At 72.6% G+C, this 115343-nt stretch carries 81 protein-coding genes and 3 pseudogenes (2 of these 84 cut by a window edge); 39 read left to right on the top strand and 45 right to left on the bottom strand.

The genetic code is table 11. From position 1 onward, the window contains the following. The 6 genes from OEIGOIKO_RS09345 to OEIGOIKO_RS09320 all read right to left on the bottom strand — a co-directional run. Positions 1-9241, bottom strand: the 5' portion of a protein-coding gene (locus OEIGOIKO_RS09345) for a non-ribosomal peptide synthetase (RefSeq protein ID WP_125053636.1). It extends 1808 nt beyond the left edge of the window; 9241 of the gene's 11049 nt are visible here — the first part of the coding sequence; its start codon is at positions 9239-9241; its stop codon lies beyond the left edge, outside the window. Further along, on the bottom strand, positions 9238-17436 hold the full coding sequence (locus OEIGOIKO_RS09340; RefSeq protein ID WP_125053634.1) for a non-ribosomal peptide synthetase: 8199 nt from the start codon (positions 17434-17436) through the stop codon (positions 9238-9240). Before OEIGOIKO_RS09340 ends, OEIGOIKO_RS09345 begins: the two co-directional genes overlap by 4 nt. A 49-nt stretch (positions 17437-17485) precedes the next feature. Further along, complete coding sequence (gene mppJ / locus OEIGOIKO_RS09335) at positions 17486-18499, bottom strand: phenylpyruvate C(3)-methyltransferase (protein WP_125053632.1); 1014 nt, start codon at positions 18497-18499, stop codon at positions 17486-17488. A 150-nt stretch (positions 18500-18649) separates the two neighbouring features. Next, entirely contained in the window at positions 18650-20185 is a 1536-nt protein-coding gene (locus tag OEIGOIKO_RS09330; protein ID WP_125053630.1) for a glycosyltransferase family 39 protein, read from the bottom strand. A 110-nt stretch (positions 20186-20295) separates the two neighbouring features. Beyond that, positions 20296-21711, bottom strand: a complete 1416-nt coding sequence (locus OEIGOIKO_RS09325; protein ID WP_246177282.1) for a glycosyltransferase family 39 protein — start codon at positions 21709-21711, stop codon at positions 20296-20298. A gap of 244 nt (positions 21712-21955) precedes the next feature. Then, the gene (locus OEIGOIKO_RS09320; protein WP_307721223.1) at positions 21956-23137 is read right to left on the bottom strand and encodes a glycosyltransferase; all 1182 of its coding nucleotides are present in this window, start codon (positions 23135-23137) and stop codon (positions 21956-21958) included. Positions 23138-23838: 701 nt separating this feature from the next. Here OEIGOIKO_RS09320 and OEIGOIKO_RS09315 point away from each other — a divergent pair. Beyond that, positions 23839-23979, top strand: a pseudogene (locus OEIGOIKO_RS09315) (IS701 family transposase); the annotation flags it as partial. Positions 23980-24348: 369 nt separating this feature from the next. On the opposite strand, the gene OEIGOIKO_RS09305 reads toward OEIGOIKO_RS09315, so the two are convergent. Next, positions 24349-24918 (bottom strand): FG-GAP repeat domain-containing protein, encoded by a 570-nt coding sequence (locus OEIGOIKO_RS09305; protein WP_170251666.1) that lies wholly within the window; start codon positions 24916-24918, stop codon positions 24349-24351. 1 nt (position 24919) lies between these two features. Here OEIGOIKO_RS09305 and OEIGOIKO_RS09300 point away from each other — a divergent pair, with 1 nt between their 5' ends. From OEIGOIKO_RS09300 to OEIGOIKO_RS09285, 4 genes are all read left to right on the top strand, one after another. Next, complete coding sequence (locus OEIGOIKO_RS09300) at positions 24920-25138, top strand: hypothetical protein (protein WP_170251665.1); 219 nt, start codon at positions 24920-24922, stop codon at positions 25136-25138. Positions 25139-25263: 125 nt separating this feature from the next. Continuing rightward, the gene (locus OEIGOIKO_RS42300) at positions 25264-27693 is read left to right on the top strand and encodes a polymorphic toxin-type HINT domain-containing protein (protein WP_125053622.1); all 2430 of its coding nucleotides are present in this window, start codon (positions 25264-25266) and stop codon (positions 27691-27693) included. A gap of 13 nt (positions 27694-27706) precedes the next feature. Then, the gene (locus tag OEIGOIKO_RS09290) at positions 27707-28327 is read left to right on the top strand and encodes a T6SS immunity protein Tdi1 domain-containing protein (RefSeq protein ID WP_125053620.1); all 621 of its coding nucleotides are present in this window, start codon (positions 27707-27709) and stop codon (positions 28325-28327) included. Positions 28328-28476: 149 nt separating this feature from the next. Next, positions 28477-28890 (top strand): hypothetical protein, encoded by a 414-nt coding sequence (locus OEIGOIKO_RS09285; protein ID WP_125053618.1) that lies wholly within the window; start codon positions 28477-28479, stop codon positions 28888-28890. A 64-nt stretch (positions 28891-28954) separates the two neighbouring features. On the opposite strand, the pseudogene OEIGOIKO_RS42595 reads toward OEIGOIKO_RS09285, so the two are convergent. Further along, positions 28955-29230: pseudogene (locus OEIGOIKO_RS42595) on the bottom strand (pyridine nucleotide-disulfide oxidoreductase); the annotation flags it as partial. 236 nt (positions 29231-29466) lie between these two features. Between OEIGOIKO_RS42595 and OEIGOIKO_RS42590 the strand changes: the two are divergent. Next, positions 29467-29670, top strand: a complete 204-nt coding sequence (locus OEIGOIKO_RS42590; RefSeq protein WP_246177281.1) for a site-specific integrase — start codon at positions 29467-29469, stop codon at positions 29668-29670. A gap of 139 nt (positions 29671-29809) precedes the next feature. On the opposite strand, the gene OEIGOIKO_RS09270 is transcribed toward OEIGOIKO_RS42590, so the two are convergent. Next, positions 29810-31339 (bottom strand): helix-turn-helix domain-containing protein, encoded by a 1530-nt coding sequence (locus OEIGOIKO_RS09270; protein WP_125053616.1) that lies wholly within the window; start codon positions 31337-31339, stop codon positions 29810-29812. A gap of 264 nt (positions 31340-31603) precedes the next feature. On the opposite strand from OEIGOIKO_RS09270, the gene OEIGOIKO_RS09265 reads away from it, so the two are divergent. The 3 genes from OEIGOIKO_RS09265 (at position 31604) to OEIGOIKO_RS09255 (ending at position 34287) form a co-directional block, all read left to right on the top strand. After that, positions 31604-32695, top strand: a complete 1092-nt coding sequence (locus OEIGOIKO_RS09265) for a DUF1648 domain-containing protein (RefSeq protein ID WP_125053614.1) — start codon at positions 31604-31606, stop codon at positions 32693-32695. A 1-nt stretch (position 32696) separates the two neighbouring features. Beyond that, positions 32697-33056 (top strand): GntR family transcriptional regulator, encoded by a 360-nt coding sequence (locus OEIGOIKO_RS09260; protein WP_125053612.1) that lies wholly within the window; start codon positions 32697-32699, stop codon positions 33054-33056. Between the two features lie 115 nt (positions 33057-33171). Next, positions 33172-34287, top strand: coding sequence for an NAD(P)/FAD-dependent oxidoreductase (locus OEIGOIKO_RS09255; RefSeq protein ID WP_246177280.1), 1116 nt, complete (start codon positions 33172-33174; stop codon positions 34285-34287). On the opposite strand, the gene OEIGOIKO_RS09250 is transcribed toward OEIGOIKO_RS09255, so the two are convergent. After that, complete coding sequence (locus tag OEIGOIKO_RS09250) at positions 34266-35213, bottom strand: LysR family transcriptional regulator (protein ID WP_125053610.1); 948 nt, start codon at positions 35211-35213, stop codon at positions 34266-34268. The genes OEIGOIKO_RS09255 and OEIGOIKO_RS09250 overlap by 22 nt on opposite strands. Before the next feature lie 159 nt (positions 35214-35372). On the opposite strand from OEIGOIKO_RS09250, the gene dnaE reads away from it, so the two are divergent. Next, positions 35373-38981 carry a DNA polymerase III subunit alpha gene (gene dnaE / locus OEIGOIKO_RS09245; RefSeq protein ID WP_125053608.1) on the top strand — a complete coding sequence of 1203 codons (3609 nt, stop codon included), beginning with the start codon at positions 35373-35375 and terminating at the stop codon, positions 38979-38981. Between the two features lie 21 nt (positions 38982-39002). Here dnaE and OEIGOIKO_RS09240 read toward each other — a convergent pair whose 3' ends face one another. From OEIGOIKO_RS09240 to OEIGOIKO_RS09215, 6 genes are all read right to left on the bottom strand, one after another. Beyond that, positions 39003-39884, bottom strand: coding sequence for an alpha/beta fold hydrolase (locus tag OEIGOIKO_RS09240; RefSeq protein WP_125053606.1), 882 nt, complete (start codon positions 39882-39884; stop codon positions 39003-39005). Then, the gene (locus tag OEIGOIKO_RS09235; protein WP_125053604.1) at positions 39881-40312 is read right to left on the bottom strand and encodes a helix-turn-helix domain-containing protein; all 432 of its coding nucleotides are present in this window, start codon (positions 40310-40312) and stop codon (positions 39881-39883) included. The genes OEIGOIKO_RS09240 and OEIGOIKO_RS09235 overlap by 4 nt, the downstream gene beginning before the upstream one ends. A 68-nt stretch (positions 40313-40380) precedes the next feature. Then, a complete protein-coding gene (locus OEIGOIKO_RS09230) occupies positions 40381-40596 on the bottom strand; it encodes a hypothetical protein (RefSeq protein WP_125053602.1) in 216 nt (71 codons plus the stop codon). Between the two features lie 109 nt (positions 40597-40705). Next, the gene (locus tag OEIGOIKO_RS09225) at positions 40706-42781 is read right to left on the bottom strand and encodes an iron ABC transporter permease (RefSeq protein WP_125053600.1); all 2076 of its coding nucleotides are present in this window, start codon (positions 42779-42781) and stop codon (positions 40706-40708) included. Between the two features lie 22 nt (positions 42782-42803). Continuing rightward, positions 42804-43781 carry an ABC transporter substrate-binding protein gene (locus OEIGOIKO_RS09220; RefSeq protein ID WP_125053598.1) on the bottom strand — a complete coding sequence of 326 codons (978 nt, stop codon included), beginning with the start codon at positions 43779-43781 and terminating at the stop codon, positions 42804-42806. Then, entirely contained in the window at positions 43778-44695 is a 918-nt protein-coding gene (locus tag OEIGOIKO_RS09215) for an ABC transporter ATP-binding protein (RefSeq protein ID WP_125053596.1), read from the bottom strand. The genes OEIGOIKO_RS09220 and OEIGOIKO_RS09215 overlap by 4 nt, the downstream gene beginning before the upstream one ends. Positions 44696-44792: 97 nt before the next feature. Here OEIGOIKO_RS09215 and OEIGOIKO_RS09210 point away from each other — a divergent pair, with 97 nt between their 5' ends. Together OEIGOIKO_RS09210 and acnA are read left to right on the top strand one after the other, a co-directional pair. Beyond that, complete coding sequence (locus OEIGOIKO_RS09210) at positions 44793-45332, top strand: GNAT family N-acetyltransferase (RefSeq protein WP_125053593.1); 540 nt, start codon at positions 44793-44795, stop codon at positions 45330-45332. Between the two features lie 368 nt (positions 45333-45700). Further along, on the top strand, positions 45701-48418 hold the full coding sequence (gene acnA / locus OEIGOIKO_RS09205) for an aconitate hydratase AcnA (RefSeq protein ID WP_125053591.1): 2718 nt from the start codon (positions 45701-45703) through the stop codon (positions 48416-48418). Between the two features lie 220 nt (positions 48419-48638). Here acnA and OEIGOIKO_RS09200 read toward each other — a convergent pair whose 3' ends face one another. Then, a complete protein-coding gene (locus OEIGOIKO_RS09200) occupies positions 48639-49583 on the bottom strand; it encodes an FG-GAP repeat domain-containing protein (RefSeq protein ID WP_125053589.1) in 945 nt (314 codons plus the stop codon). 121 nt (positions 49584-49704) lie between these two features. Further along, entirely contained in the window at positions 49705-53127 is a 3423-nt protein-coding gene (locus OEIGOIKO_RS09195) for a GH92 family glycosyl hydrolase (RefSeq protein ID WP_125053587.1), read from the bottom strand. A 433-nt stretch (positions 53128-53560) separates the two neighbouring features. Here OEIGOIKO_RS09195 and ngcE point away from each other — a divergent pair, with 433 nt between their 5' ends. The 7 genes from ngcE to OEIGOIKO_RS09160 all read left to right on the top strand — a co-directional run bounded on the left by ngcE (position 53561) and on the right by OEIGOIKO_RS09160 (position 61921). After that, positions 53561-55003 carry an N-acetylglucosamine/diacetylchitobiose ABC transporter substrate-binding protein gene (ngcE, locus tag OEIGOIKO_RS09190; RefSeq protein WP_125053585.1) on the top strand — a complete coding sequence of 481 codons (1443 nt, stop codon included), beginning with the start codon at positions 53561-53563 and terminating at the stop codon, positions 55001-55003. Between the two features lie 70 nt (positions 55004-55073). After that, a complete protein-coding gene (locus OEIGOIKO_RS09185) occupies positions 55074-55997 on the top strand; it encodes a carbohydrate ABC transporter permease (RefSeq protein ID WP_031009026.1) in 924 nt (307 codons plus the stop codon). Further along, complete coding sequence (locus OEIGOIKO_RS09180; RefSeq protein WP_125053583.1) at positions 55997-56905, top strand: carbohydrate ABC transporter permease; 909 nt, start codon at positions 55997-55999, stop codon at positions 56903-56905. Before OEIGOIKO_RS09185 ends, OEIGOIKO_RS09180 begins: the two co-directional genes overlap by 1 nt. Positions 56906-57208: 303 nt before the next feature. Beyond that, a complete protein-coding gene (locus tag OEIGOIKO_RS09175) occupies positions 57209-58486 on the top strand; it encodes an ROK family transcriptional regulator (RefSeq protein WP_125053581.1) in 1278 nt (425 codons plus the stop codon). Between the two features lie 168 nt (positions 58487-58654). After that, positions 58655-59764: a substrate-binding domain-containing protein gene (locus tag OEIGOIKO_RS09170; protein ID WP_125053579.1), complete on the top strand. Its 1110-nt coding sequence runs from the start codon at positions 58655-58657 to the stop codon at positions 59762-59764. 85 nt (positions 59765-59849) lie between these two features. Continuing rightward, positions 59850-60638 (top strand): ATP-binding cassette domain-containing protein, encoded by a 789-nt coding sequence (locus OEIGOIKO_RS09165; protein WP_125053577.1) that lies wholly within the window; start codon positions 59850-59852, stop codon positions 60636-60638. Then, a complete protein-coding gene (locus tag OEIGOIKO_RS09160; protein WP_125053575.1) occupies positions 60635-61921 on the top strand; it encodes a sugar ABC transporter permease in 1287 nt (428 codons plus the stop codon). Before OEIGOIKO_RS09165 ends, OEIGOIKO_RS09160 begins: the two co-directional genes overlap by 4 nt. A 312-nt stretch (positions 61922-62233) precedes the next feature. Here OEIGOIKO_RS09160 and OEIGOIKO_RS09155 read toward each other — a convergent pair whose 3' ends face one another. The 4 genes from OEIGOIKO_RS09155 to OEIGOIKO_RS09140 all read right to left on the bottom strand — a co-directional run bounded on the left by OEIGOIKO_RS09155 (position 62234) and on the right by OEIGOIKO_RS09140 (position 67684). Then, a complete protein-coding gene (locus OEIGOIKO_RS09155) occupies positions 62234-62893 on the bottom strand; it encodes a response regulator (RefSeq protein WP_125058600.1) in 660 nt (219 codons plus the stop codon). Then, a complete protein-coding gene (locus tag OEIGOIKO_RS09150; protein ID WP_125053573.1) occupies positions 62788-64161 on the bottom strand; it encodes a sensor histidine kinase in 1374 nt (457 codons plus the stop codon). Before OEIGOIKO_RS09150 ends, OEIGOIKO_RS09155 begins: the two co-directional genes overlap by 106 nt. Positions 64162-64312: 151 nt before the next feature. Beyond that, positions 64313-66934: an ABC transporter permease gene (locus OEIGOIKO_RS09145; RefSeq protein ID WP_125053571.1), complete on the bottom strand. Its 2622-nt coding sequence runs from the start codon at positions 66932-66934 to the stop codon at positions 64313-64315. Positions 66935-66937: 3 nt separating this feature from the next. After that, on the bottom strand, positions 66938-67684 hold the full coding sequence (locus OEIGOIKO_RS09140) for an ABC transporter ATP-binding protein (protein WP_125053569.1): 747 nt from the start codon (positions 67682-67684) through the stop codon (positions 66938-66940). 284 nt (positions 67685-67968) lie between these two features. On the opposite strand from OEIGOIKO_RS09140, the pseudogene OEIGOIKO_RS09135 reads away from it, so the two are divergent. The 3 genes and pseudogenes from OEIGOIKO_RS09135 to OEIGOIKO_RS09125 all read left to right on the top strand — a co-directional run. After that, positions 67969-68310, top strand: a pseudogene (locus tag OEIGOIKO_RS09135) (MmyB family transcriptional regulator); the annotation flags it as partial. Positions 68311-68656: 346 nt separating this feature from the next. After that, entirely contained in the window at positions 68657-70627 is a 1971-nt protein-coding gene (gene dxs / locus OEIGOIKO_RS09130) for a 1-deoxy-D-xylulose-5-phosphate synthase (protein WP_125053567.1), read from the top strand. Between the two features lie 371 nt (positions 70628-70998). Next, positions 70999-72561, top strand: coding sequence for an amino acid permease (locus OEIGOIKO_RS09125; protein ID WP_246177279.1), 1563 nt, complete (start codon positions 70999-71001; stop codon positions 72559-72561). Positions 72562-72592: 31 nt separating this feature from the next. Here the strand turns inward: OEIGOIKO_RS09125 and OEIGOIKO_RS09120 are convergent, their stop codons facing one another. Next, a complete protein-coding gene (locus OEIGOIKO_RS09120) occupies positions 72593-72991 on the bottom strand; it encodes an NYN domain-containing protein (RefSeq protein WP_125053565.1) in 399 nt (132 codons plus the stop codon). Between the two features lie 71 nt (positions 72992-73062). Here OEIGOIKO_RS09120 and OEIGOIKO_RS09115 point away from each other — a divergent pair, with 71 nt between their 5' ends. Next, positions 73063-73587, top strand: coding sequence for an NUDIX hydrolase (locus tag OEIGOIKO_RS09115; RefSeq protein ID WP_125053564.1), 525 nt, complete (start codon positions 73063-73065; stop codon positions 73585-73587). 42 nt (positions 73588-73629) lie between these two features. Here OEIGOIKO_RS09115 and OEIGOIKO_RS09110 read toward each other — a convergent pair whose 3' ends face one another. Together OEIGOIKO_RS09110 and OEIGOIKO_RS09105 are read right to left on the bottom strand one after the other, a co-directional pair. Next, complete coding sequence (locus OEIGOIKO_RS09110; protein ID WP_125053562.1) at positions 73630-75756, bottom strand: 3-hydroxyacyl-CoA dehydrogenase NAD-binding domain-containing protein; 2127 nt, start codon at positions 75754-75756, stop codon at positions 73630-73632. Continuing rightward, positions 75753-76973, bottom strand: coding sequence for a thiolase family protein (locus tag OEIGOIKO_RS09105; protein ID WP_125044407.1), 1221 nt, complete (start codon positions 76971-76973; stop codon positions 75753-75755). Before OEIGOIKO_RS09105 ends, OEIGOIKO_RS09110 begins: the two co-directional genes overlap by 4 nt. A gap of 305 nt (positions 76974-77278) precedes the next feature. Here OEIGOIKO_RS09105 and OEIGOIKO_RS09100 point away from each other — a divergent pair, with 305 nt between their 5' ends. After that, positions 77279-77953 carry a PepSY domain-containing protein gene (locus OEIGOIKO_RS09100; protein ID WP_170251661.1) on the top strand — a complete coding sequence of 225 codons (675 nt, stop codon included), beginning with the start codon at positions 77279-77281 and terminating at the stop codon, positions 77951-77953. 183 nt (positions 77954-78136) lie between these two features. On the opposite strand, the gene OEIGOIKO_RS09095 is transcribed toward OEIGOIKO_RS09100, so the two are convergent. The 3 genes from OEIGOIKO_RS09095 to OEIGOIKO_RS09085 all read right to left on the bottom strand — a co-directional run bounded on the left by OEIGOIKO_RS09095 (position 78137) and on the right by OEIGOIKO_RS09085 (position 81174). Next, positions 78137-79411 carry an HRDC domain-containing protein gene (locus OEIGOIKO_RS09095; protein WP_125053560.1) on the bottom strand — a complete coding sequence of 425 codons (1275 nt, stop codon included), beginning with the start codon at positions 79409-79411 and terminating at the stop codon, positions 78137-78139. A gap of 84 nt (positions 79412-79495) precedes the next feature. Beyond that, positions 79496-80158: a response regulator transcription factor gene (locus OEIGOIKO_RS09090; protein WP_003985651.1), complete on the bottom strand. Its 663-nt coding sequence runs from the start codon at positions 80156-80158 to the stop codon at positions 79496-79498. 359 nt (positions 80159-80517) lie between these two features. Then, positions 80518-81174: a DUF3000 domain-containing protein gene (locus tag OEIGOIKO_RS09085; protein WP_125053558.1), complete on the bottom strand. Its 657-nt coding sequence runs from the start codon at positions 81172-81174 to the stop codon at positions 80518-80520. Positions 81175-81276: 102 nt separating this feature from the next. Between OEIGOIKO_RS09085 and hemE the strand changes: the two genes are divergently transcribed. Beyond that, entirely contained in the window at positions 81277-82344 is a 1068-nt protein-coding gene (gene hemE / locus OEIGOIKO_RS09080) for a uroporphyrinogen decarboxylase (RefSeq protein ID WP_125053556.1), read from the top strand. Positions 82345-82384: 40 nt separating this feature from the next. Here hemE and OEIGOIKO_RS09075 read toward each other — a convergent pair whose 3' ends face one another. The 4 genes from OEIGOIKO_RS09075 to OEIGOIKO_RS09060 all read right to left on the bottom strand — a co-directional run bounded on the left by OEIGOIKO_RS09075 (position 82385) and on the right by OEIGOIKO_RS09060 (position 87933). Continuing rightward, positions 82385-83767 (bottom strand): FAD-dependent oxidoreductase, encoded by a 1383-nt coding sequence (locus OEIGOIKO_RS09075; RefSeq protein WP_125053554.1) that lies wholly within the window; start codon positions 83765-83767, stop codon positions 82385-82387. An 88-nt stretch (positions 83768-83855) separates the two neighbouring features. Continuing rightward, a complete protein-coding gene (locus OEIGOIKO_RS09070; RefSeq protein WP_125053552.1) occupies positions 83856-85286 on the bottom strand; it encodes an aldehyde dehydrogenase family protein in 1431 nt (476 codons plus the stop codon). A gap of 260 nt (positions 85287-85546) precedes the next feature. Continuing rightward, positions 85547-86773 carry a thiolase family protein gene (locus OEIGOIKO_RS09065; protein WP_125053550.1) on the bottom strand — a complete coding sequence of 409 codons (1227 nt, stop codon included), beginning with the start codon at positions 86771-86773 and terminating at the stop codon, positions 85547-85549. Between the two features lie 98 nt (positions 86774-86871). Continuing rightward, a complete protein-coding gene (locus tag OEIGOIKO_RS09060) occupies positions 86872-87933 on the bottom strand; it encodes a DUF4349 domain-containing protein (protein ID WP_125053547.1) in 1062 nt (353 codons plus the stop codon). Between the two features lie 129 nt (positions 87934-88062). Between OEIGOIKO_RS09060 and hemG the strand changes: the two genes are divergently transcribed. Together hemG and hemQ are read left to right on the top strand one after the other, a co-directional pair. After that, positions 88063-89529, top strand: a complete 1467-nt coding sequence (hemG, locus tag OEIGOIKO_RS09055; protein WP_125053545.1) for a protoporphyrinogen oxidase — start codon at positions 88063-88065, stop codon at positions 89527-89529. A gap of 11 nt (positions 89530-89540) precedes the next feature. Further along, entirely contained in the window at positions 89541-90287 is a 747-nt protein-coding gene (gene hemQ, locus OEIGOIKO_RS09050; RefSeq protein WP_125053543.1) for a hydrogen peroxide-dependent heme synthase, read from the top strand. Positions 90288-90416: 129 nt separating this feature from the next. On the opposite strand, the gene OEIGOIKO_RS09045 is transcribed toward hemQ, so the two are convergent. The 6 genes from OEIGOIKO_RS09045 to OEIGOIKO_RS09020 form a co-directional block, all read right to left on the bottom strand. Next, complete coding sequence (locus tag OEIGOIKO_RS09045; RefSeq protein WP_174857140.1) at positions 90417-92045, bottom strand: alpha/beta hydrolase; 1629 nt, start codon at positions 92043-92045, stop codon at positions 90417-90419. Between the two features lie 181 nt (positions 92046-92226). After that, the gene (locus tag OEIGOIKO_RS09040; protein WP_307721222.1) at positions 92227-93267 is read right to left on the bottom strand and encodes a DUF1996 domain-containing protein; all 1041 of its coding nucleotides are present in this window, start codon (positions 93265-93267) and stop codon (positions 92227-92229) included. Between the two features lie 303 nt (positions 93268-93570). Beyond that, positions 93571-94371 (bottom strand): DUF4142 domain-containing protein, encoded by an 801-nt coding sequence (locus tag OEIGOIKO_RS09035; RefSeq protein WP_125053539.1) that lies wholly within the window; start codon positions 94369-94371, stop codon positions 93571-93573. A gap of 195 nt (positions 94372-94566) precedes the next feature. After that, positions 94567-95625, bottom strand: a complete 1059-nt coding sequence (locus tag OEIGOIKO_RS09030) for a TIGR04222 domain-containing membrane protein (protein ID WP_125053537.1) — start codon at positions 95623-95625, stop codon at positions 94567-94569. A 5-nt stretch (positions 95626-95630) separates the two neighbouring features. Beyond that, a complete protein-coding gene (locus OEIGOIKO_RS09025) occupies positions 95631-96998 on the bottom strand; it encodes an MbnB/TglH/ChrH family RiPP precursor modification enzyme (RefSeq protein ID WP_125058596.1) in 1368 nt (455 codons plus the stop codon). A 129-nt stretch (positions 96999-97127) separates the two neighbouring features. Further along, complete coding sequence (locus OEIGOIKO_RS09020; protein WP_125053535.1) at positions 97128-97799, bottom strand: LysE family translocator; 672 nt, start codon at positions 97797-97799, stop codon at positions 97128-97130. A 128-nt stretch (positions 97800-97927) separates the two neighbouring features. On the opposite strand from OEIGOIKO_RS09020, the gene OEIGOIKO_RS09015 reads away from it, so the two are divergent. Further along, positions 97928-98635 (top strand): nuclease-related domain-containing protein, encoded by a 708-nt coding sequence (locus tag OEIGOIKO_RS09015; protein ID WP_170251660.1) that lies wholly within the window; start codon positions 97928-97930, stop codon positions 98633-98635. Between the two features lie 125 nt (positions 98636-98760). On the opposite strand, the gene OEIGOIKO_RS09010 is transcribed toward OEIGOIKO_RS09015, so the two are convergent. Then, positions 98761-99717 (bottom strand): LysR family transcriptional regulator, encoded by a 957-nt coding sequence (locus tag OEIGOIKO_RS09010; RefSeq protein WP_170251658.1) that lies wholly within the window; start codon positions 99715-99717, stop codon positions 98761-98763. Positions 99718-99900: 183 nt separating this feature from the next. Between OEIGOIKO_RS09010 and OEIGOIKO_RS09005 the strand changes: the two genes are divergently transcribed. Next, positions 99901-100266 (top strand): darcynin family protein, encoded by a 366-nt coding sequence (locus OEIGOIKO_RS09005; RefSeq protein ID WP_125053529.1) that lies wholly within the window; start codon positions 99901-99903, stop codon positions 100264-100266. A 38-nt stretch (positions 100267-100304) separates the two neighbouring features. Here OEIGOIKO_RS09005 and OEIGOIKO_RS09000 read toward each other — a convergent pair whose 3' ends face one another. Then, on the bottom strand, positions 100305-101051 hold the full coding sequence (locus OEIGOIKO_RS09000; RefSeq protein ID WP_125053527.1) for a peptidyl-tRNA hydrolase: 747 nt from the start codon (positions 101049-101051) through the stop codon (positions 100305-100307). A gap of 86 nt (positions 101052-101137) precedes the next feature. Between OEIGOIKO_RS09000 and OEIGOIKO_RS08995 the strand changes: the two genes are divergently transcribed. The 4 genes from OEIGOIKO_RS08995 to OEIGOIKO_RS08980 all read left to right on the top strand — a co-directional run bounded on the left by OEIGOIKO_RS08995 (position 101138) and on the right by OEIGOIKO_RS08980 (position 103840). Then, positions 101138-101815 (top strand): AIM24 family protein, encoded by a 678-nt coding sequence (locus tag OEIGOIKO_RS08995; protein ID WP_125053525.1) that lies wholly within the window; start codon positions 101138-101140, stop codon positions 101813-101815. Positions 101816-101862: 47 nt separating this feature from the next. Then, positions 101863-102888 carry an ABC transporter ATP-binding protein gene (locus OEIGOIKO_RS08990; protein WP_125053523.1) on the top strand — a complete coding sequence of 342 codons (1026 nt, stop codon included), beginning with the start codon at positions 101863-101865 and terminating at the stop codon, positions 102886-102888. Beyond that, the gene (locus OEIGOIKO_RS08985) at positions 102885-103553 is read left to right on the top strand and encodes an ABC transporter (protein WP_125053521.1); all 669 of its coding nucleotides are present in this window, start codon (positions 102885-102887) and stop codon (positions 103551-103553) included. Before OEIGOIKO_RS08990 ends, OEIGOIKO_RS08985 begins: the two co-directional genes overlap by 4 nt. A gap of 107 nt (positions 103554-103660) precedes the next feature. Then, on the top strand, positions 103661-103840 hold the full coding sequence (locus tag OEIGOIKO_RS08980) for a hypothetical protein (RefSeq protein WP_125053519.1): 180 nt from the start codon (positions 103661-103663) through the stop codon (positions 103838-103840). 15 nt (positions 103841-103855) lie between these two features. On the opposite strand, the gene OEIGOIKO_RS08975 is transcribed toward OEIGOIKO_RS08980, so the two are convergent. Beyond that, positions 103856-105223, bottom strand: coding sequence for an alkaline phosphatase PhoX (locus OEIGOIKO_RS08975; RefSeq protein ID WP_125053517.1), 1368 nt, complete (start codon positions 105221-105223; stop codon positions 103856-103858). A 138-nt stretch (positions 105224-105361) separates the two neighbouring features. Further along, the gene (zapE, locus tag OEIGOIKO_RS08970; RefSeq protein WP_371858902.1) at positions 105362-106486 is read right to left on the bottom strand and encodes a cell division protein ZapE; all 1125 of its coding nucleotides are present in this window, start codon (positions 106484-106486) and stop codon (positions 105362-105364) included. 461 nt (positions 106487-106947) lie between these two features. Here zapE and OEIGOIKO_RS08965 point away from each other — a divergent pair, with 461 nt between their 5' ends. Both OEIGOIKO_RS08965 and OEIGOIKO_RS08960 read left to right on the top strand, forming a co-directional pair. After that, positions 106948-107688, top strand: a complete 741-nt coding sequence (locus tag OEIGOIKO_RS08965) for a pyrimidine reductase family protein (protein WP_125058594.1) — start codon at positions 106948-106950, stop codon at positions 107686-107688. 113 nt (positions 107689-107801) lie between these two features. Beyond that, on the top strand, positions 107802-108335 hold the full coding sequence (locus tag OEIGOIKO_RS08960) for an indole-3-glycerol phosphate synthase (protein WP_307721221.1): 534 nt from the start codon (positions 107802-107804) through the stop codon (positions 108333-108335). Positions 108336-108351: 16 nt separating this feature from the next. Here OEIGOIKO_RS08960 and OEIGOIKO_RS08955 read toward each other — a convergent pair whose 3' ends face one another. Both OEIGOIKO_RS08955 and OEIGOIKO_RS08950 read right to left on the bottom strand, forming a co-directional pair. Continuing rightward, positions 108352-109104: an ABC transporter ATP-binding protein gene (locus OEIGOIKO_RS08955; protein WP_125053512.1), complete on the bottom strand. Its 753-nt coding sequence runs from the start codon at positions 109102-109104 to the stop codon at positions 108352-108354. Positions 109105-109436: 332 nt separating this feature from the next. After that, entirely contained in the window at positions 109437-110561 is a 1125-nt protein-coding gene (locus OEIGOIKO_RS08950; protein WP_125053510.1) for an ABC transporter permease, read from the bottom strand. Between the two features lie 241 nt (positions 110562-110802). On the opposite strand from OEIGOIKO_RS08950, the gene OEIGOIKO_RS08945 reads away from it, so the two are divergent. The 4 genes from OEIGOIKO_RS08945 (at position 110803) to msrB (ending at position 114725) form a co-directional block, all read left to right on the top strand. Further along, positions 110803-112011: a sensor histidine kinase gene (locus tag OEIGOIKO_RS08945; protein ID WP_125058593.1), complete on the top strand. Its 1209-nt coding sequence runs from the start codon at positions 110803-110805 to the stop codon at positions 112009-112011. A gap of 167 nt (positions 112012-112178) precedes the next feature. Beyond that, the gene (locus OEIGOIKO_RS08940; RefSeq protein WP_125058592.1) at positions 112179-112799 is read left to right on the top strand and encodes a response regulator; all 621 of its coding nucleotides are present in this window, start codon (positions 112179-112181) and stop codon (positions 112797-112799) included. Positions 112800-112895: 96 nt separating this feature from the next. After that, complete coding sequence (murC, locus tag OEIGOIKO_RS08935; protein ID WP_125053508.1) at positions 112896-114302, top strand: UDP-N-acetylmuramate--L-alanine ligase; 1407 nt, start codon at positions 112896-112898, stop codon at positions 114300-114302. 15 nt (positions 114303-114317) lie between these two features. Continuing rightward, a complete protein-coding gene (gene msrB, locus OEIGOIKO_RS08930) occupies positions 114318-114725 on the top strand; it encodes a peptide-methionine (R)-S-oxide reductase MsrB (protein WP_030024422.1) in 408 nt (135 codons plus the stop codon). A gap of 87 nt (positions 114726-114812) precedes the next feature. Here the strand turns inward: msrB and OEIGOIKO_RS08925 are convergent, their stop codons facing one another. After that, positions 114813-115343, bottom strand: partial view of a metallophosphoesterase family protein gene (locus tag OEIGOIKO_RS08925; protein WP_246177971.1) — the 3' portion only. The gene runs 303 nt beyond the window's last position; the window shows 531 of its 834 coding nt (coding positions 304-834); the start codon falls outside the window, past its right edge — the gene reads right to left on this strand; it ends in the stop codon at positions 114813-114815.

Here is a 115343-nt window from a genome sequence, read left to right as displayed (position 1 = left end):
TGCTGTAGCCGACGGCGGCCCGCAGGGTGTCCCCGTGCTCGACGAAGTCGAAGCTGAGGTCGTGGCTGACCTCGCCGCTGACGTACGGGACCTCGGCGACGGTGAGGCCGGGCAGCTCCGGCGGCCCGGTCCGGTCGGTCTCCAGGCCGACGAACACCTCGACCAGCGCGTTGCGGCTGGGGTCGCGGCGCGGGCGCAGCACCTCGATCAGCCGGTCGAAGGGCACCTCGTCGTGCACGAACGCCTCCAGGACGGTGTCCCGGACGCGGCCGAGGAAGGCGTCGAAGGACAGCCCCTGGTCCACGGTGGTGCGCAGCGCGACCGTGTTGACGAACAGGCCGACGAGCCCTTCCAGTTCCTGCCGGCCGCGCCCGGCCGCCGGGGTGCCGACGACGATGTCGGCCTGCCCGGTGAAGCGGGCCAGCAGAAGCTGCACGGCGGCGGTGAGCACCATGAACAGCGTGGCGTCCTGACGCCGGGCCAAGTCTTTGAGCCCGGCGGTGACCTCCGGACCGAGATCGACGATCAGCATGGCCCCCGCGGACTCGCGGACCGCGGGCCGGGGCCGGTCGGTGGGCAGTTCCAGCGGCCGGACGCCGGCCAGCGTCTCCCGCCAGTAGGCGAGGTGGGCGTCCATGGCCGGGCCGTTCAGCTCGCGGTGCTGCCAGGCCGCGTAGTCGGCGTAGGCCACCGGCAGCGGGGGCAGCTCGGCACGTTCGCCCCGCAGGGCGGCGGCGTAGTGCGTGCCCAATTCGTCGAGCAGCACGCCCATCGAGACGCCGTCGGTGGCGATGTGGTGGATCACCAGCGCGAGCAGGTGGTCGCGGGGGCCGAGCCGGACGATCTCCGCGCGCCAGACCGGCCCCCCGGTGAGGTCGAACGGGCGGGCGGCGAGGGCGGCGACGTGCGCCCGCAGCGCCTCCTCCCGCGCGTCCTCCGGGACGCCGGACAGGTCGGTCTCCCCCAGGTCGGCACCGGCCGCCGGGTGCACGATCTGCTCGCCGCCGTCGTCGGTGGCGGCGTAGGTGGTGCGCAGCGGCTCGTGCCGGGCGACGACGGCGGTGAGCGCGGCGCGCAGCGCGGCGGTGTCCGGCTCGCCCTCCAGGCGCAGGCCGGTGACGATGTGGTACTCGCTGCTGTCCGGGTCGAAGTTGTGCAGGAACCACTGCCGTTGCTGGGCGTAGGACAGCGGCAGCGGCGCGCTCCGGTCGGCGGGCTCCAGCGGGGCCGCCGCCGGGGCTCCGGCGGTCACCGGCCCGAGGGCGGCGGCGAGCCCGGCGACGGTCGGGGTGTCGAAGAGCTGCCGCGGCGAGGGCGCCACCCCCAGGGCGGCGCGCGTCCGGGAGATGACCCGGATGCTGAGGATGGAGTCGCCGCCCAGGTCGAAGAAGTTGTCGTGCACGCCGACCTTGCCGACGCCCAGGACCTCCTGCCAGATGCCGGTCAGCGCCAGTTCCGTGGCATCGCGCGGCGCGGTGTGGGCGGGGGCGGCCTCGGCGGTGCCCGAGGGCGCCGGGAGGGCGCGCCGGGAGACGGTGCCGCTCGGGGTCATGGGCAGCGCGTCCAGGAGGACGTACGCGGTGGGGACGGCGGGCGCCGGCAGCCGCTCGGCCGCGAAGGCGCGCAGCTCGGACGGGTCCGGGGTGGCGCCGGGCGCGGGCACGACGTAGCCCACCAGGCGGGCCGGGCCGCCGTCGTCCCTGCGGACGGCCGCGGCGGCGGCCCCGACGGCGGGGTGCCGGGCCAGCGCCGCTTCGACCTCGCCGAGTTCGACGCGGAAACCGCGGATCTTGACCTGGTCGTCGACCCGGCCGAGGCATTCGAGGTTGCCGTCGGCGCGCCAGCGCACCAGGTCCCCGGTCCGGTACATCCGGGCGCCGGGTCCGGGGGCGAACGGGTCGTCCAGGAACCGTTCGGCGGTCAGCCCGGGCCGGTTGAGGTAGCCGCGCGAGACGCCGTCGCCGCCGATGTAGCACTCGCCGACGACGCCGGTGGGCACCGGGCGCCGCTCGGCGTCCAGCACGTAGATGCGGGTGTTGGCCAGCGGCCGTCCGACGGGGACGTAGGCGGCGTCGCCCAGCGGGTCGCCGCCGAGCTGGAAGGTGGTGGAGTCGACCGTGGTCTCGGTCGATCCGTACGCGTTGACCAGCACCGTGCCCGGGGCGAGCCCGGCCAGGATCTCGGCGGCGGCGTCCGCGGGCCAGCCCTCGGAGCCGACCATGAGCACGCGGAGGTCATCGGGCCGCACCCCGCGCCAGGACAGTTCGGCGACCATCGCGCGGGCCAGCGTCGGCACCGTGATCATGAGCTGGGCGCGGCTCTCCAGGAGGAGGTCGGCCAGCGCCACCTGGTCGGCCACCGCGTCCTGCGGGCAGATGACCATGGTGCCGCCGAACAGCGCGGACAGCAGGAAGTCGCTGAAGAACAGGTCGACGGAGAGGCTGGAGACCGACAGCACGCGGGGCTTCAACTCGGTGAGACCGTAGCGCTTGTTCCACGCGTGCACCATGTGGTGGACGTGCCGGTGCTCGACCATCACGCCCTTGGGGCGGCCGGTGGTGCCCGAGGTGTAGACGACGTACGCGAGGTCGTCCACGGCCACGGCGGTGACCGGCGGCGTGGCGGGCAGGGCGTCCAGCAGCGGCCGGTCCCGGTCCAGGCAGACCACCGCGGCGTCGTGCCCGGCCATCCGGTCCAGCAGCCGCTCCTCGGTGACGACCACGGAGACGGCGGCGTCCTCCAGCATCACCCGCAGCCGCTCGGCCGGGTACGCCGGGTCCAGCGGCACGAACGCGCCGCCCGCCCGCAGCACGCCCAGCAGCGCGACCACGGCGTCCACCCCGCGGTCGGCGCACACCCCGACCAGGGTTCCGGGGCCGGCGCCCAGGCCCACGAGGTGGTGGGCGAGCTGGTGGGACCGGGCCGCGAGTCCGGCGTAGGTCAGCGTCCGTCCGGCGTCGCGCACGGCGACCGCGTCCGGGGTGCGCGCGGCCTGCTCGGCGAACGCCTCGTGGATCAGCCGGGCCGGCGGGAAGCCGGTCGCGGTGGCGTTCCACGCGGTCAGCAGCCGGTGCCGCTCGTCCTCGGAGAGCAGCGGCAGCGCGTCCACCGGGGTCTCGGGCGCCGCGGCGAGCGCGTCGAGGAGGACGGTCAGGTGCCCGGTCATCCGCTCGACGGTCTGCGCGTCGAACAGCTCGGGGTCGTAGCCGAGGTTCAGGTGCAGTTCCCCGGCGGTGTACGCGGTAAGGGTGAGCGCGAAGTTCGTCACCTCGTCACCCTGGAAGGTGCCGATCCGCAGGCCGTGGCGGGCCGCGGCGTCCGGGTCGTAGGGGTAGTTCTCGAAGACGACGATGCTGTCGAACAGCGGGGAGCCGGCGGGCACCCCGCTCCAGCGCTGTATCTGCGCCAGCGAGACGTGCTCGTGCTGCCGGGCGTCGAGCTGATCGTTCTGGAGGTGCCGCAGCCACTGCACCGCGGGGGCCGCGCCGTCGATCCGGGCGCGCACCGGCACGGTGTTGATGAACAGCCCGACGATGGACTCCGCGCCCGGCAGCGAGTCGGGGCGCCCGGAGACCGTGGTGCCGAAGCACACCTCGTCCACGCCCGCGTACCGCGCGAGCAGCAGCGCCCAGGCGCCCTGCACCAGGGTGTTGACGGTCAGCCGGGCCGCGCGGGCGGCCTCGGTGAGGCGGGCGGAGCGCTCGGCGGACAGGTGGGTGCGCAGTTCGCGCGTGGAGCGGGTGGTGTGCGCCTTCACCGGCTGCCGGTCGTACGGCAGCGGCGTCGCCACGCTGAACCCGGCGACCACCGACCGCCAGTGCGCCTCGGCGGCCTCCTGGTCCCGCCCGGCGAGCCAGCGGACGTAGTCGCGGTACGGGCGGCGGGCCGCGGGCGGCTCCGCCGGGCCCCCGGTCAGGGTGGCGTACTCGGCGCACACGTCGGAGAGCACCCCGGCGAAGCTCCAGCCGTCCACCAGCAGGTGGTGCGAGGTCCAGAACATCTGCACGGCGGTGTCGGTGAGCCGCACCAGGGTCAGCCGCAGCGCGGGCGCCGCCGTCAGATCGATCGCGGTCTCCTCGCGGCGCTCCCATATCCGGTCCAGCTCCGCCTGCCGCGCCGTCTCCTCCAGCGCCCGCAGGTCCAGGTGGCGGACGGGGACGTCCGCGCCGGCGCGGACCACCTGCAACGGCTCGGGCACGTCCTGCCAGACCACGGCGGTGCGCAGGGCGGGCGTGCGGTCCACGACCCGCTGCCAGGCGCGGGCCAGCGCCTCCGGGTCGGTCACGCCGTCCAGCCGGACGCCGAAGTGCCCGGTGTACGGGTCGCGTCCGGACTCGCTCAGGGCGTGGAAGAGCATGCCGCTCTGCATGGGGGTGAGCGGGTAGACGTCCTCCACGTCCCGGCCGTCGCCGGCGATCCGGTCCACGGTGGCCTGGTCGAGGGCGGCGAGCGGGAAGTCGGACGGGGTGGCGCCGCCCGCGCCGGGCGCGGCGCAGTGCGCGACGATGCCCTCCAGCGCGGTCATGAACGCGCCGGCCAGCCGCTCGATGGTGGCGCGGTGATGGCGGTGGGTGGAGTAGGTCCAGTGGAACTCCAGCCTGCCGCCGGTGACCACGCCGTTGATCTCGATGAGCTGCGGCCGGGTCTGCGCGTCGCCGCGCTCGGCTCCCGCGCTGGGCAGCAGGCGGCCGGCCAGGCCGGTGCCCTCGCCCTGGACGTCCAACTGTCCGAGGTAGTTGAAGCCGACCTCGGGCTCCGGCCCGCGGCCCAGCGGCGTGCCGTCCGCGCGCAGGTGGCGCAGGGCACCGTAACCGATGCCGTTGCGCGGCACGGCCCGCACCTGTTCCTTGACGGACTTCAGGACGGTGCCCCAGTCGCCGCCGGTCGGGACGTCCAGGGCGACGGGGAACAGGGTGGTGAACCAGCCGACGGTGCCGGTGAGGTCCACGTCCGCGAACAGGTCCTCGCGGCCGTGCCCCTCCAGCGCGAGGAGCGCGCGGGTGCCGCCGGTCCAGTCGGTGAGCACCCGGCCGAGGGCGCTGAGCAGCACGTCGTTGATCTGGGTGCGGTAGGCCTCGGGGACCTTGCGCAGCAGCGCCTCGGTGGTGCCGGCCTCCAGCCGTACGGTGACGGTGCGCGCGGAGGCGACGGTGTCGGCGCCGCCCTCCGTGTCCACGGGCAGCCGGGCCGCCTCTCCGGCGGCCTCCTCGACACCCTGCCAGTACGGCAGTTCGGCGTCGAAGCCGCCCGCCGCGGTGTGCGCGGACAGCTTCCGCGACCAGTCGCGGAAAGACGTGCTCTTGGGCCCGAGGTCGATCGGCCGGCCCGCGGCAGCCTGCCGGTGGGCCGTCTCCAGGTCGGCCAGCAGCACGCGCCAGGACATGCCGTCCACGACTAGGTGGTGCGCGACGAGGTAGAGCCGGGGCGGCCGGGCGGCGCCGAGGGTGAACAGCCGGGCCCGCAGCAGCGGCCCGGCGGCCAGGACGAACCCGCGCTGCGCGGCGTCGATCGCCGCCGACATGGCGGCGTCCTGCTGGTCGGGGGCCAGGTCCGACAGGTCGTGGTGCTCCAGGAGCTCGCCGGTCTCCGCCGGGGCGTGCCGCAGCCGCCACGGGCCGTCCTCCTGGACGGCGCGCAGCCGCAGCGCGTCGTGCTGCGCCGTCAGGGCCGCCAGGGCGGCGCGCAGCGCCTCCGGGGCCGGGGCGCCGGTCAGCTCCAGGTACTGGTGCTGGTTGAAGCGGTCCAGGCTCTCCCCGAGGGTGCCGAAGAACCAGTGCTGGATAGGGGTGAGCGGCATCTCGCCGGTGACCGGCCCCTGGTCGGGAGCACTGGTGCCGTCCGTCTCCTGGACGGCCTCCGCCGCGAGGTCGGCGATGGTCTGCCGCAGGAACGTCTGCTTGGCCGTCAGCCGCAGGCCCGCCGCGCGCGCCCGCGCGACCACCTGGAGGCTGAGGATGGAGTCGCCGCCCAGGTCGAAGAAGTTGTCCTCGACGCCGATTCCGGCGACGCCCAGTACCTCCGACCAGATGTTGGCGAGTGTCTCCTCCGTGGCGTTACGGGGCGCCACCCGGTCGGTCCCGGCGTCGCGGCGCAGGTCGGGGTCGGGCAGCGCCCTGCGGTCGACCTTGCCGTTGGCGTTCAGCGGCAGCCGGTCCAGCACGACGAAGGCTGCGGGCACCATGTGCTCGGGCAGCATCTCGCGGGCGAGCGCGCGCAGCGCGGCCGGGTCGGCGCCCTCCGGGCCGGCGGGCACCACGTAGGCCGCCAGGCGGCGGGTGCCCCGGTCGTCGGCGCGGACGGCGGCGGCCACCGCGCCGACCGCCGCGTGGCGCGCCAGCACGGCCTCGACCTCGCCGAGTTCGATGCGGAAACCGCGCACCTTGACCTGGTCGTCGGTGCGGCCGAGGTAGTCCAGCGCGCCGTCCTCGCGCCAGCGGGCGCGGTCGCCGACGCGGTACATCCGGGTGCCGGGCGGGCCGTAGGGGTCGGCCACGAAACGTTCCGCGGTGAGCGCGGCGCGGCCGAGGTAGCCGCGGGCCAGCGCGGCGCCGGAGAGGTAGACCTCGCCGGGCACGCCGACCGGGACGGGGCGCAGCCGCTCGTCCAGGAGGCGGACGGTCACGCCGTCCAGCGGGCGGCCGACGGGCACCGGCTCGTCGCCGACGAAGTTCGGGGCGAGGACGTCGCTCATGCTGGCACAGACGGTGGACTCGGTGGGCCCGTACGCATTGATCATGCGGTGCCGGGCCGACCAGGTGCGGGCCGTGGCGGGCGGGCAGGCCTCGCCCGCCACGATCAGCGTCAGGCCCTCGGGCAGCGCGCCCGGGGTGAGCGCGGACAGCGCGGTGGGCGGCAGGGTGACGTGGGTGACCCGGTGCTCGGCCAGGACGGCGGTCAGCGGCTCGCCCGGCAGGATGCGGTCCTGGTCCACGACGACCAGCGCGCCGCCGGTCAGCAGGGCCGTGCCGATCTCGGAGAACGCCGCGTCGAAGCCGAGCGAGGCGAAGTGCAGCGTCCGGGAGCCGGGCCCGGTGCCGAAGTGCGCGGACTGCGCGGCGATCAGGCCGTGTACACCGCCGTGGGTGACCACCACGCCCTTGGGGCGGCCGGTGGAACCCGAGGTGTAGATGACGTACGCGGGATGAGCGGGCAGCAGGGGCGCGGCCGACTCGTCCGCTTCCAGGGGGCCGTCCGGCAGTTCCCGCACCGCCGTGAGGGTGCCGGGGTCGTCCGTCCGCAGCACGGGGACGTCCGCCGCCAGGTCCTGGCCGAAGGCGGCGGAGGTGAGGACCAGGAGCGGCCGGGCGTCCTGGAGCATCATCCGGTTGCGCTCGGCCGGGTTCCTGGCGTCCAGCGGGAGGTAGGCCGCGCCGGCCTTCTGGATCGCCAGGACGGCGACGACGGCCTCGGGCGAGCGGGGCAGCGCGAGGGCGACGGTGCGCTCCGGGCCGGCGCCGCGGGCGAGCAGGAGACGGGCCAACCGGTTGGTCTGCGCGTCCAGTTCGGCGTAGGTCAGCGTGCCGTTGTCCGAGACGAGCGCGTCCGCGCCGGGGGTACGGGCCACCTGCTCGGCGAACAGTTCGGGGGCGGTGCGCGGTGCGCGGCCGGGGCCGGTGGCCGGCCATTCCTCGGTGACCCGGCGGTGCTCGTCCGGCGGCAGGACGGGCAGCGCGGCGACCGGGTCCGCCGGGCGGCCGGCGATGCCCGCGAGCAGGGTGAGCAGGTGTGCCGTCAGCCGCTCGGCGGCCTCGGGCGCGAACAGGTCCGTGTTGTAGGTGAGCCGGCCGTCCAGCGCGCCGTCCGCCCGCCCGGTGAAGTCGAACGAGAGGTCCATGCTGGAGGTGAGCACCGGCACCGGGTGCTCCTCGACCCGCAGGCCCGGCGCCCGGGCCTCGCCGCCCGGGGTGTTGTGCAGGTTGACGGCGACCTCGGCCAGCGCGGGGCGGCTGGGGTCGCGCTCCGCCTTCAGGGCCTCCACGACGTGCTGGAACGGTGCCTCGTCGTGCGCGAAGGCGTCCAGCACGGTCGCGCGGACCGCGCGCAGCAGTTCGCCGAAGGTCCCGGACTCCTCGATCCGGGACCGCAGGATCAGCGTGTTGACGAAGAAACCGATCAGGTGCTCGGTCTCCACCCGGCCGCGGCCGGACGCGGCGGTGGCCACGGCCACGTCGCGTCCGCCGGACCAGCGGGCCAGCAGCAGTTGCACGGCGGCGGCCAGCGTCATGAACAGGGTGGCGCCGTGCTCCCGGCCCAGCTCCCGCAGCCGTCCGGCGAGCGGCGTGGGCACGGCGAAGGCGTGCGCGGCACCCGCGCCGCTGCGCACCGGCGGGCGCTGCCGGGTCGTGGGCAGGTCGAGCGGGGCCAGTCCGTCCAGGGCCCGGCGCCAGTACTCGACCTGGTCGCGCAGCCGCGGTGTGCCGAGCCGGTCGCGCTGCCAGGCGGCGACGTCCAGGTACCGCACCGGCAGCTTGGGCAGGGACGCGGGCACGCCGGCCCGCCGGGCCGCGTACAGGGCGGTGAGGTCGCCGGTCAGCACGCCCATGGACCAGCCGTCGGTGACGATGTGGTGCATGGCCAGTGTCAGCAGGTGCTCGTCCGGCGCCAGCCGGACCAGCCCGGCCCGCAGGACGGGTCCCCGGCGCAGGTCGAAGGGGCGCCGGGACTCGTCCAGCAGCAGGGCCCGGACGGCGGCGTCCTGCCCGGCCGTGTCCCGGTCCGACAGGTCGGTCAGCGGCAGCGGCACCGGGGCGGGCGGGCGCACGGACTGCTCGGCGCGGCCGTCGCGGGAGCCGAAGACGGTGCGCAGGGCGGTGTGCCGGGCGACCACGTCGTCCAGCGCGCCGCCGAGCGCGTCCCGGTCCAGTTCGCCGCGCAGCCGCAGCACGCGCAGGGTGTTGTACTCCACGCTGTCCGGGTCGACCTCGTGGAGGTACCACAGGCGTTCCTGGGCGGGCGAGAGGGGCACCGGGCCGTCGTGCGGCACGGCGGGGACGCCGTCCGCGCGCTCCGGCCCGGGGGCCCGCCCGGCCAGGCGGGCGCGCAGCGCCTCCTGGAGGTGCGCGGGGAGCGCGGCCCGGCGGGCGTCACGGGAGGGGGTGCCGGGGGCCTGGGCGCCGGGGGCGGCCCCGGCTCCGGACGGGCTCACGGCGCCGGGCGCGGGGGCCTGCCCCGATCCCGGGACGCCCTCCCCGGGCGGCTGCTGGTGGGGCGTCTGCGACTGGTCCGCTTCAAAGGTGCTCATACGGCGCCGCCTCCGACGGCTTCTTCCAACTGCGCGAGGATCAGGTCCTCAAGGCGTTCGGCGAGGGCGGCGACGGTCGGGGCGTCGAAGAAGTCCCGGGGGGACACGTCGACGCCGAAGGCCCCGCTCACCCGGGACATCAGCCGCAGGCTGGTGATGGAGTCGCCGCCCAGCGCGAAGAAGTCGTCCTCCACGCCGACGTTCTCCACCGCCAGCACCTCCGCCCAGATGGCGGCCAGCGCCTCTTCGGTGGGGTTGCGCGGGGCGACGGGCACGGCGGCGGTCCGGGAGGTGCGCGGCGGCTCGGGCAGCGCCCGCGGGTCGACCTTGCCGGTGGGGCTCAGCGGCAGGGCGGTCATCGGGACCACGGCCGTGGGCACCATGTAGCCGGGCAACTGCCCGGACAGGGCGCGCAGCAACTCCTCGGGGTCGGGGACGGGTTCACCCGCGGGCCCGACGACGTAGCCGACCAGCCGCTTGTGTCCGGTGCCGTCGTCCCGGGCGACGACCACGGCCTCGGCGACGCGGGGCTGCCGCAGCAGCGCGCTCTCCACCTCGGCGGGCTCGACCCGGTAGCCGCGGATCTTGACCTGTTTGTCCACCCGTCCGGCGAACTCCAGCCGGCCTTCCGGCGTCCAGCGCACCAGGTCCCCGGTGCAGTAGAGCCGCGACCCGGCCGGCCCGAACGGGTCGGCGACGAACCGCTCGGCCGTCAGGTCGGGCCGCTCCAGGTAGCCCCGGGCCAGGCCCGCGCCCCCCAGGTACAGTTCGCCGATGACGCCCACCGGGAGCAGCCGCAGCCGCTCGTCCAGCACGTGGAAGCGGGTGTTGGGGACGGGCGGGCCGAGCGGCACGCTGCGGCCTTCGGCGGCCTCCTCGACGCGGTGCAGCGCGACGGACAGGGCGGCCTCGCTGGGCCCGTAGATGTTGAACAGCCGCCGGCCGCGCGCCCAGGCGCGGGCGAGTTCGGGCGCGAGCACGTCGCCCGCCAGCCCCAGGCTCGTCACGCCGGGCAGCGATTCCGGGTCCAGCACGGCGGCCACCGCGGGCGGCAGGGTCAGCGCTGTGATGCCGTCCGCGCGCAGTTGCTCCGCGAGCCGGGACGGGCTCTGCCGGGCCTCCACGTCCGCGATGACGAGGGTGGCGCCCGAGGTCAGGGAGGTGAAGACCTCCCAGACGCCGCCGTCGAAGCTCATCGTGTAGAACTGCAGGATCCGGCTGTCCGGGCCCAGTGCGTACAGCCGCCGGGCCTCGGTGACGATGTTGAACAGCGAGCGGTGCGCCACCATCACGCCCTTGGGGCGGCCCGTGGAGCCCGAGGTGTAGGTGACGTACGCCAGGTCGCCGGGGCCGCCGGTCACCGGCGGGACGGTGTCGGGGCGGGCGTCGATCGCCGCGCGGTCCCGGTCCACGCACACGATCCGCGCGTCCGTCGCGGGCAGCCCGGCCAGCAGGTGTTCCTGGGTGAGCAGCACCGGCGGCCGGGACTCGGAGAGCATCGCGGCCAGCCGCTGCGCGGGGAACTCCGGGTCCAGCGGGACGTAGGCGGCACCGGCCTTGAGGGCACCGAGGATCGCGACGACGACCTCCGCGCTCCGTTCGACGGCGACGCCGACCAGGTCGTCCCGGCCGATGCCGAGGTCCCGGAGGTGGTGGGCGAGCCGGTTGGCGCGCCGGTCCAGTTCGCCGTAGGTCAGGCGCCGGTCGCCGTCGGCGACGGCCACCGCGTCCGGCCGGGCCGCCGCCTGCTCGGCGATCACGGCGTCCAGCCGCCGGTCGATCGGGTACGCGGAAGCGGTGTCGGTCCACTCGTGGGCGAGGGTGTGGCGCTCGGCCGCGGTGAGCATCGGCAGTTCCCCGACCCGGCGGTCCGGGTCGGCGGCCGTCTCCTCCAGCAGCGTCCGCAGGTGGCCGCGCAGCCGCTCGACGGTGCCGGCGTCGAACAGCGCGGAGTCGTAGCGCAGCAGGACGGACAGCCCGTCCTCGGTGGTCTGGACGATGGCGTTCAGCGGGTAGTTGGAGGTGTTGCTCGCCTTGATGGCGGACAGCCGCAGGCCGTAGTGGTCGGCCGGGCCGAAGTCCACCGGGTAGTTCTCGAAGGCGATGACGCTGTCGAAGAGGCCGGTGCCGGAACGTTCTGGCGCCCAGCCCTGCACCTCGGCCAGCGAGACCTGCTCGTGGGCGCGCGCCTCGGCCTGCTCGTCCTGGACCCGGCGCAGCCAGGCGGCCAGCGGCGCGTCCTCGTCCACCCGCACGCGGACCGGCAGGGTGTTGATGAACAGACCGATCACCGACTCGGCGGCGGGCAGTTCGTCCGGCCGCCCGGCGACCGTGGCACCGAACAGGACGTCGGACTCGCCGCTGTGGCGGGCGAGCAGCAGCGCCCACACGCCCTGCACCAGCGTGTTCAGGGTGACCCCGGCGCGCTTGGCGGCGTCGCCCAGCCGCGCGGTCACCGCGGCCGGCAGCCGCAGCTCCAGCCCGGCGTCCGGGGCGGCCTGGCGGGTGCCGGTGCGCGGCCGGTCGTACGGGAGCGGGGTGGGCGACTCGCGGCCGGTGAGCGCTGCGCGCCAGTACGTCTCGGCGGCGGCGCCGTCCTGGGCGCCGAGCCAGCGGACGAACTCCGCGTACCGGCGGCGCGGCGCGGGGGAGTGCGGCACGCCGTCGGCCAGCGCGGCGTACTCGGCGACCACCTCGGCCAGCACCTGCATGGCGCTCCAGCCGTCCAGCAGCAGGTGGTGGAAGGTCCACAGGACCCGGACCCGGCCGTCGCCGAGCCGGGCGAGGGTGACGCGCGTCAGGGGCGCGGTGCGCGGGTCCAGGCCGCGGGCCCGGTCCTCGGCCAGCAGGCGGTCCAGGGCGGCGCGCTGCCCGTCGGCGTCGTGCGCCGACCAGTCCAGGTGCGCGACGGGTATCTCCACGCCGGTGCGCACGACCTGGAGCGGTTCGGCCAGACCGTCCCAGCTCAGGGCGGTGCGCAGCTCGGGCGTCCGGTCGGCCACCCGCTGCCAGGCGGTGCCGAGCAGTTCCGGCCGGCGGATGTGCTCCAGTGCGAAGTGGAACTGCTCGACGTACACCCCGCCCTCGGCGTCCATGAGGGTGTGGAAGAGCAGGCCGCTCTGCATGGGCGTGAGCGGGTAGGCGTCCTCGGCCGGGCCGGTGGCGGCGGTCAGCCGGGCCACGCCGTCCGCGTCCAGGCCGCTGAGGGCGAACGCCGGGACGGCCCCTTCGCCGGCCGCGCTCTCCTCCGTCGTCACCACGGGGGCCAGCGCCGCGATGGTGCGCCGCTGGAAGAGGTCCTTGGAGGTGAGCCGCAGCCCGGCCCGGCGGGCGCGGACCACGGTCTGGAGGCTCAGGATGGAGTCGCCGCCCAGGGCGAAGAAGTTGTCCCGGACGCCGACCCGTTCGACGCCCAGCACCTCGGCCCAGATGTCGGCGAGCGCCTTCTCCACGGGCGTGCCGGGAGCGACATACTCCTCCCGGCCGCCGGCCGGGGCCGGGTCGGGCAGCGCCTGCCGGTCGATCTTGCCGTTCGGGGTGAGCGGCAGCCGGTCCAGCACGACGAAGGCGGCCGGGATCATGTAAGCGGGCAGCAGGCCCGCGACGTACGCGGCGAGGTCGCGCGGGTCGGGCGCGGCGCTCCCGTCGGGCACGAGGTAGGCCACGAGCTGTCTGCGGCCGGGGACCGGCTCACGGACGGTGACGAAGATCTGCGCGATGTCGTCCCGGCGCCCGAGGACGCTCTCGATCTCGCCCGGTTCGATGCGGTGGCCGCGCAGCTTGACCTGGTTGTCGACCCGGCCCAGGAAGTCCAGGGTGCCGTCCGGCAGCCGGCGCACGACGTCGCCGGTGCGGTACATCCGGGACCCGGGCGGCCCGAACGGGCAGGCCACGAACCGTTCGGCAGTGAGGTCGGGGCGGCCGTGGTAGCCGCGCGCCAGCCCGTCACCGGCGAGGTAGAGCTCGCCGGGCACGCCGACGGGGGCGGGATTGCACCGGTCGTCGAGCACGTAGGCGGCGGTGTTGTACAGGGGGGCGCCGATGCCCGGCAGTCCGGGCGGCGCGTCCGGGCCCTCGGGTTCCACGACCGCCTGGGTGGCGGCGACGGTGGCCTCGGCGGGTCCGTACGCGTTCACGAGCGTGAACGGCAGGCCGGGCTGCGGGCGGCGGCGCAGCGCGTCACCGATGACGAGCACGGTGCGCAGCCGCGTCCTGGTGATCGCCGGGACGTCGAGCAGCGACTCGATCCGGGGCGTGGGCAGGTAGGCGACCGTCGTCCCCGCCGCGGCGAACCACTCCACCAGGGCCGTCGGGTCGTCCAGCGTCTCCTGGTCGGGCTGGTCCACCCGCGCGCCCGCGCACAGGTACGGCCACACCTCGCCCACCGCGACGTCGAACGCCAGGCCCACCACGGAGGACGAGCGGTCCTCGGGGCCCACGCCGAGGGCGTCGTTGTGCCAGGCGCAGTAGTCGGTCAGGGCGCTGTGCGGGACGGCGACACCCTTGGGGACGCCGGTGGAGCCGGAGGTGTGGACGATGTACGCCAGGTCGTCCGGGCCCACCGGCACGCCGGGGTCGGTGGCGGGGTGCCGGGCGATCTCGTCCCGGGCGGCGGCCGGGACGAGCACGGTGACCCCGGCGTGCGGCAGCGCGGCGGCCCGCTCGCCGGTGGTGAGCAGCACGGGCGTGCCGGTCTCCGCCAGAAGCTGTCCCAGCCGCGCCGCGGGGATGCCGGCGGCCGTGGGCACGTACGCGCCGCCGGCCTTGAGCACCGCGAGCATCGCCACGACCAGGTCCGGCGTGCGGTCCAGGTTGAGGACGACGGGGGTACCCCGGGTGACGCCGAGGGTGCGCAGGTGGTGCGCCAACCGGTTGGCTCCGGCGTCGAGTTCGCCGTACGTGAGGGTGCCGGTGGAGTGGGTGACGGCGAGCGCGTCCGGGGTGCGGCGGGCCCGGTCGGCGAACTGCTCGTGCACCACCGCCGTCGTGGCGGGCTCCCGGAACGTGTCGTTCCAGCCGGTCACCAGCGCGTGCCGCTCCGCCTCGGGCAGCAGCGGCAGATCGCGCAGCTCCCGTCCGGGGTCGGCGGTCACCGCCGTCAGCAGTACCCGCAGGTGGTCCGCCAGCCGCTCGATGGTGGCGGTGTCGAACAGGTCCGTGCCGTACTCCGCCATCACCTCCACCTGCCCGGCGCGCTCGGTGAACTCCAGTGTGAGGTCGAAGACGGACGCGGGGCGCGGCAGCGCCACCCGCTCGGTGCGCAGCCCGGCGAACTCCTCCGCCCCGGCCGGGGCGTTCTGGAACAGCAGCATCGCCTGGATCAGCGGGGTGCGGCTCGGGTCGCGGGCCCCGTCCAGCGCCTCCGCCAGCCGCTCGAAGGGCACATCCTGGTGGGCGAACGCGTCCAGGACGGTTTCCCGCACCCGGCCGAGGAAGTCGGCGAAGGGCAGCGCGCCGTCCACGTCCGTGCGCAGCACGACGGTGTTGATGAACGGGCCCACCAGCCGCTCGGCCTGCGGGTGGGCACGGCCGGAGACGGCGGTGCCCAGGGCGATGTCGCGCCGGCCGGAGTAGCGGGCCAGCAGCGTCTGGGTGGCGGCGGTCAGCGTCATGAACAGGGTGCCGCCGTGCGCCGCGCTCAGCTCCTTCAGGGCGGTGACCAGACGGCGGTCGAGCGTGAAGCGGTGCGCGGCACCGTGCCAGCTCTTGACGGCGGGGCGCGGCCGGTCGGTGGGGAGCTGGAGCGGGGTCAGCCCGGCGAGCCGGTCGCGCCAGTGGGCGAGCTGACCCTCCAGCCGGGCCCGCTGCTCCTCGCCCCGCTGCCACACCGCGTAGTCGCCGTACCGGACGGGCAGCGGCTCCAGTTCCGCGGGCGTGCCCTCGCGCGCCGCCCGGTACAGGGCGCTCAGCTCGTCGGTGATCAGGCCGGTGGACCAGCCGTCGGTCGCGACGTGGTGCGCGCCCAGCGCCAGGACGTGGTCCCGGGCGGTGCGGCGCACCAGCAGGACCCGCAGCAGCGGGCCCGCGGCGAGGTCGAAGGGCCGGGCGGTCTCCTCGGCGAGCAGCCGCTCCTGCTCCCGTTCCAGCGCCTCGCCGGTCAGTGCCGTCAGGTCCCGCACGTCCAGCGGGACGGTGAACCCGTCGGCGGGCGCGACGCGCATGGCGGGCTCGCCGTCCCGGGTGACGACGGTGGCGCGCAGCGGCTCGTGCCGGGCGGCGAGCCCGGCCAGGGCGGTGCGCAGCGCGCCGGTGTCCAGGTCGCCGCGCAGCCGCAGCGCGGTGTGCACGTTGTACGCGGTCTCGGCCGGGTCCAGCTGGTGGAAGAGCCAGAACCGCCGCTGGGTGAAGGACAGCGGTACCGGCCCGGTGCGCGGGGCGACCGGGATCGGGGCCACGGCCGTACCCGTACCGCGCGCGGCCAGCGCCCGGACGGTCGGCGCGGCGAAGAAGTCCGCCACGCTCACCTCCGCACCCGACCCGGCGCGTATCCGGGACAGCACCCGGACCATGGAGAGCGAGTCGCCGCCCGACTCGAAGAAGTCGTCCAGCGCGCCGACCTGCTCGGTGCCCAGCACCTCGCGCCAGATGGCGGCGAGCGCTTCCTCGGCGGGGCCTTCGGGCGCGGCGTACTCGGCGTCCACGCTGTCCGCGCGGGTGGGCGCGGGCAGCGCCCGGCGGTCCAGCTTGCCGTTGGCGGTGAGCGGGAACGCGTCCATGACGTGGAACGCGCTCGGCACCATGTAGCCGGGCAGGTGCGCGGCCAGCGCGGCGCGCAGCCGGGACGGCGTGGGGCGGCCGGTGCCGGCCGGGACGACGTACCCGACCAGGCGGCGTTCGCCCTGGTCGTCGCGGACCACGACGGCGGCCTGGTCCACGGACGGGTCGCGGGTCAGGGCGTGCGTGATCTCGCCCAGTTCGATGCGGAAGCCGCGGATCTTGACCTGGTCGTCGGTGCGGCCCAGGTACTCCAGGCCGCCGTCCGGCAGCAGCCGTACCAGGTCGCCGGAGCGGTACATCCGGGCGCCGGGCGGGCCGAACGGGCAGGCCACGAAGCGTTCGGCGGTCAGGCCGGGCCGGTTGGCGTAGTTGCGGGCCACGCCGGGCCCGGCCACGTACAGCTCGCCCTCGGCGCCGGCCGGGACGGGCCGCAGGTTCTCGTCCAGGACGTGGAAGTCCAGGTCGGGGATGGCGACGCCGACGGCGCTGCCGGTGGCGCCGGCCGCCAGCTCCCGGCTCAGGGCCAGGTACGAGGAGTGCACCGTGGTCTCGGTGATGCCGTACATGTTGACCAGCGTGGGCGCGGTGTCCGGGTGCCGGTCGTACCAGTCGCCGAGTTTGCCCAGGTCCAGCGCCTCGCCCGCGAAGACGACGTACCGCAGGGCCAGTCGCGCGCCCAGCTCCGGGTCCTCCCGGTCAGCGGCCATGAGCTGGTAGAAGGCGGACGGCGTCTGGTTGAGGACGGTGACCCGCTCGGCCACCAGGAGCCGCAGGAAGTCGGCGGGGGCGCGGGTGACGGCGTGCGGGACGACCACGAGCCGGCCGCCGTGCAGCAGGGCGCCCCAGATCTCCCACACCGAGACGTCGAAGGCGAAGGAGTGGAACAGCGGCCACACGTCGTGCTCGTCGAAGCCGTACCAGTGGGCGGTGGAGGACAGCAGCCGGGCGACGTTGCCGTGCGGGACCACCACGCCCTTGGGGCGGCCGGTGGATCCGGAGGTGTAGATGACGTAGGCGGGGTTCTCCGGGGAGCGGCGGGCGCCGGCCCCCGCGGCGGTGGCCGGGGTCCCGTCGTCCTCCGGCGCGTCCAGGTCGAGCCAGGGCGCGTCGGTCTCCACGCCGGTCAGGCCGGCCCGGACGCCGGCCGTCGTGACGGTCACCACGGGACGGGCGTCGCCCAGCACGTAGGCGATGCGGTCGGCCGGGTACGCGGGGTCGATGGGGACGTACCCGGCCCCTGTCTTCAGGACGGCGAGGATCGCCACGATCAGGTCGGCCGAGCGGGGCAGCAGCAGCGCGACGAACCGCTCGGGGCCCGCGCCGCGCGCGGCCAGGACGCGGGCCAGCCGCTCCGCGCGGTCGTCGAGCGCGCGGTAACTGAGGTGCTCGTCCCCGTACGTCACCGCCGTGCGGTCCGGTGTCCGCGCGACCTGCTCGGCGAACAGTTCGTCCAGGCGACGATCGCGCCACTCACCCATCGAAATTCCCCTCAGCCTGCCTGCGTGGTCAACGTGCCCGTGAAAGTGGTTATTCGAGTTCGAAGACCACGGAACGGGAGAGCGAGTCGATGGCGTGCTTCTTCACACAGCGCCAGCCGCCCTCTTCGAATACGCCGTCCCATTCGTCCATGGTCGGCAGGTACACGCCCATCATGTCGTGCCCGAACTCGAATCCCAGCGTGAAGACGGGCAGTTCCCGGTCCGGAATGCCCACGGTGCGCGTGGCGTCACCGAGCAGGAAACGGCGGACGTTGGGGAAGGCCGCGCGGATGTCCCGCAGCGTCTTGACGGCATTCTCCCGGGGCCAGAAGTCGTGGCCCATCATGAAGCAGGTGAGCAGGTCCACATCGGCGAACCGCTCGCGCGCCTCGACCGCGTCGATGTCGCGGGCGTCCCCGCGGACGAAGGAGATGCGGTCACCGAATCCCTTGGTGGCCACCTCCTTCTCCGCCATGGTGATGGCGTCGGGCGCGATCTCCACGCCCAGGCCACGCACGCCGGGGAACCGCCGGGCTATCTGGATCAGCCGCTCGCCGCTGCCCGAGCCCAGGTCGGCGGCCATGGTGGGCTCGTAACCCAGGCCCTCCACGGCCGACCAGAAGGCCGGGTCGAAGTAGCGCTCGCTGATCTCCCGGCAGGCGAAACTGATGGCCGCCGCGTCCCGCTGGTAGAAGTCGCCGACGCGCTTCTCGTTGCGCAGCACGTCCGGTATCCGCCGGAACAGTTCGCCGCTGCCCTGGTTGAGCCAGTGGAACAGCGAGCGGGTGTGGTTGACCTCGTCGAAATACGGTCCGGTCAGGACGACGGTGCCCTCCCGGCGGACGATGCCGACGCTGGCCAGCGCGGTGAACATGCCGGTCACCGCCGGCTCGTGCAGATCGTTGCGCGCGGCGAACTCGGCCGCGTCCAGCTTGCCGTTCTCACCCAGTTCGTCCAGCGCGCCGAGCTCCCAAGCCGCGCCGATGGCGTGCGAGGCCACGGTCGCGTTGAAGATGTCGGCCACGGCACGCCGTGCCTGCGTGTCGGAAACCTCGGTACTCATTTCACGCCTCCACCCGCGGGGGGTTCATCCGGAATTCGGTCCGATTGACGTACACATTCAGCGGCCTCAGTCTCCAGGGGCCCCCACGGCTGATCCACGACTTTTACCGTGCAGCGAAGCAGGTCGGCCGGACCGCGCGCGGCCAACCCCTTACAGGTAGGCGTTGTAGTGGCGGTACTGCGGCCACAGCCGTGACCAGGGCTTCTTGGGGTCGTGGCAGACGGAGACGCGCACGCCCTGCTCGGGGTTGTCGATGTCCAGGCCGTTGTCGACGCGGTCGGCGAGCCGGCAGCGGGCGAAGTCCGCCGCGAGCCGCCGCTCGTCGACGCCCACCGCGATCACCACCCGGGCCCGCTCGGGCGGCGGGCCCCAGTGGTAGAGCTCGTTGTGGCCGCTGTGCACCTCGGGGAGCCCCTTGCCGTACCGGTCCAGGGCGCCTGCCTCGCCGAAGTTCTCGGTCAGGATCACGGCGCGGTCCCGGTCCCGCGGGGACAGCGCGCGGTAGACCGCCTCGGTCTGCTCGACCATGCGCGGCCAGCCCACCGTCTCCAGCGGCATGCTGGCGACCTGGAAGTCCTTCAGCGCGCTCTTGGGCACGACCGGCAGCGACAGCAGCATCTGGGCGACGGCGCTGACGGCCAGGGAGAGGGCCAGCACCGACAGCCGCAGGGCGCGCCGGCCGGCCCAGCGGTCGGCGGCCACGCACCCGGCTGCCAGCAGCGCGATCAGCAGGCCGCCGGTGTAGTCGGGACGGCCGCCCTCGATCAGGTACGCCGCCGCGGTCGCCGCGAGGTAGCCGACGCCGAGCGCCCGTACGGGTTTCCACTCGGGCACCCGGAACAGCTTGACCAGCCCGATCAGGCACAGCACGAACAGCGCCGGGCCGAACAGCAGGACCAGGTTGGTGGCGAACATGGCGCGGTTGGCCTCGCCGTCCGTGCCGGCCAGCCCCTCGGCCATCTGAAGCTGCGGGAAGTCGTGGGTGATCTGGTAGATCAGGTTGGGCGAGCCGATGACGAGGGCCAGCGCGATGCCCAGGTACAGCCGCCGGTCGCGGAAGACCCACCGCGGGCCCACCAGCGCCATGCCCACCAGGAGCGCCACCGGCAGCAGCAGCACGATGTACTTCGCGTACAGCGCCAGTCCGACGACCGCGCCCGCCCACAGCCACCACCTGCCCTCGCCGCGCAGCATCACCCGCAGCGCGAACAGCAGCACCGCCGCCCACGCCACGGTGTCGAAGCTGGTGGTGAGGATCCAGTGGCCGAAGCTGAGCACCATCGTGGAGGTGCCCACGCCGATCGCGGTGAGCGTCTGGGCCCGGCGCGAACCGCCCAGCTCCGCGGCGATCAGGGCGCCGAGTACCGTGACGGCCGCCGCGCACAGCACCGCCGGCACCCGGACGCCCACCATGGTGTCGCCGAAGAGCTCCTGGGCGACCCGGACCACCATCGGCAGCAGCGGCGGCTGGTCCACGTAGCCCCAGGCCGGCCCCCGCTCACCGAGCAGCCGGAAGTACAACTCGTCGGCGTGGTAGCCGTATTCACCCGCGAACGCGAACAGCAGCGCGGCGAGGCCGGCCACCACCACCGCGACCGGCCGCCACGCCACGGGGGCCGCGCGGTGCGCCCCCGTCGGCCGTCCGGCCCGTGTTCCGCGGTCGACCGACCTCGTCGTCGCCGTCATCGCACCTCTCCTCCGCCTCGGTTGAAGGATCACTCGCCGTGATCCGTTCTTGTCCGTGACGCGGGCGCGTCACGGATGAACGCGCACGCGCGTTCGGTCCGGCGGCCAGGTCAGCCGCTCAAGTAGTGATATGCGGGCCACAGTTCGTCCCAGGGCCGGGCACGACCCCGGCACACCGTGATCTCCGTGCCCTGCTCGGCGTTCTCGATGTCCAGCCCGTTGTCGACCCGCCCGGCGGTCACGCAGCTCCGGAAGTCCGCCTCCAGCCGGGAGCGCGGCACGCCCACCGCGACCACCACGTCGGCGTGCTCCGGCGGCGGACCCCAGGAGTGCAGCTCGTTGTGCCCGCTGTAGACCCGGGGCAGGTCCGCTCCGTAACGGTCCAGCGCGCCGCTCTCGCCGAGGTTGCCGGCCAGCACGGCCGCACGGTCCCGGTCCCGCCGCGACAGGCCGTCGTACACCCGGCTCACCTGGTCCGCGAGCCGGGGCCAGCCGACGCTCTCCAGGGAGATGTTGTTCAGCGTGGACAGCGGCGAGGCGGGCGGCAGCACCGGCAGGGCCATCAGCACCTGTGCCACCGCGCTCAGCGCCAGCCCGGCCGTCAGCAGGACCCGCCGCACCGTGCGGCCGGCCGACCACCGGTCGGCGGCCACCGCTCCCGCGGCCAGCAGCAGGACGAAGAACCCGCCGACGTAGTCCGGCCGCCCGCCCCCGTACAGCGTCAGGCCCACGGCCAGCGGGAACGCCAGGCCCAGCGCCCGCACCGGCCGCCACGCCGGATCCCGCCACAGCTTCACCAGCCCGGCCGGCCACAGCACCGTCAGCACCGGGCCGACCAGCAGCACCAGGCCCGGCAGGAAGACGATCCGGTTCATCGGGCCGTCCGTGGCGGCCAGTGCGTCGGCCATCTGGAGCTGCGGGAAGTCATGGGTGATCTGGTAGACCAGGTTGGGCGAGCCGATGACGAGGGCGAGCGCGGCCCCCGCGTACAGGTACCGGTCCCGGAAGGCCCGGCGCGGCCCGGCCACCGCCAGCCCGATCAGCAACGTCACCGGCAGCAGCGCCACGATGTACTTCGCGTACAGGGCGACGCCCAGCACCGCGCCCACCGCGAGCCACCACTTGCCCTGGCCGCGCAGCAGCGCGCGCAGCACGAACAGCAGCGCGGCGGACCAGGCCACCAGGTCCAGCGTGGTGGTGACCATGATGTGCCCGACGCTGAGCACCAGGAACGAGCTGCCCAGCATGAGGGCCGACAGCACCTGCGCCCGCCGGGTACCGCCCAACTCGGCGGTGATCAGAGCGCCGAGCAGGACGACGGCACCGCCGCACAGCGCCGCCGGCGCCCGGATCGCCCACACCTCGTCGCCCAGGAGCGCGGAGGCGGCGTGCACCACCGCGGGCACCAAGGGCGGCTGGTCGGTGTAGCCCCAGGCCCAGCCGCGTTCGCCGAGCAACCGGAAGTACAACTCGTCCACGTTGTAGCCGTACCGGCCGGACACCGCCAGCAGCAGTACGACCACCACGCCCGCGACTGCGGCGGTCGGCCTCCAGGCCGGACGGACCGCCGTACGCGGGCGCGTCACAAGATCATCCGGAACTGTGCGCACGTCTCCCTGCCTCTTTCCGTCCAGGAGGTCCGAGGTTCCGGGATCTCGGCGCGACGACCGCACCGTCCCCCGTGGTCGTCACGACCCTCGTGATCGTGTCGATCACACCGCGGAGTCTCCGGGACGGCCGTTCCGGGCCGCCACGAGTTTGCCTCGTCAGCTAAACAGCCTGGTCGGTTCGATCTGCCCCGCCACCTTGGGCGTTCGTGCGCTCACGGGCCGCGGCCCGGCCCCGGCGCCGGTAGACCAGCCCGTCCACGAGCAGGAAGCGCAGCACGAACACCACGACCAGACTGAGCGCGGTGGCGGACACCGGAGGCATCCCCGCCTGTTCGACGAAGAGCATCATCAACGGGATGCGCGCCACCAGATCGGCGTTGCTCAGGGCCGCGAACCCCAGAAGCCGGGCGCCCGGCCCGCCCGGCCGTCCGCTGCGGTAGACGACCGCCTCCAGCAGGACGAAGTTCCACAGCACGCCGAGCTGGTTGGCCAGCACCTCGGCCACCGCGTAGTTCAGCGAGGTGCCCGAGGTCAGCGCCCACAGCGCCAGCAGGTTCGGCACGAACCCGGTGACCCCGATCAGCCCGAAGACCACCATCCGGGCCCGCTTGTCGCTCGTCCGCAGCTCCGCCAGGTGCCGCAGGAAGCGCAGCCCCTCCCGGACCGTCGACTTGGACTCCCCGGCGAACCGCTCCCCGAACGCGTACGGCACCTCCACCACCGAGCGCGGCCGGCAGCGCACCGCCAGCTCCAGCAGGATCTTGTACCCGAGGGGCCGCAGACCGCCCCCCGCGTCCGTCTGCGCTTCGGCCGCTTCCGCCGCCCGGTCGACGGCCTCCCGGCGTATCGCGAAGAACCCGCTCATCGGGTCGGACACACCCCGCAGCAGCCGCGGGAACAGCGCCTTGGTCACCTTCGTGGACACCCCGGACACCGCCATCCGGTAGCCCCCGTCCAGCCCGCCCCGGCTGCCGCCGGCCGCGTACCGGCTGGCCACCACCAGCTCCGCGCCGGCGCTCTCGCCTGCGGCGACCAGCTCCGGCACCAGGTGGGGCGGGTGCTGGAGGTCCGCGTCCATGACCACGATCCAGGGCGCGCTGGTCCGCGCGATGCCTGCGACCACCGCACCGCCGAGTCCGCCTTCGGGCACCTCGCGGTGCAGGACGGAGACCGGCATCGCGTACCGCGCCGCCGCCTTCTCGATGACCTCGGGGGTGTTGTCGGTCGAGTCGTCGACGAACAGCACCTCGACGGCCAGCCCCTCGGGCAGGGCCGCGCTCACGGTGTCCAGCAGTTCGTCGATGTTCTCCGCTTCGTTGAACGTCGGCACGATCAGCGACACCGCGAGCGCCGTACCACCGGACGCTCCCGGTGACCCGTCATCGGCGGCCGGCACCGGCTGCCGCCGAGCCGAGGCTGCGGGCCGGGGGATCGAAGACGACGAGCCGGGTGCCACGGTTCCTCCTGAGGGATCAGCCAGTCACACGCCCACCGAGGGTCGGCGGGCCGCCCGCCGAGGGGACACCACCCCTCTCACGGACGCGCGTCCGCAGTCCGGCGCCGCACACCACCGGGCAGGACGAGGCCGGGCCCCTGGCCCGGACAGCACTGACCGGTCCGCCCGCGACGGACTGCCAAGAGATCACCACAGCCCAAGCGGCGCCCGAGCGCTGCCTCTTTGACGGAGAAGTCAATCTGCGGGCGGGGACGGGTGGCCGAGAGGGGCTCTGCGGGAGGGCGGGGAAGGCCCGTCCCGGGGACGCGTGGGGAGGGGGCGGACGGGAACGGGGGCCGCCGGCCGGAGGAGTCGGGGCACGTGAGGAGGGGGGCGGACGGGAACGGGGGCCGCTGCCCCGACGGGCCGGGCTCGCGAGCCGTATGGAACAGCGGGAGCGGTCCCGGCGTCGCGCTTCGGGACCGCTCCGTTCCTTGCGCTCCGGGACCGCTCCGTCCTTGCGCTCCAGAAGCGGCTCGCGACCCGGCGGGGTCTGAAGCCTGCATCCGGTATCCACGGGCATCTCGACCGGGCAGCTGGCAGGTTCGGGCTGGCACCGTCACATGACGCTGTCCATGGTTGCCCACGTCTGCCTGGCCGTTCTGTGGGGCCGCGAGCGGGACACGGAGAAACCAGAAACGGATCCTCCCAGCTCATCCACCCCAGCCTCGCCGAGACCCGGCGTCTGATCAACCGTTTCGCTCACCGGCGACCGGCGACCGGCGACCGGCGGCCGGCTTCGGCTGAGCACAACTTGCACTGGTCACACCGGCGACGACGGCGCCAGCACCAAGCCCGCGTCAGCACCAAGCGCACGTCAGCCACTACGAACAACGCGGGGCACAGCTCCTGAAACCGGCCAGCAGACACGGCAATCACCGTTGTACCAGGCGAGCGTCTGCCGACTCCGCCGTACGCCGCCCTACGCACACGGGGGTGCGCGGCGGCCGTACGGCGCGGCCTCACAGATGTCAGCGAGCTTCGTCCATCAGCAGGGAACGCCCGTGCTCGCCGAGACGGCCAAAATCGTCGGGTTCTGCGCTGCTCCGGGACAGGGCTCAGGCGATGGCGCCGATCGACGTGTAGCCCCAGCCGACCTTGACCGGATCACCGTCGGTGAAGCTGCCGGGGCGGGTCGGGTAGAAGAGCAGGTCGCCGCTGTCTCCGTCTGCAGTGGTCGCCCACAGGTCGGTGACCCCGTCGGCGTCGGCGTCGCCGGGCGCGATGATCATGGGTCGGCTGTTGTTCTGCCAGCTTCGGTTCCCGTACACGCCGGGTGTACCGGTCACCAGGCTCACCGGCAGCGTTCCGCCGGTGTCCTCGTCGGCCTCACCCCGGTAGAGGTACAGCTTGCCGTCTGCGTCGTCGCGTACCAGGAGATCGGCCCGGCCGTCGCCGGTCATGTCGCCGGGGGCGACGAGGGTGCGCCGGGCCCAGCCGCTGTCGGCGAGCGGGTACGCCTCGTCGATGTAGCCGAGGGGGCTGCCGACGAGCAGCCAGACGCTGTCGCCGACACGGGCGAGCAGGTCGGGGTGACCATCGCCGGTGATGTCACCGCCGGAGACGACCTGATCGATCGTCCGCGTCTCCAACGCGTCGTCGAACTGCGTCAGTTCCCAGCGATTCACCGTGTCGACCGCACCGAACCCGGTGTTGGGGTACACCCAGAGCACCGAGGTCACCGGCTACAACCACGCCTACCAGCCCACCGGGACACAGATCGTGATCCCCGACTCCGAGGGCGAACTCGCGGGCACCTACGCCTACGAACACGGCTACACCAAGGAAACCGGCCTGCCGTTCTGGACGAAGGCACCGCCGTCGGCCCGCTCAAGCAGGAACGCGTAGCCATCCGGTACAACAGCGACGACCTGCCGGTCGCTCTGGGCGGGCTGTCGGTCTACGCCTCCAACCTGCAGTACTCGCCTTCAGGTGAACTGCTGCGGAGCGAGGCGGGCGACCTCGGCAAGAAGGTGTACACCACCTCGTTCTACGACGAGCACACCCGCCGGCTGACCCGTACCGTCCACGACCGCGACGCCAAGGAGCAGACCGGCCACCGTATCGACGACACCGCCTACACCTACGACCCGACCGGCAACATCACCAGGATCGCCCGCACTCCGGGCGCCTCGATGCCCGACGCGGGACAGCCCGACACCCAGTGCTTCACCCACGACGCCCTGCGCCGGATGACCGGCGCCTGGACAGCGACTGACGGCTGCGCCGCGGCGCCGTCCAAGGCGACCGTCGGCGGCCCGCAGCCGTACTGGCACAGCTACCAGTACGACGCGGTGGGCAACCGCACCCAGCTCGTCGAGCACGACACCGGTGGCGACCCCGCCAAGGACGTCACGCGCAGCTACAGCTACCCGGGCCAGGGCAAGGACCAGCCCCGGACGCTGACCAAGGCCGAGACCAAGGGCCCCCAGGGCACCTCGGCCAGCACCTACGCCTACGACGCGGCCGGCAACATGACGCTGCGGCAGGTCGGCGGAAACATCCAGAAGCTGTCCTACGACACCGAGGGCAACCTCGCCAAGATCACCGAAGGGGACAAGTCCACCGAAAACCTCTACGACGCCGACGGCGAACGCCTCATCCACCGCGCCGCCGACGGCAGCACCACGCTCTACCTCGGCGACACCGAGCTGACCGCGGGCAAGGACGGCAAGCTCGCCACCACCCGCTACTACCAGCACCCCGACGGCGCCGTGACCGTGCGCACCGCCGAGGAGGGAGACGGAACCAACGGCAAGGGCACCCTCGACCTCCAGCTGACCGACCACCACGACAGCGGCACCACGCAGATCGGTGTCGGCAAGGAGGGCCTGCCGGTAGAGCGACGCCTGCTCACCCCCTTCGGCACTGACCGCGGCACCAAGCCAGGTGTCTGGGCGGGCAACCGGGGCTTCGTCGCCGGACGTGAGGACGGGAACACCGGGCTGACCCAGCTCGGCGCCCGCGAGTACGACCCGGCCACCGGACGCTTCCTCTCCGTGGACCCCGTCATCGACTTCGGCACCCCGCAGACGATGAACGCGTACGCCTACGCCAACAACGCGCCGGTCACCGAAGCCGACCCGGACGGGCTCTTCTGGGGCGTGCTCATCCGCGGCGCCGGCAAGGTCATCCCCAAGTTGTTCAAGGGCGGCAAGAAGGGCGCCGGCAAGGGCAGCAAGGGCAAGGCGGCCAAGCCGAACAAGGGGCCGTCCGCCGCTCAGAAGAGGGCCCGCGAGCTCCTGCGGCGGGAGGCCGACGCGCAACGTCGCATGGAAAGGGAGATGCGTCAGGCGCGGGACCGGGCCATGCGCGAGGCCGGCGCACGCGCCAAGCGCAACAAGGCCAACGCGCTGCGGCAGCGCGCGAAGGCCAAGCAGCGCACGGCCAACCGGGCAGCTCCCAAGCGCGCGGCGAAGTACCGGCACGTCGCCAAGCAGCGCCCCAAGCCGCGCGCGAAACCCACCTATCGCCCCAGGCCCAAGCCGGCTCCGAAGAAGGCCAGGCCGCAAGGCTCACGGCAGATCAAGCAGCAGGTCAAGCACGAGGTCAGGAACCAGGCCAAGGAACAGGTCAGGGAAGCCGTGCAGCCGCAGGGCTGCCCGACCCCCAACAGCTTCGTGCCCGGCACCACCGTCCTGATGGCCGACGGCACCCGCAAGCCGATCGAAGAGATCCGGACCGGTGACAAGGTCCTGGCCACCGACCCGGAGACAGGCAGCACCAAGGCCGAGGCCGTGGTCGCAACGATCATCGGCGACGGCAGCAAGGACCTCGTCAAGATCACCGTCCGGGCCGACGACGGCAAGGGCGGGGCACAGGCCGGAGACGGCGCCCTGATCGCCACCGCCGGCCACCCCTTCTGGGTCCCCGACCTCAAGAAATGGGTGGACGCGGGCGACCTGAAGCCCGGCATGTGGCTCCGGACCAGCTCCGGCACCTGGGTCCGGATCGATGCGGTCCAGGCGTGGACGCAGAACGCGACCGTCCACAACCTGACGGTCGAGAGCACGCATACCTTCTATGCGGGCACGGGGGCCGGACAAGCCCTCCTGACGCACAACTGCAATATTGACCTGAACTACAAGGAGGGGTGGACAAGCGCCCAGAAGGCAGCAGCTGATCACAAGGTCGCAGCTCTCAACAACGCGGACCTGGTGGTCACGCCGGTGAAGCGCAAGGGAACCCAGCGGAAGGTGTTCGTCAGGGGCGGTGGCAAAATCCACAAGGACGAGGATGCCGACCATCTGATTGATCTGCAGCTGGGCGGCAGGGACGAATTCTCCAATCTCTGGGCCCTCGACAAATCGGTCAACAGGAGTCTGGGGTCCCAGATCATGGCCCGCATCAGGCAGCACGGGCTGAAGCCTGGCGACAAGATCAAATCAGTGACCATCAAGTAGGAGGAGCAGACTCATGTCTCTCGCATCTCTCACCGCGGCATTTCCCATCACCGAGACCGTCACCTCCGATTCCGCGGACCGGAACGCCCCGGAACCGCTGGCGGACCTTTTCCGGCGGTTGGCCGGGACCACACTCGCGCATGGCTTCCTGCGATTTCACACCCCGGAGTCGGCGGCCGAGTCGGCGGCCTCCTGTGCACGCCTGATCGACGGCTTCGAGGGCAGTTTCCATCCCTTCGCCTTCGACTGGCTCGGCCGGGAAGTGGCACTGGACGTCCGGGCCGGCGAGACCCGGCGTCTGGTCATCGTCGTCGACCCCGGTGGCGGGGAATACCTGGGCACCGAGTGCGACCTCGACGAGTGGCACGAGGTCGTGGCGGGGGAAGACGATGCCCTGGCGTTCTCCTTCTACGAGGAGTGGCGTGCGGCCGACCCGTCCGCCGGGGCGTTGCGCCGCGACCAGGCAGTGGGGTACAAGGTTCCGCTGTTCCTCGGGGGCGAGGACGAGGTGGAAAATCTGCACCTCGTGGACCGCGAGGTCTACTTCGAGTTGTGCACGCAGGCGGCACTTCAGGTGCGCGACCTGCCGCCGGGCACTCCCATCAGTGAGGTCACCAGCGCCTTCGGTCAGTAGCCGGGACGCCGGTGCGGAGGTACTGAGACGGGCACCTCAGCGCTGGTACGGCCGTCGGCCGGTGTGGCGGAACGCGTGTCCGCCACACCGGCCGTCCGTCGTTGTCCCAGCTTTTCCCCTGCCGCGATCCACCATCTGCAGAGAAGAATATGAAACGCAAAAACGGCATCGCCCTGCTTGCGCTTGCCGCCGGGACGGCGCATGTATGGCTCACCGGTTGCGCCGGCGACAACACGAGTGCATTCGAGGAGCTGGACGCCAGCACATTCGAGGTCGTGTACGAGGTGACCGGAAGTGACGTGCGAACCGTCACCTATGAGGGCGGCGCCAAGAGGGGCACATCCTCGGCGTCGATCGACGACCCGGAGGTGCCATGGAAGAAGGAGGTTGCCCTGACCGGAATAGCGACCTCGCCGAATGTCAGTCTGATGCTGGGCGAAAAGGGCGGCCAGGCGGACTGTGTGATCTACATCAATGGCAAGGAGGTGAAGCGGGCCACGGCCAGGGGAGCCTTCGGTACGGCCAGTTGTGTGGCGGCCTCTCCGGGGGCGACGCGGTCGTGAGTGCGGAGGAAGCCTGCGGCATGCCGTATGCGCGAAGTGCGCGCAGCCGCGGGCGGATGTGCAGTCAAGCGACGGTGCTGAGGTCCGTCCGCAGGAACTTCCGGATGCCGCGTACGGCCGTGCGTACGACGGGGCCGGCGGAGGGGCCGTAGCCGACAAGATGGGCACGGGGGTCCCGGACGGCGCGGGTTCTGTCCAGGCGAATGCCGACGCCGGGTTCGCGAAGGCCGAGAGGAGTCAAGTGGTCGATGGCGGCGCGGAACCCGGTGGCGTACAGGACGGTGTCCGCCTCAACAGTGCAGCCGCCGGAACAGACCTTCTTCTGAAACAGGGGCTGGCGCAGGTCTGTGCGCCCAAGGGTCGCAAGGCCCGCGATGTACCCCTGCCCACAAGCGTGGCCAAGTCCCTGCGGCAGCACATGGGACTCTTTGCACCGGTGCCGGTCACGATGCCGTGGGACGACCCGAGCCCTCCGCAGACCTCGGTAGAGGCCAAGCACCATTGGCCAAGGGCGTACGACCTCCGGAGACCGGTCGCGAGCGCAAAACGGTCGACCGGAACCACTTCAACTCCTACGTGTGGAAACCCGCCCTGGCCGAGGCCGGCTGTGCCCTGCGCCACTTCTACGCCTGCGAGGAGTTGGAGGCGGGCGAGTCTGTCGTCTCCCTGGCCCGGTGGCTCGGCCACTCGGACCCTGGTTCCACGCTCCGGAAGTACGCGCACTTTCTGCCCCGCGCGGGCGCACGACGCAAAGCCGCCATCGACGCGGTCTTCGCGTAGCTGTAGCCCGGGCGGCCGGGAAAAGCCCGATCCCGGCCCAAAGTCCCAGAGGAGTCCCAGATGAGTCCCAGAGGTGCCGCCGCACTCCTTCCAGACTCGCTTTCGTGCAGGTCAGGAAGGGGGCGGCGGCATCGCGACATCAGATGTCCCGGAAGATCTCGATCTGCGCCCCGATCGAGTTCAACCGCTCCGCCAGGTCCTCGTAACCCCGGTTGATGACATAGACGTTGCGCAGGACGGATGTGCCTTCCGCCGCCATCATCGCCAGCAGGATGACGACCGCGGGGCGCAGCGCCGGCGGGCACATCATTTCGGCGGAGCGCCAGCGGGTGGGGCCGTCGACGAGGACGCGGTGCGGGTCGAGGAGTTTGACCTGGGCGCCGAGGCGGTTGAGGTCGGTGAGGTAGATGGCGCGGTTGTCGTAGACCCAGTCGTGGATCAGGGTCTGGCCCTGGGCGCTGGCCGCGATGGCCGCGAAGAACGGGACGTTGTCGATGTTCAGGCCGGGGAACGGCATGGGGTGGATCTTGTCCAGGGGGGCCTGGAGCTTGGAGGGGCGGACCGTCAGGTCGATGAGGCGGGTGCGGCCGTTGTCGGCGGCGTACTCCGCGCTGCGCTCGTGGTTGAGACCCATCTCCTCCAGGACGGCGAGTTCGATCTCCAGGAACTCGACCGGGACGCGGCGGATGGTCAGTTCGGACTCGGTGACGACGGCGGCCGCCAGCAGGCTCATCGCCTCGACGGGGTCCTCGGACGGCGCGTAGTCCACGTCGCGGTCGATGCGTGCGACGCCGTGCACGGTCAGTGTGGTGGTGCCGACGCCCTCGACCCGTACGCCCAGCTCCTCCAGGAAGAAGCACAGGTCCTGGACCATGTAGTTGGAGGAGGCGTTGCGGATGACGGTGACGCCGTCGTGGCGGGCCGCGGCCAGCAGCGCGTTCTCGGTGACGGTGTCCCCGCGCTCGGTCAGCACGATCGCGCGCTTGGGGGAGATGGAGCGGTCCACGTCGGCGTGGTAGGTGCCCTCGGTGGCGGTGATCTCCAGGCCGAAGTGGCGCAGTGCCGTCATGTGCGGGGTGATCGTCCGGGTGCCGAGGTCGCAGCCGCCCGCGTACGGGATCTTGAAGTTGTCCATGCGGTGCAGCAGCGGACCGAGGAACATGATGACGCTACGGGTGCGGCGCGCCGCCTCCGTGTCCATGGCGTCCAGGTCGAGTTCGGCCGGCGGCACGATCTCCAGGTCGTTGCCGTCGTTGATCCAGCGGGTGCGGACGCCGATGCTGCCCAGCACCTCCAGGATCCGGTAGACCTCCTCGATGCGGGCCACCCTGCGCAGGGTGGTGCGGCCCGCGTTGAGGAGCGTGGCGCACAGCAGCGCCACGCACGCGTTCTTGCTCGTCTTGACGTCGATGCTCCCGGACAGGCGCCGGCCACCGACGACGCGAAGGTGCATGGGTCCCGCGTACCCGAGCGAGACGATTTCACTGTCCAGGGCCTCGCCGATCCTCGCGATCATCTCAAGGCTGATGTTCTGGTTACCGCGTTCGATGCGGTTGACCGCGCTCTGGCTCGTGCCGAGCGCCTCCGCGAGCTGCGTCTGCGTCCAGCCCCGATGCTGCCGCGCGTCGCGGATGAGCCTGCCGATACGTACGAGGTAGTCGTCTGCCATGAGCAAGACGGTATCTCAGATATGAGATCGGCGAGTAGTCGGGTGCGGGGGTGGGGTGTGTTTTGCCCGTCCAGTCCGGTTCGGTTCGCGGTTCGGTGCAGTGCGGTCCGGCTCGCGGTTCGGTGCGGTCCGATCCGGTCCGCGGTTCGGGCCGGCGGGGTGGGTCGGTGGTGGTGTTCGGTTGTCTCCGGTTGTTCCCAGGTGTGGTGCGGTTGTTCTATGGTTGTTCTATTGCTATGCGAACAAGTTACTACGGGGGTGCTCATGAATGCCGTACCTGCCGGACCCGCCGTCGGGCCGCCCGACGCCCGTCGCCCCTGGCGGGCGCTGATCGCCGTACTGCCGTTCCTCCTCGCCTTCGCGGCCGTCGCCACGGTCTTCTGGACCTTGCGCGACCGGATGCCCGATCCGCTGGCCGTGCACTTCACCGCCGACGGCACCGGTGACGGTGTCGCCGCCGCCTCCGATTTCCTCATGACGTGGGCGGTGGTGCCACTCGTCTTCGGTGCCGTCATCGGCGTACTGGTGCTCCGCAACGAAGCGGCGGGCGCTCTGCGCTGGGCGATCGGGTCCGGCTACGGACTGGCCGGCCTGTTCGGCTGTCTGGGTGTGTCGAACCTGCTGGTGAACGCGGACGCCGACGACGCCTCGGCGGTCCGGTTCCCGATGACGTACCTGGTCATGGCCCTGGGGGTGGCAGTGCTCAGCGGGGCGGTGGGATGGCTGTGCGCCGGGCCTGACCGGGTGCGGGCGGACAAGGTGGCCGGGCCGTCGCGGAGCACACCGGCCCTCGCGCTCGGGCACGGCGAGCGGGCGAGCTGGTCGCGGACCGTCGGCTCGCCCGCTCTGCTCGTCCTCGGCCCCGGGCTCCTGGTCGCGGGTGTGTTCATCGGCGTCTCGGGGAGCTGGGCAGGGGCGGCCGTCTTCGCCGTCGTGTGTCTGCTCTGTGTCGCGTTCGCGGGGGTACGGGTCACCGTCGATCACCACGGTCTGACCGTCGCCTCGCCCGTGGTGGCGCGTCCCCGCCTGCGCATCCCCCTCGCCCGGGTGGCCGAAGCGGGAGTCCAGCGGGTCAGCCCGCTGGTCGACTTCGGCGGTTGGGGCTACCGGATACGGTCCGGGCGCAGCGGCATCGTGCTGCGCACCGGCGAGGCGCTGGCGCTGCGGCTGACGAACGGCCGGGTGTTCGTGGTGACGGTCGACGACGCGGCCACCGCGGCGGCGCTCCTGAACGCGCTCGCGGCCAGGACCCGCACGGCCGGCCCGGACTCCGGCTCCGGCCCGGACTCCGGCTTCGGCTTCGGCCCGGACTCCGGCCCCGGCCCCGGCTCCTCCGCCCCCGGCCAAGGAGGCTGACGTGCTCTTCCGTGTCGACCACAGCTCCCCGGTCCCGCTCGGCGACCAGATCGCCGCCTCGGTCCGTGGCGCGCTCGCCGAAGGCTCCGTACGGTCCGGCGAACGGCTGCCCGCGGCCCGTGCGGTCGCCGAGTCCCTGGGCGTCAACGTCCATACGGTGCTGCGCGGTTACCAGCGGCTGAAGGACGAGGGCCTGATCGAACTCCGGCGCGGCCGTGGCGCCGTGGTGACCGGCGACGCCTCTCCGGCCCGGGTGCGTCTGACCGAGCAGGTGGGCCGGCTGGTGGCCGAGGCCCGCACCCTCGGCCTCACGGACGATGAAGTCGTGACGTTGGTCCGGGCGAGGCTGTCGATGGGATAGGGGAGGGGCGAGGGAGGGGAACGGGCTGTGTGCCGGTGCCTGGTGATCTCGGGTGATGCAGTTCACTCGGGCCGCTTGTCACAGATGCGGGGCCCCGGGCTGTCTCGTGTGTGAAGTGACTACACAACGGGAGGCGCACATGAAGATCCTGGTGGCGGGAGCGGGCTACGCGGGGACGATCGCGGCGAACCGGCTGGCCAAGAAGGTGAAGTCAGCGCAGATCACGGTGCTCAACCCCCGTCCGGACTTCGTCGAGCGGGTGCGGCTGCACGAGCAGGTCGCGGGGACCGGAGCCGCGGCGGTGCCGCTGGCGTCCATGCTGAGCGAGGGGATCGCGACGCGGGTGGGCACCGTCGACAAGATCGGTGACGGTCAGGTCGCGCTCGACGACGGGGTGCGCCTCGACTTCGATCACCTGTTCCTCGCGGTGGGCAGCACGGCCGCACCGCTGCCCGGCACCGTCGCGACGGGGACCTGGGAGGGGGCGCGGGAGGCGGAGGCCGCGCTGGCAGCGCTGCCCGGCGGGGCGGCGGTCACCGTCGTCGGCGGCGGGCTGACGGGCATCGAGACGGCGGCCGAGATCGCCTTCGGGCGGCCCGGCCTCCGGGTGCGCCTCGTGGGGCAGACGATCGGCGCGAGTCTGTCGGCGTGCGCGCGGAAGCGGGTGCGTACGGGGCTGGAGCGGTTGGGCGTGGAGGTCGTGGAGGGCACCGTCGAACGGGTCGACGCCGGCGCCGGGGAAGGGGGCGGCGACGTGGTGCGTCTCCAGGCGGGGCGACGGTTCGCCTCCGGCCTCACGCTGTGGGCGGTCATCGGGAGCGTGCCCGATCTGGCCGCCCGCAGCGGACTTGTGGTGGACGGCGACGGGCGTGCGGTGGTCGACGGGTATCTGCGCAGCGTCACCGATCCGCGGATCTTCGTCGTGGGCGACTGCGCGGCGGTTCCCGGTGCGCGGGCGGCCTGCGCGACGGCCATGCCGCAGGGCGCACATGCGGCGGACACGCTGGCGCGGATGCTCCAGGGACGCGCGCCCAAGCCGTACGCCATGGGGTACACCGGGCAGGGGGTGTGCCTGGGCCGGCGCGACGGGCTGCTCCAGGCCGATCGCAGGGACGGTACCGCGCGGGGGGTCTACTTCGCCGGGCGCGCCGCGGCCGTGGCCAAGGAACGGGTCTGCCGTTACGCGAAGTTCGGTGCCCGCACCGCCGTCTACACCTGGCTGCGGCCCTGAAGTGTCCACTCCGGAACCCACGTCCCGCTCTCGGGGCGTCCGGGGTACGCGGACGTGAGGTGCTCGCGCAGCGCGGTGAGGGCGGGGTGCGGGTTGTCGGCGCGCCAGATCAGTGAGTGCGGGTAGACCGGGGTCGGGTCGTGCAGGGGGATGCTGCGCAGGTCGTGACCGGCCGGCCAGACCAGGGGAGTCTGCTCGCTGACGAAGGTCGCCAGGGTCGAGGAGGCCGCGATCGTGTCGAGGAGGTGCTCGATGCCGAAGTTGGGGCCGGTCGCCTCGACGGTGAAACCGAAGGCGGCGGCGAGTTCGTCGTAGTAGGCGGCCCACTCGGTGCCGGGCATGTTGCCGGGCATCCAGATCCGGCGCCCGGCGAGCTGGGCGGGCGTGATCGCGCGGGCGGTGGCGAACTCGTGCGCCGGTCCGGTGAACAACTGCAGCGGCTCGTCGAAGACGGGCGTGGCCCGCAGCTCGTCAGGGAGCCGCCGGCCCGGCATGGTCACGGCGCGGAAGGTCGCGTCGATGGTCCCGGACCGGACGGCGGCGACGGCCGTGTCAAAGTCGAACAGGGTCACCACGTCCAGCTCCGTTTCGGGATGCGCGCGGTGGAAGCCGCGCAGCAGCCCGGCCACCGAGACCCGGCGGCCGATCACGTCGACGCGCAGCGCCCGCCGCCCCGGCCGTACGGAAGCGGCGGCCCGCTCCTCGGCCTGCAGGAGGGCCCGGGCGTACGGCAGGAACGCCTGCCCGTCGATGGTGAGCCGGGCCCCGCGGGCCGTACGGCTGAACAGCGGCACGGCGAGGTCCTTCTCCAGCACGGCGATGCGCTTGGAGACGGCCTGCGGGGTGATCGACAGTTCGGCGGCGGCTTCCTGGAACTGTCCCGCGTCCACGGCGGCGACGAAGGTGCGTACGGCAGTGAGGTCCACGCCGACATCCTAGGCGGACAACCGATTGTTGATTACGGGCAGCCGCTCGGTTGCTTGATCCAGGCGTTCCGCGCTCGCTTGGATGTCTCCGGTCAACCTGCGGTTTGTCGGGGCCTCCGCCCTGGCTCCCCCTGGCCCCCTCCCGGAGGCGATGCACCCGTGCCGGAATCCTTCGTCCATCTGCACAACCACACCGAGTACTCGATGCTGGACGGCGCGCAGAAGCTGCGGCCGATGTTCGGCGAGGTGGCCCGGCAGGGCATGCCGGCGATCGCCATGAGCGATCACGGCAACATGTTCGGTGCCTATGAGTTCGCGCAGGTCGCCAAGGACTTCGAGGGCATCAGGCCGGTCATCGGCATCGAGGCGTACGTGGCACCGTCGTCCCGGTTCGCACGGAAGCAGGAGTTCTGGGGGCCGGGCGGCCGGCGCGCCGTCGGCGCGGACGGTGAGGGTTCGAAGGACGTCTCCGGCGGCGGCCGCTTCACCCACCTGACCATGTGGGCGCGGAACAGCCAGGGCCTGCGGAACCTGTTCCGGCTCAGTACGCAGGCCAGTTACGAGGGCCAGTTCCCCGCCGGCAAGCCGCGCATGGACCGTGACCTGATCGCCGGGCGGCCGGAGGGCATCATCGCCACCACCGGCTGCCCCTCCGGGGAGATCCAGACCCGGCTGCGGCTGGGCCAGTACGCCGAGGCCAGGGCCGCCGCCGCGGCCTACCAGGACATCTTCGGCCGCGAGCACTACTTCCTGGAGCTGATGGACCACGGCCTGGACATCGAGCGGGAGGTCCGGGCGGACCTGCTGCGCCTGGCCAAGGATCTGGACCTTCCCCTCCTGGCCACCAACGACGCGCACTACGTCACCGAGGACCAGGCCGACGCCCACGACAGCCTGCTGTGCATCGGCGTCGGCAAGAACAAGGACGACCCGAACCGCTTCCGCTTCAACGGCTCCGGCTACTACCTCAAGAGCGCCGCCGAGATGCGCCGCCTCTTCGCGGAGCTGCCGGCGGCCTGTGACAACACCCTGCTGGTCGCTGAGCGCGTCGAGTCCTACGACGAGGTCTTCGACCACGTCGACGAGATGCCGCGCTTCCCGGACGTGCCCGAAGGCGAGACACAGGAGTCGTGGCTGCGCAAGGAGGTCCTCGAAGGGCTCGCGATGCGTTACGGGAGTCCGGTGCCCCCGCACATCCTGGAGCGCTTCGAGACGGAGATGGCGGTCATCGGCCCGATGGGCTTCAGCTCCTACTTCCTCGTCGTGGCGGACATCTGCCGCCACGCCCGGCAGAACCGGATTCCGCTGGGTCCGGGCCGGGGCTCCGCCACCGGCTCCCTGGTCGCCTACGCCACCCGTATCACCGAGCTGTGCCCCCTGGAGCACGGCCTGCTGTTCGAACGGTTCCTGAATCCCGAGCGCATCAACCCGCCGGACGTGGACCTCGACTTCGACGACCGGCAGCGCGACAAGATGGTCCGGTACGTCACCGAGAAGTACGGCGACGAGTACACCGCCATGGTGAACACCTTCGGCCGGATCAAGGCCAAGAACGCGATCAAGGACTCCTCGCGCATCCTCGGCTACCCCTACGCCCACGGCGAGCGGATCACCAAGGCGCTCCCACCGGACCAGAACGGCAAACCGGCGCCGCTGGCCGCCGTCTTCGACCCCGCCCACGAGCGGTACGCGGAGGCCGCCGAGATCCGGCAGCTGTACGAGGGCGAGCGGGACGTGCGGCGGGTCGTCGACACCGCCCGCGGCGTGGAGGGCCTGACCCGCGGCACCGGTGTGCACGCCGCCGCGGTGATCCTGTCCAAGACGAAGCTCACCGACCGCATCCCGCTGCACATGCGCGCCGCGGACGGCGTCAAGATCACCGGTTTCGACTACCCGTCCTGCGAGGCCATGGGCCTGGTCAAGATGGACTTCCTGGGGCTGCGGAACCTGGGCGTGATCGACCAGGCCATCGAGAACGTCCGGGAGAACCGGGGCGTCAGCCTGGCCACCGTGGACCCTCTGGACGGCGACCCGGCCACCGTCGTGATCCCGCTGGACGACGCGAAGACGTACCGGCTGCTGGCCGAGGGCAACACGTTCGGTGTCTTCCAGCTCGACGGCGGCGGCATGCGCGTCCTGCTGAAGCAGATGGAACCCACCCGCTTCGAGGACATCGCCGCCGTCAACGCCCTCTACCGGCCGGGCCCCATGGCGGCCGACGCGCACACCAACTACGCGCACCGCAAGACCGGCCGCCAGGAGATCACCCCGATCCACCCCGAGCTGCGGGACGCCCTGGAGCCGATCCTCGGCAACACCTTCCACCTGCTGGTCTACCAGGAGCAGATCATGGCCATCGCCCGGGAGCTGGCCGGGTACACCCTCGGCGGCGCGGACCTGCTGCGCCGTGCGATGGGCAAGAAGAAACCGGAGGTACTGGCCGCCGAGTGGGACAAGTTCCACGACGGCATGCGGAGCAACGGGTTCAGCGAGGAGGCCGTCAAGGCCCTGTGGGACGTCATGCTGCCGTTCTCCGGCTACGCGTTCAACAAGTCCCACACCGCCGGGTACGGACTCGTCTCGTACTGGACCGCCTACCTCAAGGCCAACTACCCGGCCGAATACATGGCCGCGCTGCTCACCTCGGTCGGTGACGACAAGGACAAGGCCGCGGTCTACCTCGCCGACGCCCGCAAGAACGGTGTCCGCGTCCTCCAGCCGGACGTGAACGAGTCCGTCGCCGAGTTCACCGCCGTCGGCGACGACGTACGGTTCGGGCTGCGGTCCGTACGCAACGTCGGCGAGAACGTCATCGCGGCCGTCGTCGACGCGCGCCGCCGGGAAGGGAAGTTCACCTCCTTCGCCGACTTCCTCGGCAAGGCCGGACTGCCCGCACTGCACAAGAGGGCCGTGGAGTCCCTGATCAAGGCCGGTGCGTTCGACTCCCTGGGGCAGTCGCGCAAGGGCCTCACGGCCGTCCACGAGGAAGCCGTCGACGCGGTCGTCCCCGTGAAGAAAGCGGCGAGTTACGGGCAGGACGACCTCTTCGCCGGACTGGGCGGAGAGGGGGACGGAAGCGGGAGCGGCGGGCCGGCCTTCGGCCTCGACTTCCCCGTCGACGACGCGGAGTGGCCCCGCAGGCAACTTCTGGCGGCCGAACGCGACATGCTCGGCCTCTACGTCTCCGCCCACCCGCTGGACGGCGCCGAACACATCCTCGCCGGCGCCCGGGACTGCTCCATCGCCGAGTTGCTCGCCTCCGGCCGTACCACCGGAGAGGTGCGGCTGTCCGGGCTGATCACCGGCATCCAGCTCAAGATGACCCGGCAGGGCAACGCCTGGGCGATCGTGCAGCTCACGGACCGCGACGCCGCCGTCGAGGTGCTCTTCTTCCCCGCCGCCTACCAGCTCGTGCAGCCCGCGCTGGCCGAGGACAACGTCGTTACCGTCCAGGGCAGGATCGACGACCGGGACGGGACCGTGCACGTCTTCGGCCGGGAACTCGCGGTACTGGACGTGTCCTCCGCCGAGCACGGCGGACGCCCGCCCGTACGGCTCGCCCTCCCCGCCCACCGGATCACCGAAGCGTCCGTCCGGGAGCTGAAACGTATCCTCGCGGACCACCCGGGCGACAGCCCCGTCCACCTCAGCGTCCGCGGTCCGCACAAGACGACCGTGTACGCCCTCCAGGCCACGGTGGACGCCGCCACCGTCGCGTCCGACGTGAAGGGCGCGTTCGGAGCCGACGCGTGGACGGGCATCGCATGAGGTGCCCGTCCACCCGCCCCCTCACCCCCGCAGGAACTCCGACACGGCGTCCGTCTGCCCGAAGATCGCGTGCCCGACCCCGGGCAGCAGCCGCACCGTCGCGTCCGGGACGTTCTCCCGTACGCGACGGGCGGTGTCCGCCGAGTCGAAGAAGGCGTCCTTCGTACCGGCGATCAGCAGCACGGGTACGTCCAGGCCGCGCAGCGCCTCGTCCGAGAACCGCGGCAGTCGCTCCGTACGGGGCTTGAACTGGGTGAACGTCAGCACCACCTGGTCGAGGACCGGCCCGGCCTCCAGCGTGTCCAGCCCTGTGGCGCCGCGCACCGTCCGGCGCATCCCCCAGCGCCCGAACGGCCGCAGCAGCAGCGACTTGAGGAGCAGCCCCACCCGCTGCTTCCCCAGGCCGCCGGGGCACAGCAGGGCCAGGCGGGACACCCGGCCCGGTCGGCGGGTGGCGTAGTCCAGGGCCAGCCAGCCGCCCAGGGAGGTGGCGACGAAGGAGGCGGCCGGCACGTCCAGCCCGTCCAGTACCTCGTCCAGCCACCGCGCGTACGCGTCGGAGGCCAGCGGCGGGCGGGACGGCGCGCTCAGGCCCGGTTCGCCGATGACGTCGACGGCGTACGTACGGAAGTGCCGCGCCCAGGCGGCGGCATCGCCCTGCCACATGGTCGCGTTGGCCCCCGAGCCGTGCAGCAGGACCACCGCAGGCGCGTCCGGCGGCCCGGAGACGAGCACGAAGGTCTCGCCTTCGCGGGTCGGTATCCGTATCCGCTCGGCGGGAACGGGCCAGTTGTCCAGGGTTTCCCGGTAGCGCCGCCGGAGCTCGCGCTCCCCGGCCGCCGACTTGTAGATCCTGGCTGTGTGCGCGGCTGTGTTCGTGTTTGTGCTCGCGTTCGTGCTCACGAGTCGAGCACCCCCTCCATGTAGTCGAACAGCCGGGCCGTGTCCGCCAGACCGCCGAGAATGACGACCTTCATCCGGGCCCGCTCCGGGTCGTACACCGTCTCGATCCGCAGCGGCCGGTCGCCGGGTCCGCGATGGGCGGCCGCACTGGTCAGGAGGGTGGACAGCCGGTCGGCGGTCCGGCGGTCGACCGCGTCGATCTCCACGACGCTCGTCGCCTCGCTGTGCCGCCGCCCCCTGGCCGGCTCCTCGGGAGCCGCCGGTACCGGGCGGCCGGTGAAAGTCTCCAGGTCCTCGTGCGCGATGCGGTACTGCTTGCCGATCCGGACGGCGGGGAGCCGCCCGTCGCGTACGTAGGTGCGGACGGTACGGACGTGCAGGCCCAAGTGTTCGGCTACTTGGTCGACGGAGTAGAAGCGGTCGTTCACGAAAGTACCCTAACCTTCCCTATCGGAAGGAGCAATAGGGAAGGTTGGGGGATGGTCGGGTGTACAGGCTAGCGATCCCTGCGGGTGGAGAGCAGCATGAGGGCGCCCGGCACGGCGATCGCTGGCAGCGGATACAGCCAGGCTTCGGCGGCTGCCGCCCCGGACGTCGCGGCCGTCACTCCGATGAGGACGTACACGAGGCATCCGGCCAGGACGATGGCGAGCAGGGGGCGCGACCGTGTGCGGTCCTCGAAAGCCTCGATCTTGCGGCCGACACCTTTCACGGCACCTCATTCCTCCGGCCGGGAAGACGGCCGGACACAAGCGGGCGGGCGGGGTACGCGCCGCATCGTGCCGCGTACCCCGCCCGCCTCGTGGCCAGGCGTCGTCCCGCTACCGTGCCGAGGTCCGGGTCCGGATCAGCAGCCACAGGAAGTACGGCGTGCCGATGACCGCCGTGAGCAGGCCCGCGCCGAGCTGGGCCGGGGCGATCACCGTCCGGCCCACCATGTCCGCCGTACCCACCAGCACCGCACCCAGCAGCACCGCCACCGGCACCACCCGTACGTGCCGGCGGCCCACCAGGGCGCGCGCCGCGTGCGGGGCGACCAGGCCGACGAAGGCGATGGTGCCGGTCACGGCGACGGCCGCCGCGCTCAGCAGGACGCCCAGCGCCAGGAAGCCGAGGCGCGCCCCGGGGACGCCGAGTCCCAGCAGCCGCGGGGTGTCCCCGTCGAGCGAGACGAGGTCGAGTTCGGTGCGCCGGGCGAGCGCCACGGCGACGCCCACCGCGAGGACGACGGCGAGCGGCAGCAGGTCGGGCAGCGTGCGCCCGTACGTCGAACCGGACAGCCAGGTCAGCGCCTTGGTGGCGTTGAACGGGTCGGTGAGGACGATGAGCAGGCTGATCAGGGCGGCGCTCGCGGTGGCGACGCCCATACCGACCAGCACCAGGCGGTTCTGCCGGAAGCCGCCGCGCGCCGACAGCCCGAAGACGAGCGCGGAGGCGAGGGCGGCGCCCGCGAAAGCGGCGGCGGCCAGGCCCGTCGGCCCGGCCTCGGGCGCGGTCGTCACCAAAAGCACCGCGCCCAGCGCGGCGCCGCCGGAGACGCCCATGACGCCCGGTTCGGCCAGCGGATTGCGGGTCACCGCCTGGACCAGGGTGCCGGCCAGGGCGAGGGCGGCGCCCGCGAGGAGGGCGGCGAGCACCCGGGGCACCCGGGTGTCCAGGACGAAGGAGACGACCCGCCCGGCCCGGCCCTGCGTCCAGTTCAGGACGTCGCCGAGCAGCAGCTTGGAGTCGCCGAGCAGTACGGACGCGACGGTCACCGCGAGCAGCGCCGCCATCAGCGTCCCGGCCACCGTCAGGAAGACGGTCCGGCTGCGGATGTGCAGCCGGTCGGGCGGGGCGGCGGCGCCGGTGTCCCGGCCCCGGGTCGCCAGCACCACCAGGAAGACGGCGCCGACCAGGCTCGTGACCACGCCCGTCGGCACGGCCACCGCCACGTCGGACGGCACCAGCGCCCGCAGCGCGACATCCGAGCCGAGGACCAGGACCGCGCCGGTGAGCGCGGACCGCGTCACGCTCGCGCGCGTCCGGGAGAAGCCGCGGTAACGGCGGGCCAGCAGGCGGACGGCGGCCGGGGCGCTCAGCCCGACGAAGCCGATCGGTCCGGCGAGGGTGACGGCCGTGGCGGACAGCAGGGCGGCCAGGACGACGGTGATGACCCGGGTGGCGCGTACGGACACGCCCAGCCCGCGCGCGGCGTCGTCGCCGAGCGCCAGGGCGTCGACCCGGCGGGCGACGAGCAGCAGCCCGGCCAGCCCGGCGACGGCGAGCGGCAGCATCCACAGCACCCCGCCGAAACCGTTCTGCGCGATGCTGCCCTGGTTCCAGGCGTACAGCCCCTCGGTCTGCTCGGGGAACAGCAGCAGCAGTCCCTCCGTGACGGAGCTGAGGCCGAGGGTCAGTGCGCTGCCCGCCAGCACCAGCCGTACGGTCCCGGCGCCCAGACCGGACAGTCCGAGCACGACGGCCGCGGCCGCCAGGCCGCCGACGAACGCGACGCCGGAGGAGGCGAGCAGCGGCAGCGAGACACCGGTCGCGGCGACCAGCCCGAGCGAGAAGTACGAACCGGCGTTGACCGCGAGGGTGTCGGGCGCGGCGAGCACATTGCGGCTGACGGCCTGGAGGGCGGCGCCCGCCATGCCGAGCGCCGCGCCGACCAGGAGTCCGGCGGCCATCCGCGGCAGCCGGGAGGCGACGACGACGGAGGCGTCCGCCGCGTCGGCCTGCCCGGTGAGCGCCTTCCACACCTCCGCGGCGCCGACGCCGGAGGTGCCTTGCGCGATGTCGACGAGGGCGAGCGCGGCGATCAGCAGGACGAGCACGGCCGTCACCGCTGCCGCGCCGCCTTTCCGGGACGCCGCCGCGGCGGGGGCAGGGGGAGCGGTGGTGGTGACGGCCATGATGTCTACGCGCGCCTCGCCGTCACTTCTTCAGCGCGGCGACGACGGAGTCGACGTACGACTCCATCGACCCGGTGCCGCCGAACATCCACACACCGTCGGGCAGCCGGTGCACCTTGCCCGCCTTCACGAACGGGAGCGACTTCCAGACCGCGTTGTCGGCGAGCGCCCCGGTGAACGGGTTGCTGGTCTTGTCGTCGTCGCTGCCGATGTACGCGAACTGCACGTCACCGAGCTTGGTCAGCCCCTCGACATCGGTGGTGCCGAGGCCGTAGGCCGGGTCGCCCTTCATGGTCCAGGGGTTCTTCAGTCCGAGCTTCTCGTTCACCGCGCCGACCAGCGAGCCGCCGGTGTACGGCCGGATGGTGACCTGGCCGCCGTCCACGTAGCCGTCCGCGAAGGCGAACGCGGTGCCCTTGCGCCCGGCCTTCTCCAGCTCCTGCCGGCCCGCCGCGAGCTTCGCCTCGAAGCCCTTCTTCAGCTTGCCGGCCTGCTCCGTGGTGCCGGTGGCCCGGGCGATCAGGTCCAGATCCTTCGTCATCTGCCCGATCGGATCGGCGGCATCGGCGGACTTCAGGTCCAGCACTGGGGCGATCTTCCGCAGCTGGGTGAGGGCGGCCTTGGGCAGGTCGCTGGTGGCGACGATGAGGTCGGGCGCGAGCGAGGCGACGGTGTCCATGCTCGGCTCGCCGCGGGTGCCGATGTCCTTCGGTTCGTTCTTCAGCGGTACGGCCTTGTCCCAGGACTTGTATCCCTTGACGTCGGCGATGCCGACCGGCGCGACACCGAGCGCGACCAGGTGCTCGACGACGTTCCACTCGGTGCCGACGACCTTCTTGGCGGGCCCGTCCAGCTCCACCTTCGTACCGGAGGCGCCGGTGAGGGTGAGGTGGCCGGTGGACTTCTTCGCCTGGTCGGCGGCGGGCTCGGTGGTGCCGCAGGCGCCCAGGGTGAGCGCGGCGGCGGTGGCCGCGGCGACGGTGAGGAGGAGTCGTCTCATGAGGTGGCACCGAGCCTTTCGCTGTGCGCGTGGTGCGCGTCGTGCTTGCTGTGTTGCGGCGTGTCGCCGTGCGGCGGCCGCCGGGTGTGGTGCCGGCCGATCGCGCGGGTGCGCAGCCGTCCGGTCGACGGGTCGGTGGTGACCTCGATCCGGATGCCGTAGGTGTCCGTCAGCCGCTGCGGGGTGAGGACGTCCTCGGGCGGCCCGTCGGCGGTCACCCGGCCGGACCGGAGCAGTACGATCCGGTCGGCCACGGCGGCCGCCTGGTCCAGGTCGTGCAGCACCACACCGACGGCGATCCCGTGGTCGTCCGCCAAGTCCCGTATCAGGTCCAGGAGTTCCACCTGGTACCGCAGGTCGAGGTAGGTCGTCGGTTCGTCCAGCAGGAGGGCGCCGGTGTCCTGCGCGAGGCAGCCCGCGAGCCACACCCGTTGCAGCTGACCGCCGGAGAGGTGCTCGGCACCGCGCTCGGCCAGGTCGGCGACCCCGGTCAGGCGCAGCGCCCGCTCCACCGCCGCGGGCCCGTCCGGGTCGGCCCGGCCCCAGCGTCCCCGGTACGGATAGCGCCCGAACTCCACGACGTCCCGGACGGTCAGCCCGCTGGGTGTGGGCCGCCCTTGGGGCAGCAGCGCCACCTGCCGCGAGAACGCGCGGGGGGAGAGGGCGAAGCCGTCCGTCTCCTCGCCGAGGGTCAGCGCCGCGTGCCGTGCCCGCTGGAGCCGCGCCACGGTCCGCAGCAGCGTCGACTTCCCGCTGCCGTTGGGGCCGACCAGTACGGTCACCTGCCCCGGCGCGAGCCGCAGGGACGCGTCGTGCACGACGTCGACACCGTCGTACGCCACGGTGACATCCGTGGCGGAGAGGGTGTGGCCGCGGGGCTGCGCGGCCTGGGGGAGTTCTTCACCGGCCTTCACGCAGAGAAGGTTAGCCTAACCTAAATTTTGGCCGAATCCGGGTGGTGCGGGCCTTCTTGTCCGGATCGGTTCACGGGCGTGCGATAGCTTGCGCGCCATGACCGGACTCGGGCCCGTCGCCTGGCCACCTCTCCTCATACGGACCGAAAGGCTCGTGCTCCGTGAGTCCGGGCCCCGGGACCGTGCGGCGTTCATCGAACTGCTCGCCTCGCCGGAGGTGCACACCTACCTCGGCGGCCCCCGGCCGCGTGACGAGCTGGAGCGCGAGCTGCCCGGGGCGCCCGAGCGGTGGCCCGGGAGCTTCGTCGTTGCTCTCGACGGGTCGATGATCGGCCAGATCCTGCTGAGAAGAGCGACGGAGCACCGGCTCCCGGCCGCCAAGGGGAAGGTCGATCTCGGCTACCTGTTCCTGCCGCGGGCGTGGGGGTGCGGGTACGCCGCCGAGGCGTGTGCGGCGGCACTCGACTGGCTCGCCGACGCGCTCCCCGGCGAGCCAGTGGTGCTCACCACCCAGACCGCCAACCTCGGCTCGATGCGCCTCGCGGCGAAGCTGGGGTTCACCGAGGTGGAGCGGTTCGAGGCATGGGGCGCCGAGCAGTGGCTCGGCATGCGGCCCCCGGTCGCGGTCTCTGGTTGAGCCCGAGCCCGGACCGGGACCTGCCCGGCGGCTTGCGCGGGCGGACGAAAGGGCGAAGGGGGGCGTGAGGTGCGGAGGTTTCCCCGGCGCGCCGCCTCGTACGACCGGGTCCGCCGGAAAAGGAGCCAGAACGACCGGGTTCGCCGTCAGGTGCCTCGATGGGATGACGGCGGTCGGCGGCCGGGCGCGCATGACCGCGCGGCGGGGATGTACTAGAGTTATCTCGACATCGAGATATCTGCCGGGAGGCGTACCGCTGCCGCGCTAGTAAGGCTTGCCTAACTTAGCCTTACCTTAGCTGATCGGCAAGGATCTGTGACGGCAGGATTGCGGTGGTACGCGCGAATCATGCATTGAAGGAGACTGTCGTGTCGGCGAACAGCTTCGACGCCCGCAGCACGCTGCGCGTGGGCGACGAGTCGTACGAGATCTTCAGGCTGGACAAGGTCGAGGGCTCCGCCCGCCTTCCCTACAGCCTGAAGGTGCTGCTGGAGAACCTGCTCCGCACCGAGGACGGCGCGAACATCACCGCCGACCACATCCGTGCGCTGGGCGGCTGGGACTCCCAGGCGCAGCCCAGCCAGGAGATCCAGTTCACGCCGGCCCGCGTGATCATGCAGGACTTCACCGGCGTGCCGTGCGTCGTGGACCTCGCGACGATGCGCGAGGCCGTCAAGGAGCTCGGCGGTGATCCGGCCAAGATCAACCCGCTGGCCCCGGCCGAGCTGGTCATCGACCACTCCGTCATCGCCGACAAGTTCGGCACCGCCAACGCCTTCCAGCAGAACGTGGAGCTGGAGTACGGCCGCAACAAGGAGCGCTACCAGTTCCTGCGCTGGGGCCAGACCGCCTTCGACGAGTTCAAGGTCGTCCCGCCCGGCACCGGCATCGTCCACCAGGTCAACATCGAGCACCTGGCCCGTACGGTCATGACCCGTAACGGCCAGGCCTACCCCGACACCCTCGTCGGCACCGACTCGCACACCACCATGGTCAACGGCCTGGGCGTGCTGGGCTGGGGCGTCGGCGGCATCGAGGCCGAGGCCGCGATGCTGGGCCAGCCAGTCTCCATGCTCATCCCGCGCGTCGTCGGCTTCAAGCTGACCGGTGAGCTCAAGCCCGGCACCACCGCCACCGACCTGGTGCTGACCATCACCGAGATGCTGCGCAAGCACGGCGTCGTCGGCAAGTTCGTCGAGTTCTACGGCGAGGGCGTCGCCGCCACCTCGCTGGCCAACCGCGCCACCATCGGCAACATGTCGCCGGAGTTCGGCTCCACCGCCGCGATCTTCCCGATCGACGACGAGACGCTGAACTACCTGAAGCTGACCGGCCGCTCCGAGCAGCAGGTCGCCCTGGTCGAGGCGTACGCCAAGGAGCAGGGCCTGTGGCTCGACCCGGCCGCCGAGCCGGACTTCTCCGAGAAGCTGGAGCTGGACCTGTCGACGGTCGTCCCGTCGATCGCCGGCCCCAAGCGCCCGCAGGACCGCATCGTCCTGGCCGAGGCCTCCCGCCAGTTCGCGCAGGACGTGCGCAACTACGTCAGCGAGGCGGACCTGGACGAGGCGGGCAAGGAGTCCTTCCCGGCCTCCGACGCCCCCGCCGTCTCCAACGGCACGCCCAGCAAGCCGACCCAGGTCGTCGCGGCCGACGGTTCGGTGTTCGAGATCGACCACGGCGCCGTCACCGTCGCCGCGATCACCTCCTGCACCAACACCTCGAACCCCTACGTCATGGTCGCCGCGGCGCTGGTGGCCAAGAAGGCGGTCGAGAAGGGCCTGTCCCGCAAGCCCTGGGTCAAGACCACCCTCGCCCCCGGCTCGAAGGTCGTCACCGACTACTTCGACAAGGCGAACCTGACGCCCTACCTGGACAAGCTGGGCTTCAACCTGGTCGGCTACGGCTGCACCACCTGCATCGGCAACTCCGGTCCGCTGGACGAGGAGATCTCGAAGGCGATCAACGAGGCCGACCTGGCGGTCACCTCGGTGCTCTCCGGCAACCGCAACTTCGAGGGCCGGATCAACCCCGACGTCAAGATGAACTACCTGGCGTCCCCGCCGCTGGTCGTCGCATACGCCATCGCCGGCTCCATGAAGGTGGACATCACCACCGAGGCGCTCGGCACCGACCAGGACGGCAACCCGGTCTACCTCAAGGACATCTGGCCCTCCGAGGCCGAGGTCAACGACGTCGTGGCCAACGCCATCGGCGAGGACATGTTCTCCAAGTCGTACGAGGACGTCTTCGCGGGCGACGCCCAGTGGCAGGCGCTGCCGATCCCGACCGGCAACACCTTCGAGTGGGACAGCGAGTCCACCTACGTCCGCAAGCCCCCGTACTTCGAGGGCATGACCATGGAGACCAGCCCGGTCTCCGACGTCCAGGGTGCCCGCGTGCTGGCCAAGCTGGGCGACTCGGTCACCACCGACCACATCTCCCCGGCCGGTGCGATCAAGGCCGACACCCCGGCCGGCCAGTACCTCACGGAGCACGGCGTCGAGCGCCGCGACTTCAACAGCTACGGCTCGCGCCGCGGCAACCACGAGGTCATGATCCGCGGCACGTTCGCCAACATCCGCCTGCGCAACCAGATCGCGCCGGGCACCGAGGGCGGCTTCACGCGTGACTTCACGCAGGAGGACGGCCCGGTCTCCTTCATCTACGACGCGTCGCAGAACTACCAGGCCGCCGGCATCCCGCTGGTCATCCTGGCCGGCAAGGAGTACGGCTCCGGCTCGTCCCGCGACTGGGCGGCCAAGGGCACCGCGCTGCTCGGCGTCAAGGCCGTCATCGCCGAGTCCTACGAGCGCATCCACCGCTCGAACCTCATCGGCATGGGCGTGCTGCCGCTCCAGTTCCCGGAGGGCGCCTCGGCGCAGTCGCTGGGCCTGACCGGCGAGGAGACCTTCGACATCACCGGCGTCACCGCGCTGAACGACGGCGGCATCCCGGAGACGGTCAAGGTCAAGGCAGGCGACGTGGAGTTCGACGCCAAGGTGCGGATCGACACCCCCGGCGAGGCGGACTACTACCGCAACGGCGGCATCATGCAGTACGTGCTGCGCTCGCTGATCCGCAAGTGAGCCGCACGCCCGCCGCTTACGCGAGCGGGTGAGTGACACGGCCAGGGCCGCACCCTTCACCGGGGTGCGGCCCTCGTCGTATCTGTGCGGCGTCGTCCGGCTGCCGCCAAGCGCTGGATACAGCAGTGCGACGCGCCCCTTAGGGACGCGTCGCACCATCACCTCACCGGCGGGCCGGCCGGGTCGACAGGAGCCCCCCGGCCGCCGGTGTCCTTACGGACTAGAACATCCAGCTGTAGATGTTGTAGCCGAAGCCGAGCTGCTTGCGCGGCGCGAAGGGGGCCGACGCATTGCCGGTGCCCCTGTACAGCCACAGCTTGCCGTCGTTGCCACGGGCGATCAGGTCGGCGCGGCCGTCGATGTCCACGTCGCCGGTGGCCACCAGCATGTTGTACTCGTTCCAGCCCGCGCCGATCTTCACGCGCGGCGCGAAGGGCGCCTTGTAGTTGCCGGTGCCCTTGTAGAGCCACAGCACGCCGGAGCCGTCCCGGGCCACGATGTCGGCCTTGCCGTCGCCGGTCAGGTCGCCGGTGCCGGCGATCTGGGTGTAGCCGCCCCAGCCGGCGCCGATCTTGACGCGCGGGTCGACCTTGCCGTTGTCGTAGCCGAGGTAGAGCCAGAGCACGCCCGAGTTGTCGCGGGCGAGGATGTCGTACGCGCCGCCGCCGCCCAGGTTGCCGGGCGACAGCACCTTGTTGTAGATGTTCCAGCCGCCGCCGACCACCCGGTCCTCGGTGGCGGAGTTGAAGTACAGGTTGCCGGCGTAGTCCCAGGCCCACGAGCCGTCGGCTGCACCGTCGGCGTTGTTGTCGACCGGGGCCGCGGCCTTGAGCAGGTCCCAGTCGGCCGTGACGAACATGCGCTCGCCCAGACCGCCGGTGCCGTTCGGCGGGTACTCGTACAGGAAGCCGGAAGAGCGCTCGATGCCGCGGAGGCCGAAGATCGGCGCGTCCGCCTGGGCCCCGACGCGGGCCTTGGCGCGAGCCGCCGCTCCGGTCTTCGGGGCCTGTGCCACCGCGCCGATCTCGGCGTTCTTCACCGGGGCGGGGACCGGTGCGTCCGCCACCGCGGCTGAGGCACTGGTGCCGACCAGGGCGGCGGCGACCGCCGCGACAGCCAGACGCGACAGGGCGCGCCCGCGCTTACGGCCGGGAAGTTTGGCCACGTAATTCTCCATTTGACAGGTGATGAGACGCGACGCACCCCCATGGGGGCGCGTCGCGGGATCCTCAGGATCTTTGCACAAGCCCTTCACATGTCAACTGATTTGCGGGTGGTCCGACGAATTAGCCTGTTAAATCCGTTCTGGAGGGGCCGATGAGCTCAACTTCCGCGAGTGTGGCGCGGCTTGACGGAGTCAGACGGTAGTCGGTGTAGGTACCTGGTGTGCTGACCGCGAACACCCGGGTCTGCCGGTCCGCGGTGAAGGACTCGGCCGTCCGCCGGTCGACGGTCCGCCACTTGCCGTGGCGGTCCCGGCCCTCCAGCACCCAGGAGGCCGGCGCGTCCCCCTTCGCCGCCGAGGTGAGGGTGTACGAGGTCACCCGCGCCGCCGACGTGAGGGACACCGGGAGCGACGTGAAGGACGCCGCGGTGGCCGATGTGTCGTCCAGGAGCGGGCCGCTGCCCGGCACGGTCAGGTCGCCGTCCGGTGCGGGCACCCGGTCGTCGCGGGTGATGGACGAGGGTGCCGCGTTCTTGCCGGTGCCCCAGGAGGACGGGCGCGGGCCCATCGCGAATTCCAGGGTGCCGCCGCGGGCGAGCAGGGCGTGCGGCAGCGCGGTGGAATTCCACGGCTTCCCGTTGACCCGCAGGCCCTGTACGTACACATTGCGGTCACTGTTGCGCGGCGCCTTGATCACCAGGTCGCGGCCGTTCTCCAGATGGACGGTGGCTTTGGTGAACAGCGGCGAGCCGACCGCGTATTCGGGCGATCCCATCACCAGCGGATAGAACCCGAGCGCGCTGAAGACGTACCACGCGGACATCTCGCCGTTGTCCTCGTCGCCCGGATATCCCTGGCCGGTCTCGCTGCCCAGGTAGAGCCGGGAGAGGACGTCGCGGACCTTTTCCTGCGTCTTCCACGGCTGCCCGGCGGCGTCGTAGGCGTACGCGATGTGGTGCGACGGCTGGTTGCTGTGCCCGTACATGCCCATCCGGGTGTCCCGGGCCTCGGTCATCTCGTGGATGACGTTGTTGTACGAGCCGGCGAATTCCTTCGCCGCGGTTTCCGGGGTGGCGAAGTAGGTGTCCAGCTTCTTGGCCAGGCCCGCCCGGCCGCCGTACAGGTTGGCCAGGCCCCGGGTGTCCTGCGGTGCGGCGAAGGCGAAGGTCCAGGCGTTGGTCTCGGTGTAGTCGTGGCCCCAGACGCGCGGGTCGAACCGGTCGGGGGGAAGCCGCCAGTTCCCGGCCGCGTCCTTGCCCTGGAAGAAGCCGGCCTTGCTGTCGAAGTGCTTGACGTAGTCGCGTGCGCGGTTGAGGAAATAGGCGGACTCCTCCTTGTACCGCGGCTTCTTCGTCTTCTCGTACAGCGCCTGCCCCATGCGGGCGATGCCGTAGTCGTTGAGGTATCCCTCCAGCGCCCAGGACATGCCTTCCTTGGTGTCCGTGCTCGTGTAGCCGCGGAAGGGCGAGGTGGTCATGCCCTTGCGGCCGACGCCGGGGCTGGGCGGGGCGACGGTGGCGTTCTTCACCGCCGCGTCATAGGCGGCGACGGCGTCGAACCGCACGCCTTTCGCGTACGCGTCGGCGAAGGCCACGTCCGAACTGGTGCCGGTCATCAGATCCGCGTAACCGGGAGAGGACCAGCGGGAGATCCAGCCGCCGTCCTTGTACTGCTGGACGAATCCGTCGACCATTTTCCCCGCCTGTTCCGGAGTGAACAGGGAATAGGCGGGCCAAGTGGTGCGGTAGGTGTCCCAGAAACCGTTGTTGACGTACACCTCGCCGTCGACGATCTTCGCCCCGGTGCGCGTCGGGGTGTCCGGGCCGGTCCGCGGCGAGAAGGGGCTCGCGTACCGGGCGCGTGCGCCCACCTGCTCGTACCCGGAGTTGGGGTAGAGGTAGAGCCGGTAGAGGTTCGAGTAGAGGGTGACGAGGCGGTCCCGGCTCGCGCCCTCGACCTCGATGCGGCCGAGGATGCCGTCCCACCGGTCGCGGGCGCGGTCCCGGACCCGCTCGAAGGAGTCGCCCGCCGGGATCTCCCGTTCCAGGTTGGCGCGTGCCTGGTCGACGCCGATCAGCGAGGTGGCGATGCGCAGCGTGACCGTACGGTCCGCGCCGGGCCGCAGCTTCAGGTAGCCGGTGACGTCCGGGCCACCGCCGCCGCTCAGCTTGCCGCCCGCGGTGACCGGCGCGTCGAGCACGCCGTACACGAACAGCCGGGTGGCGCCGGTGGAGAGGTTGCTCCGGACGTCCGAGAAACCGGTGACGACGCCGCGCGCGGCGTCCAGGGTGAGTCCGCCGTTGTTGTTGACGTTGTCGAAGATCAGGTTCGCGTCGTCGCCGGGGAAGGTGAAGCGCATCAGCGCCGCGTGGTCCGTCGGGGCGATGTCCGCCTTGAGGCCGTTGTCGAAGGTGACGCCGTAGTGGTGCGGCTTCGCCGTCTCCTTGGCGTGGTGGAACGGCAGGGCGCGGGCGGCGCGTCCGGCGTCCGGGGTGCCGGCCGCGGTGGACGGCATGACCTGGAACGTCTGCCGGTCGCCCATCCAGGGGCTCGGCTCGTGGCTGGCGGCGAACGCCTGGAGGGTGGGGAGGTTGTCGGCGTTGTTCTTCCGCGCGTACTCGTACAGCCAGTCCGTGGAGCCCGCGTTGGTCACCGGCGTCCAGAAGTTGAAGCCGTGCGGGACGGCGGTGGCGGGGAAGGTGTTGCCGCGCGAGAAGCTGCCGCTGGAGTTCGTGCCGCGGGTGGTCGAGACGTAGTCGGAGAGATGGGCGGGCGGTGTCTGGCGGGCCTCGGGGCCGAGCGTGATGTCGTCCACCCAGCCGCGGAAGACCGGTGTGGTCCGGGGCGCGGTGGGCGCGTCGTACGCGATCAGGATGCGGTCGACGGTCTTGCCCGCCGCCACGTCGCCGATGCGCGACTGGCGGTGGTTCCACTGGTTGACGTAGAGCGTCTTGGCGTCGGCCTGGCCGCGCGGGGTCAGCGGTGCGCCGTTCTGGTCGGTGGCGCGCAGCTCGCTGAGGTACGTGCCGTCGGTGAAGGCCAGGTCGACCGCGACATGGGTGGCGGGATAGCCCAGGTCGGTGGCGGCCATCTCGGGGAAGACCTTGTACGAGAGGGAGGTCGCGCGGGCGACGGGCACGTCGACGTCGAAGACCTTGTTGTACGAGTGGCCGCGGCCGGCCGCGGTGTGCGTCCCCGCGTACCGCAGCGCCCGCAGCCCGCTGAAGCCCGCGTTCGTCCTGGCCGCGGGGGACGCGGTGGGGCCCGAGTCGGGGTGGCTGCTCATCCCCGCGCCGGGGCCGCTCTCCGGGCCCACCCCGGAGGTCTTCCCGGTGCCGTCCGGGCCGGTCTCGACGGTGTCCCGCCAGTCCGGCAGCGGATCACCGGTCTCGAAGGAGGAACTGAACGTCCGGGGCGCCGGGGGCTTTTGGGGAGGGGCCGCGACGGCGGGGGAGGGGGCCGTCAGGACGAGCAGGGCCGCGGCCGCGAGTGCGACAGGACGGGCCGTGCCGGGCAGGGGTCTGTGCCGGTGTCTGAGCCGCACGCGCGTACCTCTCGACGAAGGCGACATGAGGACGGCATTCCAACGATGCTGACATCGTTGTCAGCCGCATAATGCAGAGATAAGTAAGGTGTGTGGGGCCTTTGTTGTCAAGGGTGGCCCTGTGCCCGGCGGCCGGAAGTCCGTGGCCGAAGCGGTGCATACCGGCGAGGTCTCAACTCGGGAAAGATGGCGGCCCGAACTTGCTTACGATCTTGCCGAGTTGACGTGAAGTGGACTATACCTGTCGGCGTCCGAGCGTCTGTACGAACGGCGCCCCGGACCCGGGAGGACCTGCGGAGCAGCACAAGAAATCGGCCCCGCACATCCCTAGCGCGCCCGGTGCACATCCCGTACAACTCAGCTTCATCTGACCCGCGGTGCCGGGGTGGCTCCGGTACACCGCCTGAGTCCTGAAGAAGGCGAGGACTTGCGCATGGGGTTCACCTCAGATTTCAGCCGTCGCGACCTGATCAAGCGGGCCGCGGCGCTCGGAATCGTCACCGTACCGGCCATGAGCGCCCTGTCGGCGTGTGCCGGCAGTGGCGACGGGGGCGGCGAGAAGGTCGAAAAGGGGGAGAAGACCGCCAAGAATCCGCTGGCGGTCAATGACAGCGCCGCCCTCGACGTCGTCATCTTCGACGGCGGATTCGGCGACAAATACGCCAAGGACGCCCAGGCGGAATATGTCGCCGCCTTCCCGAAGACCAAGGGAAAGGTCAAGCTCACCTCCACCCAGAAGATCCAGTCCACACTGCAGCCGCGCTTCAACGGCGGCAACCCGCCGGACCTCGTGGACAACTCCGGCGCCGAGCAGATGGACTTCGGCACGCTGGTCTCCAAGAACCAGCTCACCGACCTCACTCCGCTGCTCGACGCCCCGTCGATGGACGACCCGGGCAAGAAGGTGCGCGACACCCTGCGCCCCGGCGTCGTCGAGATGGGCCAGTTCGGCGGCAAGGAAACCTGGATCATGTACTACGCGTACACGGTCTACGGCGTCTGGTACTCCAGGACCAACCTGCGGAAGGTGGCCGACGCCGAATATCCCGAGACCTGGGAAGAGATGCTCGCCGTGTGCGAGAAGGCGAAGAAGAAGGGCGTCGCCGGCTGGACCTACCCCGGCAAGTACCCGTACTACCTCCCCTTCAGCCTCTACCCCTTCATCGCCAAGATCGGCGGCGAGGAGGTGCTCCGCAAGATAGACAACCTGGAGCCGAACGCCTGGAAGGACCCGGCCGTCAAGGCCGCCTTCGACGCGTACTACGAGCTGTACAAGAAGGGGTACATCCTCAAGGGCTCGCCCGGCCTGGACCACCTCCAGTCGCAGAAGGCGTGGGCCGAGGGCAAGGCCCTGTTCATACCGAACGGATCGTGGGTGGAGAACGAGTCGGCCCAGCAGATCGAGAAGAATCCCGACTTCCAGCTCTCGGTCGGCGCGCCGTCCAGTCTCTCCGGCTCGGACAAGATGCCGTTCGGCACGATCTGGGCCTCCGGCGGCGAACCGTTCATCGTGCCCAGGCAGGCCAAGAACGCCCCCGGCGGCATGGAGATGCTGCGCATCATGCTCAGCAAGAAGTCCTCGCAGAACTTCATCAAGCAGGTCTCCTCGCTCACCTCGCTCAACGGCGGTACGGAGGGCCTGAAGCTGCCTCCGGGCCTGGACTCGGCGCAGCAGGCGCTGCAGAAGGCCGGAAAGAACATCGTCAACCCGCGGCTGCAGGACTGGTACGTGGCCCTGCAGAAGGAGAAGATCGGCGTCGGCGCGCTGGGCGAGATGATGGCGGGCCGGATGACTCCCGACGAGGCGATCAACAAGATCCAGAAGTACGCGGACGAGACGCGCGACGACAGCAGCGTCAAGAAGTACCAGCGCTGACCGGTGCAGCTCACGCGTCACCAGCGGTGGCCGTCACGGCAGTCGCGGGGAAAGAACGGGATCGGTAGTCATGCAGCACGGTAAATACCGCTTCATCGCAGGGTTCTTGGTCCTCCCGCTGGCGATATACGCGATCTTCGTGATATCGCCGTTCGTGCAGGCGATCTACTACTCCTTCACGGACTGGACCGGCCTGAGCTCGGACATGAAAATGGTCGGGTTCGACAACTACACGCGTCTCTTCAAGGACAGCGTCTTCTGGGCCTCGGTGGGAAACAGTGTGACGCTGTTGCTGCTGCTGCCGGTGGTGACGCTCTCGCTCGGGCTCTTCTTCGCCTTCATGCTCAACGTCGGTGGCCGCCGCAGGAAGAAGGCGGTCATCGGCGGCGTACGCGGCTCCGGCACGTACAAGATTCTGTACTTCTTCCCGCAGGTGCTGTCGATCCCGATCGTCGCCCTGCTCTTCCAGTTCGCGTACAACCCGGAGAGCGGCGCGCTGAACGCGTTCTTCGACGCGATCGGACTGGGCGGCGTGCAGCCCGACTGGCTGGGAGATCCGCAGCTCGCGCTCTGGTGCATCATGGGCGCGATGATCTGGGCCAATGTCGGCTTCTACGTCGTGCTCTTCTCGGCCGGCATGAGTTCCATACCGAAGGACTTCTACGAGGCCGCGCTGCTGGACGGCGCCAACCGTTTCAACACGTTCTTCAGAATCACCCTGCCGCTGCTCTGGGACACGGTGCAGACCGGCTGGATCTACATGGGCATCCTCGCCCTGGACGTGTCGGCCTTCGCCTTCGTGCAGATCATGAGCGTCGGGCCGGGCGGCCCCGACTATTCCACCGAGGTCCTGCCGCTGTACGTCTATCAGAAGACCTTCCGCGACGGTCAGGCCGGTTACGCCACCTCGATCGGCGTCTCCCTGCTGATAGTGACCCTGATCTTCTCGGCCATCGTCATGCGGCTGGGCCGGCGTGAGCGACTGGAGTTCTGATGAGCGTGCAGACCAAGCCCCCGGCCGTGACGGGCCGGGGCGGCGCGGGCGGCAAGGGCGGCAGGTCCGGCGAGAGCGGTGAAGGGCGGGTCCTGAACGTCTTCTCGCACGGCGTCCTGGTCATCTGGGGCCTGCTGGTGACCATGCCGCTGCTGTGGGCGGTGGTCAGCTCCTTCAAGGACGACGGGGAGATCTTCGGCTCGCCCTGGGGGCTGCCGTCGGCGCTGCACTTCGACAACTGGGCGCGCGCCTGGGACAAGGCCAACATGGGCCAGTACTTCTTCAACTCGCTGGTGGTGGTGGGTGGTTCACTGATCGGAACGATGCTGCTGGGCTCGATGGCGGCGTACGTCCTGGCCCGGTTCGACTTCCCGGGAAACCGCTTCATCTACTTCCTGTTCGTGGGCGGGATGGGCTTCCCGATCATCCTGGCGCTGGTCCCGCTGTTCTTCGTCATGAAGAACATGGCCCTGCTGGACACCTACCACGGTCTGATCCTGGTCTACATCGCGTACTCCCTGCCGTTCACCGTCTTCTTCCTCAGCGGGTTCTTCAAGACGCTGCCGTCGTCGGTGGCGGAGGCCGCGCTGATCGACGGCGCGTCCCACACGCGGACGTTCTTCCAGGTCATGCTGCCGATGGCGAAGCCGGGACTGATCAGCGTCGGCATCTTCAACTTCCTGGGGCAGTGGAACCAGTACCTGCTGCCGACGGTGCTGAACGTCGGCGACCCGGACAAGAAGGTGCTCACCCAGGGCCTGGTCGCGCTGGCGGTCAGCCAGGGGTACAAGGGCGACTGGTCCGGTCTGTTCGCGGGCCTGACCATCGCCATGCTGCCGGTGCTCGGCGCGTACATCATCTTCCAGCGGCAGGTGGTGGCGGGTCTGACAGCGGGCGCCCTGAAGTAGCTCCGCGAGCCGGTGCGCGCGCCGGTGCGCGAGCCGCGTACCGGCGCGGCGTGCACCTCCGTACGGTGCGACGGCCCCCGCCCCGCCGTCCCGCGGGCACGGGGGCCGCCGCGGTGCCGGCCGGGTCAGCGGACGGCCGGGTTTTGGCCACAGGTCCGGTGCACCCGGTCGAGGACTTGACGGAACCGGACCCGGGCACGTCAGCTTAGATTCACATGTTGGAGACAAGCCGGGTCCCGTCGACGTGGCCCGGCCGGCAGCCGGCCGTCGTGCCGGGTGCTACAGGCGGGAGTGGATGAGTCGATGGAGACTCCGGGTTCGCAGTCCTCGCTGCACCGGGCCAATCTGGAGCGGGTCGTACGCGCGGTGCGCATGGCGGGTTCGCTCACCCAGGCGGAGATCGCCCGGAGCACGGGCCTGTCGGCGGCCACCGTCTCCAACATCGTCCGGGAACTGAAGGACGCCGGGACCGTCGAGGTCACCCCGACCTCGGCCGGCGGCCGCCGGGCCCGCAGCGTCTCGCTCTCCGGCGACGCCGGGATCGTGGTGGGCGTCGACTTCGGCCACTCGCACCTGCGGGTCGCGGTCGGCAACCTCGCCCACCAGGTGCTCGCCGAGGAGACCGAGCCGATCGACGTGGACGCCTCCGCCGCGGAGGGCTTCGACCGGGCCGAGCGCCTGGTCAAGCGGCTGGTCGAGGCGACCGGTGTCGGTCCGGGCAAGGTCATCGGCGTCGGCCTGGGCGTCCCGGGCCCGATCGACGTGGAGTCCGGCACGCTCGGCTCGACGGCCATCCTGCCGGGCTGGAGCGGGACGAACCCGAGCGAGGAGCTGTCCGGCCGGCTGGGCGTCGGCGTGTACGTCGACAACGACGCCAACCTCGGCGCGCTCGGCGAGCTGGTCTGGGGCAGCGGGCGCGGCGCCGCCGACCTGGCGTACATCAAGGTCGCCAGCGGCGTCGGCGCGGGCCTGGTCATCAGCGGCCAGATCTACCGGGGTCCGGGCGGCACCGCGGGCGAGATCGGGCACATCACGCTGGACGAGTCCGGGCCGGTCTGCCGCTGCGGCAACCGCGGCTGCCTGGAGACCTTCACCGCCGCCCGGTACGTGCTCCCGCTGCTCCAGCCCAGCCACGGCCCCGACCTGACCATGGCGGAGGTGGTCCGGCTGGCCCGGGAGGGCGACCCGGGCTGCCGCCGGGTGATCGGGGACGTGGGGCGGCACATCGGCAGCGGCGTGGCCAATCTGTGCAACCTGCTCAACCCGAGCCGGGTGGTGCTCGGCGGCGACCTGGCGGAGGCCGGGGAGCTGGTGCTCGGGCCGATAAGGGAGTCGGTGTCGCGGTATGCGATCCCCAGCGCGGCGCGGCAGTTGGGGATCGTGCCGGGGACGCTCGGCGGCCGGGCCGAGGTGCTCGGCGCGCTGGCGCTGGTGCTGAGCGAGATGGGCGACTCGACGCTGCTGGACGGCACGCTGTCCGCCGAGGGGAGCGCGCAGCCGGGCGGCCGGCCGGCTCCTGGCATGCCCACCGTCGCCGGTGCCCGGCCCGCCGAAGGCACCGGTACCTCTGCCATTGCCTGACGCATCCGGGGCACGCTGCCGTGTACGGGGCACGCTGAGTTCACACAGCTAACGCATGGCACCGTTGTCATCTCGTTAAGTATTTACTCCTTGACGGTCTGCGAGCGGCCGAGTTGACTTCCAGCCACCTCGGCCGCAACGACGCGGCCTCGTCAGGGAGGTTTCACCGTGAACTCGCACCTGCGTCGTGCCGCCGTGGCCGCGGCCGCCGTCTCGATGGCCGCCGGACTCGCCGCCTGCGGCTCCGCCAAGGAGGCCGGCGGCGACTCGGACGCCAAGAAGGACAAGAAGGGGCCGCTGACCATCGGCCTCCTGCTGCCCGAGAACCAGACCGCGCGCTACGAGCGGTTCGACAAGCCGCTGATCGAGAAGAAGATCCGCGAGCTGGCGGGCCAGGACACCGAGATCCTCTACGACAACGCCAAGCAGGACCCCGCCGTCCAGCAGCAGCAGGTCGACACGATGATCACCAAGAAGGTCGACGCCCTGATCCTGGACGCGGTGGACGCCAAGTCCATCGCCGCCTCGGTCAAGAAGGCCAACGACAAGGGCATCCCCGTCGTCGCCTACGACCGGCTGGCCGAGGGCCCGATCAAGGCGTACACCTCCGTGGACAACGAGCGGGTCGGCAGGATCCAGGGCGAGTCGCTGCTCAAGGAGCTGGGCGACAAGGTCGGCCAGGGCGAGATCGTCATGATGAACGGGTCGATCACCGACCCGAACGCCAAGATGTACAAGGACGGCGCGCACTCCGTGCTCGACGGCAAGGTCAAGATCGGCAAGGAGTACGACACCAAGGAGTGGAAGCCGGAGAACGCCAACGAGAACATGAAGGGCGCCATCTCCTCGCTCGGCAAGGACAAGATCATCGGCGTCTACTCCGCCAACGACGGCATGGCGGGCGGCATCATCACCGCCCTCAAGAGCGCCGGCTTCACCAAGCTGCCGCCGGTCACCGGCCAGGACGCCGAACTCTCCGCCGTCCAGCGCATCCTCAGCGACGAACAGTTCATGAGCGTCTACAAGCCGTACAAGCCGGAGGCCGACGCCGCCGCCTCGATGGCCGTCGCACTCGCCCAGGGCAAGAAGCTGGACTCGGTCGCCAAGACCACCGTCGACAGCGCCACCGAGAAGAAGGTGCCGTCCGTCATCGTGACGCCCTTCGCGCTCACCAAGGCTGATATTTCAAAGTATGTCGGCCAGGAGGGCTTCTTCACCAAGGCCGAGATCTGCACCGTCAAGTTCCAGTCCGCCTGCGCCCAGGCCGGCCTGAAGTAAGCCTGCCGTCCGCCCGGCCCCGCCGCCCGCCGACCGGGTGCCGGGGGCCGGACGGCGCATCCCCGCCGGTCAGGCGGCGAAGGAGATGATTCACGTGTCCGCTACGCCCGTGCTGGCGTTGCGCGGGGTCTCCAAGCGGTTCGGTGCCGTTCAGGCGCTCACCGATGTCGAACTGGAGATCCACCCCGGCGAGGTCGTCGCCCTGGTCGGCGACAACGGCGCCGGCAAGTCCACCCTCGTCAAGGCGATCGCCGGCGTCGGACCCGCCGACGACGGCGTCATCGAGTGGGAGGGCCGGCCGGTCACCGTCGACCGGCCGCACACCGCCCAGGAACTGGGCATCGCGACCGTCTACCAGGACCTCGCGCTCTGCGACAACCTCGATGTCGTGGGCAACCTCTTCCTCGGCCGCGAGCTCGTGCGCGCCGGGGTGCTGGACGAGGTCGAGATGGAGCGCCGCGCCCGCGAGCTGCTCGCCACCCTCGCCATCCGCATCCCGAGCGTGCGCATCCCCATCGCCTCGCTCTCCGGCGGCCAGCGGCAGACCGTCGCCATCGCCCGCTCGCTGCTCGGCGAGCCCAAGGTCGTCATCCTCGACGAGCCCACCGCGGCGCTCGGCGTGGAGCAGACCGCCCAGGTCCTCGACCTCGTGGAACGGCTGCGGGAGCGCGGTCTCGGGACCATCCTCATCAGCCACAACATGGCCGACGTCAAGGCTGTCGCGGACCGGGTCGCGGTGCTGCGGCTGGGCCGGAACAACGGCACCTTCGACGTCCGCAGCACCAGTCAGGAAGAGATCATCTCAGCCATCACCGGCGCCACGGACAATGCCGTGACCCGGCGCAAGGCCCGCACCGCGGAGGCCAAGAAGTGACCACCGACCTGTCCAAGGCCGGCGACGAGCCGGTCGACGCGGCACCCGCGGCCGCGGGCGCCGTCACCGCCGTGGACCCGCGGCTGCTCGTCCGCCAGCAGGGCTTCAAGGGCTACCTCGACGAGTTCCGGCGCAAGACGCGCAGCGGTGAGCTGGGCTCGCTGCCGGTCGTCGTCGGCCTCATCGTCATCGGCATCGTCTTCCAGCTCCAGGACGCGGCCTTCCTCGGCGCCGAGAACCTCTCGAACCTGTTCGTGACGGCGGCCGGCACCGGACTGATCGCCGTCGGCATCGTCTTCGTGCTGATCCTCGGCGAGATCGACCTGTCCGTCGGCTCGGTCAGCGGCCTGGCCGCCGCGGTCTTCGCCGTCCTCAACATCAACAACGGCATGCCGGAATGGCTCGCCCTGATCCTGGCCGTCCTCACCGGCACCGTGGCCGGCGCCCTGCACGGCTTCTTCTTCGCCCGGATCGGGGTGCCCGCCTTCGTCGTCACCCTCGCCGGGCTGCTCGGCTGGAACGGCCTGATGCTCCAGGTGCTCGGCTCCAACGGCACCATCAACCTGGACGACAGCGGCCTCGTCGCGAAGCTGACCAACTTCTACTTCACCGACGTGGCCGCCGCGTACGGCCTGGCGACGGTCGCCGTCCTGGCCTTCCTCGGCCTCTCCCTCCTGGACTCGCGCCGCCGCGAGGCCGCGGGCGTGCCGAGCCGGCCGCTGAGCGAGACCGTGCTGCGTACGGTGGTCCTGGCCGTCCCCGCCTATCTGGTGGCGTGGCTGCTGAACCAGTACAAGGGCCTGCCGCTCGCCGTCGTGATCTTCCTCGGCGTCGTCGTCGCCCTCGACTTCGTGCTGCGGCGCACCCGGTACGGGCGGCAGGTCTTCGCCCTCGGCGGCAGCGTCGAGGCGGCCCGCCGCGCGGGCATCAACGTGGCGTTCATCCGGATCTCGGTCTTCTCCCTGGCCGGCACGATGGCCGCGGTCGGCGGAATGTTCCTGGCCTCCCAGATCAACGCCGCGAACCAGTCCTCGGGCGCGGGCAGCCTCCTGATGAACGCGATCGCCGCCGCCGTCATCGGCGGTACGAGCCTGTTCGGCGGCCGCGGCAAGACCTGGTCCGCCCTCCTGGGCGTCCTGGTCATCCAGTCCATCGCCTCCGGCATGGCGCTGCTGGGCATCGCCTCGGCCGTCCAGTTCATGATCACCGGAGCCGTCCTGCTGGCGGCCGTGGTCATCGACTCCGTCTCCCGCAAGACGCAGAAGACGGCCGGCCGGGCGTAGCCGTCGTTCCTGCTGCCAGCCGTATTGGGAAACAGGGGGCGGGCGCTCACGGAGCAGTCGAGCCGGGGCACGGACCGCAGGTCCGAGCCCCGGCAGGAACCAGACGGCATGCCGGGGACCGTAGCCGGGGCCGGCGTCCAGCAGGGTCCGCCCGGAACACCGCGTTCGCAGGGTAGCAAGGGCGGGCGCCCGGACCGCTCTTCCACGTTCGATGCATGCCCCTACAGGCCTCGGCGGCTCTACCGAACGGTGGCACCGCCGACGGAGCGCCGGCACCGGGCGGGACAGGGGAGGGCGGGACGGGGGCGGGAATCACTCGTCGCGCAGATACGCCAGGACCGCGAGCACCCGGCGGTTGCCGTCGTCGGGGGAGAGCCCCAGCTTGGCGAAGATGTTGCCGATGTGTTTGGCCACCGCCCCGTCGCTGATGTTCAGGGCGTTCCGCACCATCGCGTTGGAGTAGCCGCGGGCCATCAGCCCGAGCACTTCCTGTTCGCGGGCGGACAGCAGCTGGTACTGGTGGCGCCGGTCGCGCTCCATCAGTATGTGCTGGACAACCTGGGGGTCGATCACCATGGCTCCTGCGGCGACACGTTCGACGGCCTGGGCGAATTCGCTGAGTTCGCCGATCCGGTCCTTGAGCAGGTAGCCCAGGCCGGCCCGGCTCTGGCGGTGCGGGGTTCTGCTGGGGGTGAAGAGCTCCTTGGCGTACGCGTTCGCGACGTACTGGGACAGCACCAGGACCGGCAGGTCCGGGTAGTCCTTGCGCAGCTCGGTCGTGGCCCGTAGCCCGTCGTCCCCGTGCCCCGGCGGCATCCGTACGTCGGTGACGACGATGTCCGGAGAACACTCCCGTACCGCGGTGATCAGGGAGTCGGCGTCGCCGACCGCCCGGACCACCTGGTGGCCGAACTTGTGCAGCAGCTCGACGATCCCTTCACGGACGAGCGCCGAGTCCTCGGCCAGGACGATACGGAGTGACTGTGCCGGCACGGAATCTCCAGGCTGAGGGCGGTGGGGCCGCCAGAGGGGCTGGTCAGCACCAGTCTTCCATCGACCACCGCGACCCGGTCGGCCAAGCCCTCCAGCCCGCCGCCCGTGCGCAGTTCGGCACCGCCGGCGCCGTTGTCGGTGACCGTGACGGACAGCCCGTCCCGCGTCAGCCGGCCGCGCACCGTGGCGGAGGTGGCACCGCTGTGCTTGACGACGTTGGTGAGCGCCTCGCTGATGAAGAAGTAGGCGGTGGCCTCGACCTGCGTGGGCAGCCGCCCGGCCAGCTCCATGTCCACGTCCACCGGCACCCGGCAGCGTACCGCGACCTCGGACACCGCGGCGGCGATGCCGTGGTCGGTGAGGACCTGCGGATGGATGCCGCGGACCAGGTCGCGCAGTTCGTCCAGCGCCTGCTTCGCCTCCCCTCGGGCCCGGGACATCAGCTCGCCGGCCCGGCCGGCCTTCGGGTCCGCACCGCCGAACTCCAGCTCCGCCAGCCCCAGCGTCATGACCAGCGCCACCAGCCGCTGCTGCGCCCCGTCGTGCAGGTCCCGCTCGATCCGGCGCCGCTCGGCCTGGAAGGCGTCGGCCATCCGCGCCCGCGAACGGGTCAGCTCCACCACCCGGTCGGTCTGCCCGCTCTTCTTGGGAGCCAGCATCAGCCGGACGAACCAGCCCTGCGCGGCGGCCGCCGCCCCCAGGACATGAGCGGCGACCGGCAGGACGGCGATCCCGAGGCCGGTCAGCAGCAGTGCCTCCGGCTGCCCGGAGACGACCGCCACCTTCACCGGGAAGACGATCAGTACGACCAGCGAGCCGGCCAGCGTCAGCAGCGCCAGGTCCACGACGGAGAGCAGCACCGCGAACACCATGGCGAAGCCGAACTCCCGCCAGGTCGCGCTCTCCTGAAGCCGGGTGGTCAGCCACGGCCACAGCCCCGGCCGCGCGACGGCCCGGTGCGGACTGGCCGGCCGGTCGGCGTGCGGCCCCTCCAGCAGCCGCAGCCTGCGCCGCTCCAGCGCGGCCAGCGGGATACCGAGGAGGACCGAGCCCGCCAGGATCACCAGCCCGATGCCCGCCACCGACAGCAGCAGCCCGCACACCACCACACCTCCCAGCACGATCAGCGAGAGCAGCCCGAGCAGACCGGAGGTGGCGAGGTAACCGAGCGCCCGCCAGGGTGCGGCGGAGGTGAGGAAGCTGACCGGGTTCCGGGTCACGGCCCGCCAGATGGGAGAGGAGCTCATTCGGGCCACAGTAGTAAGGCTCCGACGGGGGCCGGTGGGCCCGAGACCGCGGGTTCACCGGCGGGACAGGACGGTGCGAGCGGGAGGTTGGCCCGCAGGTTCGCGGGGGGCGCGGGCTGCCGGACCGGCTGGTCCAGAGGGGACGGACGGCTCATTCCACGCCCGTCGGCACCGGTTCCCGCGTGCTGGGCGCCTCGTCCTCCTCGGTGGCAGGGCGGGAGGAGCGCAGCTGGAGCAGGGTCGGTACGAGGGTGGCGAGCAGGGCGACGAGCAGGCAGCCGGCCAGGACCGAGCCCATCTCCAGCCATGGCACCGGGAATTCGGCGCCCTCGCCGGACCCGGACAGCGCGCGGCTCATGCCGATCATCGTCACCCCGTCCGCGAGGACACCCAGGACCCCGCCGACGGCCACCACGGTCAGCGTCTCCCACACGACGGTGCGCAGCACCTGCCCGCGGGTCGCGCCGATCTTGCGCAGCAGGGTGATGCCCTCGGCCCGCTCACCGGCCGCCATGACCAGGGTGTTGGCGATGGCGATACCGCTGTAGAGCATCGCCGTGCCCAGCAGCACCAGGACCAGGATGCGGCCCTCCTGCTGCGTGGCGTCGGCGCGCTCCGCCAGCCAGTGGTCGCGTTCCTGCGCGGTCGCGCCGTACCCGTCCGCGACCTTCTGGGCGGCGGCCGTCGCGGCGGCGTGGTCGGCACCCGGCGCCAGGGACAGGTAGACGGCGTTCGTCATCGTGTCGGGCGCGTGCCGGGCCAGCGTGTCCTGCGGGAACAGCACCGGGGGCAGCCCCGCCGACGAGCTGAGCACCGCGGCGACCTTCACCCGTACCTTCGTGGCGTCGGCGAGATGGACGTCGACCTCTTCGCCGGTCCGCCAGCCCAGCTGCCCGGCGACCAGTTTCGTCACCGCCACCGTGTCGCCGCGCAGATCGCCCAGCGACCCCTTGACCGGGTCCAGCCGCAGCGCGCCGGACAGGTTCTCCGGGTCCACCGCGCCGATGCCGCTCGACATGACGTAACGGGAGCCGACGAGGAAACCGCTGGTCTCGGAGACCGGCGAGGCGGCCTGGACGCCGGGCGCCGAGGACAGTTCGCGCACCGCGGCGGAGGGCAGGCCCGCCCCGCCGCCGGCGGTGACCACCACATCGGCCTTCAGGTGCTTCTGGGCATCGGCGACGGTGGTCGCCGAACTCGCGTCGGTGACGCCGATGACGGACCCGGCGACGGCCACCGTGACGAGGACGGGGGCGGCGGCCGAGGCGGTCCTGCGCACCGCGGTACGGGCGTTGTCGCCGGCCAGCGAGCCGGTGATGCGGGTGACCGCGGCCAGCGGGAAGGTCGCCAGCCGGACCAGCGGCGGGACGAGCAGCGGCGAGAAGACCACCATCGTCACGACCAGGATCTCGGTCAGCACCAGCGAGATCACCACGGCGCCGTCGCTGCCCGCCTGCGGCAGCAGGACCAGCAGCAGGAGCGACATGCCCGCGAACACCGAGCCGGTGATCCAGCGGCCGGTCGTCATGACCCGGGTCTCCACCGCGGAGTCCCGCATGGTCTCGGCCGGACGGACCTTGGCGGCCCGGCGGGAGGCGGCGAACACCCCGAGCAGCGCCACGCCGAGCCCGACGAAGAAGCTGAGCAGCAGGATCGGCGGGGACGCGGGGACCTCGAAGTCCTCGGGCGCCATGCCGAAGGAGGACAGCACCGAGGCGAGCAGCCGGCCGCCGGCGATCCCGATGGCGCAGCCCGCGGCCGAGGCGACCACGCCCAGCACCGCCGACTCCGCCATGATCATGCGGCGTACCTGGGGCGGGGCGGCACCGACGGTGCGCAGCAGGGCCAGTTCCCGGCGCCGCTGGGCGATGGCGAAGGCGAAGGTGCCCGACACCACGAAGATCGACACGAAGCCGGCGATCACCGCCATGACGGCGAGCAAAGTGGCGACGTCGCCGAGCGCCGCGGCGCGTGAGGCGGCGGTCAGGTCACCGCCCTTGGCGGCGCCGGTCCCGGCCTTGAGGGACTTGTCCGGCAGTACGGCCTCGATCCGGCCGGCCAGCTCGGTGGCCGACGTGCCCGGCTCGGCGAGCACGGCCACCGCATCGGCGCGGTCCGGGTCGGCCGACAGCCGCTGCGCGGCGGCGTCGGAGAAGAAGACGGTGGCCTCACCGGGCACCCCGCCCTTTCCGGGCGGCGCCGCGATGCCTGCGACGGTCATCTCCCGGCGGCCCTGCGGGGTCACCACGGGAACCTTGTCGCCGACGGCCGCCCCGGCCCGCTTCGCCAGCGAGGCGGCGAGCACGACCTGGTCGTCACCGGCGGGCGCGCGGCCCTCGGTGAGACGGAACGGGGTGAGCTGGGCGCTGGACCAGCCGTGGCCGACCGGGCGGTCGGTGGTGTCACCGGCGTCCCCGGCCACCACCTGGGCGGGCAGCGAACGGTCTAGGACGGCCTGCCGCACCCCGGGCACTCCGCGGACCGCGTCGGCGGTCCGCTGGGCGTGGTCGAGGCGGTGCGGGGAGGTGGCGGTCCGGCGCTGGTCGTACGCACCGCCGCCGGAGCCGAAGTCGACCGTGAAGGACTGGCCGGCCCGGACCACGACGGCCGCGGCGTCGTAACGCCCGGGGCTGCTGGGCGTCGAGGAGCCCCGGGTGGCGTCGAGGACCTGACCGGTGCTGGCGATCAGCGCGACGCCCAGCGCCAGCGCGACGAAGGTGCCCGCGAACAGCGCCCATCTGGTGCGCAGGGCGGAGAGAGCGACGGACAGCATGCGTCAGCCGCCCAGCCGTGCCATGTGCTCGCTCACCGCGGCCACCGTCGGAGCCGTCAGTTCGCCGTGCACCGCACCGTCGGACAGGAAGAGCACCCGGTCCGCCCAGGAGGCGGCGACCGGATCGTGGGTGACCATGACCACCGTCTGCCCCGCGTGGTCCACCACGGACCGCAGCAGACCCAGCACCTCACGGCTGGTGTCGGTGTCCAGGGCGCCGGTCGGCTCGTCGGCGAACAGCACGTCGGGCCGGCTGATCAGGGCGCGGGCGATGGCCACCCGCTGCTGCTGGCCGCCGGACATCTCGGCCGGCCGGTGACCGCCCCGGTCGCCGAGGCCCACCTGCTGGAGCGCGGCGTCCACCTGGGTACGGGTCGGGCGCTGCCCGGCCAGCCGCATCGGCAGGGCCACGTTCTTGCGGGCGTTCAGCGACGGCATGAGGTTGAAGGACTGGAAGACGAAACCGATCCGCTCCCGGCGGAGCTTGGTCAGCTGCGTCTCGGACAGCGCGCTGATGTCGGTGTCGCCGATGAACACCCGGCCCGAGGTGGGGCGGTCCAGGCCCGCCGCGCACTGGAGCAAGGTGCTCTTGCCCGAACCCGAAGGGCCCATCACCGCGGTGAACGACCCGCGGCCGAAGGCACAGTGCACGCCGCGCAGGGCGGGAACCTTGCTGCTGCCGCGGCCGTACAGCCTGGCCACCGCGCTGAGTGTCACGGCCTGCTCGACGCCGACTCCGGTGACGGGCACTTCTTCTCCTCGGCCTTGGGGTCCGTGCACGGTCGTGTCCACGGCGTGCCGTCAGCCAACCGGTACGGGGGCGGGGTGCGCACGGGCGTCACGTCCCGTCTTCCGGGTGGAGAAAACTCCACCCCGCCGTACCGCGGACACGTTCCGCCCCGGTTTCCGCGGCCGGCCCGGAAGACCGCCGGACAGCCGCGCGCGGAGCGCCGGACGGACCAACCACGCCGTGACTCTGCTGCCCGAGCGGCCGGAGTTCCATCCTGACCATCCACTCATCTGCCCACTCATCTGCCACGCTGCCGGCCGAACTGCACGCCGGCAATGCGGAGTTCCGGCAGATCCGGGAGGAGCGTCCGGTCCACGCTCCCGGGTACCGCACCAAGCCCCTGGACCATCCGGAGGCCGGTGCGCTGCGGCTGCACCGCGACGTGCTGCTCGTGCCCGAGGACGACCAGGCGGTTGTCCTGATGACGGCCGGCCCCGGACCGCCTGCCGTGCGGGCCCTGCGCCGGCCGGCCACGCAGGCGGCCCGGCACGAAGGGTGCGCACAGATTCCGCTGATGGTCACAGAGCGTCGCGACTCATGGCATCTGCGATACCCGGCGGCGCTTCGGGCAGGTTACGCAGAGTGACCGGTGGGCATCGGAGTGGCGCCGAGGTGGCTGTTTTGTGAGCGACGGTTCGCGGGCCGTCCGGGCGGGCCCGGGAGTGCCGCCAGGGCGCCGGGCGCCCCGTCCGCGGGGTCGGATACGAGCCTGAGGGCATGTTTTCGGTCGAAGCTCGCGGCCGCCGGGGGAGCAGAGCCGCATAACGGCCATCCGCGTGACATACATCGCACGGCCCGTTCTCCGCCGTCGCAAGCGGAACATTAGACTCGGCGGATCGGCAAGCTCGACCAGCCAGAGCCAGCTACAAACAGGCGAATCTGCACCAAGCGGCACGAATCGCTCGAACCAGCTCGACAGCAAGGAGGCACGGGTGGCGCTGCTGACCCGTATCAAGGGACCGCGCGATCTGGACCGACTCGGACCGGAGCAGCTGGAACAGCTGGCGGGGGAGATCCGTACCTTCCTCGTCGACGCCGTCTCCAAGACCGGCGGGCACCTCGGACCCAACCTCGGCGTGGTCGAGCTGACCATCGCCCTGCACCGGGTCTTCGAGTCCCCGAAGGACAAGGTGCTCTGGGACACCGGACACCAGTCCTACGTCCACAAGCTGCTCACCGGCCGGCAGGACTTCTCGAAACTGAAGATGAAGGGCGGCCTGTCCGGCTACCCCTCGCAGGCCGAGTCCGAGCACGACGTCATCGAGAACAGCCACGCCTCCACCGTGCTGGGCTGGGCCGACGGCCTGGCCAAGGCCAACGAGGTGCTGCGCAAAAACGATCATGTCGTGGCCGTCATCGGCGACGGCGCGCTGACCGGCGGCATGGCCTGGGAGGCGCTCAACAACATCGCGACGGCCAAGGACCGCCCCCTGGTCATCGTCGTCAACGACAACGAGCGCTCCTACGCGCCCACCATCGGCGGCCTCGCCAACCACCTCGCCACCCTGCGCACCACCGACGGCTACGAGCGCTTCCTCGCCCGCGGCAAGGACCTGCTGGAACGCACCCCGGTTGTCGGCCGGCCGCTGTACGAGACGCTGCACGGCGCCAAGAAGGGCCTGAAGGACTTCATCGCGCCGCAGGGCATGTTCGAGGACCTGGGGCTGAAGTACGTCGGGCCGATCGACGGCCACGACATCGAGGCCCTGGAGTCGGCGCTGCAGCGCGCCAAGCGCTTCGGCGGCCCGGTCATCGTGCACTGCCTCACCGAGAAGGGCCGCGGCTACCAGCCCGCCCTCCAGGACGAGGCGGACCGCTTCCACGCCGTCGGCAAGATCCACCCCGACACGGGCCTGCCGATCGCCTCCTCCGGCGCCGACTGGACCTCCGTCTTCGGCGAGGAGATGGTCGAGCTCGGCCGCGAGCGTCCCGACATCGTCGCGATCACGGCCGCCATGCTGCAGCCGGTCGGCCTGGACAAGTTCGCCAAGGCCTTCCCGGACCGGGTCTACGACGTCGGCATCGCCGAGCAGCACGGCGCCGTGTCCGCCGCGGGCCTGGCCACCGGCGGCCTGCACCCGGTCTTCGCGGTCTACGCCACCTTCCTCAACCGCGCCTTCGACCAGGTCCTGATGGACGTGGCGCTGCACAAGTGCGGCGTCACCTTCGTCCTGGACCGGGCCGGTGTCACCGGCACCGACGGCGCGTCGCACAACGGCATGTGGGACATGTCGATCCTCCAGGTCGTGCCCGGCCTGCGGATCGCGGCCCCGCGCGACGCCGAGCAGGTCCGCGCCCAGCTGCGCGAGGCCGTCGACGTCCACGACGCCCCGACCGTGGTGCGCTACTCCAAGGGCGCGGTCGGCCCGGCCGTGCAGGCCGTGGGCCGGGTGGGCGGCATGGACGTGCTGCGTGAGCCCGGTGAGGGCGTCGGGCGGCCCGACGTGCTGCTGGTGTCGGTGGGCGCGCTGGCACCGATGTGCCTGGAGATCGCCGATCTGCTCGACAAGCAGGGCATCTCGACCACGGTGGTGGACCCGCGCTGGGTCAAGCCGGTCGACGCGGCGCTGCCGGGCCTCGCCGACGCGCACCGCGTCGTGGTCACGGTCGAGGACAACAGCCGCTCCGGCGGTGTCGGCTCCGCGGTCGCGCAGGCGCTGCGGGACGCGGGCGTGGACGTGCCGCTGCGGGACTTCGGTATCCCGGAGCGGTTCCTCGACCATGCCTCGCGCAAGGAGATCCTGGCCGAGATCGGGCTCACCGCGCCGGACATCGCCCGGCAGGTGACCGGCCTGGTCTCCAAGATCGACGGCCGTTACGAGGACACCGACCGGTCCGTGGACGCGGCGGAGTCGGTGGCCGCCGCGGACGGCGCCGGGCGCGCCGAGACCGCCCGCGACTGACGGCGGCCACCGCCGACGGCAGGAGGAACCGGCGCGGCCGGTTCCTCCTGTGGGGAATGTGCGCGCGTCCCGTGGACATGTCCGCACGAACGGCTGACCGCCCGGACCGGCCGTTCACCGGACGAACACACGACGCCCAAGGCGGCACAAACCCGGCGCGCAGCTCTGCACATACATCGCTGAACGGTCATACGATGGGCCGGTGGGCCACCCGAACGGGTGTAACCACCGGCCCGTCGGCATATCCACCCGTCCGTACCATCGGGTGAATTCCCGCCGCGTGCAGGCCCGCCGCACCGTACTCGTCCCGACCATTGCGCAGACTCGGTCAGTTCACGAGTCGCGACGGTCGTCCAGGCGGAGGTTGGCCCATGAGCGGTACCCATCGGGGCACGGGAAGCGGACCGGAGCGCGGCGGCGGCACGGACGCCGCCCGGGGGCGCCGCGACGGCCTGTTCCGGACCAAGACGGTCGAGGAGTCGATCCGGGACACCGAGGAGCCGGAGCACGCGCTCAAGAAGTCCCTCTCCGCCCTCGACCTGACGGTCTTCGGCGTCGGTGTGGTCATCGGCACCGGCATCTTCGTCCTCACCGGCAAGATCGCCAAGGAGACGGCGGGCCCGGCCGTCGCCCTCTCCTTCGTCGCCGCCGGCGTGGTCTGCGCGCTGGCCGCGCTCTGCTACGCGGAGTTCGCCTCGACCGTGCCGGTCGCCGGCTCCGCGTACACCTTCTCCTACGCCTCCCTCGGCGAGCTGCCCGCCTGGATCATCGGCTGGGACCTGGTGCTGGAGCTGGCGCTGGGCTGCGCGGTGGTCGCCGTCGGCTGGTCCGGCTACGTCCGCTCGCTGCTGGACACCGCCGGGGCCCACCTGCCGCAAGGACTGTCCGGCACGCACGAGGGCACCTTCGGCTTCGACCTGCTCGCCTGCGTCCTGGTCCTCGTCCTGACGGCGATCCTCGTCGTCGGCATGAAGCTGTCGTCCCGCGTGACCTCGGTGATCGTCGGTATCAAGGTCACCGTCGTGCTGCTCGTCATCATCGCGGGCGCCTTCTTCATCACCGGCGCCAACTACGAGCCGTTCATCCCGCCCAGCCGGGCCGGCGACGGCAGTGACGGCCTCGCGGCGCCGCTGTCCCAGCTCGTCTTCGGCTTCACCCCGGCCGACTTCGGCGTGATGGGCGTCTTCGCGGCCGCCGCGGTCGTCTTCTTCGCCTTCATCGGCTTCGACATCGTCGCCACCGCCGCCGAGGAGACGCGGCTGCCGCAGCGCGACGTACCGCGCGGCATCCTCGGTTCGCTCGCCATCTGCACGGTGCTGTACGTGGCCGTGTCGATCGTCGTCACCGGCATGCAGAAGTACAGCGAACTGTCCACGGACGCCCCGCTCGCCGACGCCTTCAAGGCCGTCGGGCACCCGTTCTGGGCCGGGCTGATCAGCTTCGGTGCCGCCGTCGGCCTGACCTCGGTCTGCATGATCCTGCTGCTCGGCCAGAGCCGGGTCTTCTTCGCGATGAGCCGCGACGGCCTGCTGCCGAAGCTGTTCTCGCAGGTCCACCCGCGCTTCGGCACCCCGTACCGCTCGACCGTCGCGCTGGGCGCCGTGGTCGCCGTCGTCGCCGGGTTCACCTCGATCGACGAACTCGCCGAACTGGTCAACATCGGCACCCTGTTCGCCTTCGTCGTGGTCGCCCTCGGCGTCGTCATCCTGCGCCGTTCCCGCCCCGACCTGCCCCGCTCATTCCGCACGCCGCTGGTGCCGTTCGTCCCGGCCCTGTCGGTCCTGGCCTCGCTGTGGCTGATGCTCAACCTGCCCGCGGAGACCTGGCTGCGGTTCGCGGTGTGGATGCTGCTCGGCTTCGTCGTGTACTTCGCGTACGGGCGCGGCCACAGCCGGATGGACGGGCGGACGAACGGGCGTACCGGGCGCGGATGAGACCGGGGGCGGGTGAGACCGGGCGCCGGCGTCACCCGCCGCGCCCGCGCCGGACGGTACGCGGCCCGGCCACCTGGGCACCCAGCGCCGCCACGCGCGCCCGCAGCCCGCGGTCGGCGGTGACGACCACGCAGTCCGGGCCCCGGCCCGCCTCCCGCACCAGTTCCACGATGCGGTCGTCCCCGCTGCCCTGCGCCGCGACCACCTCCACACCGGGTACGGATGCCACGCCCCGGGCCGCGCCCTCGACGACGAGGACCAGCTCGACGGACGATCCGTCGGGTACGAGCCCGGGGAGCCCGCGCCCGTCGGCCGCCCGGCCCGCCAGTGCGTCCCGCAGCCGTTCGGCCGCCGCGCGGCGGTCGCGCCACCAGCCGTCGGGCACCGAGCCGATCACGTTGGCCGCGTCCACGACCACCAGAGTGCTCATGGGGACAGCGTGGCACGGGGGTACGGGTAATTCCTCTGTCGCGTGACGTGGCCGCGCCCTACGCTGCCCGGATGCCCGAAACCACAACGCCGCCACCGGCCACCGCTCCCGTACGCCGTTCCGCCCGCGTTCTGCTCCTCGGGACGGACGACAGTCTGCTGCTCTTCCGCGGCCACCTCGACCCCGCCCGCCCCGACGCCGGGCACTGCTGGTTCACCCCCGGCGGCAGCGTGGCCGACGGGGAGTCGCTGCGCGAGGCGGCGGCGCGGGAACTGGCGGAGGAGACCGGGCTGCGGCTGGCGCCGGAGGAACTGGGGCCACTGGTCGCCCGTACCTCCGGGTACGCGGAACTGCCCTGGGCGAGCGGCCTGTTCGAGGACGTCTTCTTCCTGCACCGCGTCGCGCCGTACCCGGTCGACACCAGCGGCTTCAAGGAACACGAGAACGCCTCCGTCACGGGGCACCGCTGGTGGCCCGTGGACGACCTGGCGACGACGGCCGAGACCGTCTTCCCGTACGGGCTGCCGCCGCTGCTCGCGGACCTGCGCGACGGCCGGACACCGTCCGCGCCCGTACAACTGCCCTGGCACCACTGAGAACAGCGGTACCAGGGCAGCCGGTGAAACGGTCGTCCCGTCCTACGCGGGCACGCTCGCCACGCCCGGGGCCAGGAACTTCTTGCCGTTGACGCGCTCCGAGACGCCCTCGCGGTCCAGGTACGGCGTGATGCCGCCCAGGTGGAAGGGCCAGCCGGCGCCGGTGATCAGGCACAGGTCGATGTCCTGCGCCTCGGCGACGACACCCTCGTCCAGCATCAGGCCGATCTCCTGCGCCACGGCGTCCAGGACGCGGTCCCGCACCTGCTCCTCGGTCAGCACCGAGTCGCCCTGCTGGAGCAGCGCCTTGACCTCCGGGTCCAGCTCCGGCTTGCCGGAGTCGTACACGTAGAAGCCGCGCTTGCCGGCCTTGACCACGGCGGCCAGGTTCGGCGAGACGGTGAACCGCTCCGGGAAGGCGCCGTGCAGCGTCTCGGAGACGTGCAGGCCGATCGCCGGGCCGACCAGCTCCAGCAGCACCAGCGGCGACATCGGCAGACCGAGCGGCTCGACGGCCTTCTCGGCGGTCTCGACGGGGGTGCCCTCGTCGATGACGTTCTGGATCTCGCCCATGAAGCGGGTCAGGATGCGGTTGACCACGAACGCCGGGGCGTCCTTGACCAGCACGGCCGTCTTCTTCAGCGACTTGGCGACGGAGAACGCGGTGGCCAGCGACGCGTCGTCGGTCTGCTCGGCGCGCACGATCTCCAGCAGCGGCAGGATCGCGACCGGGTTGAAGAAGTGGAAGCCCACGACCCGCTCGGGGTGCTTGAGCTTCGACGCCATCTCGGTGACCGAGAGGGACGAGGTGTTCGTGGCGAGCACGGCGTGCTCCGGCACGACCGCCTCGACCTCGGCGAACACCTGCTGCTTGACGCCCATCTCCTCGAAGACGGCCTCGATGACGAAGTCCGCGTCGCCGAACGCGGCGGCCTTGTCGAGGTGTCCGCTGACCAGACCCTTGAGGCGGTTCGCCTTGTCCTGGTTGACGCGGCCCTTCAGGAGCAGCTTGTCGATCTCGCCGTGGACGTACTCCACGCCCTTGTCGATCCGCGCCTGGTCGATGTCGGTCAGCACGACCGGCACCTCCAGACGGCGGGCGAACAGCAGCGCCAGCTGCGAGGCCATCAGGCCCGCGCCGACCACGCCCACCTTGGTCACCGGGCGCGCCAGCGCCTTGTCCGGGGCACCGGCGGGGCGCTTGGCGCGCTTCTGCACCAGGTTGAACGAGTAGATGCCGCTGCGCAGCTCGCCACCCATGATCAGGTCCGCGAGGGCCTGGTCCTCGGCGTCGAAGCCCTGGCGCAGGTCGCCGTTCTTGGCGGCGGCGATGATGTCCAGCGCGCGGTACGCGGCCGGGGCGGCGCCGTGCACCTTGCTGTCCGCGATGCCCTTGCCGCGCTGCACGGCCTGGTCCCACGCCTCGCCGCGGTCGACGTCGGCCCGTACGACCTCGGTGTCGCCCTTGAGGACCGAGGCGGTCCACAGCAGCGACTGCTCCAGGAAGTCCGCGCCCTCGAAGATCGCGTCGGCGATGCCGAGGTCGTAGACCTGCTCGCCCTTGAGCTGCTTGTTCTGGTTGAGCGAGTTCTCGATGATGACCGAGACCGCGCGGTCGGCGCCGATCAGGTTCGGCAGCAGGACGCAGCCGCCCCAGCCGGGCACCAGGCCGAGGAAGACCTCGGGCAGCGAGAACGCGGGCAGCGCCTTGGAGACGGTGCGGTACGTGCAGTGCAGACCGACCTCGACGCCGCCGCCCATCGCGGCACCGTTGTAGTACGCGAAGGTCGGCACGGCCAGGCCGGACAGCCGCTTGAAGACGTCGTGGCCGCCCTTGCCGATGGCCAGCGCGTCCTCGTGCCGCTTCAGCAGCTCGACGCCCTTGAGGTCGGCGCCGACGGCGAAGATGAACGGCTTGCCGGTGACACCGACGCCGACGATCTTGCCGTCCGCGGCCTCCGCCTCGACCTGGTCGAGCGCCGCGTTCAGGTTCGCCAGTGACTGCGGGCCGAAGGTGGTCGGCTTGGTGTGGTCCAGGCCGTTGTCCAGCGTGATCAGCGCGAAGGCGCCGGCGCCCGGCAGCTCCAGGTGCCGTACGTGCGCCTGGGTGACGACCTCGTCCGGGAACAGCTCGGCCGCGCCCTTCAGCAGCTCGGTGGTGGTGGTCACTTGCCTGCTCCCTCGAAGTGCGGGTTCTCCCAGATGACCGTGCCGCCCATGCCGAAGCCGACGCACATGGTCGTGATGCCGTACCGGACCTGCGGCTGCTCCTCGAACTGCCGGGCCAGCTGCGTCATCAGACGCACGCCGGAGGAGGCGAGGGGGTGACCGTAGGCGATCGCGCCGCCGTACTGGTTGACGCGCGGGTCGTCGTCCGCGATGCCGTAGTGGTCCAGCAGCGACAGCACCTGGACGGCGAACGCCTCGTTGATCTCGAAGAGGCCGATGTCGTCGATGGTCAGGCCCGCCTTGGCGAGGGCCTTCTCGGTCGCCGGGACCGGGCCGATGCCCATGACCTCGGGCTCCACGCCCGCGAAGGCGTAGTCCACCAGGCGCATCTTGACCGGCAGGCCCAGCTCGCGGGCCACGTCCTCGGCGGCGATCAGCGAGGCGGTGGCGCCGTCGTTGAGACCGGCCGCGTTGCCCGCGGTGACCCGGCCGTGCGGGCGGAACGGCGTCTTGAGGCCCGCCAGGTTTTCGAGGGTGGTGCCCGGGCGCATCGGCTCGTCGGCGGTGACCAGGCCCCAGCCGGTCTCACCGGCCTCGGCGTTGGTGCGGCGCACCGAGATCGGCACCAGGTCGGCCTGGATCTTGCCGTCGGCGTACGCCTTGGCGGCCTTCTCCTGGCTGCGCACGGCGTACTCGTCGGCGCGCTGCTTGGTCAGGTGCGGCAGGCGGTCGTGCAGGTTCTCCGCCGTCATGCCCATGAAGAGGGCGGACTGGTCGACCAGCTTCTCGCTGACGAAGCGCGGGTTGGGGTCGACGCCCTCGCCCATGGGGTGGCGGCCCATGTGCTCGACGCCGCCGGCCACCGCGATGTCGTACGCACCGAAGGAGACGCCGCCGGCGATGCTCGTCACGGCGGTCATGGCACCGGCGCACATCCGGTCCACGGAGAAGCCGGGGACGGACTGCGGGAGGCCGGCCAGGATGCCGGCGGTACGGCCCAGGGTCAGGCCTTGGTCGCCGATCTGGGTCGTGGCGGCGAGGGCGACCTCGTCGATCCGGGCCGGGTCGAGATCCGGGTTGCGGCGCAGCAGCTCCCGGATGCACTTGACGACCAGGTCGTCGGCGCGGGTCTCGTGGTAGATGCCCTTCGGGCCCGCCTTGCCGAACGGGGTGCGGACGCCGTCGACGAAGACGACGTCCCTAGCGGTACGAGGCACGTTGGCTCTCCTCCAGGTGCGGGATGGCACTGCTGCGGGCGCGCCCGGAGGCGCGTCACGCCCCTCATGCTACTTGCGGGTAACCGGGCTGCCCAGCCCCTCCGGGGTAAGCGGTGAAGGTCACAATGTCGACTTCGCCGACGGGGGCCGGGCGCGGGCGGGGAGCGGGCGGGGCGCCCCCGGTGCGTGAGGGGACGGCGGCCGGGCACCCGGGGTGGTGAGGTGGGCCGGGTGCGCGGTGTCGGGGGGCAAGGAAGACATCACGGACCTATCGTGCCCGTATGGATACGGATGGGAGCGGTGGTATGACCAAGCGTGTTCGAGGTGCCGGGGTCGCTGCGTGCGCCGTCGTGGTGGCGGGGGTCCTGCTGGCCGGGTGCGGGGACGACGGCGGGGGAGGCGGGAAGGAGAACTCGGCCTCGCCCTCGGCGTCGGCCGCGGCGCCTTCGGCGTCGGCGTCGGGCGGGGAGTCTTCCGGGGGCTCGGGGCAGATGACCGAGGACCAGCGTTCCCGCAAGGCGCTCGTCCCCGAGGCCAAGATCTCGTACGACAAGGCGCTGAAGGCCGCGACGGAGGCCGTGGCGGACTCCAAGCCGGTGTCGGTGGAGTTGAAGCGCGGGGCGGGCGGCAAGCCCGAGTGGCACGCGAAGGTGGCGGCCTCGGACGGTACGGAGAGCACCGTACGGGTCGACGCCGTGACCGGTGAGGCGGACAAGCCGCAGACCAAGAGCGAGGACGGCGACGACAAGAAGGAACTGGCGGACCGGCTCGGCCGGGCGAGTGTCACGGCGCAGCAGGCGGCGGACACGGCGACCGGGAAGAAGAGCGGCACGGTCACGGCCGTGGAACTGGACACCAATGACCAGAAGAAGGAGATCTGGTCGGTGGACGTGGTGACCACGAACGACTGGAACAAGACCACGTACGACGTGGACGCGACGGACCGGAAGGTGCTGCGCGAGCACGTCGACCGGGACTGAGCCGGTGGGGCGCGACGGCCGGGACCGGGCCGGTGAGGTGCGACGGCCGGGACTGAGTGTGCGAGGCATGGCGGCCGGGGCCGGGCCGGTGGGGCGCGTCGGCCGGGACTGAGCCTGCGGGGCGCGTCGGCCGGGACTGAGCCGGCGGGGGCGGGCCGGGATTCCCGGTCCGCCCCCGGAGGATCAGGCTCCGGTGGTGTGCAGGGCCTCGGTGAGGATCGGGGCGACCTGTTCGATCTGCCAGGGGCGGGCACCGTGGCCGGCCAGTACGGCGGCCACCGTCTCCTGGGAGGGGTCGGCGGGCGGCTCCCAGCACAGGCGCCGCACCGTGTCAGGGGTGATCAGATTCTCCTGCGGGAGGTTCAGCTCCTCGGCCAGTGCGGTCACCGCGGTGCGGGCCGCGGAGAGCCGGGCCGCGGCGGCCGGGTCCTTGTCGGCCCACGAGCGGGGCGGCGGCGGACCGTTCAGCGGCTGGCCGGGCTGCGGCAGCTCGCTGTCCGGCAGGGCGCGGGCGCGGTCCACGGCGGCCTGCCACTGTTCCAGCTGGCGGCGGCCCATCCGGTGCCCGAAGCCGTTGAGCGCGGCGAGCGCGTGCGCGTTGGGCGGCAGGTTCAGCGCCGCCTCGATGATCGCGGCGTCGCCGAGCACCTTGCCCGGTGAGACGTCGCGCCGCTGGGCGACCTGGTCCCGGGCGGTCCACAGTTCCCGTACGACGGCCATCTGCCGGCGGCGGCGCACCTTGTGCATGCCGGACGTACGGCGCCAGGGGTCCTTGCGGGGCGGCGCCGGGGGAGCGGCGGCGATGGCCGCGAACTCCTGGTGCGCCCACTCCAGCTTGCCCTGCCGGTCCAGCTCCTCCTCCAGGGCGTCGCGGAGGTCCACCAGCAGTTCGACGTCGAGCGCGGCGTAGCGCAGCCAGGGCTCCGGCAGCGGGCGGGTGGACCAGTCCACCGCGGAGTGGCCCTTCTCCAGGGCGTAGCCCAGGACGTTCTCCACCATCGCGCCGAGGCCGACCCGGGCGAAGCCCGCGAGGCGCCCGGCCAGCTCGGTGTCGAAGAGCCGGGAGGGGATCATGCCTATGTCGCGCAGGCACGGCAGGTCCTGGGTGGCGGCGTGCAGGACCCACTCGGCGTCGGCGACGGCGTCGCCCAGTGCCGAGAGGTCGGGGCAGCCGACCGGGTCGATCAGTACGCTGCCCGCGCCTTCGCGGCGCAGTTGTACGAGGTAGGCGCGCTGGCCGTAGCGGTAGCCGGAAGCCCGCTCGGCGTCCACCGCCACCGGACCCGTGCCGGCCGCGAAGGCCGACACGACTTCGGCAAGTTCCTCGGCCGCTGCCGTCACGGCGGGGGTGCCCTCGCGCGGTTCCAGTAGAGGGACCGGCGCCGGGCGGGTGTCCGGAGGGGAGTCTCCGGTTGTTCGCAGTGTCGAGTCTTCTGCGGTCTTTTGGGCGTCGGTCACCAGTCAAGGGTATCTGTGTATGCACGGCGCCCGCCGAGGGAACGTTCCCTCGACGGGCGTGACGGCGGATTCGGCGGACGGGAATCAGTGGATGATGCCGGTGCGCAGGGCGACGGCGACCATGCCGGCCCGGTCACCGGTGCCCAGCTTGCGGGCGATACGGGCGAGGTGGCTCTTGACGGTCAGCGCCGACAGGCCCATCGAGACGCCGATGGCCTTGTTGGACTGGCCCTCCGCAACCAGCCGCAGCACCTCGACCTCCCGGCCGGACAGTTCGCGGTAGCCGCCCGGGTGGCCGGGGGCGCCCGGGGGGCGGCGGTGCATCCGGGCGGCGTTGGCGCCGATGGGTGCGGCGCCGGGGCGGCCCGGCAGACCGAGGTTGGTACGGGTGCCGGTGACGACGTATCCCTTGACGCCGCCGGCCAGGGCGTTGCGTACGGCGCCGATGTCGTCGGCGGCGGAGAGGGCGAGGCCGTTGGGCCACCCCGCGGCCCGGGTCTCGGACAGCAGGGTCAGGCCGGAGCCGTCGGGCAGGTGGACGTCGGCAACGCAGATGTCGCGCGGGCTGCCGACGCGGGGACGGGCCTCCGCGATGGACGACGCCTCGATCACGTCACGCACGCCGAGCGCCCACAGGTGGCGGGTGACGGTGGAGCGGACGCGAGGGTCGGCCACGACGACCATGGCCGTCGGCTTGTTCGGGCGGTAGGCGACCAGGCTCGAAGGTTGCTCGAGGAGAACTGACACCGGGCCTCCTGGGGGGAGTGGCGGGACGGATGCCGACATGTGGGGGCGAGTCGGAATGCTCCGTCTTTGAAGGGTCACTGACCTCTTCGGCACCAAACCGGGCCGACTTTAGAGTTTGATCTCAACTTAGTTGGTTCATTTCGGTCAAATCGGTCGCTTGATCGACTTTGGAGTGACCTGACGGCGGCAGGTTGCCGTGAAGGCGTTCGAGCGTCGCGGAGCAGGCCGGAACCTGCCGCCCGGTCAGGCCGTGCGGCGCGGGGGTGCGGACGGCCGAGCGCGCTCCCCGGCGCTTCGATGCGCCGGGCGGTCCACGTGCGGGGCGGGGGCGCGCGCCGGGTGAGCCACGCGCCGGCGCGTCAGCGCGCCTGCGGCCCGCGGCGCTGCGGCAGCGGTACGACTCCGCCGCGCGGTGACGGCTCGGGAGCCACCGGCGGCAGCCCCGCCACCTGGCACAGCAGGTCGCACCACGCGCTGAGGTGGGCCGCCAGGTCAGGCGCCCCGCCCGGCCCCTCCTCCGGGGTCCACGAGGCGCGGATCTCGATCTGGGTCGCCGGGGCCCGCTCCGCGAGCCCGCCGAAGTAGTGCGAACTGGCGCGGGTGACCGTGCCGCTGGGCTCCCCGTAGCGCACGCCGCGCGCGTCCAGCGCCCCGGTCAGCCAGGACCAGGACACCTCCGGCAGCAGCGGGTCGGAGCCCATCTCCGGCTCCAGCTCGGCGCGCGCCAGCGTCACCACCCGGAAGGTGCCCTGCCAGGCGTCGTGCCCGGCCGGGTCGTGCAGCAGCACCAGTCTGCCGTCGGCGAGGTCGGTGTCCTCCCCCTCGGGGCCGGTGCCCGGCTCGACGACCGCTGCCTCCAGCGCGTACGCGTAGGGCGCGAGGCGCTTGGGCGCGGGCGTCGGCTCGATCTCGATCTCGGGACGCAGCCGTGCCGCGCGGAGCGCCTCGATCGCCTGACGGAAGGGGATGGGGACATTGTCCGCGCTGTCCGTGAGGTGTTCGTGAGCCGCAGCCATGCCCGGAAGATTAGGCGGAAGGAGCCGCTCGGTGAGGGAGGACACCCGGTGCGCGCGTCGCCCATTCGGAGGCGCCCTCGCGCGCGTGCGAAGATTTGGTGCGTGAGCGCCAACGACCGCCCGACGGGCCAGCAGCAGACCGCTACGTACGACTCGGCCTTCCTCAAGGCCTGCCGGCGGGAGCCGGTGCCGCACACGCCGGTGTGGTTCATGCGCCAGGCCGGGCGGTCGCTGCCCGAGTACCGCAAGGTCCGCGAGGGCACCGCGATGCTGGAATCCTGCATGATGCCGGAGCTGGTCACCGAGATCACCCTCCAGCCGGTCCGCCGGCACGGCGTCGACGCGGCGATCTACTTCAGCGACATCGTCGTGCCCCTGAAGGCCATCGGCATCGACCTGGACATCAAGCCGGGCGTCGGCCCGGTCGTCGAGAAGCCGGTCCGCACCCGCGCCGACCTGGAGCGGCTGCGCCCGCTGGAGCCCGACGACGTCACGTACGTCACCGAGGCGGTGCGGATGCTGGTGGGCGAGCTGGGCGCCACCCCCCTCATCGGGTTCGCGGGCGCGCCCTTCACCCTCGCCAGCTACCTCGTCGAGGGCGGCCCGTCGCGCAACCACGAGCACACCAAGGCCATGATGTACGGCGACCCGCAGCTGTGGGCCGACCTGCTCGACCGCCTGGCGGGCATCACCTCCGCCTTCCTGAAGGTGCAGATCGAGGCGGGCGCGAGCGCCGTGCAGCTCTTCGACTCCTGGGTGGGCGCGCTGGCCCCGGCCGACTACCGCCGCTCCGTCATGCCCGCCTCCGCGAAGGTCTTCGAGGCGGTGTCCGGGTACGGCGTCCCGCGCATCCACTTCGGCGTCGGCACCGGAGAGCTGCTGGGCCTGATGGGCGAGGCGGGCGCGGACGTGGTGGGCGTCGACTGGCGGGTGCCGCTGGACGAGGCGGCCCGCCGGGTCGGCCCCGGCAAGGCGCTCCAGGGCAATATCGACCCGGCGGTGCTCTTCGCGCCGCGCGAGGCGGTGGAGACCAAGGCCCGCGAGGTGCTGGACGCGGCCGCCGGCCTGGAGGGGCACGTCTTCAACCTGGGCCACGGTGTGCTGCCGAACACCGATCCGGCCGCGCTGACCCGCCTCGTCGAGTACGTCCACGAGCAGACGGCGCGCTGACCTGACGGGCGGGCCGACGGCGCGTCGGCCCGCCGTACCGTCAGCCGGCCGCCTTGCGCACCGCCGCGGCCGCCTTGCGCGCCGCGACCAGGACCGGGTCCCACACGGGGGAGAACGGCGGCGCGTAGCCGAGGTCGAGCGCGGTCATCTCCTCGACCGTCAGCCGTGCCGTGAGCGCCACCGCCGCCACGTCCACGCGCTTGCCCGCGCCCTCCCGGCCGACGATCTGGACGCCGAGGAGACGGCCGGTGCGCCGTTCGGCCATCATCTTCACGCGCATCGGGCGGGCATTCGGGTAGTACCCGGCGCGGCTGGTCGAGTCGATGGTGACGGTCACGTACTGCAGGCCGACCGACTTCGCCTGCTCCTCCAGCAGCCCGGTGCGGGCGATCTCCAGGTCGCAGACCTTGGAGACGGCGGTGCCGACGACGCCGGGGAAGGTCGCGTAGTCACCGGCGACGTTGGAGCCGATGATCTGGCCGTGCTTGTTGGCATGGGTGCCCAGCGCGATGTGCCGGGTCCGGCCCAGGACCAGGTCCAGCACCTCCACGCAGTCCCCGCCGGCCCACACGGCGTCCTGGCCGCGCACCCGCATCGACAGGTCGGTGAGCAGCCCGCCCGCGTCGCCGAGCGGCAGCCCGGCCTGCTCGGCGAGGGTGGTCTCGGGCCGCACGCCCAGGCCCAGCACGACGATGTCGGCCGGGAACTCGCCGTCGTCCTCGGTGGTCACCGCGCAGGCCCGCCCGGAGTCGTCGGTGCGGACGCCGGTGACGGCCGCGCCGCGCACCGTCTCGATGCCCATCCCGCACATCGCCTCGTGGACCAGTTCGCCCATGTCGGGGTCGAGGGTGGACATCGGCTGCGCGCCGCGGTCCAGGACGGTGACGTCGTAGCCGCGGGTGACCAGCGCCTCCGCCATCTCGACGCCGATGTAACCCGCGCCGACGACGACCGCCTTGGTGCCCTCGGTGGCCCGGAGGGTGTCCAGCAGCGCCTGCCCGTCGTCCAGGGTCTGCACACCGTGCACGCCGGGCGCGTCGATGCCCGGCAGGGGCGGGCGCAGCGGCCGCGCGCCGGTGGCGATCACCAGTTTGTCGTAGCCGGTCCAGGTCTCGGTGCCGCCGCCGTCCAGGTCGCGGGTGCGGACCCGGCCGCGGTCCAGGTCCAGTTCGGTGACCTCGGTCCGCATCCGCAGGCCGATGTCGCGCTCGCGGTGCTGCTCCGGCGTCCGGGCGATCAGGTCGTCCGGTCCGTCGACCGTCCCGCCGACCCAGTACGGGATGCCGCAGGCGGAGTACGAGGCGAAGTGGCCCCGTTCGAACGCGACGATCTCCAGTTCGCCGGGCTTCTTCAGCCGCCGGGCCTGGGACGCGGCGGACATGCCCGTCGCGTCGCCGCCGATGACCACCAGCCGTTCCGCCATCGCGGATGCTCCCTTCGTCGTGTGCCGGTACCCGTCCGTACGTACGGTTGCCGCTACGGCGCAGATTACGGGTGAGGCAGGTCACGGGTCAGAACGGATATCCGGCCGGGGCGCCGCGGACCGTGGTCCAGCGGGTCTCGGTGAAGGCGTCGAGGTTGGCCGTGCCGCCGAAGTGCGCGCCGGTGCCGGAGTCGGCGAAGCCGCCCATCGGCGCGACCGGCTCGTCGTTGACCGTCTGGTCGTTGATGTGCAGCAGGCCGGTCGGGATGCGGTCGGCCAGCTCCAGGGCGCGCGCGGTGTCGCGGGTGACGACGCCGAGCGCCAGCCCGTACTGCGTGTCGTTCGCCAGCGCCACGGCCTCGTCGGCGGTGTGGAACTTGCGTACGGGCGCGACCGGCCCGAAGACCTCCTCGGCGTAGGCGGGCGCGCGGTCGTCCACGTCGGCCAGGACGGTGGGCCGGTAGAACAGGTCGCGGTGGGTGCCGCCGGCCGCGAGCCGGGCGCCCGCCGCCGTGCTCGCCTCGACCAGGCCGTGCACCCGGTCCCGCTGCCCGCCGTCGATGACCGGCCCGAGCTGGACCTCCTCGCGGAACGGGTCGCCGACGGCGAGCGCGTCCGCCTTCGCCGCCAGCCGCTCGACGTACTCGTCGTACAGGGAGGCGTGCACGAGGTGGCGGCCCGAGGACATGCAGATCTGGCCCTGGTGGAAGAAGGAGGCCCAGGCGGCGGCGGACATCGCGGCGTCCAGGTCCGCGTCCTCCAGGACCAGGAAGGCGCTGTTGCCGCCCAGCTCCAGGTGGGCCCGCTTGAGGTGCCGGGCGGCGAGCGCGCCGACGCTGCGGCCCGCGTTCGTGGAGCCGGTGAAGGAGATCACCCGGACGTGCCGGTCGCCGACCAGGGCCTGCCCGGCCTCGCTGCCGCCCGGCAGCACGTGCAGCAGCCCTTCGGGCAGCCCGGCCGCCGCGAAGAGCGCCGCCACGGCGTGGCCGCCGCACACCGCGGTGCGCGGGTCGGGCTTGAGGACCACCGCGTTGCCGAGGGCCAGGGCCGGGGCGACGGAGCGCATCGCGAGCACGAGCGGGACGTTGAACGGCGCGATCACGCCGACGACGCCGGCCGGCACCCGGGTGGTGTACGAGTGGCGGGGCGCGGCGGAGGGCAGCACCTGGCCCAGCGGGTGATGGGCGAGCGCGGCGGCCTCGTAGCACTCCTCGGCGGCGGTCCGTATCTCGAACCCGGCCTTGCCGGGAACGCTGCCGGCCTCCCGGACGATCCACTCGGACAGTTCCGCCGCGTGCCGGTCGATCAGGTCCCCGGCCCGGCGCAGCACCGCGGCGCGCTCCGTGTACGGCGTACGGGCCCAGGCGCGCTGGGCGGCCGCGGCCTCGGCGGCGGCGCTCGCCACGTCGGCGGGGGCGGCGAGGGTGAAGGCGGCCAGGGCCTCGCCGGTCGCCGGTTCGACCGCGGTGGTCTCGCCGCCGTGCAGCAGGGGCAGGTGTTCCAGGTCGAGCAGGGGCATCGCGCGCGGGCCTCCGGTCGGAACGGTTGAGGAATGAACCAGTTCGGTTCATCCTCCCGCATCGGTGATCAGGGTGGGCGGCGGGGGACGGCGGGGACGGCGGGGCGGGCCCGCGCCGCCCGCACTGGCCGCCCACGTCCGGACCGGTGTGCGTTCGGCCGGGCCCGTGCCCGGCCCGTCCCCGCTCGTCCCGGCTCGTCCCGTGTCCGGCCCGGTTCGCGTTCCCTGCCCGCGTCCTCTTACTCGCTCTCCAGTACGAGTTACTCGCGCTCCAGTACGAGCGCCAGGCCCTGCCCCACGCCGATGCACAGCGCCGCCAGGCCCGTACCGGAGCCGCGCGCGGCGAGCTGGTGGGCGACCGCGCCGGCCAGCCGGGCACCGGACGCGCCCAGCGGGTGTCCGATGGCGATGGCGCCGCCGCGCGGGTTGACCACGTCCGGGTCGAGTCCGGGCCACTGGGCGAGGCAGCCCAGCGCCTGGGCGGCGAACGCCTCGTTCAGCTCGAAGGAGGCCAGGGCGGCGATGTCGCGCCCCGCCTTGTCCAGGGCCCGCCGTACGGCCTCCACCGGGCCCAGCCCGAACAGCTGCGGCTCGATGCCGGTCACCGCGCTCGCGCCGATCCGGGCGAGCGGTTCCCGGCCGGTGGCCCGCAGCCCCTCCTCGTCGACGAGGAGGAGGGCCGCGGCGCCGTCGTTGAGCGGGGAGGCGTTGCCCGCCGTGACCGTGCCGCCCTCCTTGCGGAAGGCCGGGCGGAGCTTGGCCAGCGCTTCCACGGAGGTCGAGGCGCGGATCGATTCGTCCTGCGTCAGGTCCACGTCCGGCAGCGGTACGACTTCGGCGTCGTAGGCGCCCTCTTCCCAGGCGCGCGCTGCCTTACGGTGACTGTCGAGCGCGAAGGCGTCCTGCTGCTCGCGCCCGATGCCGTACTTGTCGGCGATCAGCTCGGCGCCCTCGCCCAGCGAGACCGTCCACTCGGGCGCCATGCGCGGATTGACCATCCGCCAGCCCAGCGTCGAGGAGAACATCTCCTGGTGCCCGGCGGGGAAGGCCCGCTCGGGCTTCTGGAACACGTACGGCGCACGGCTCATCGACTCCACGCCGCCCGCGAGCACGATGTGCGCGTCCCCCAGGGCGATGGAGCGGGCGGCCTGGATGACGGCTTCCAGACCGGAGCCGCACAGCCGGTTGACCGTCACGCCGGGTACGGAAGCGGGCAGCCCGGCCAGCAGCACGGCCATCCGCGCCACGTTGCGGTTGTCCTCGCCCGCCCCGTTGGCGTCACCGAACACGACGTCGTCGATCCGGGCCGGGTCGAGGGCGGGGGTGCGCTCCACGAGAGCCTTGACGACGTGGGCGGCGAGGTCGTCGGGGCGGGTGCGCGCGAGGGCGCCGCCGTACTTGCCGACCGGGGTCCGTACGGCGTCGACGATGTAGACGTCCCGGGCGCCCCACGCGCCTCGTGCGTCCCGTGCACCCTGCTCGGTCATCCGGCCCTGTCCTCGCTGTCCGCCCGAAGCTGTCGCCCGAAGCTGTCGCCCGAAGATCGGCGCTGTCGCCCCGAGTCTTTGCCCGCCGCCCCCGGCTGTCAACGGTCCCCCGGTTCGTCACCCTCCCGTGCGGTCTCTGCGGACTCCTTCCGTGCGGTCTCCGCGGAGTTCTCCCGCGTCGGCGCCGCGGCGGCCTCCGACGACCGCGTACGCCTCGGCACCCGCCCCCGGAACACCCGCCCCCGCAGCACCCGCCACAGCACGAACACCAGCGCCCCCGCCGCGAGGAACGGCAGCGACGCGCCGACCGCCACCAGCAGCCTCCGCACCCCCTCCGTGAAGGCGTCCCAGCCGCCGCTCAGCGCCTCCCCGAAGGAGGTCCCCTCGTCGTCGTCCGCCGCCGCGTCCGGTTCCTGGAGCACCAGCGTCACCGTCGCCATGCCGGTCTGCTCCTGGAGCGACTTCAGGCGCGCCTGGAGGGATTCCAGTTCCGACTGGCGGCGGCTGAGTTCGGATTCCAGCGTGACGATGTCGCCGATCGTGGTGGCCTTCTCCATGAGGGCCCGTACCCGCGCGACACTGGCCTGCTGCGACTTGATGCGGCTGCCGGTGTCCACCACCTGGTCGGTGACGTCCTTCGCCGAGACCTGGCGCTTCTTGAGCGTGCCCAGCCGGGAGAGCCGGTCCAGCAGACCGTCGTACGCCTCGGGCGGTACCCGCAGCTCCACCCGGGAGCGTTCCCGCCCTTCGGCGTCCCGGTCGGTGGTCTCGTCCCCGACGTAGCCGCCGACGCCCTTGGCCGCCGTACGGGCCTGGGCCAAGGCTCCCGGTACGTCCGCGGCCTCGACGGTCAGCGACGCCGTACGGATGATCTGCGCCGTCGCGACCGGCGCGGGCTTCCCGCTGCCGCTGCCGCTGCCCGTCCCGGCCTTCCCGTCGGCCGACTCCGCGGCGCCCGGCGCCTTGGGCCCGACCATGCCCTGCTCGCCCCGCGCCGACCCCGCGTCGCTCCGCCCGGCCCCCGAGTCGCTCCGCTCCGCGCTCGCCTGCTCGGTGTCACCCTGCCCGGCCGCCCCGCATCCGGCGACCCCGAGGGACGCCACGAGCAGCGCCGCCGCGGCCGCCCGCCGTGCCCCGTACGACCTGACCGCTGTGCCCATGTCCCGTACCCCCGAAGTGCTGTGCCGCTGTTGCCACTTCGACGTGGCGGGGGAGCCGTGGGTTGCCGTCCGTGCGTCGCGATGCGGTCACGGTCCGGACTCCGGACGGACTCTGAGAGAGTGGGGGGCATGAGCACAGCGCACACCAGTACGGGCCGCGCGCCCGGAAGTCACGTCGTCGTCATCGGTGGGGGCATCTCGGGGCTGGCCGCGGCCCACCGACTGCTGGACGGCGGGGCCCGGGTGACCGTGCTGGAAGCGTCCGGCCGGCTCGGCGGCAAGCTGCGCGCCGGGGAGATCGCGGGGGTGCCGGTCGACCTCGGCGCCGAGTCGATGCTGGCCAGGCGCCCGGAGGCGGTGGACCTGGCACGCGCCGTGGGCCTCGGCGACCGCCTCCAGCCGCCCACGACCGCCACCGCCGCCCTGTGGACGCGCGGCGCGCTGCGCCCGATGCCCAAGGGACACGTGATGGGCGTACCGGGCGACCTGGGCCTGCTGGCCGCCTCCGGGGTGGTCTCCCCCGAGGGCATGGCACGGATCGCCGAGGACGAGGCGCTGGAGCGCACGGAGGTCGGCGCGGACGTGGCGGTCGGCGAGTACGTCGCTGCCCGGCTGGGCCGCGAGGTCGTCGACCGGCTCGTCGAACCGCTGCTCGGCGGCGTGTACGCGGGCGACGCCTACCGCATCTCGATGCGCGCCGCCGTCCCCCAGCTCTTCGAGGCCGCGCGCGCCGAGCGCTCACTGATCGAAGGCGTAAGGGGCATCCAGGCGCGGACGGCAGCGCGCGCTGCGGAGCCGGGCCAGGCGCCGGCGCCGGTCTTCATGGGCATCGACGGTGGTGTGGGCACGCTGCCGGGCGCCGTCGCCGACGCGGTACGGGCCGCCGGCGGCGAGATCCGTACGAACACCCCGGTACGGGAGCTGCGGCGCACCGCCGACGGCTGGCGCGTCGTCCTGGACGGCGGCGAAGGACCGGCGGCGCTGGACGCGGACGCCGTGGTCCTGGCCGCACCGGCACCCGCCGCCGCCCGGCTGCTGGCCGCCGAGGCACCGGCCGCCGCCACCGAGCTGTCCGCCGTCGAGTACGCCTCCATGGCCCTGATGACCATGGCCTTCCGCCGCGTGGACGTCGAGGCGGCGCTGACCGGCAGCGGCTTCCTCGTGCCGCCGGTCGACGGCCGCAAGATCAAGGCGTCCACCTTCGCCAGCAACAAGTGGGGCTGGATCGCCGACGGCGACCCGGACCTGTTCGTGCTGCGCACCTCCGTCGGCCGGTACGGCGACGAGGCCGACCTGGCGCGGGACGACGCCGAGCTGGTGGAGCTGTCGCTGCGCGACCTCGGCGAGGCCGTCGGCCTGGCCGCCCGGCCCGTCGCGCAGCGGGTCACGCGCTGGGACGGCGGGCTGCCGCAGTACCCCGTCGGCCACCTGGAGCGCGTCGCCCGGATCCGGGCCGAGACCGGCAAGCTGCCCGGCCTGCGGGTGTGCGGCGCGCTCTACGACGGCGTGGGCATCCCGGCCTGCATCGCCTCCGCGCGCACGGCCGCGGACGACATCTTGGACACCCTGCCGCAAGCCGCCACGGCGGGCGAGTGAGAATGGGACCCATGACTGACGCTTCCGCCCCCGCCACCCCCACCGGGGCCGCTCCCGAGAAGACCTCGAACGCCGGCAAGAAGGCGAAGGACCTCAACGAGGTCATCCGCTACACGCTCTGGTCGGTGTTCAAGCTGCGCGACGCGCTGCCCGAGGACCGCGCCGGGTACGCCGACGAGGTCGAGACGCTGTTCGCGCAGCTCGCCGCCAAGGACGTCGTCGTGCGCGGCACGTACGACGTCTCCGGCCTGCGGGCCGACGCCGACGTGATGATCTGGTGGCACTCGGAGAGCTCCGACGCGCTCCAGGAGGCGTACAACCTCTTCCGCCGCACCGAGCTGGGGCGCGCGCTGGAGCCGGTCTGGTCGAACATGGCGCTGCACCGCCCGGCCGAGTTCAACAAGTCGCACATCCCGGCCTTCCTGGCCGACGAGGTCGCCCGCGACTACGTGAGCGTCTACCCGTTCGTGCGTTCCTACGACTGGTACCTCCTCCCCGACGAGGACCGCCGCCGGATGCTCGCCGACCACGGCAAGATGGCCCGCGGCTTCCCGGACGTGCGCGCCAACACCGTGCCGTCCTTCTCGCTGGGCGACTACGAGTGGATCCTCGCCTTCGAGGCCGACGAGCTGTACCGCATCGTCGACCTCATGCGGCACCTGCGCGGCTCCGAGGCGCGGATGCACGTCCGCGAGGAGGTGCCGTTCTACACCGGGCGCCGCAAGCCGGTCGCCGAGCTGGTCGCCGGCCTGGCCTGAGAGCCGGCTGCCGGGTCGGCCTGAGACGGCGCGACGGGCCGGGTGCGGCATCGCACCCGGCCCGCCGCCTGCTTGAGCGGACCGTCGCTTGCTCAGTGGCCCGTCGCGCGCGCCGCTGAGCGCGCCGCGCTACTTGCGCTTCTTGGCGGGCATGATCGGCTTGGGCTCCGCGCGCGGCCCGCAGAACGTGTCCCGCGCCGGGGTCCGCCCGGTCAGCAGGTACCGCTCCACATGCTGGTTGGCGCAGGCGTTCGTCCCGAACGAGACACCGTGCGTCCCGGCCCCGCGCTCGGTCACCAGCGACGCGCCGGGCAGCCGGCGCCGCAGCTCGACCGCTCCGGAGTGCGGCGTCGCGCCGTCCCGCTCGGCGGCCAGCAGCAGCACCGGCGGCAGCGCGCCCGGCGCGGTCCGTACGTCGACCGGGCGGTGCGGCGCGCCCGCCTGCGGCAGGGCCACGTCGGTCACGTCCTCCGCGTACCGGTTGGGGTCCTGGACGGCGCCCCTCGGCGAGTAGCGGGGCCAGAAGGCGCACGGCAGGTTCATCCAGGCGTTGTCCCACGTCTCGAACGGCGCGACGCGCGCGCTCGCGGTGTTGTCCCGGTCCCAGACCCGCAGGTCACGCGGCCACAGTCCGTCGTTGCACTCCACGGCCGTGTAGACCGCGTTGCCGTTCTCGTCCGCCTTCTCGCCGCCCGGCAGCGGCGCGGCCTGCTTGAGCAGCAGCCTGGGATCGCCCTTGACGTACGCGGCGAGGGCCGCGGCGCGCACCGGCCAGTAAGCGTCGTTGTAGCCCGTCTTGAGGAAGGCGGCCTGCAACTGCGCCGACCCCACCTTGCCGCCCAGGGGCCGCTTGTGCAGCCGCTCCCGCACGGTGTCGTACGCGCGCAGCACCGCCTGCGGTGTCGTACCCAGGTGGTACACCTTGTGGTGCTTGGCCACCCAGCGGCCCCAGTCCTGCCAGCGGCGCTCGAAGCCGATGTTCTGGTCGAGGTTGTTGCGGTACCAGACCTGCCGGGGATCGGGGTTGACCACGCTGTCGAAGATCATCCGGCGGACGTGACCGGGGAAGAGCGTCGCGTACACCGCCCCGAAGTAGGTCCCGTAGGAGGCGCCCATGTAGGTGAGCTTCTTCTCGCCGAGCCCGGCGCGCAGCATGTCCAGGTCGCGGGCGTTGTTGGCGGACGTGTAGTGGCGCAGCGCGGGCCCCGCGTTGCGTGCGCAGCCCTGCGCGTACGCCTTCGCCTCGGCGGCCTTCTTGCGCTTGAACGCCTCGGAGGGGCGCCGCGGGCTCTCGCTCGGGATCTTGGCGTACTCCGCCGGGTCCTGGCAGGACAGCGGCGCCGAGCGCCCGACGCCGCGCGGCGCGTAGCCGACGAAGTCGTACGCCCGCGCCGTCCTGCGCCAGCGGTCCACCTTCGCGTACAGCGGGAAGTTCATGCTGGACGCCCCGGGACCGCCCGGGTTGAAGACGAGCGCGCCCTGGCGCTCCTTGGGTGAGCCGGTGGCGCGGGCCCGGCTCACGGTCAAGGTGATCTTCTTGTCCTTGGGGCGGGCGTAGTCCAGCGGGACGGTGAGCCGGCCGCACTCCACACCGGCCGGCAGGTGCTCCTCGGGGGCGCAGCGGCCGAAGACGACGCGGGGCGGTGCGGGCGCCGGGGCCTCGGCGGGGGCGGACCGGGTGGTCCCGTCCGCGGGGACGGCGACGAGGGCGGACAGGACCAGCGACCCGAGGGTGCCGTACAGCGCTACTGCTTTCACAAGCCGTCCCTTCGTATGGAGGCGCCCGGTGGGCATACAAAAGGGATGGTTGGGGCGTGGGTTGGGCTTGTAAAGCACCGCGCTCCGGTGTCGGGAGCTATGCCCCCAACGAGTGGAGCGCGGTGCGGGCGTCACGGCCGTTCGGCTCGTACAGCCATGCGTGGACCCGGCCCCGTGTTCCTCACTGGCAGCGGCGGCCGGAGTTGATGCACTGCACCGCGCGCGCCATCAGGTCGCGCGGCATGAAGTTGGCGAAGTCGGCGTGGTCGGTCACCGGCTTGCGCAGCTGTTCGGGGAAGCTGTCGAGGGCGAAGGCGCGCGGCCGGGGCTGCACGGCGTAGGTCAGCCGCATCTGGAGCTGCGGCACGGCCTTCGTGCCGGCGGGGCAGCGGCCCGAGGCCCGGTCGGGGAAGACGAGGTGCGTGCGGTGGTTGGCACTGTCCTTGTTCGCCCCGTCCCAGCAGCTCGGGAAGTCCAGCAGCCGTACGGCCTGGCTGCCGCCGGGGCACAGCGGGTACTTGTCGGCCAGGCGCCGGTTCTCGAAGCCGGTGCAAGTCCACTGCGCCCGCGCGTTGGCGGTGCCGTTGGTGAACGCCTTGGCGTCGCCCGTGATGGCGCGGAGGCCCTCGGGCATGGCGGCGACCTTGCCCGCCGGGCTGCCGCGGAAGGTCAGCGCGACCGAGCGGGGGGTCAGCACCTGGCCCACGTTCCCGTCCGCCGGGTCCTGCCCGTTGCCGCTGCTCGGGCCGTCCTGGCCGCTCAGGCGGCGCAGTACGGGCCAGAAGTACGCCGACTTGTCGCCGCGGGCGCAGGTGGTGCCGGCCGCGCGCAGCGAGTCGTCGGTGGAGAAGGCGTCCGTGGAGCGGTTGCCCACGTAGTCGTGGAGGTGGTGGGCGCCGTTGGCGACACCGGGAGTGACGATGAAGTTGTCGGGATTCTGGTGCCGGTTCTCGTTGCGGCCGCAGTTGCTGGTGAAGGTGCCGGTGGAGGCGTCGCGTCCGCCGCGCGGGGGCTGCGGGCCGGGCCGTACGGAGCGGATGTCGGCGAAGTCGCCTGCTGCCGGGACGCTTTGGCCGGTGCCGGGCGAGCCGCCGGGGGTGGTCGGAGCGCCGGAGCCGGTGGGTCCCGCGGGCCCGTCGGGGGCGTCGGCGGGGGTGTCCGACGGTCCGGCGGAACCGGTGCGGGGGGCGGTCGCGGTGGCGTTGTCAGTGGGCTGTGTCACGCTGGGTGACGTTGGTGAGGACGACGTGCCGGCGGGTGGGGACCCGGACGGGGGAGTGGTGTTGTGAGCAGAGGCATTGCCGGTCACGGAGACGAAGGTGCCGGCCGAACCGAGCAGGGCGAGCAGGGCGATCAGCACGAGGTGCGTGGTGCCGAGCCGCCGCCGGTGCCGCGGGGGCCGGGGGGCGGGCGGCGACGGCCGCGGTGGCGGCGAAGGGCGGGGCGGCCGCGGAGGCTCGGGAGTTCCGGAATCCCGGTGGCCGGGCATGTGGTCGGGCATGGGAGATCACTTCTTCCCGTTCTCTCAGGGGTGTTGACGCTGCTCGCCGGAGCTCCCGGCGGGAGCCGGGGCCCGGGTGGTGCCGCCGGTGGCGGTGGCGGGTGGCGTCGCGGGCGGAGGCAGCGAATACGTCGGTGACGGTGTGACGGGCGTCGGCGACGGGGCGGGCACCGCGTCGAGGGACGGCGGCGGGGCCGAGGGGCTCGGGGGCGGCGAAGCGGTGGCCGCGTCCTCGGCGATCGCGTCGAAGTCGACGAATCCGGTGCGCTCCAGCATGGAGATGTGGTCCAGGACCGTCCGGTTGGCGTCGTCGGCCAGGGCGCGGACGAGCGAGTTGCGGGTGGTCGCGCGGACCTGCGCGACGACGGTGAAGACCTTGCCGTGCGCCAGCCGCAGAATGTTCGCGAACTTGCGGTCGTACGCGGCCCCACGCGCGCTGCTCAGCTCCCTCAGCCACTGCTGCTGCTGGGCGTTGGGCAGGTCGGGCAGCCCGAGGCCGAGCTGCGCGGCCACTTCGCGTACGTGCCGGTCGAGCGAGGCGTGGCCGTCGACGAGATGGTCACCCGCCTCCCGTACGGCCGGTACGGTCCCGCGCTGCTGGGCCTGCTGGCCCGCGGGCAGCTCCCACAGGCCCGCCAGCCGTACGCGGTTCACGAAGTCCCGGTCGAGCGCGGACAGCGGGCCGAACGAGGTGGCGACGGTCTGGGTGTTGACGTCCCCGCCCGCGCCCGGCCGGTCGGCGAACGACCAGATGGGGAAGAGCAGCGCGGCGAGGGTCGCGGCGAGCGCGGCGACGACGAGGCCGGTGCCGGTTACGGATCGCATGGTGCCTCCTGGTGCGGCACCGCACGCTAGTGCGCTCTGTGCTGCTCCCGTCCTCCGTTCGGGGAAGCCCCGTCAACGTGCCCTGACCGCTGGTACGTTGACCGGTTGCCCAGGGGCTCCAGGCGCATCAGGGGCTCCGGAGGCGCGGGGCGGCACGGGCGTCGGCGGTGCCGGCCACCGCCGACGCCACGCGGCTCAGCCGCCGCAGCCGCCACCGCCACCGCAGGACGAGGAGGAACTGCTGCAGCTCGATCCGGAGCTGCTGCCGCAACTCGACCCGGAACTGCTGCCGCACGACGATCCGCCGCTGCACGACGATCCCCCGCCACCGCTCGACGATCCGCCGCAGCCCGACCCCGACCCGCCGCCGCACGACGAACCGCACCAGGACGTGTGCGAGTCGTCGTCGGGCACATTCCAACCGCAGGCCGCGTTCGAGGAAGCCGTCGACGAGCTGCCGGAGGACCCGGAGTACGACCCGGCGGAGGCGCCCACCGCCGCGCGCTGCGCCTCGTCGAGCTGGTCCCGCAGCACGTCGTCCGCCAGCAGCGCGGTACTGCCGAGCGCCACGATCAGCGCGGCGGACTGGGTGGCTTCGCTCACCAGGTCCTTCTTGTGCACCGTACGGTACGTCCGTACCGCCGCGGTACCGGCCGGCGTGACCCGCCGCCCCAGCACCTTCCGGCACACCACGCCGGTCACGGTGCCGAGGATCGCCGCGGGCAGGATCTGGAGGACGAAGGGCACCCCTTCCCCGCCGATGACTCCCGTGAGGGTGAGAAGCAGGACGAGCACGAGGCCCGCCGCACAGATCCCGGTCTGCCAGGCGGCGAGGAGACGCCAGGGGCGGCCGGCGCGCGGGTGCCGCATCAGGCCGCGCTTCGCCAGCCGGTCGCCGATGGCCTGGACGGCCGGGGACCGCATGACATGGCGGCGCAGGGTGTCCAGCGAGCCGTCCGGGGTCCGCGCCAGCGAGTCCAGCACGGCCGTCTCGACCGGGTCGTACGCCACCGACTGCCGCACGGACACCACACCGGGCCCGCCCACGGCGAGCCGGCCGTCCTGGTGCATCCCGGCTATCGCGGCGTCCGTCACCCGGGGCGGGCCGCCGGCGAGGAAGGCGATCTCCCAGAGTTCGTACTGCGACGCCCGGCGGTACTTGGGCCGGGGCGCCGACCGGACGATACGGACGGTGCGGACGACGAGCAGCAGTGCGGAGGCGGTGACCGCCAGGGTGACGAGAAGAGCGGGCATGTCCTTCACCTCCGGTGGAGAGCGCGGCGTACGGCGTGGGCGATTCGGTGGGCGGGACCGCCGCGAGGCGGCTTGGGACCGGCGCGATCTCGCCACCACTGCGTCAGTCGGCGGTGGGCGTCCGGGTCTGCCAACCGTCCTTCGGCCAGCAGGTGGACGGCGAAGTCCATGGCGTCCTGGCGGTAGCCGTGGCGCATGGGCCGGTGACGTGCGTAGGCGAGGAAGCCGGGCCGGTAGTCCGTGCCGAGGATGTCCGGCAGTTCCGGCGCGATCTTGGCGACGACGGAGGCCCGCTTGGCGGCCAGGGCCCGGCTCTGGATCAGCAGCCGCCGCCGGTCGAAGCCCTCCGGTGCCGGTGTCCCGGCGACCAGCGCGGAGAGCAACGCGGTCTGCGCGACGGCCAGGCGCCGGCGGGCGGCGTCGGTGGTGGACATGGCTGCGGCGGAAGTCCCGGTCGTGCCGATGGCCGTGGCCGTGGCCGTGCCGCGCGGCACGGCCACCCCGGGCGTCCGGAGCGGTGGTGCCGGTGCCGGCAGGACGGCCGGGGCCGGGGCCTCCTTCAGCACGGTGCGGATCGTGTCGAGTTCGGCGGCGAGTTCACCGGTCGCCGGGAAGTCCTCGTCCCGCTCCAGCAGGACGCCGGGCGGGGTGACGCGGGCGCAGAGTGCGGCCAGGACGTCCAGGACGGGCCGGGTCACCGGGTGGGCGTGGGTGTCGTGCCAGACCCCGTCCCGCTCGATGCCGCCCGCCACGTGTACGTACGCGATGGCCTCGACCGGCAGCTCGTCCAGTGCCGTGGCCGGGTCCTCGTTCCGGTTCACCTGATTGGTGTGGAGGTTGGCGACGTCGATGAGCAGCCGTACGCCGGTGCGCTCGACCAGTTCGGCGAGGAACTGCCCCTCGGTCATCTCCTCGCCGGGCCAGTTGACCAGCGCCGCGATGTTCTCCACGGCGAGCGGCACGGGCAGCGCGTCCTGCGCGATCCGGACGTTCTCGCAGAGCACGTCCAGCGCGTCGCGGGTACGGGGCACCGGCAGCAGGTGCCCCGCCTCCAGCGCGGGGGAGGCGGTCAGCGGGCCTCCGGCCCGTACGAACGCGATGTGCTCGGTGACCAGCGGCGCGCCCAGTGCCTCGGCGCGTTCGGCGAGCGCGGCGAGCCGGGCCGCGTCCGGACGCCCGGCGCCGCCGAGCCCGAGGGAGACGCCGTGGGGCACCACGGTCGTGCCGCGGGCGCGCAGTGCCTGCAAGGCGGGTGGGAGATGACCTGGACAGATGTTCTCGGCGACGACTTCCACCCAGTCCACGCCGGGCAGCTCCGCGATGCCGTCGGCGATCTCGGGCCGCCAGCCGATGCCCGTACCGAGCCGGTCCATGGTGGTTCCCCCTCCCACTCGTGCACCCCCGTGGTGTCCGGTAGTCATCGCCGCGCCGGGGCCGGGCCAACCCCGGAGGGCGCGGGTTCAGAGCATGATTTGAGCTTGCGAGGTGCCGTGCCCGGCGGTTCAGCGCGCGGTCTCGACGCCGACCGCGGCGCCCAGCGCGAGCAGGACACCGCCGGTGGCCTGGTCCATGCGCCGGCGGACGCGGGGGCGCTGGAAGAAGGCGCGCGCCCGGTGCACCGCCAGGGCGATCCCGCCGAGCCAGACCAGGCCCAGTACGGCATGCACGGCGACCAGCAGCAGGGTCGTGGCCACGACCGGCGCGTCGTGCGGGATGAACTGCGGCAGCAGGGACATGTACACGACCCCGACCTTGGGATTCAGGACGTTCGTCAGCAGCCCGGTGCGGAACGCCTGGAGCGGCGACTGCCGGTCGGCCGGCCCGGCCTCCGGAACGGGAACGCCCGCCTCGGTGCCGCCCGCCTCGGCGCCACGCGCCGCTTTCGAGGCGCGGCGGGCGCTGCGCAGCGCCTGGAAGCCCAGCCACATCAAGTACAGCGCGCCGGCGACGCGCAGCGCGTCGTACGCCGCCTGCGACGCCGACAGCATGGCGGTCAGTCCGGCCGCTCCGGCCAGTCCCCACACGAAGCAGCCCGCGGCTATGCCGAGCGCGGCGCACAGCGCCGACCGCCGCCCCGAGCCGAGGGACGTCCGCAGCACCACGGCGAAGTCGGGGCCCGGCGAGACGGTGAGCAGGACGGCCACCGCGGTGAAACCAAGGAGAGAGGAGAACACAGGACGTAACCGTACGTCGTCCTCCGGCCAACGTTTCCCCGGCACCCCTCCGTCCGCGCGCACACCGCTGCGTACCTCTTGCCCGGGGGCCGGGCGCCTGCTCCCATGGCCATCGGGGGGTGATGGGTATGAGTGACTTCCGTCCCGGGCCCGGAGCACACGAGGGAAAGCAGGAGACGCGGTACGCGAGCGACCCGGACCGGCTGTTCCTGCCGCCGGACGACGACCTCGCACCGAACCGCCCGGGGGAGGCCCTGCGGGTCCGGCTCGCCGAGCAGCCGCGCGCCAGGGCGGCCCTGTGGTGCGCCCGCCTGCTCGGCCGGCGCCGGCCCCAGGACGCCTGGCACCGGCAGCTCCTCGGCGAACAGGCCGTCGGCACGGCCCTGGACCAGCTGGCGGCCGGCGGCTGGTACGTGATCCACTCCATCCCCCTGCCGCCCGCGGCGGTCATCGGGCACCTGCTCATCGGGCCCGGCGGCGTGCTGTGCGTCGGCACCCATCACGTACGCGGGGCCCGGGTGCGGGTGGGGGAGGACACCGTGGGCACCGGCCGCGGCCGCGAGCCGCAGCCGTACGTCCGCGATTGCCGGCAGCACGCCCGGCGCGCCGCGTACGTGCTGACCCGAGGCTGCCGGTTCCGCGTCGAGGCGCGGCCGGTGCTGGCCTTCGCCGGAGCGGCGGACGTGGAGCTGGACCCGGCGCTGCGCGACGTACGGGTGATACGCGACGAACGCGACATACCCCTGCTCGGACGGCTCGGCGGGGTGCTCGCCCCCGACCGCGTGGAACGCGTCTACACGGTCGCCCGCAACCGCCGCACCTGGCTACGGGCCTGAGCCGCACCTGGCTACGGGCCGGAGCCGTACGTGGCTACGGGCCTGAGCCGTACCTGGCTAGGGGCCTGAAAGCCGCCCGGAACCGGGCGGCCGCCAGGCCCGTAGCCTCCCGGCGGACCTTTACCTCAGCCTGTCGGGGGGCTCCCGGGCTCGCGCACGGCTCGGCGGACGGCATCGCGGAGCCAGTGGTGGGCTCCGTCGGCGGCGTGGCGGGGATGCCAGGCCATACCGATGGTCACCGGCGGCAGGGGCAGGGGGATGTCGAGGAGGCGCAGCCCGAGGGCGGTGGCGGTGTCGGTGACGGGCGAAGGCGCGGTGCCGGGCGCCGCGGTGGGCACGAGGCAGACGATGTCGCTGCGCGCGGCGAGGGTCATCGCGGCCACATGACTGGGCAGGACGGCGGCCACCCGGCGGTGCAGGTTCAGCTCGGCCAGAGCGGTGTCCAGGGGGCCGGTGAACCGGCCGCGGCGGCTGACCGAGACGTGTTCGGCGGCGGCGAGCCGGGCCGGGGTCAGCTCCCCTTCGGTGAGCGGGTGGCCGGGCCGGACGGCCGCCGTCATCCGGAGGGTGACCAGCTCTTCGACCCGGGTTTCCGGCGCGATGTGGTCGATGGCTCCGATCTCCAGGTCGATCCGGCCGTCGCGCAGAGCCGGACCGGCTTCCAGCTCCTCGGCCCGGAACCGCAACGAGACCTCCGGCGCCTCCTGCCGGACCAGCCGCAGCAGCCCGGGGGCCAGGGTCGCGCCGACCAGGTCGGCGGCCTGGAGGGTGAAGGTGGTGCGCAGGGTGGCGGGGTCGATACCGGCGCCGGGGGTGAGCAGGGTGCCGAGACGGCGTACCACCACGGCGGCTTCGTCGCGCAAAGCCTGGGCGCGGGGCGTGGGGACCATGGTCTGCCCGGCCCGGACCAGAAGAGGGTCCTGGAGGACGCGGCGCAGACGGGCCAGGGTGCGGCTCATGGCCGCGGGGGAGGTGTGCAGGCGCGCGGCGGCGCGGGTGACGCTCTGCTCGGCGAGCAGGGCGTCCAACGCGACGACGAGGTTGGCATCGATGACCGGGTCGGGACTGTTCACCGGCGTCATTCCATTTCAGGCAAAGATCCCTTGCTGACATTCCCATTGTGGCAACACCCGGCCGTCCGCAGGATGAAGACGTACCGATCCGGTCGCCCCACGAGGTCGTCGAAGCCCGCCGTCAGGCGGTCCGCTCGGCCGTCATCCGTGGTGTGCGCGACCGCCTTCACCTGCCCCTTCGGAGGAACCGTCATGTCCGCACAGGAAACCGCACCGGTGGTCACCGCCTTCATGCTCATCAAGACCACGCCCGAATGGCTCGCCATGACCCCGCACGAGCGGGTGGACGCCATGAACACCAAGGTCATGCCGGTGGTGAAGGCCAAGACCACCGGCGTCCGGTCGCGCTTCTACGACACGGAGTTCTACTCCACCCGCGTCACCGATGTCTGGGTCTGGGAGGCCGACGACCACGCCGCCTACCAGCTCCTGATCGACGCGCTGCGGGAAACCCCCTTCTGGGACCGCTACTTCGAGGTCGTCGACATCCTGGTCGGCGTCGAGAACGGCTACGCCCGCACGTACGACGTCGACCCCGTCACGACCGTCGCCACCTGAGGCACCGCCCCTCCCGGGGCACCGGCCCTCCCCCGTACCTAGACCCGCGCCCGCAGCGCCGGATGGTCGGCGACGACCGTGCACGAACCGGGCACCACCTCGGTGAATCCCGCGTCCCGCACCACGGGCAGGCCGCCGGCCGTCAGTTCGGTCCACCGGTGGGGCGGGCACGGGCGTACCGACAGGGGGAAGCCGGCCGCGCGCCAGGCGGCGCGGTCGGCCTCGGGCAGGGCCCACCAGGCCAGTTGCGCGCCGTGGCCCGTCTGGGCCATCGACTTGCCCGCCGACATGTCCAGTTCCGGGTTGAGCCACAGCACCGGGGTGCCGGTGGCGGGGGCGGCGGGCTCCCGCGGGTCGTCGAGGTGGGTGCCGGAGACCTGGAGGCGGGCCAGGTCCTTGGGCCAGCCGTCCAGCGGGACCGGCGGGAAGACCCGGACCTCGGCGCTCTCGCCGTGCACCGTGATGCCCGGCAGTGCCGCGGCGCGCCGCCACTCCGCGCCGCGGGCCCGGCGCACGACCTTGCGGATCCGGGCGTCCTCCCAGGCGTGTACGGCTGCCGCCCACTCGCCGTCGCCCGTCGCCCGCTCGTCCGAGAGCAGGGTCAGCACGGCCCGTGCCGAGGTCTCCAGCGCGTCCGTACGGGCGGGCGGATCGTCCCGCTCGATCCGGACGACGAGGGGGAGGACGTACTGCGGGGCGGCGTCGCGGCCGGTCTCCGCGGAGCGGGGCGCGTCGGCCGCGGCGTCGGTCGGATCGCCGGGTCCGGCGAGATCGGTGCTGGTCACACGGACCAGTGTGCCAGCCGCCCGGAACGGCACCGAGCGGGCCGGCGCCTTGGCGGAACGGATCGTTCCGGGTGATTATCCTCCTTATGCACAGCGACCTCTTCGCCTCCGAGAACGTGGTCACGCCGGCCTCCGCGCCCGGCATGACCCTGCAGAACGCCAAATCGGTCAAGTACGCCGTGGACGGCGAGTGTTTCGCGCGCCAGGGCTCGATGGTCGCCTACCGCGGCGACCTGCAGTTCGAGAAACAGGGGCAGGGCGTCGGCAAGTTCCTCAAGCGGGCCGTGACCGGCGAGGGCCTGGCCCTGATGGCCGTGCGCGGCCGCGGCGAGGTCTGGTTCGCGCACGAGGCCGCCAACTGCTTCATCGTCGACCTCGCCCCCGGCGACGGCCTCACCGTCAACGGCCGCAACGTGCTGTGCTTCGACCCGTCCCTGTCCTACGAGATCTCCACGGTCAAGGGCGCGGGCATGACCGGCGGCGGCCTGTTCAACTCCGTGTTCTCCGGCCACGGCAAGCTGGCCGTGATGTGTGAGGGCAACCCCCTCGTCATCCCCGTGTCGCCGCAGGCCCCGGTGTTCGTGGACACCGACGCGGTGGTCGGCTGGACCGCGTCGCTGAAGACCTCGCTGCACCGCTCGCAGAGCCTCGGCTCGATGCTGCGCGGCGGTTCCGGCGAGGCGGTGCAGCTCCGGCTGGACGGCGAGGGCTTCGTGATCGTACGGCCCAGCGAACTCCGCCCCGAGAAGGCGGCCGGGAACTGACGGCGGGGGCGGCGGGGCAGCGACGAGGTGCGAGGGCCGGGGGACCGATGAGGCTGGACGGGGTCGGGCGGCGTTACGGGGTACGTGGCCCGTGGGTGCTGCGCAACATCGACCTCGACCTGCCGCGCCGGTCGCTGGTGCGGCTCGAAGGCCACAACGGCAGCGGCAAGTCGACGCTGCTGCGGATCGTGGCCGGGATCGACGCGCCCAGCAGGGGCCGGGTCACCGGGCGCCCGCGCAGCGCGTACGTACCCGAACGCTTCCCCGCCGCCCTGCCGTTCACGGCCGTCGGCTACCTCACCCACCTCGGGCGGATCCACGGCCTGCGCGGCCCCGCCGCGGCCCGCCGCGCCACGGACTGGCTCGAACGTTTCGGCGCCGGCGGCCACGCCCGTACGCCGCTCGCCGAGCTGTCCAAGGGCACCAGCCAGAAGGTCGCGCTGACCCAGGCCCTGCTCGCCGACCCGGAACTCCTCGTCCTCGACGAAGCCTGGACGGGCCTGGACCCGGCGGCCCGCGACGTCCTCGACCGGACGGTGGCCGAGCGCGTCGCGGCGGGCGGCACGGTCGTCTTCGTCGACCACGACCCGCGGCGCCTGGCGGGCGCGGCCGACGCGCGGTACCGCGTCACGGGCGACGGCCTGGACCGGCTCCCGGACAGGGCGGGGACGGGGACGGACGTGCGCCCGGCGGTCGCGGGGACGGACGTGCGCCTGGCGGTCGCGGGAATGGACGTGCGCCCGGCGGACGCGGGGACCGACGCGCGACCGGCGGAGGACGGGGCGCGGCCGCCCGGCCTTCAGGTGATCATCGAGGCGGAGGGCCCCGGCGCGACCGGCCACCCCACCCCGCGCGACCTCGCCGACCTCGCCGAGCTGCCGGGCCGGCCGTACGTCACGCGGGGCCCGGACAGCGGTACGACGGTCCGGCTGGCCGTTGCCGCCGCCCACTCCGACGCGCTGCTGCGCGCCCTGCTCGCGGCGCACCCGCCCTGGCACATCCGCGCGGTCGCCCCGGCACCACCCGCGCCCCCTCCGGCCGCCCCGGTCCCCGACGAAACCCGGTACCCGTGATCCCGCTCCTCCGCTACCAGTTCGCCCTGCTCCTGCGGTCGCACCGCTGGCTGCCGCCGGTCCTCCTCCACGCCGCCCTCCTCGCGGTGGGCGTGCAGAGCGGCGGGCCGATCCTCGACTCGTACGGTGTCGCCGCGTTCGGGCTGCTGCCCCTCGCCGCCTGGCTGTGCCGGATCTGCGTCACGGGCGAGCCGCCGGCCGCCCGCTCCTGCACGGCGGCGGCAGCCGGGCCCGGCAAGGCGCACCTCGCCGCCGTCCTGACGGGAGGCCTGTCGGCGGCGGGCCTCGCCCTCGTCGGCGCGGCGTACGTCTCGCTCGTCGCCGACCCGCACGCCGCCGACCACCGGACCGCCGTCCCCGTGCTCGCCGCCGCCTGCGCCGGACTGCTCGCCGGGCTGGTCTGTGTGCTGCTCGGCACCGCCGTCGGGGCGCTCTGCAACTGGCCGGTGCTGCGCAGCACCGGCTGGTCGATCGTGTCCGGACTGCTCGCCGCGCTCCTGCTGCTGATCGGGAGCGCCTCGCCCGCGAACGCCGCCGTCTCCGGACTGGTCACCGGCTCCGCCCACGGGACGATCACCCTGCCCTGGCTGCCGCTCCTCACCGGCCTGCTGATCGCGGGCGCCGCCACGGCCCTGTCCTGCCGCCTCAGCTCCCGCCGCGGCTGACGAGCACCCTGCCACGACACGTACGCCCGCTCGTGGACCCGCCGCCACGCCCGCTCGCACGCCCGTCCGTACGCCCGCTCGCACGCCCGGCGCGTAGGATCGGACGTATGCCGGGCACCGAGGAAGAGCAGCCGAACCGTACGGACGAAGGGGCGGACAGCGGCCCGCCCCGCGCCGACTGTGTGCACTGCGGCGAGCCCACCGAGTACCCCGCCGACCGGCCCGGCGCGCTCCTGTGTCCGCACTGCGAATGGCTGGAAGCCCAGCGCTCGGCCTGCTCCGGTTAGTCCCCTTCCGCTCTCCTAGTCCTCCCAGGGCCCGGTGACCGCGAACGTCGTGCCCGGCGTGTAGCAGTTGACGTACATCGTGCGGTGGTCGGGGGAGAAGGTGACGCCCGCGAACTCGCCCCACTCGGGCTTCTCCGGCGTGCCGACGTTCTGCCGGCCGCGGGCCACCGGGTACACCGTGCCGCGCCGGGTCAGGCCGAAGACGTGCTGCGCCCCGTCGCCGTCCTCGCACACCATCAGCCCGCCGCCGGGTGCCAGGCAGATGTTGTCGGGGGACTCGCCGGGCAGCCGCACATCGGCGTCCGGGCCGAAGACGACCACCAGCGTGAGGCGGCGCGCGGCCGGGTCGTACCGCCACACCTGGCCCTGGTGGTCGGCGGCCGAACCGTCCTTGCTCCGCGCGAAGCTGGAGACGAAGTAGACGCTGGAGCCGCCCCAGTAGCAGCCCTCCAGCTTCTGTGCGTGGGTGATGCCGCGCGGCCCGAAGTCCTGGAAGCGGACGGGGGTCTGCCGGGCGAGCGGGTCCGGGACGTCCACCCACTCCACGTGGCGGAAGCTGGTGCCGGGCTCCTGGACGGCGGAGAGGTCCCCGACATCCGGTACGCGCAGGGCCTGGAGCCGTCCGCCGGCCCGCAGGGAGCCCCGGCCGCCCAGCGGTTCGGCGGGCCGGAACCGGTAGAAGAGGCCGAACGGCTTGTCGAAGGCGTCCTCGGTCTCGTAGACCGTGCCGGTCCCCGGGTCGACGGCTATGGCCTCGTGCTGGAAGCGGCCCATGGCGGTCAGCGGTACGGCGCCGGTGCGGCGCGGATCGTACGGGTCGACCTCGAAGATGAAGCCGTGGTCCTTGGTGTACCCGCCCTCGCCCGCCCGCAGCTCGGTCTCCTCGCAGGTGAGCCAGGTGTGCCACGGGGTGGGCCCGCCCGCGCAGTTGGTGGAGGTGCCGGCGATGGCGACGCGCTCGGACAGCACGCGGTGGTGCCGGTCCACCTCCAGCGCCGTACAGCCGCCCTCGCCCGCCGGGTCGTAGGTCAGCCCGCCGACGGCGGGGACGGGGACGCGGGACTTGCTGCGGTTCTCGTGGTTGCGTACGAGATGGACGCGGCCGTGGCGGCCCGGGAAGGCCGCCATGCCGTCGTGGTTGCTCGGTATGCGGCCCTCGCCGGAGGGCAGCGGGGCGCCCTCACGGGACAGCACCCGGTACCGGAACCCCTTCGGCAGGTCGAGCAGACCCGCCGGGTCGGGTATCAGGGGGCCGTAGCCGTGCCGGCCCGCGCCCCGCGCGGTGGCGGTGCCGGCGAAGACCTCGGGGACGCTCCCGGCGAAGGCGATCGATACGCCCAGCGCGCCGGTTCTTGCCAGGACCTGACGACGTGTCGCGGACATGGGCAACTCCCTGCTGGCGGACAGGTGAAGTGACCCGCATGTGTGTACCACGCACGCCGGCCGCCGGGAACCGGCCGCGCGCGGGCGCGGAACCCGCCGCACCGGCCGGGAGCCGCGGCTACGTCGCCGTCCTGACCGCTACCCCTCCACCAGCGGCTTGGCGTCGCGGGCCAGCGCCGTGAGCCGGGAGATGGCGCGGAAGTACTTCTTCCGGTAGCCGCCCTTGAGCATGTCCTCGCTGAACAGCGCGTCGAACGGCTTGCCCGCCGCCACCACCGGCACCTCCCGGTCGTACAGCCGGTCCGCGAGGACGACCAGGCGCAGCGCGGTGGACTGGTCCGGCACCGCCTGCACATCGGTCAGGCAGACGGCGGTGATGCCGTCGCACATCGCCCCGTACCGGCTGGGGTGCACCTTCGACAGGTGGTCCAGCAGCGACGGGAAGTCGTCGAGCGAGGCGCCAGGGGTGCGGTGGGCGGCACGGCTGACGCTCGCGTCGTCGAACGGGGGCGGGGCCTCGGGCAGACCGCGGTGACGGTAGTCCTCGCCGTCGATGCGCAGCGGCCGGAAGTGGGCGCTCAGGCCCTGGATCTCGCGCAGGAAGTCGGCCGCGGCGAAGCGGCCTTCGCCCAGTTTGCCGGGGAGCGTGTTGGAGGTGGCGGCGAGCGCGACGCCCGCCTCGACCAGCCGGCTCAGCAGGCTGGAGACGAGCACCGTGTCACCGGGGTCGTCCAGCTCGAACTCGTCGATGCACAGCAGGCGGTGGCCGCTGAGCGTCTGCACGGTCTGCTGGAATCCGAGTGCGCCGACCAGGTTCGTCAGCTCCACGAACGTGCCGAACGCCTTGAGCGCGGGCTCGGCGGGGGTCGCGTGCCAGAGGGAGGCCAGCAGGTGCGTCTTGCCGACGCCGTATCCGCCGTCCAGGTAGACGCCGCGCGGACCCGAGGGGGCCGCGGCCTTCTTGGCGCTCCGGCCGAACCAGCGCCGCTTGCCGCCGCCGGTCTCCGTACCGCCGCCGATGCCCGCGGCGAAGCCGCTCAGAACCTCTACGGCCGCGGCCTGGCTGGGCTGGTCAGGGTCCGGGATGTACGTCTCGAAGCGCGCGCTCTGGAACCGCGGCGGCGGGACCATCTCCGCCACCAGGCGGTCGGCCGGGACGTGCGGCGCGCGCGAGGTGAGCGCGGCGGGGGCCGCTCCGGCCCCGTCGGCCGGCGGCCCGGCTATGGGGGAGGACTGGGATGACGAGGGCTGGGAAGGCGACACAGCCGTCCAGCCTAGTCGCTGTGCGGGAGGACTCCGCCGGGTGAGCGAGGCATGTCACACTGCCGCCTATGCGACGCCTGTTTCCCCTTCCCGCCCCGCCCGTGCCGTCCGGTGATTTCCCGCACACCGCGGATACTCCGCAGGACGGGAATTCCGCCGCCGTCGCGTCCGCTCTCGCGGCGGAACCGGGCGCCATTGCCGGAACCGCGACGGGGACCGACGCCGGAGCCCTTTCCGGCGCCCCGGATTCCGGTACGACGGGCCCGGTCGATTCCGGTACGGCGGACGCGGCCGATTCCGCTACGGCGGACGCGGCCGATTCCGCTACGGCGGACGCGGCCGATTCCGCTACGGCCGGTGCCGCTGAATCCCGTACGGCGGCTCCGGCCGATTTCCGTACGGCCGGTGGTGCCGAATCCGCACCGGCCGGCGCCGCCGATTTCGCCGACCGCCGGTGGAGCCTGGACGAACTGGCCGACGCCTACGCGTACCCCCGGCTCGACGAGGGAGCGGGCTGGCTCCGCGCCAACATGGTCTCCTCGCTGGACGGCGCGGCCCACCACGAAGGCCGCTCGCAGCCGCTCTCCGGCGACGCGGACATGCGGATCTTCGGCGTGCTGCGCGGCCTCGCGGACGCGGTGGTCGTCGGCGCCGAGACCGTACGCAAGGAGGGCTACCGTCCGGCCCGCGCCCGCGAGGCGTTCGCGGCGCGCCGGGCCGCCGCCGGGCAGGCACCCGCCCCCGTCATCGCGGTGGTCACCGCGAGCCTGGACCTGGACTTCGCGCAGCCGCTGTTCACCGAGCCGCTGGTGCCGACGGTCGTGGTGACCGGCGCGGGGGCCGACGAGGACCGGGTACGGACCGCGCGCAAGGCCGGTGCCGAGGTCGTCTTCGCCGGTGAGGGGGCCGCCGTCGACCCGTCGCGGGTGGTCGGCGCGCTGGCCGGGCGGGGCCTGACCAGGCTGCTGACGGAGGGCGGGCCCCGGCTCCTGGGTCAGTTCGCCGGAAGCGGGGCACTCGACGAGTTGTGCCTCTCGCTGGCACCGCTGGTGGTCGCCGGCGACGCGTCGCGCATCATGAACGCGCCGGTGACGACCGTTCCGGAAACATTCGAACTCGCGTCCGTACTGGAGGAGGCCGGCTTCCTGTTCACCCGTTACCGCCGGTCCTGGACAAAAGGCGGAATTATTCGTTCCGCTTAGCTTCCGCTGGGCACACTAAAGGCCAACAGGTCCCGTGTGGCGACGGGGCAGGATGGTTTCTGTCGGTCCGCTCCCCGGACGGGCCGCGAGAGATGAGAAGAAGGGCGCCCGCCGTGTTCACGAGCGTATTGATGATCGAGAAGCCCCTGACGCCCGCCGACGTGGAGTTCGTCACCACGCTGCACGGCGACGACCAGGTCTCCTTCGTCGTCCTCATGCAGCCGCGCGGCAATCAGGACCGCCTGCTCAGGGCCATCGACGATGTCGCCCTGGGCGAGTTCGAGGACGCCGTACGGGAAGGCGACGAGCCGGAGGGCGCCCAGGCGGAGCCGCCCGCCGAGCGCGCCCTGTCCTACACCCTGCACGCCCTGCGGGAGGCGGGCGCCGAGGCGGTCGGGCAGGTCGTCGAGGACCACCCGCTGGACCTGCTGCGGTCGGTCGTCGACGAGACCGGCGCCGACGAGGTGATCGTGCTGACCGCCCCGCACTTCGTCGAGGAGTTCTTCCACCGGGACTGGGCCTCCCGCGCCCGGCACAAGGTCGGCGTGCCCGTGCTGAAACTCTTCTCGCACGCGGCCGACGACCCGGCCCAGGACGTGGCGCACAACCCGGCCAAGGGCCCGGCCGACGGCTCCGCCGGAAGCTGAGCCGCCCGTTCGGCGTCTAGCTGAGCCGCCCGTCCGGTACCTGACCGAGCCGCCCGTCCAGCATCTCCGCGACCGCGTCCACCGCTTCCAGGTGGGCGCGGTCGTGCGTGACCAGGACGGTCGCGGTGGCGCGCCGGCGGGTGAGCGTGGTGAGCAGGTCGAGGACCGCGGCGCCGCGCTCGTGGTCCAGCGCGCTGGTCGGCTCGTCGACCAGCAGGACGGCCGGCTCGTTCATCAGCGCCCTGGCGATGTTGACCCGCTGCCGCTGGCCGCCCGAGAGCTGGTGCGGTCGGCGCGCCGCCTGGTCGGCCAGACCGACCGCGTCGAGCAGTTCCAGGGCCCGCGGCCGGGCGGCGCGCGGCGCCCGGCCGTCCAGGTGCGCCATCACCTGCAACTGCTCCGCGGCCGTCAGGGAGGGCAGCAGGTTGGGCTGCTGGAAGACCATGCCGACGCGGGTGCGGCGCAGCGTGGTCAGCTCGGCCCGGCCCATTCCGGTGGTGTCCGTACCGTCGATCACCACCTGCCCGGCCTCCGGGGTGATCAGTGTGGCGGCCACCGCCAGCAGGCTGGACTTGCCGGAGCCGGAGGGTCCGACCACGGCGGTCACGGACCCCGGCGGCACGGTCAGCGTCACGTCGTCGAGGGCGGTGAGGCGGTCGGCGCCGTCCGGGTAGGTGAGAGTGACGCCGGTGAGGGCGAGACCGGCGGACGGGGTGGTTCCGGTTGTGTGGCTCGTGCGGGGCCGGGAGGTGGCGGAGTTCGTCTTCATGAGGTCCGTCGCTGCGTAGGGAATCGGGTGGGGTGCGGGTGGTGGGAGCGCGGTACGGCCCGGTCTTTCGCGTCAGCGGAATCCGTACGGAGTGGTACGGGATCGGGGACGGAACGGAACCGAACGGAGTTGTACGGGGCCGCGGACGAAACGGAACCGGGGCCAGAACCGGGATGGCGGACCCGCACCGGAATTCCCGGCACCGGTTCCCGGATGGTGCGGGCCGTACGCCCGGCGGCCCGGGAATTCACGTCCGGAGCGGTCCGCGAGAAGCGGACCGGGAACGGACACGCCTTCACGGGTACCGCTCGGGCGGGGAAGACCCGCCCGACTCACCGCGCGCTCCCCAGCGCCGTCAGCGGATCGACGGCGGTGATGCGGCGGATGGACAGCGCGGCGCCGACGGCCCCCAGCGCGATCATGACCAGGGCCGGGACCAGGACCGTGGCCGGGTCCAGGACGAACGGCACGGTGCCGCCGACGGCCGCGCCGGCCGTCGCCGCGAGCGCGGTGCCCACGCCCGTACCGATCACCAGCAGGACGACCGCCTGGCCGAGCGCGTCCCGCAGCAGACAGCGGGTGGGCGCGCCGAGCGCCTTGAGCACCGCGACGTCACCGCTGCGCTGGATCGTCCAGACCGTGAAGAACGCGCCGATGACCAGCGCCGAGATGGCGAAGAGGAAGCCGCGCATCAGCTGGAGCGAGCCGTTCTCCGCGGTGTACGAGCCGATGGCGTTCAGGGCTTCGCCGGTCGTGACGGTACGGGTACCGAGCTTCCGGTCGGCGGCGGACAGGTCGGCGTCCGGGGAGGTGGTGAGGGCGACCACGGTGGCTGAGCCGGCCCCGCCGTCGGAGGCCCGGGGAGTGCCACCGTGTCCGGAACCCCCGGCCACCCCTGACCAGTCGTCCAGCGACGTCCAGACCACCGGCGTGTGGCTGTACATGGCCTCGCCCGCCACCGCGGCGGCCGTCAGCGTCCGCCCGTTCAGCGTGAAGGTTCCGCCTGCCCGTACGCCCAGCTCGTGCGCGGCCTTCGCGGACAGCACCGCCGAGCCGTCCGCGATCCGTCCGGCCTCGGGTGCCAGGTGCGAGCCGGGCCGTATCCCGAAGGCGGACAGCGCGGCGGTCCGCCGGTCCGGGCCGTCGCCCGCCGTGGCCTTGGCCGTACCGATCCCCAGCGGCTCCGCCGAGCCGACCCCCGGCACCTTCGCCCAGGACTCCCAGGTCCGCTTGCCGACGTGCGAGTCGGTGAACGAGACGTCGGCACCGCCGTCCACGGGCGCGGCGAAGGCGAGGCGGTCGGCGGGCAGCGAGGTGAGGGCCGAGGTGTTCTCCCGGCCCAGGCCCGCCGTCAGGCCGGACAGCAGCCCCACCAGCACCGTGATCAGCACGATGACGGTGCCCATCAGGGCGAACCGGCCCTTGGCGAATCTCAGGTCTCTCCAGGCGACGAACACGGGGGCTTGGCCATCCTTCCGAGGGGCGCCGGGCCCGGTGCCCGGCGGCTGCCCCCACCGTCGCCGGGGGAGGGGGCGCCGGACATCGCGCCCCGGAGTGGTTCGCCCGCATCGAAAGGCCAGGTCTGTCCTCCACCTTTTGATTGATGCCGGTACGGTCCCGGGCGCCTAGCCTGGAAGAGCTGTGACTCCCCACTCCCTGACCCCCGCCCTGCGGGTGCTGCGCGGCTGCCTGCACCTGATGGTGACCGCCCTGCTGGCGCTCGCCGCCGTACGGGCCGTCGCCGACCACAGCCCGGACGCCCCGGCCGTCGTCGGCGCCGCCGTCCTGCTCCTCGCCGTGTACGCCGTCGGCCCCACGCTGCCGCCGGTCCGCACCTCGACGGCCGCCGCGGTGCTCTGGCTCGCCGCCGTCATGGCGGTGTGGGCCGTGCTGCTCGCCCTCACGCCCCTCGGCGTCTGGCTCGCCTTCCCGCTGTTCTTCGTCCAGCTGCACCTGCTCCCGCTGCGCTGGGCGCTGCCCGCCGTGCTGGTCACCACCCTGGTCGCGATCGGCGGGTTCGGCTGGCACACCCGTACGCTCACCGTCGGTACGGTCATCGGCCCCGCGCTGGGCGCGGCGGTCGCCGTCGCCGTCGTCCTCGGCTACCAGGCCCTCTACCGGGAGAGCGAGCAGCGCCGCCGCCTCATCGAGGAGCTGACCGCGGCCCGCAGCGACCTGGCGGCCGCCGAGCACGCCGCCGGGGTGCTCGCCGAGCGGGAACGGCTCGCCCGCGAGATCCACGACACCCTCGCGCAGGGCCTCTCCAGCATCCAGCTGCTGCTGCGGGCCGCGGAACGGGCGATGGAGCGGCGGACGGACACCGCCACCGCGCTCGGCCACGTCCAGCAGGCCCGGCAGGCCGCCGTCGACAACCTCGCCGAGGCCCGCCGCTTCGTCCGGGCGCTCAGCCCGCCCGACCTGGAGGCCGGGACGCTGCCCGCCGCCCTGGAACGGCTGTGCGCCACCACCGCACGCTCCTCCGGCCTGGCCGTGCACTGCCAGGTCTCCGGGGCGCCCGTCGAACTGCCCACCCCGCACGAGGTCGCGCTGCTGCGCATCGCGCAGTCCGCACTGGCCAACGCGGTCCAGCACGCGCACGCCGGCCGGGCCGAGCTGACCCTCTCCTACATGGACACCGAGGTCGCCCTCGACGTGGTGGACGACGGGGCGGGCTTCGCACCCGACGCGGTGCCGTCCCCCGGCTCCGGCGCCGCCGAAGGCACCGGCTTCGGGCTGGCCGCGATGCGGGCCCGCGCCCGCGCGCTGCGCGGCACGCTGGCCGTGGAGTCGGCGCCCGGCGAGGGCACGGCGGTCGCCGTCACCCTGCCGTACGCACAACCGGCCGTGCCCCGGACCCCGGCCGCGGCCCCCACCCCCGACACCCCTCCCGAACAGGCCACCGCGTGACCCACTGCCCCGAGACCGGCACCGGCACCGGCTCCCGCCCCGGAACCGGCCCCGGCCCAGGCCCCGAGACCGCCCCTGCCCCCGGCCCCGGGACCGCCCGTACCTCCGGCCCCGGGACCGCCCGTACCCCCGGCCCCGAAACCGTCTCCGACCCCCGCCCCACCGCCATCGGCCTCCTCCTCGCCGACGACCACCCGGTCGTACGGGCCGGGCTGCGCGCCGTCCTGGAGACCGAGCCGGACTTCGAGGTCGTCGCGGACGTCCCCACGGCCGAGGAGGCCGTCGAACGGGCCGCCCGGCCGGACGTCGACGTCGTCCTGATGGACCTCCAGTTCGGCGGGCGGATGCTCGGCTCGCAGGCCACCGCCGCCATCACCGCCCGCGAGGACGCCCCGCGCGTCCTCGTCCTGACCACGTTCGACACCGACGCGGACATCCTCGCCGCCATCGAGGCCGGAGCCACCGGCTACCTCCTCAAGGACGCGCCGCCCGAGGAGCTGGCCACGGCCGTCCGTACCGCGGCGGCCGGCAAGTCCGCCCTCGCGCCGACCGTCGCCCTGCGCCTGATGGACCGGATGCGGGCGCCCGCCACGGCCCTCTCCCGGCGCGAGACCGAGGTGCTGCAACTGGTCGCCGACGGCCTGTCCAACGCCCGGATCAGCAAGCAGCTCTTCCTCAGCCAGGCCACCGTCAAGTCCCACCTGGTGCACATCTACGCCAAGCTGGGCGTCGACTCCCGTACGTCGGCGGTCGCCGCGGCCACCGCGCGCGGGCTGATCCGCCGCTGAACCGGTACCCCGGCCCGCCCGGCACGGGCTGTCGGTGCCGGGTGCGAGAATCGTGCGCGTACGGACCGAAGAGATCGACGAGCAGGAGACTGACGCATGGCACCGTCCCCGGGCATCCCCGACGCGATGGACCGACCGCACTTCATCGGCATCGGCGGCGCCGGGATGTCCGGCATTGCGAAGATCCTCGCGCAGCGTGGCGCCCGGGTCGCGGGCAGCGACGCCAAGGAGTCGGCGACCGTCCGCGCGCTGCGCGACGCCGGCGCCACGGTCCACCTCGGCCACGCCGCCGCCCACCTGGCCGAGGACGCCACCAGCGTCGTCGTCTCCTCCGCGATCCGTGACGACAACCCGGAGCTGGCCGCCGCCCGCGAGCGCGGCATCCCCGTCGTGCACCGCTCCGACGCGCTCGCCGCCCTGATGGACGGCCTGCGCCCGATCGCCGTGGCCGGCACCCACGGCAAGACGACCACCACCTCCATGCTGGCCGTCTCCCTCGGCTCGCTGGGCCTGTCCCCGTCGTACGCGATCGGCGGCGACCTGGACGCCCCCGGCTCCAACGCCGAGCACGGCAGCGGCGAAATCTTCGTGGCCGAGGCGGACGAGAGCGACCGCAGCTTCCACAAGTACGCGCCCGAGGTCGCCATCGTCCTCAACGTGGAGCTGGACCACCACGCCAACTACGCCTCGATGGACGAGATCTACGAGTCCTTCGAGACCTTCGCCGCCCGCATCCGCCCCGGCGGCACCCTGGTGATCTCCGCCGACCACCCCGGCGCCCGCGAGCTGACCGCCCGCCTCACCGGCCGCCTGGACATCGACATCGTCACGTACGGCGAGGCCGAGGACGCCGACGTACGGGTCCTCAAGATCAACCAGCGCGGGCTGACCAGCGAGGTCACCGTCGTCCTCGCCAACGGCAAGGTCCTCACCTTCACCGTCTCCGTACCCGGCCGGCACTACGCCCTGAACGCCGTCGCGGCCCTCGCCGCCGGCACCGCGCTCGGCCTCCCGCCGCACAACCTGGCCTCCGCGCTCGGCACGTACACCGGCGTCAAGCGCCGCCTCCAGCTCCAGGGCGAGGCGGCCGGCGTGCAGGTCATCGACTCCTACGCGCACCACCCCACCGAGATGACCGCCGACCTGGAGGCCATCCGCGGCGCCGCCACCGGCTCCCGCGTCCTGGTCGTCTTCCAGCCGCACCTCTTCTCCCGGACCCAGGAGCTGGGCAAGGAGATGGGCGAGGCGCTCACCCTCGCCGACGCCTCCGTCGTGCTGGACATCTACCCGGCCCGCGAGGACCCGGTCCCGGGCGTCACCAGCGCCCTGATCATCGACGCGGCCCGGGCCAAGGGCGCCCGGGTGACCGCCGAGTCCGACATGTCCGCGATTCCGGAGGTGGTGGCAGGAATGGCGGAGCCCGGCGACCTTGTTCTCACCATGGGCGCGGGCGACGTGACCGAACTCGGCCCGCAGATCCTCGCGCGCCTGCAGAACCGATAGGAAGCAGAGGGACTCATGCCGTACGAGATCGACAAGCCGGACGAGCAGTGGCGCGCCGAGCTGACCCCGCAGGAGTACCAGGTCCTGCGCCAGGGCGGCACGGAGCCCGCGTTCGTCGGTGAGTACACCGACACCAAGACGGCGGGCGTCTACTCCTGCCGCGCCTGCGGTGCCGAACTCTTCCGTTCGGAGACCAAGTTCGAGAGCCACTGCGGCTGGCCGTCCTTCTACGACCCGAAGGACAGCGACGCCGTCGAGCTCCTCCAGGACCGTTCGCACGGCATGGTCCGCACGGAGGTCCGCTGCGCCCGCTGCGGCTCCCACCTCGGCCATGTCTTCGAGGGCGAGGGCTACCCGACCCCGACCGACCAGCGGTACTGCATCAACTCGATCTCGGTGCGGCTGGCGCCGGACGGGAGCTGACCACAGGGCCGCCGGGCCCGGCGCGGAGCCGGACCGGCGGCCGTACGGTGCGTATCCGCCCCTTCGCCCCGCGGCTTCTTCGCCCCGTCAGAACTGCGGCGCCCGCGCCACCGCGGGCAGGATCTGCACCTGCTGCCCCGGGACCGCCTTGCGGCGGCGCCATTCGCGCGGGTAGCCCAGGGACACCTCCACGTGCGGGATGCCGTCCACCTCGATGGTGCGCGGGATGTGCAGATGGCCGTAGACGACGCTGGCGGCGCGGAAGCGGCGCGGCCAGTCGGCGGTGGCCTCGGTGCCGCACCACAGGGCGAACTCCGGGTGCCACAGCGGCGCGGTGGGCTCGCGGACGATCGGCCAGTGGTTGACCAGCACCGTGGGCAGGTCCTCGGGAATCTCGGCGAGCCGCGCCTCGGTGGCCGCCACCCGGGCCCGGCACCACGCCTCCCGGGTCGGGTACGGGTCCGGGTGCAGGAAGAACTCGTCCGTGCAGACCACCCCGGCCTCCTCGGCGACCGCCAGCGCCGCCTCCTTGGTGTGGGTGCCGGGCGGGCGGAAGGTGTAGTCGTACAGCGTGAAGAGCGGGGCGATCACCGCCGGGCCGCCCTCGCCCTCCCAGAC

It is taken from the genome of Streptomyces paromomycinus, from assembly GCF_003865155.1.
In the GTDB taxonomy this organism is placed as follows: Bacteria; Actinomycetota; Actinomycetes; order Streptomycetales; family Streptomycetaceae; genus Streptomyces; species Streptomyces chrestomyceticus.
Note: the sequence above shows the minus strand (reverse complement) of the source record. Positions and strands in the feature narration are given on the sequence as shown.

What these genes read in the sequence shown, in the direction of transcription:
- OEIGOIKO_RS09340 (WP_125053634.1), bottom strand. Translation starts at nt 17,436, where the DNA reads ATGGGTGAGTGGCGCGATCGTCGCCTGGACGAACTGTTCGCCGAGCAG.
- mppJ (WP_125053632.1), bottom strand. Translation starts at nt 18,499, where the DNA reads ATGAGTACCGAGGTTTCCGACACGCAGGCACGGCGTGCCGTGGCCGAC.
- OEIGOIKO_RS09330 (WP_125053630.1), bottom strand. Translation starts at nt 20,185, where the DNA reads ATGACGGCGACGACGAGGTCGGTCGACCGCGGAACACGGGCCGGACGG.
- OEIGOIKO_RS09290 (WP_125053620.1), top strand. Translation starts at nt 27,707, where the DNA reads ATGTCTCTCGCATCTCTCACCGCGGCATTTCCCATCACCGAGACCGTC.
- OEIGOIKO_RS09285 (WP_125053618.1), top strand. Translation starts at nt 28,477, where the DNA reads ATGAAACGCAAAAACGGCATCGCCCTGCTTGCGCTTGCCGCCGGGACG.
- OEIGOIKO_RS09270 (WP_125053616.1), bottom strand. Translation starts at nt 31,339, where the DNA reads ATGGCAGACGACTACCTCGTACGTATCGGCAGGCTCATCCGCGACGCG.
- OEIGOIKO_RS09265 (WP_125053614.1), top strand. Translation starts at nt 31,604, where the DNA reads ATGAATGCCGTACCTGCCGGACCCGCCGTCGGGCCGCCCGACGCCCGT.
- OEIGOIKO_RS09225 (WP_125053600.1), bottom strand. Translation starts at nt 42,781, where the DNA reads ATGGCCGTCACCACCACCGCTCCCCCTGCCCCCGCCGCGGCGGCGTCC.
- OEIGOIKO_RS09220 (WP_125053598.1), bottom strand. Translation starts at nt 43,781, where the DNA reads ATGAGACGACTCCTCCTCACCGTCGCCGCGGCCACCGCCGCCGCGCTC.
- OEIGOIKO_RS09210 (WP_125053593.1), top strand. Translation starts at nt 44,793, where the DNA reads ATGACCGGACTCGGGCCCGTCGCCTGGCCACCTCTCCTCATACGGACC.
- ngcE (WP_125053585.1), top strand. Translation starts at nt 53,561, where the DNA reads ATGGGGTTCACCTCAGATTTCAGCCGTCGCGACCTGATCAAGCGGGCC.
- OEIGOIKO_RS09185 (WP_031009026.1), top strand. Translation starts at nt 55,074, where the DNA reads ATGCAGCACGGTAAATACCGCTTCATCGCAGGGTTCTTGGTCCTCCCG.
- OEIGOIKO_RS09180 (WP_125053583.1), top strand. Translation starts at nt 55,997, where the DNA reads ATGAGCGTGCAGACCAAGCCCCCGGCCGTGACGGGCCGGGGCGGCGCG.
- OEIGOIKO_RS09175 (WP_125053581.1), top strand. Translation starts at nt 57,209, where the DNA reads ATGGAGACTCCGGGTTCGCAGTCCTCGCTGCACCGGGCCAATCTGGAG.
- OEIGOIKO_RS09165 (WP_125053577.1), top strand. Translation starts at nt 59,850, where the DNA reads ATGATTCACGTGTCCGCTACGCCCGTGCTGGCGTTGCGCGGGGTCTCC.
- OEIGOIKO_RS09150 (WP_125053573.1), bottom strand. Translation starts at nt 64,161, where the DNA reads ATGAGCTCCTCTCCCATCTGGCGGGCCGTGACCCGGAACCCGGTCAGC.
- OEIGOIKO_RS09145 (WP_125053571.1), bottom strand. Translation starts at nt 66,934, where the DNA reads ATGCTGTCCGTCGCTCTCTCCGCCCTGCGCACCAGATGGGCGCTGTTC.
- OEIGOIKO_RS09125 (WP_246177279.1), top strand. Translation starts at nt 70,999, where the DNA reads ATGAGCGGTACCCATCGGGGCACGGGAAGCGGACCGGAGCGCGGCGGC.
- OEIGOIKO_RS09120 (WP_125053565.1), bottom strand. Translation starts at nt 72,991, where the DNA reads ATGAGCACTCTGGTGGTCGTGGACGCGGCCAACGTGATCGGCTCGGTG.
- OEIGOIKO_RS09115 (WP_125053564.1), top strand. Translation starts at nt 73,063, where the DNA reads ATGCCCGAAACCACAACGCCGCCACCGGCCACCGCTCCCGTACGCCGT.
- OEIGOIKO_RS09100 (WP_170251661.1), top strand. Translation starts at nt 77,279, where the DNA reads ATGACCAAGCGTGTTCGAGGTGCCGGGGTCGCTGCGTGCGCCGTCGTG.
- OEIGOIKO_RS09085 (WP_125053558.1), bottom strand. Translation starts at nt 81,174, where the DNA reads ATGGCTGCGGCTCACGAACACCTCACGGACAGCGCGGACAATGTCCCC.
- OEIGOIKO_RS09075 (WP_125053554.1), bottom strand. Translation starts at nt 83,767, where the DNA reads ATGGCGGAACGGCTGGTGGTCATCGGCGGCGACGCGACGGGCATGTCC.
- OEIGOIKO_RS09070 (WP_125053552.1), bottom strand. Translation starts at nt 85,286, where the DNA reads ATGCCCCTGCTCGACCTGGAACACCTGCCCCTGCTGCACGGCGGCGAG.
- OEIGOIKO_RS09065 (WP_125053550.1), bottom strand. Translation starts at nt 86,773, where the DNA reads ATGACCGAGCAGGGTGCACGGGACGCACGAGGCGCGTGGGGCGCCCGG.
- OEIGOIKO_RS09060 (WP_125053547.1), bottom strand. Translation starts at nt 87,933, where the DNA reads ATGGGCACAGCGGTCAGGTCGTACGGGGCACGGCGGGCGGCCGCGGCG.
- hemG (WP_125053545.1), top strand. Translation starts at nt 88,063, where the DNA reads ATGAGCACAGCGCACACCAGTACGGGCCGCGCGCCCGGAAGTCACGTC.
- hemQ (WP_125053543.1), top strand. Translation starts at nt 89,541, where the DNA reads ATGACTGACGCTTCCGCCCCCGCCACCCCCACCGGGGCCGCTCCCGAG.
- OEIGOIKO_RS09035 (WP_125053539.1), bottom strand. Translation starts at nt 94,371, where the DNA reads ATGCGATCCGTAACCGGCACCGGCCTCGTCGTCGCCGCGCTCGCCGCG.
- OEIGOIKO_RS09030 (WP_125053537.1), bottom strand. Translation starts at nt 95,625, where the DNA reads ATGCCCGCTCTTCTCGTCACCCTGGCGGTCACCGCCTCCGCACTGCTG.
- OEIGOIKO_RS09025 (WP_125058596.1), bottom strand. Translation starts at nt 96,998, where the DNA reads ATGGACCGGCTCGGTACGGGCATCGGCTGGCGGCCCGAGATCGCCGAC.
- OEIGOIKO_RS09015 (WP_170251660.1), top strand. Translation starts at nt 97,928, where the DNA reads ATGAGTGACTTCCGTCCCGGGCCCGGAGCACACGAGGGAAAGCAGGAG.
- OEIGOIKO_RS09010 (WP_170251658.1), bottom strand. Translation starts at nt 99,717, where the DNA reads ATGACGCCGGTGAACAGTCCCGACCCGGTCATCGATGCCAACCTCGTC.
- OEIGOIKO_RS09005 (WP_125053529.1), top strand. Translation starts at nt 99,901, where the DNA reads ATGTCCGCACAGGAAACCGCACCGGTGGTCACCGCCTTCATGCTCATC.
- OEIGOIKO_RS08995 (WP_125053525.1), top strand. Translation starts at nt 101,138, where the DNA reads ATGCACAGCGACCTCTTCGCCTCCGAGAACGTGGTCACGCCGGCCTCC.
- OEIGOIKO_RS08990 (WP_125053523.1), top strand. Translation starts at nt 101,863, where the DNA reads ATGAGGCTGGACGGGGTCGGGCGGCGTTACGGGGTACGTGGCCCGTGG.
- OEIGOIKO_RS08980 (WP_125053519.1), top strand. Translation starts at nt 103,661, where the DNA reads ATGCCGGGCACCGAGGAAGAGCAGCCGAACCGTACGGACGAAGGGGCG.
- OEIGOIKO_RS08975 (WP_125053517.1), bottom strand. Translation starts at nt 105,223, where the DNA reads ATGTCCGCGACACGTCGTCAGGTCCTGGCAAGAACCGGCGCGCTGGGC.
- OEIGOIKO_RS08955 (WP_125053512.1), bottom strand. Translation starts at nt 109,104, where the DNA reads ATGAAGACGAACTCCGCCACCTCCCGGCCCCGCACGAGCCACACAACC.
- OEIGOIKO_RS08945 (WP_125058593.1), top strand. Translation starts at nt 110,803, where the DNA reads ATGGTGACCGCCCTGCTGGCGCTCGCCGCCGTACGGGCCGTCGCCGAC.
- murC (WP_125053508.1), top strand. Translation starts at nt 112,896, where the DNA reads ATGGCACCGTCCCCGGGCATCCCCGACGCGATGGACCGACCGCACTTC.
- msrB (WP_030024422.1), top strand. Translation starts at nt 114,318, where the DNA reads ATGCCGTACGAGATCGACAAGCCGGACGAGCAGTGGCGCGCCGAGCTG.